The sequence below is a fragment of the Bifidobacterium sp. LH_558 genome (assembly GCF_056356295.1).
Genome location: NZ_JBKETZ010000003.1, coordinates 1 through 115,343, shown reverse-complemented (window position 1 = coordinate 115,343; position 115,343 = coordinate 1). Strand labels below are relative to the sequence as shown.

Here is a 115,343-nt window from a genome sequence, read left to right as displayed (position 1 = left end):
ATACGAAGGGGCTTCTCATAGAGTGCTATGGGGAGCCCCTTCATGATTTACCAATCCCACGCGAATGTTTCGGTGTTCCCATACTGCCGCCTTGCCCACGCGATATTCCCAGATAGGGGACAGTCTCCGAAGAAAAGTCCGTTTTCCGCCCGATCGGAAACGGCGTTGACACGACGGAATCGCAAACTCGAAACGTGTTTCACATCACGTTCGCGGACGGCCGACATCCGGTGCGGATACTAGTATTGCGGGCCGAGTTCTGTTAGGTTGGCGTAAGAGGAAATCCAAGAAGTAAGGAGGCGGGCATATGAGCGAGCAACAAGCCACTGGTACCGCGTCAGACGTGGAGATGAGCCAGTATGTGGCTGATCGAGGCCGCGTCAACGAGGATAAGATCAGGCAGGATGACGAGATCATCTCGCAGTTCGGCGAATACCTCTACGGCTGGCATGATTCCGATGCCGCCGGCGAGGCCGCGAAAAAGGGTATCAGCGAGCAGGTGGTGCGTGAGATCAGCGCCGACAAGGGCGAGCCCGAGTGGATGCTCGAGAAGCGCCTCGAAGGCTACCGCGACTTCGTGAACCGCCCGATGCCCCTGTGGGGCGTCGATCTGAAGGACTTCGACGCGGACGACTTCAAGTACTACGTCAAGCCGATGGACAAGCAGGCCGCCACGTGGGAGGAAGTGCCCGACGAGATCCGCAACACCTACGACAGGCTGGGCATCCCCGAGGCGGAGAAAAGCCGCCTGATCTCCGGCGTGGCCGCGCAGTACGAGTCCGAGATGATCTACCACTCCATTCAGGACGACCTGAAAAAGCAGGGCGTGATTTTCGTGGACACCGACACCGCGGTGCGCGAATACCCCGAAATCGTACAGAAGTACTTCGGCAAGTGCATCCCCAGCAACGACAACAAGTTCTCCGCGCTCAACACCGCGGCATGGTCGGGCGGCTCGTTCGTCTACGTGCCGAAGGGCGTGCATGTGAACATCCCGCTGCAGGCGTACTTCCGCATCAATACCCCGAATATGGGCCAGTTCGAACGCACGCTGATCATCGCGGACGAAGGCTCCTACGTGCATTATGTGGAGGGTTGCACCGCTCCGATTTACTCCACCGATTCGCTGCACTCCGGTGTGGTGGAGATCTTTGTGGAGCCGCACGCCCGCGTGCGCTACACCACCGTGCAGAATTGGTCGAACAACGTCTACAATCTCGTGACCCAGCGCGCCTACGTGCGTGCGCACGGCACGATGGAATGGGTGGACGGCAACATCGGCTCCAAAGCCACGATGAAGTACCCGGCCTGCGTGCTCGCCGAACCGTATGCGAAGGCGGAGACCATGTCGCTCGGCTTCGCCGGCAAGGGTCAGTATCAGGATACGGGCGCGAAGATGATTCATCTCGCCCCGCACACCAGTTCCACCATCGTCGCCAAATCGATCTCCCGCGGCGGTGGACGCTCCGCCTACCGTGGTCTGGTCAAAATCGTCGACGGCGCCGAAGGCTCGTCGAACTCCACCGTGTGCGACGCGCTGCTGGTGGACGACTACTCCCGCTCCGACACCTACCCGCATGTGGACGTGCGTGAGGACGACGTGTCCATGGCCCATGAGGCCACCGTCTCCAAGGTGTCCGAAGACCAGCTCTTCTATCTGATGAGCCGCGGCTTAAGCGAAGACGAGGCGATGGGCATGATCGTGCGCGGCTTCGTCGAACCGATCAGCCGTGAGCTGCCGATGGAATACGCGCTCGAACTCAATCGACTGGTGGAACTGCAGATGGAAGGATCGGTGGGCTGAGCATGGCCGAGAAGGAAATCAACATCCCCGTCGCGGATCCGAACGATCCGTACGCGACCCCGGCGGCCATGCCGTCGAGCGCCGACCGCAATCCGCGCTCCTTCGACGTGGCGGATTTCGCCGCGCCCTCGCGGGACCAGGAGGATTGGCGCTACACTCCGATCGAACGCATCGAGGAGTTCTTCGACGTGTTCGAACCGTCCGGCCAGACCGTGGTGGAAATCAGCATGGTGGACGGTTCCCCGGTTCCCGGAAACCACGTCACCATCGCTCAGCGCAAGCTCGGCGAGGCGCCCTCCGGCTCCGTCTCCAAACCCAGCGACCGCGTGTCCGCCGTGGAGTGGAATTCCGGCACCACCGCCACCGTCATCGAGCTGAACGGCGAACTCGACCAGCCGGTGCTTGTGCAGGTGCATGGCGCAGGCCAGGCGCTCGACGCCCTGCATCTGGTGATCGCGGCCGCCCCCAACACGCATGCCGACGTGGTCGTCGAGCACGACGGCGAAGCCCGTCTGGCCGAAGGCGTGGAGATCGTCACCGGACAGGACAGCCACATCTCCGCCACCTTCATTCAGGAATGGGCGCACGGATCCAAGCATGTGGGCAACCATCGCCTGAATGTGGGCAAAGGCGCGAGCCTGCGCCACTCCGTCGTCACCCTCGGCGGCGACGTGGTGCGCATCCGCATGGATCAGGATTTCGGCGGAAAGCAGGGCGACCTCAACATGCTCGGCATCTACTTCGTCGATCCGGGCGAGCATATCGAACACCGCACGATGGTGGTGCATAACCATCCCGAATGCAAGTCTCGCGTGGTCTACAAGGGCGCGCTCGACGGCAAGGATGCGCACTCCACATGGGTGGGCAACGCGCTGATCGAACCGACCGCCCCCGGCACGGACTCGTACGAGCTGAACCGCAACCTCGTGCTCACCCCGGGCGCGATCGCCGATTCCGAACCGAATCTGGAGATCGAGAACGGCAATATCGTCGGTGCGGGCCACGCCTCGTCGGTGGGACGTTTCGACGATGAGGAGCTGTTCTACCTCCAGTCGCGCGGCATCCCCGAAACCGAAGCCCGCAAACTCGTGGTGCGCGGCTTCTTCGGCGAACTCGTCGAAGAAATCGGCGTGCCCGCCATCTCCGAGCATCTCATGACCGTCATCGACCGACGCCTGTCCCGCGGCGAGAACGCGGAACTCGCGAAGGTCTTCGAAGAGCAGTAAGCCGCTACCAGTTTTAGGAGAACACCAATGGCAACCCTGGAAATCAAAGACCTCGTCGCCCACGTCGAAACCAAGGACGGCATCAAGCAGATCCTCAAAGGCGCGAGCCTGACCGTCAACTCGGGCGAGACGCACGCCATCATGGGCCCCAACGGCTCCGGCAAGTCCACGCTGGCCTACACGCTGGCCGGCCACCCCAAGTACATCGTCGACTCCGGCCAAGTGCTGCTCGACGGTGAAGACGTGCTGAAGATGACCCCGGACGAACGCGCCAAGGCCGGCCTGTTCCTGGCCATGCAGTATCCGGTCGAAGTGCCGGGCGTGTCGATGACGAACTTCCTGCGCACCGCGAAAACCGAAATCGACGGCAAGGCGCCCAAGCTGAAGTCATGGACCAGCGAACTCACCCAGGCGATGGAACGTCTGAAAATGGATCCGAAGTTCGCGACCCGTTCCGTAAACGAGGGTTTCTCCGGCGGTGAGAAGAAGCGTGCCGAAGTGCTGCAGCTCGAATTGCTGCGCCCGAAGTTCGCCATCCTCGACGAAACCGACTCCGGTCTGGACGTGGACGCGTTGCGCATCGTCTCCGAAGGCGTGAACCGCGCCAAGGAGGCCAACAACTTCGGCATCCTCATGGTCACGCATTACACGCGCATCCTGAAGTACATCAAGCCCGACATCGTGCACGTCTTCTCCGATGGCCACTTCGTGAAGACCGGTGGCCCGGAGCTGGCGGATGAACTCGAAGAGCAGGGCTACGACCAGTACCTGCCCGCCGGTTCCGATTCGGAAAGCGCTTTGGCGTAAGGGCCAGAGTTCCAGCGGGGTCCGCGGGGACCTGGAGTGTTCTGTTCTCATCTGCTTCGGATTGTGCTCTACAGTTCCAGCGGGATCCGCAGGGAGGTGGGATAGTCTATTCTCGACACGCTCCGGGCCGCTCAGGCCAAGTCTTTACGGTCGTGAACAGACTATCCCACCTCCCTGCTCCGTTTTCGTACATGGCGACCGTAAGAGGAAGTGATGACAGATGATTGATTTCGATGAGGTGCGGGCTGAGTTTCCGATTCTGGATCAGCAGGTGCACGGGCGCCCGCTGGTGTATTTGGATTCCGCCGCGACCTCCCAGAAGCCGCAGTGCGTGATCGATGCGGAAAACGAGTTCTACCGCACCATCAACGCCGGCGTGCATCGCGGGGCGCATGAGTTGGCGGCCCGCAGCACCATGGCCTTCGAGGACGCGCGCGCCAAGGTGGCCCGTCTGGTCGGCGCGAACGCGGCGGAAGGCGAGGAGGAGGTTGTGGTGACCTCCGGTGCCACGGCCGGTCTCAACCTGCTGGCCACCGCGTTCGGCAACGCGAGTCTGGGCCGCGGGGGAGCGGCGGCCGCCCGTTTCGCGTTGCGTCCCGGCGACGAGATCGTCGTCTCGAAGGCGGAGCATCATTCGGTGCTGCTGCCCTTCCAGGAGTTGGCTGCCCGCACGGGTGCCACGTTCAAATGGCTGGATTTGGATGCTGAGGGGCGCGTGCGCGTCGACACGGCCGTCGAGGTCATCACCGAACGCACGAAAGTGGTCGCCGTCACCCATGTGGCGAATGTGACCGGTGCTATCACCGATATCGCGCCGCTGGTGGCTCGCGCGCATGAGGTGGGTGCGGTGTTCGTGCTCGACGCCTGCCAGTCCGTGCCGCATATGGCCGTGGACTTCCACGCGTTGGACGTGGACTTCGCCGCATGGAGCGCGCATAAGATGTACGGTCCCACCGGCGTGGGTTTCCTCTATGGCAAGCGCGAACTGTTGGAGGCGCTGCCTCCGGCCAACTTCGGCGGTTCGATGGTGGAACTCGCGTGGATGGACCAGCCGGCCCAATACATGCTGCCGCCCGCTCGCTTCGAGGCTGGAACCCAACCGGTGGCGCAGGTTGTGGCCGCCGGTGTGGCCGCCGACTGGATGATGAACATCGGCTTGGAGAACATCGAGGCGCATGAGCGCCAGATTGCGGCCGAATTGTTGAAGATGGGCGACATCGATGGCGTTCGGATTCTCGGCCCGCGTGAGAATACGAATCGCATCGGGACCGTCGCATTCGACGTCGATGGTGTGCATCCGCATGATGTGGGCCAGTTCATCGACGCGCAGGGCATCGCCATCCGCGTGGGGCATCATTGCGCGCAGCCCGTGCACCGCCACTTCGGCATCTACGCGTCGAACCGCGCCTCCAGTGGCGTGTACAACAGCGTCGAGGACGCCCGTGCGTTGGTCGAGGCGTTGGGCAAGGTGCGCGCGTTCTTCGGCGTGTGACCGCGGATAGCGGTAGATTGGAGGATTATGAGTGATTTTGGTATGAGCGGCGGCGAGCTGGAGCAGATGTACCAGCAGGTCATTATGGAGGCCGCGCGAGACCTGCACGGCAAGGAACGTTTCGCCCGCGATTTGACCAAGGAATCCGACGCGTCCGGCGGTGAGTCCATCGTGCATGCGTCGCATGAATACTGCACGCCCGGCGAATCCCACCAGTTCAATCCGACCTGCGGCGATGAGGCGACCGTGCATGCGGAGGTCTCCGATGCCGAACCGCACACCATCGAACGGTTGGTGTGGGATGGGCAAGGCTGTTCGATCTCGCAGGCGAGCCTGTCCATCATGGTCGACCTGGTCGACGGCAAAACCGTGGATGAGGCGATGGCTCTCGCCGGCACCTTCCGCAAGCTTATGGAGTCGCGCGGCACCGGACTGGATGACGAGGCGCTCGAGGAATCCTTGGACGACGCCATCGCATTCCAAGGCGTCTCCAAATATCCGATGCGCATCAAATGCGCGCTGCTCGGCTGGGAGGGCATGAAGGATGCGGTGGCCAAAGCGCTGGCCGCCAAAGCCTGACGGTATCCTCAGCGCCTGAAGAGGCGGGCCGGCTGTGATAACGACTGTGCGCCGCCGGATGAAAACGGCCCGGCAGTAGTGACAAACACCGTATGTGACGATTATGCTGTGTAGCAGCATGTTTTTCAATGATGGAGTAGCAATGAGCGACAATCTGGTTCCCGAACCCTCCGCCACCGTGTTCGACGCCGTCAACGGCGTTCTGCAGGACGAGAACGCGGCACGCCGTGTGATGGCGAATCCCGCCCTAGCCAAAGGCTTCCCGAACGGACGCCCGCAGTCCACTAGTGGCGAAGAAGGCTGCGGTTGCGGCGACGACGGCCAGTGCGGCTGCTCCGAGAACAACGCCGGCGATGAGATTCCGCTGAAGTTCGTCGACGAGATCGGTCGCGCCACCGCGGCCGACGTGCGCGAGGCCCTGCATCAGGTGATCGACCCCGAGCTCGGCATTGACGTGATCGATCTGGGCTTGGTGTACGGCATCGAAATCGACGAGCTGGGACGAGCCATCATCACCATGACGCTGACCACTCCCGCATGCCCCCTCACCGACCTGATCGAGGACGAATGCGCGAGCACCCTGGCCGGACTCGTGGAGGAGTTCCGCATCGACTGGACCTGGCAACCGCGTTGGACCATGGAGAAGATCACTCCGGAGGGCCGCGAACAGCTCGCCGCCCTCGGCTTCAATTTCGACAACCTGCCGAAATACTAATCGAATATGATTTCGGTTCCTACGAGAAAGCCCCGCCAAGTGCGGGGCTTTCTGCTATGGAACTTGCGTATCGAGCCGATCAGTCGTCGACGATGGTGCCCTTCGGGACGACGGTGATGCCTTCCGGCGTGACGGTGAAGCCACGGGCCAGATCATGCTCGGTGTCGATGCCGACGGTCGAGTTCTCGGTGAGCACAACGTTCTTGTCGAGAATCGCCTTGTAGACCCGTGCGCGACGGTTGATCGTGACGCCGTCGAACAGGATCGAATCGACGACCTGCGCCCAGGAGTGGATGTGCACGTTCGGGGAGAGCACGGAGTGGTGCACCTCACCGCCGGACACGATCACGCCGGGGGAGACGATCGAATCGGTGGCATGGCCGAGACGGTCGCGGCCCGCATGCACGAACTTGGCCGGCGGAAGGGTGCCGGTGTTCGTGTAGATCGGCCACTGCTGGTTGTACAGGTTGAACTCCGGCACATAGGAGATCAGATCCATATGCGCATCGTAGAACTGCTTGAGCGTACCCACGTCGCGCCAGTAGGCGTGGTCCTTCTCGTTGGAGCCGGGGATGATGTTCGTGTTGAAGTCGTACACGCCGGCCTCTCCGCGAGCGGCGAAGTACGGCGCGATGTCGCCGCCCATGTCGTGCTTGGTGTCGGCGGCCTTCTCATCCTTGGCCAGCGCGTCGAACAGGGCGTCCGTGTTGGCCACGTAATTGCCCATCGAAGCGAGGAAGGAGTTCGGATCGTCCGGCAGACCGGCGCAGGTGTCCGGCTTCTCCAGGAAGGTCTTGATCTGGTTGGGATGCTCGGGATCCACGTCGATCACGCCGAACTGGTTCGACTGGTCGATCGGCTGGCGGATGCCCGCCACGGTGAACTCGGCACCGGATTCGATATGCTGCTGCACCATCTGGCCGAAGTCCATGCGGTACACGTGGTCGGCACCCACGATCACCACGATGTCGGGCTGCACGTCCTCGATGATGTTGATCGTCTGATAGATGGCGTCCGCGGAACCGAGATACCAATGCTTGCCGAGGCGCTGCTGCGCCGGAACCGGGGAGACGTAGTTGCCCAGCAGCGACGAGAAGCGCCACATCTGCGAGATGTGACGGTCGAGCGAGTGGGACTTGTACTGCGTGAGCACGATGATATGTCGGTAATCCGAATTCACTAGATTACTGAGTGGGAAATCGATCAGTCGGAACGCGCCGCCAAACGGCACGGCCGGCTTCGCACGGTCTCGGGTCAACGGCATAAGGCGCGTTCCTTCGCCGCCTGCCAGAACGATGGACAGGATCTTCTGTTTGTTCTTCGCCATCGCTGCATCCTCTCTTTAGTCACTGCCGGAGCGTCTTTCGACACCGAACTACTTTCACTGAGTCTCCGGCTTCGTCGCCAATGACTCGCACTGTCCATAATTGCAGATTTTTTCCGACACGCAAGGTAAGGCGTGGGCGTGGCGCAAGAGATTTCAGCGAATTCGCGTCGCGTAGAAGGCCACTGCGCTGGATGCGGCCACGTTGAGACTGTCCACGTCGTGGCTCATGGGGATTTTCACGGTCAGGTCGGCGCGTGTGATGGTGTGGTGCGACAGGCCGTCGCCTTCGGTGCCGAAAATCAGCGCGAGGCGTTCGATATGCCCCGGCGCGTCCGCGGGGGAGTGCAAGCGCTCCACCAGCTCGTCCATGGATAGGGAGTCGTCTTCCAGAGCCATGGCCACCGTGGTGAAGCCCAACGATTTGAGCTCGTCGATTCCTTGAAACGGCCAGTAGTGCTTATTCTCCACGCCGCTCGGCTCGTATCCGGTGATGCGTGTCCACGGCACTTGGAACACGGTGCCCATGGAGACGCGCGCCGCGCGACGGTACAGCGGGTCTCCGCAGGACGGGGTCACCAGCACGGCGTCGATATCGAGCGCGGCGGCCGAACGCATCAGCGCGCCAACGTTGGTCGGATCGACGATATTCTCCATCACCGCCACGCGGCGGGCGTCGCGGCACACCTCGGCCACGGAGGGCAAGGGCCAGCGCCGCATCGCCGACAATGCGCCGCGGTGCAGACGATAGCCGGTGAGCCGCTGCAACTGTTCGGCGCTGGCGACATAGACGGGAATGTCGGGTCCCCATTGCGCGTCGATACGCGCGAAGGTTTCGGCCATGCCTTCGATCCATGGCTCTTCGACCAGCAGCGAGATCGGTTCACGCCCCGCGGCCAGCGCGCGGTCGATCACCTTGGGGGATTCGGCGATGAACAGGCCCTTGGCTGGTTCCAGTCGGTTGCGCAACTGCATTTCAGTGAGATTCACATAAGCGGACACGCGCTCGTCGTCGATGGTCTGCAAGGTGATGAAGCGCATGCGCGGCCTTTCGTAAATTGGTGTGGATACAAGAAAACCCCTTGGAATCCAAGGGGTTTTCGTTGGTGCCCGAGACGGGACTTGAACCCGTACGCCCGTTAAAATAGGCACTAGCACCTCAAGCTAGCGCGTCTACCATTCCGCCACCCGGGCAGGTGTCGTTTGGACAACGAGTAGATACTCTACCACCAAATTACGAGCGTGCAATTCCGGAGTGTCGCGCGCGTCGGTGTAGCCTTGAGACCATGACCGATGCCTTGTTTCTTTTCGATCCCGACGTCGACGGCGTGCCCGTCAACACTGACGAACTGCGCGCCGGATGGACGCTCACCCTGCCCACCCACGTCAAACGCCACGCCATCCAAGCGATGCGATTGGCCGCCGGGGACAGCCTGCAGCTAAGCGACGGACGTGGCCTTCGCCTTAAAGCCGTGCTTGACGACGCGCAGGAAGGTGTGGCTAAGGTGACCGAGATGGGGCTGGAGCCACAGCCGCTCACCCGACTGGCCTTGGTGCAGGCGTTGGCGAAAACCGGACATGACGAACAGGCCATCGACACGGCCACGCAGATCGGTGTGGATACGGTGGTGCCCTGGCAGGCGGATAGGTCCATCGCCAAATGGAAGGCGGGCCGCACCGACCGCAAATGGTCGCAGGTGCTTCAGGCGGCCACCGAACAGTCCCGCCGCTCCTGGATGCCGACGCTGGAGGAAAGTGCGTCCAGCAAACAGATCGTGGCCATATGCCGGCGCGCCTGCGTGCACGGCGACCTGGTCGTGGTGCTCCATCAGGACGCCACCGACACGTGGGCCGGCATCGAACGGCATGTCGAGGAATTGCAGGACCGTTGCCTGGCTGACGGCAAACCACGCACCGTCTACGTGGTGGTGGGGCCGGAGGGCGGCATCAGCGAGGCGGAGGTGGAAAGCTTCGTCAAGGCTGGCGCGCATTCCTGTGTGCTGGGTTCCAATATTCTGCGCGCTTCGACCGCGGGTCCCGTCGCCCTGAGCCTGCTTAGCCGCGCGTTGGGGCGCTACGCCTGATCGTTTCGGGAAAATTCGTTCTTGCGTAACGCGAAATTTCCACGCGACGCAATAGCATAGGAAGCGGCGGCCGAGGGGCCGACGACGAGCGAGCAAGGAGTATGATGAGCGATTTCGACGATTGCCTGTTCTGCAAGATCATCGCGGGACAGATCCCCAGCGGCAAGGTCTATGAGGACGAGACGACTTACGCCTTCAACGACATCAATCCCAAGGCGAAGGTGCATGTGCTCGTCGTGCCCAAAACGCATTACGCGAACGCCGCGGAACTGGCGGCGGCGGACCCCGCGCAGCTGGCCCATATGGTCGAAGTGGCGCAGAACATCGCCGACGAAGCCTTCCACGGCGACTACCGCCTGGTGTTCAACACCGGCGCGGACGCCGGCCAGACCGTGTTCCACGTGCACGCGCATGTGATGACCGGCGAGACGCTTGACGAATAGCCAACCCGCCCAAGCACGCAAAGACTGTTAAGCAACGAAAGGACGTTGTGGCCACCACAACACGCACCATCACGATTCCCCCGCAGCTCGACCCGGTCGCGGTGTTAGGCCCGGTCGACGAGGTCATCCGCGAGGTGGAACGCGCGTTCCCCGAACTGACGATCATCGTGCGGGGCAACCGCGTCGCGATCATGTCCCGATCCAGCCGCACCGAATCCGACGCCTCGCAGGCCGAGGACCTCATCAATTCGATCATCCAGGCCGCGTTCACCGCGCCCATGGACGCGGACACCGTGCGCCGCATGCTCGACCAGCGTGTGCTGCGCAACGACGTGCGCAAGGAATTCCCCGGACGCGGCACCGCCCCGGCTCGACTCGCCGTGCAATTCGCGCAGCGCGACGGCGGCGCGCCGTCCCCGGCGTTCAGTACGCGGCAACAGACGCAGTACCGCAAGCCCACGGTGCCCGGTGTGATCACCTTCGCGCTCGGCCAGCCGGTGCGTGCGAAAACCGCCGGCCAGATCGCCTACGTGAACGCGATCGAATCGCATACGGTGACCTTCGGCATCGGACCGGCCGGCACCGGCAAAACCTATCTGGCCGTGGCCAAAGCCGTGCGCGCCTTCCAAGACCGGCGCATCCGCCGCATCATCCTGACCCGACCCGCGGTGGAGGCCGGCGAAAGCCTGGGCTTCCTGCCCGGCACGCTGAACGAGAAGGTGGATCCGTATCTGCGCCCCCTGTACGATGCGCTTTCCGACATGCTGGGCTCCGACCAACTCAAACGCTATCTGGACGACGGCACCATCGAGGTGGCGCCGCTCGCCTATATGCGAGGACGCACGCTCAACGACGCGTTCGTGATTCTCGACGAGGCGCAGAACACCACCGAACAGCAGATGAAAATGTTCCTGACTCGCTTGGGTTTCAACACGACCATGGTGATCACCGGCGACATCACGCAGGTGGACCTGACCGTGCCGCGCTCCGGACTGGCGAGCATCGAACGCATTCTGGGCGGCATCGACGATATCGCCTTCGTGCATATGGCCGCCGACGATGTGGTTCGCCACCGCCTGGTGGGGCGGATCGTCGCCGCCTACGAGCAGCACGCGGCCATCGACGGCGACCATCGCGCGCAGGCCGGCGCCTCACGGGCGGCACGGCACGCAGCCGACGGGCGGCCGCGCGCAGACTCCGACACGCAGCCCACGAACGCAGAAGACAAGGAGGCGCGTCAATGAGCGTGGAAGTGACCAACGAGACCTCGTGGACCGTCGACCCCAAAGTGTTCTCCGACTTGGGATTGTGGGTGCTCGACCAGATGCGCGTAAGCACGCAGTCCGATCTGACCATCATGTTCGTGGACCCCGATCCGATCGCCGAACTGCATATGCGGTGGATGAATCTTGAAGGCCCTACCGATGTGATGAGCTTCCCGATGGACGAGTTGCGGCCCGGCGACGGCAAAACCGTGATGGAGGGCATTCTCGGCGACATCATCATCTGTCCGTGGGTGGCCGCCCAACAGGCCGCCGCCGCGGGGCACAGCACCATGCAGGAGATGATGTTGCTCACCATCCACGGCATCCTGCATCTGCTCGGCTACGACCATGTGAGCGAGGAGCAGGAGCGGCAGATGTTCGGACTGCAACGCCAACTGCTGCTCACCTTCTTCGCCGTGCGTCCCGCGGGCATCCAGCAGGCGGTTCTGCCGGCGGGCACGCCGGATCTGCTTGCCGCATGGGACGCCGAACACGGCACCGGACGCCAGCTCGGCCACTGAGCCGACCAATCACTGGCCCACCATCCACCATCCGCATCCTTTATTCATACGACCCAAAACCCACTGACTTTTCCGCAAAGGAACACACACCGATGGAGTATTCCAGTACCGTCCTCATCACCCTCACCGTCATACTCGTGCTGGTCGCGGCGCTGTTCGTCTGGCTGTCGCTGACCATGGCCGCGGTCGAAGGCGCGGTGGGCCGAGTCACACGCTCGAGCCTGAACAATCTCATCCTCGAAGTGCAAACCGACACGGAAAGCGGCCAGTTCGCGAGGATGAAGAAAATCGACCGCATTCACAAGGTGCAGAGGCTGATTGCGGACCGGTACTCCACCGCGGGCAGCTGCGCGTTCGTGCGTGTCGCCTGCAATGTGCTCGTTGGCGTGCTCGTCGCCGCCATCGCCTCGCTGTATGGCGCGCCGCTGTGGCTGGAACTGCTGTCGGGACTGCTGGTCGCCCTGATCGTGGCCGTGGTGTCGGTGCTGGTGCGCCCGCGTTCGGCCGGCGCGTCGAAACCGATCGCCATCATGCTCAAGCACGCCGGCAAAATCGCCGTGGCTGCGGCTCTGACGCCCTTCGCGCGCGCCGGAGGACAGCAGCATCCCTCCAAGCGCAAGTCGAGCCTGTCCGATGACGAGGAACTGGAGAAGATCCAGTTCGAACAGGGCAGGGCCGCCATCGACCGGCTGGTCGAAGCGAACGAATTTGACCCGGAAGTCTCGGAGATGCTGCGCAACGTGCTCACCCTCTCCGATACGCTCACACGCGAGATTATGGTGCCGCGCACCGATATGATCTGCATCGAACGCGATTCCACTCTGGAATCCATGCTCAAACTGTGCTCCCGATCCGGATTCTCCCGCGTTCCGGTGATCGGCGACGATATGGACGATCTGATTGGCGTGGCCTATCTCAAGGATGCCGTGCGCGCCACCGCGTTCAATCTCGCGGCCTTGGAACGCGATGTGGAATCCATCTGCCGTGAGCCGATGCTGGTGCCCGAATCCAAACCCGTGGACGACTTGTTCCACCAGATGCAGCGCAGCCGCCAGCATGTGGCCGTCGTGATCGACGAATACGGCGGCATCGCCGGCATGGTGACCATCGAAGACGCCATCGAACAGATCGTCGGCGAACTGGAGGACGAGCACGACCGTACGCAGCGCGCCGAACCGGAGAAAATCGGCGAGAACAAATGGCAGATGCCCGCGCGCACGCCGATCGCCGAACTGGAGGAACTGTTCGAGGTCGACATCGACGAGGATGACGTCGACACCGTGTACGGCCTGCTCACCAAACTGCTCGGCCAGGTGCCGATCGTGGGCGCGTCCGCGGTGACGCGCGGAATCCGCCTGACCGCGGTGGATTCGGCCGGGCGGCGCAAGAAGGTGTCGATTATCGTGGCGGAACCCGCGCACGTCGAGGCCGCCGAGGACAATAACGAGGAATCAAGCGACGAAACGGTCGCCGAACAGCAGAATGACGAGGAGTGATATGACCGACAACGAATCGGTGCAGGGCGAGGAAGTCTACCGATCCGGATTCGTGGCGGTGGTTGGCCGCCCGAACGTGGGCAAGTCCACGCTGATCAATGCGTTGATCGGCAAGCAGATCGCCATCGCATCGTCTCGCCCCGAGACCACGCGCAAGGCGATCCGAGGCATTCTGACCACCGATCATGCGCAGCTCGTGCTGGTGGACACCCCCGGCATCCATCGCCCGCGCACGCTGCTCGGCCAGCGCCTTAACGACATCGTCGACGAATCCCTGTCCGACGTGGACGTGGTGGCGTTCCTCCTGCCCGGCGACCAGCAGATCGGCCCCGGCGACAAGCGCATCCTGTCGCGTCTGCGCACCGACTTCGCCGTCAAACGCGAGGACGGCACCTTCAAATGGCGCGTGCCGCTGATCGCCATCGTCACCAAAATCGATACGCTCAGCCGCGACCAGCTGGTCTCCAAACTCATTGAAATCAACGAGTTCGCCGACTTCGCGGACATCGTGCCGGTCAGCGCTCTGAAGGACGACAACCTGCTCGAGGTGCGCAACGTGCTGATCGATCACACGCCCGAAGGCCCCCAGATGTATCCGGACGACCAGATCAGCGAGGAGCGTCCCGAAGACACCATAGCAGAACTGATTCGCGGCGCGTTCCTGGAAACGCTGGATGACGAGCTGCCACATTCGCTGGCCGTGGTCGTCGATTCCATCGACTATCCCGAAGACAACGAGACGGGCGTGGCCTACGACGGCAAGGCCCTGGTGAGCGTGTCGGTGTATGTGGAGCGCGACTCGCAGAAGCCGATCATCATCGGCAAGGGAGCCTCGAACCTTACGGCGGTCAAGAAGAAGCTGCGCACGCCCGTCAACCGCATCGTCGGGCAGAAGGCGCGCCTCGACCTGCACGTCAAAGTGGCCAAGGGCTGGCAGTCGGATCCGAAGCAGCTGGAAAAGCTCGGCTTCTGAGCTTTCGACTGTGGTCGACCGATATCGCTCCGTCCTCGACCAGCGCTGATACGACCAAATCGGGCAGCATGGTGCGCAATTGGCTGGCCGAATCCGTGCGCAGCAATTCCACCAACGTCATATCGGTGGTATGCGCGGCTCGGTAGGAGAATAGCGCCATGAATACGCCGAGCGCCGCTTCGACGGCGATCTGCGAGTTCGGACCCATGGCCTGCGGGTCGATGTCGAGGACATCAAACCAAGTCTGACGTATGGTGTTTTTCACCATCGCGCGCATTTTGGGCGAACCGTGTTCGCCGGTTGCATGGCACAGATGATCCAGATGGCTGCTGAGCGTCGGGTTGTCGGCGAGACGGGTGAGCGCTTCGTCGGAGCCGGTAAGACCCCGTAGTACGGCGGCGACGAGTTCATGCGGAATGGTATGCTGCAGCGCGCTTTCGGCCAGTTCGTCCAATCCGCTGTAGTGGTAGTAGAAGGTGTTGTGGTTCACCGCGGCGAGACGAGTGATTTCCTTCATGGAGATTTGAGCGTATGGGCGGCATTCGAGTAGCGTCCAGAACGCTTGCTCCATACGCTCCTGTGCCGAAGGCTGTCCGGAGTCTTTTCTTGGTCGTGGCATATGAGCTCCTTTGAGTGGCGTGGTCGGCTCGAAAACTAGAGGACACTGCTCAATGATTCCGTTTTAATTAGAATGTCTCTCTAATATTATCTCCTTTTGGTTTCAGCTGAATCAGATAACGACCATACGGAAATCACAAGGAAAGAGAGGCGGCTCCATGGAGCAGCGAAACAAACGCGGCATTGAGGCGATACGGCGGTTCGCGATGCCGTTCGCGGTGGTATTGGGTGTGATGTGCATGATGATGGCGATTTTCTACCCGATGATGCATCTGGAAGTCAAAGGCCTACCGGTCGCCATCGTCTCGTTGGACGAGGGCATCGAGACTCCGCAGGCGAGCGTCAACGCGGGTGAGGCAATGGCCGAACAGCTGGTGTCGAACAACGACGATTCCGCGACGATGGTGTGGACACGGCTGGATAGCGAAGCCGAGCTGGACAAAGCCATCGAAAACAACGAGTACTATGCCGCTGTGGTGATTCCTAAGGACTTCAGCGCGCAACAGATGCAAGCCCAGCTCAACCCCGATGATGAGTCATCCGCGCCGACGCTGCGCGTGATCATCGACAACGGCAAAAGCCCAGTGGCCGCAAGCCTGCTGTCCCAGGCGCTGCCCAGCGTGCTCGAACAGACGGGCGCGAATGTCGAAACTGAAACCGTGCATGAAGGCAACGCCGCGTCGTCCTCATCCTCCGGACTGGCGATCGGCACCATGATGACCCAGAACATGGCGATCGCGCCGCTGTTCATCATGAGCTTCGTCGGTGCCATGCTCGTTTCGCTGGCGATGAGGGTCTCCTGTGCCGATAACCGGTTCGAGTGCACCAAACGCATCGGTGCACAGCTCGCGCTTGCGCTCGCCGTCTCATTGGCCGCATCCTTGGCGGTGGACTGCATCTCCGCGGTCGTCTCCGGCGATTGGATGCCCGCCGCTGCGATTCCGTTCATGTGGATGGCGAGCCTGTGTGTGATGCTCGTTTCGCTGGCGCTGTTCGACATCTCGTTGCCGTTAGGTGCGGTATGCGGCGCGTTGACACTGGCGTTTGGCCTGCCCTCGGGCATGTTCCCCTATGAGATGCTGCCCGAATTCTGGCAGGACTGGATTTACCCGTGGGTGCCGCAGCGTTTCATCGGCGACGGCGTGCGCGCCATCGTCTATAACGGCCACGACGCATGGAACTCAGGCAGCGCCCCGCTGCTGGTGATTGGTGTGGTCGGCCTGGCGCTGCTCATCGTGGTGGTTGCTCTGCCGGTGAGCCGCCGCCGTTCCGTGCTCGAACGTTAGCAAAGCCTCACTGCGCGAGACGTGATGTTCTGAATCCTCTGGCGCGTGCCATACCTCTATCGTCTCTGGAGCCAGTCTCGGCCTGAGGTGTGGCGCCGCCAAAGGATCTCCTCGTTGACGCGCTCGCCTCAGCAACGACGCAGCAGGCTGTCTGCCATGCCGATGACGAGGCCGATGAGGGCCGGGACGACCCAGCCGAGAGTGAATTGGCTGAGCGGCAGCCATGACAGCATCTGGTCCAGCCAATGAATCGAAATCCCGAATACCTCGGCGAGACTGGCGATGCAGCGCAAACCTGCCGCGACTCCCGTGAACAGCACGGTCCAGAAATAGACGCGCGGGAACCGGGCGGAGAACACGTTATGGGCGAGCGAAAGCGCGACCAATACGATGGCGATCGGATACAGGGCGGACAGCACCGGCACCGACACCTTGATGATCATACTCAGTCCCGCATTCGAGACGACGAAACTGAATACGGTGAACGCCAACGTCCACACCCGATAGCTGACGTGATGACCGGCGACGGTGGGGAAGCGGCTTTGGAAATACGAACTGCACGTGCAGATCAGTCCGGTGCACACGTTCAGGCAGGCGATGACGAACACGACACCCAGAAACGCCGTGCCGAAGGGGCCGAACATCGCACTGGTGAGATTCGTAAGCACGGTCGCGCCCGTATCCGATTTCGGATCAATCGCGGCCAGTGAGCCGGACACTACGCCGACGAACGACAGCGCACTGTAGATCACAATCAGCAGCACGCCGGTGCCGAGACCCGCGTATCCGGTTTCGCGCCGCACCTGCGGGCCGGAATCCACACCCATCTGCCTGACGTTAGCGGAGATCACAATACCGAAATACAACGCGGCCAAAAGATCCATCGTCTGATAGCCGTCCAAAAAGCCCCGAGCCAGCTGACCGTCGGCGTAATCGCCCATCGGCGCGGCCGTTTCGCCTTGGAATCCCATCACGCATGCGGCAAACAGCAGGGCAATCAGCACCAGCAGCAGCGGCCCCATGAATCGGCCGAGGACTTTCGAAAGCCGTTCCGGATTGCGCGAGAGCAGCAACGCGACCGCGAAGAACACGAAGGAGTACGCCAGTTGGGTAAGCCATTTGGGCGTCTCGCCGGCGAAAGGCACCACGGCCATTTCAAAGGATGTGGTGGCGGTGCGGGGAATCGCGAAGCATGGGCCGATGGTGAGCATAATCGCCACGCCTAATCCTTTGGCGAAGCCGGGGGAGACGCGTTCGGCGAGGTGTTCAAAACCTCCGGCGGCGGAAACCGCCATCACGCCCAACACCGGCAGTCCCACGGCGGAGACGATGAATCCGACCGTCGCCACCATGGTGCGAGACCCGGCCTGCGCGCCGAGAAACGGAGGGAAGATGAGATTGCCCGCGCCGAAGAACATCGAGAAGAACGTAAAGGTGAGCAGCATGCGTTCGCGCGCACCCAGAGCGGGTTTCTTCGTCGTATCCGCGCCTTGCACGATATCGGTCATATACACACCTCTTTTTCTCATACCGTCCATCCGGCATGGTCGCTTCCACGCATCTTACGTGTTTTACGAGAGCTCATACGAGGTTACTCCATGGTCGGTGCGAGTTTGGTGTGTTCGGATGACGATGCGGCGACGATTTTCCACACCAAACTTGAGAATCAATCGTTTTACACGACCTACTTCGCAAAGCCCGACACACCAAACTCTCTTAACTGCTCTGAGACCTATCGGTCGGAGTGAAACGGCGTGCCGTTATTCAGACCTCTTCTTAAGATGACCGATGGCTCGGCCCGCTGCGCGATGGTGCAACGGGCCGAATTGTTTGAAGAAGGAGGAATACCACGAATAACATCGTTCCACGCATGCTGCTGTTCGTCGCGGGAGTCGTCATCAACGCGTTCGGCGTCGCGCTCATCACCAAAAGCAATCTCGGCACCTCGCAGATATCAAGCGTGCCGTATGTGCTCAGTCTGCAATATCCGGCGGTGAGTTTCGGTGTGACGACCTTCGTTATGAATCTGGCGTTCATTGTTATGCAGATGATTCTGCTGCGCGGCCAGTTCAAGCCCTCGCAGTTCATGCAGGTCGTGGTCAATGTGATCTTCAGCGGCATGCTTGAGGTGGGTATGCTGATGCTCTCGTTCCTCAACCCGACCCAGCTGTGGGAACGCCTGGTATGCGTGGTCGTCGGTTGCATCGTGCTGGGATTCGGCATCAGTCTCGAGGTCGCGCCGAATCTGGTCATGGTTCCCGGCGAGGGCGCCGTGTACGCGCTGTCGATCGTCACCAAAGCGAAATACGGCACGGCGAAAATCATATTCGATCTCGCTCTGATCATCATCGCGGTCGCGTTGTCGTTCGTCTTCTTCGGCCGCCTCAACGGCGTGGGACTCGGCACTATCGTCTCCGCGCTGGTCGTGGGAACCTTCATCAATTTCTTCAATCGCCATTTGAAGTTCCTCGACCGCATCCGAGCCCTCGCTCTAGGGCGTGATTAAGAAACAACACACTGAAGACCGCCGCAAAACGGTTGACAGATTATGCGCCGAAAACGACAGGTTGTCGGCGATGACCGGCAGTGTTCCTTTCTGTTCAGATGGGAGTCAGACATCATCTCTCCTTGTGTCATAAGGGATTGCGAAGCATTCATATGTAATGCATTCAGTTTGTGAATGTATTACACGTACGAAATTCGAATTGGTTTGCGTGGGACAGTTTCGCGACTATAAAAGCACGAGCGCCGACGACGAAGCGGCATTCCGCAACATACAAGGAGAATTGAGATGAGTTCGAATCCGAAACTCAAAATGAGTCCACGCCGATTCAACACCATTTGGAGCGCCATCGTGGCGGTCATTGTGGTGCTGGCGCTTGCCGCCACCATCGCGATGAATTTCTTCTCGCTGTCCATGGAGATATTCCTCGGACGAGGCGCCCAAGTGGTCAGTGTCGATTCGGAGATGTCTGATGTGAACGCCTCATACTATGAGGATCCCGTCGAGAACCTCGACGAACACACCGACCAGACGGCACTAGCCATCGCCGAAGAGGGCATCGTGCTGATGAAGAACAACAACGATACCCTGCCGCTGGCGAAGGATTCCGCGGTCACGCCATTTGGATACCGCTACATCAGTCCGATTTACGGAGGTACCGGTTCCGGTAGCGTGAACACATCATCCTCGCGCATCTACACCGCGCAAAGCGCGCTCGGCGAATACTTCTCCGTCAACGAACAGGTTGAGGATGCCATGGAATCGGCAACCGCCCGTGGATTGGATGCAGAAGGCTATCAGAATCCTGATGAGCAAAGCGGATTCGAAGGGGCGACCGAGAAGATTATCGAATATGATCCCAGCATCTACACCGGACTCGAGGACTCCGCCCATGGCACCACCGGCATCGTGTTCATCGGTCGTTCCGGTGGCGAAGGCCGCGACGTGAACGCCGACGTGCCCGGTAGTCAGGTCGATGGCACGGGATACGCCGACGGCACGCCGCACCAGCTGGCGCTTAGCGAGGATGAGAAGACCACGCTGCGTTTCGCCAAGGCGAACTGCGACAAGGTTGTGGTGGTGCTTGACACGTCCAACGTCATGGAGGTCGCCGATCTTATGGAGGACGGTGGCGAGCTGTCCGCCGATGCGATCGTATGGATCGGCGGCCCCGGTGGACAAGGATTCAAAGCCCTGGCCGAGATTCTGTGCGGTGATGTGAACCCGTCCGGCAAGACCGTCGACACGTGGATGACCGATATCATGGCCGATCCGAGCATGTCGAACTTCGGCAACGCCGAATACACCGACCTCTATCTGCTGCAGGGCGGCTACCCGAATCCGGTGGGAGACCCCACCGAGATGAACTTCATCGAATATGAGGAGAACATCTACGTTGGATACCGCTATTACGAAACCGTGGACGACACCGGCGGAGACTTCACCGTCAATGGCGAAAGCGGTCGCACCTACGACGATGCCGTTCAGATGCCTTTCGGCTACGGCCTGAGCTACGGCACCGACTTCGATCAGACAATCGTTTCCACCGAAGAGACCGACGATAGCGTGAGCCTCACCGTGCGCGTGACCAACAACGGCACTCGCGCCGGCAAGGATGTGGTGCAGGCGTACTACAACCCGCCGTACACCGAATTCGACGCCGAAAACGGCATCGAAAAATCCACGGTCAATCTCATCGCCTTCGAGAAGACCGATGACATCGCGCCGGGCGAATCAGAAACCATCGTCATCGACATCGACAAGGAAGACCTCGCCTCCTACAGCTACACCCATGAGAACTCGGACGGCACCGTGGGCGCCTATCTGCTTGAGGCCGGCGACTACGCGTTGAGCATCAATGAGACCGCGCACGACGAGTACGATTCCGTGACTATGAACGTGCCTGAGACCATCTGGTACGACAACGACAATCCGCGTCAATCCGACATCGATGCGCAGTCCGCGCTCGATGAAGACGGCAATCCGACCGGAGAACCTGCCAGCGGCGAGGACTTCGTCGCCGCGACCAACCTGTTCCAAGAACTCTCCGATCATATGGAGAACACGGATCAGCTTACGCGCGCCAACGGTGCACTGAGCAACACCGCTACTTTCCCGACCGAAGAGGAGATGGCCGAGATTCCTGAAGGCTTCTATTACAGCACCGCGGAAGACGGTACCATGACGCTGGAGCAGATGGACCTCGACACCGATACCACGCTCGGCAACACCGAGGAAAGCAAGGTCTACACCGAGGACATGCCCACCACCAACGCCGACAACGACCTGACCTTGTCCGATCTGCGCGGCGTGGACTACAACGATCCGCTGTGGGACGAACTACTCGATCAGCTCGATTTGAATGAGTCCAGCCTGTACGTGGCCTTGGCCGCATCTTATGACCAGACCGCTCAAATCGGCTCGATCAGCAAGCCCTCGACGGTGGACTTCGACGGTCCGCAGGGCATCGTCGGTTCCATCACCGATGCCACCGAATACACTGCGTATCCGACCGAACCGATCATCGCTGCTACGTTCAATCGCGACCTCGCCTACGAGATGGGTGACAGCGTTGGTCAGGAAGCAGCCGCCGCGGGAGTGAATTCGTGGTATGCGCCTGCTGCGAACATTCACCGTTCGCCCTTCTCCGGACGCAACTTCGAATACTTCTCGGAGGATCCTGTGCTGTCCGGATCCATGCTCGCCAGCGAGGTCACCGGTGCCTCAGCACAGGGCCTCATCACCACGATCAAGCATTTCGCTCTCAACGACCAAGAGATGTACGACAACGACCGTAGCCGTGTGGCCACTTGGGCCAACGAGCAGGCCATGCGTGAAATCTACCTCAAGCCATTCGAGATGGCGATCAAGAACGCGATGATGACCGTGAACTATGTGAACGGCGACAAGCAGACCGTCTCCAAAACAATGCGCGGCGCCACCGCCGTAATGGGGTGCATGAACTACATCGGCACCACTTGGGGCGGCGCGAGCTACGCGCTCAACACCGAACTGTTGCGAGACGAATGGGGATTCAACGGATTCCTGATCTCCGACATGGTGATGAACGCCGGCTCGAACAGCGTCGATCAGGCGTTGCGTTCCGGCACCGATAGCTGGATGGCGTGGGGAACCGCGTTCACTTCGCTGATCGAGGATAATTCCTCGGCCACGGGTGTGAGCACCATCCGCCGTGCGGTCAAGAACATGAGCTATGCCATCGTCAACAGCCGCACCATGAACGGCATTGCCCCCGGAACGGTCATCACCTACAAGACCTCGCCGTGGAAAATCTGGCTGGGTGTCGGAGACGCCGTGGCAGCCGTACTGGCGATTGGATTGGTCGTGATGATGGTTCGTCGCACCAAGCATGCCAAGACGCATCCCGAACTGTACAAGTCCGGCGGCAAGCAGGCGGCAGCGCCTGAGGCCAACGGCGAACAGTAAACAACGTATCATCCCATTGCATTGCAGGCGGCGCCCGATATCGTCGGGTGCCGCCTTTTCGCTTCCGCCGTTTGGAAGAGTGGATACGGTCGGCGTGCGGCGATTTCTGCCATACAATCTGTGTGGTGGCATCACGTATGTGAGGATGAGTGGAGGGCAAACGTGGAAATACGTGCATTGCGTTATTTCGTCACGGTCGTGCAGGAGGAGGGCATTACCGCGGCCGCCGATATATTGCGTGTCAGCCAGCCCACGTTGTCGCGCAAAATCGGCGAACTTGAGAACGAGCTGGGAGCGAGGCTGTTCGCTCGAGGCAATCGCGGGCGCGCATTGGAACTTACCCGCGAGGGGCGCATGCTCTACCGGCGTGCTTGTGAGATCATCGTGCTTGCGGACAGAGCCGAGGCGGAGATCGCAACCAGCGAGACGGTCGAAGGCGATCTGCACATCTGTGCGGCGCAGACCAGCGCGATGCGAGTCATCGCCAAAGCGGTCGTCGCTTTGCGTGAACGCCATCCCGGTGTGATGGTGCACTTGCAGGACGCCTACAGCGATGACATCATCGAACGACTCAATAACGGTCTGACCGACTTCGGACTGCTGGCGCAACCGGTGGATATGAGCGGCTTTGACTATCTTGATGTTCCCGGTCGCGACCTCTTAGGTCTGGTGGTGCGCGAAGACCACCCCTTGGCGGGGCGGAAAAGCGTCGGTATGGGGGACCTCAAAGGTTTGCCCGCTGTTGTGCCTAAAGGTGCGATCAGCCGTAATGATGCGTTGGTCCAGAGACGGCACCTAACCGAGGGCCTTCATGTGGTCGGTACGATGAATCTTGCGCATAACGCCGGATATCTGGTGCGTGAAGGAATCGGAGCGATGCTTTGCCCCGCCAGCGTCGCGCATGCCGAAGAGGGGAGCGGACTGGTGTTCTTGCCCGTCTCTCCCGAAAATCCCGTACGCGTGAGTTTGGCGTGGAAGAAGAACCAGACGCTGTCGCGCCAAGCCGAGGCTTTCCTTGCGATACTGCGCGACATTATTCACGCAGAACCGTCCGATGGCGAGGAAGATAGCGTATGACGGAAAATATGAGTGGCGCTCCGACGGAACGGTCTGTCGGAGCGCCACTCATACGGTGTTGAACCGGAAACGGTTACTTCTTCTTGGTGGTGTACATCTGCGTGTTGAGCAGCGTGGCGTAATGCTTGATCACCTTCGGACGGATCACCTTCATGGAGGCGGTCATCAGGCCGTTCTCCTGGCTGAACTCCTCGGGCAGCACGATGAACTTGCGCACGGATTCGGCTCGGGAGACGCCGTCGTTCGCCTGATCCACATACTTCTGCACTTCGGCGCGCACGGCCGCGTTGTTCGCGGCGTCCTCCAGCGACATAGTCTTGTCGAGTCCCTTGGATTCCAGCCACGGGCGCAGCGACTCCTCATCCAAGGTCACCAGTGCGGAGATGAACGGGCGCTTGTCGCCGAGCACCAGCGCCTGCGAGACGAAGGAGCAGCGCTGGATCACCTCTTCAATCGGGCCGGGGGAGACGTTCTTGCCGCCTGCGGTGATGATGAGGTCCTTCTTACGGCCGGTGATGTAGAGGAATCCGTCGTTGTCGAGGCGGCCCAGATCGCCGGTGGCGTACCATCCGTCCTCGGTGAAGGAGCTTTCGGTGGCTTCCTCGTTCTTGTGGTAGCGCGGGAACACGGCCGTGCCCTTGACCTGGATCTCGTCGTCCTCGGCGATGCGCACGCTGAAGCCGGGGAACGCCACGCCCACGGAACCGGGATGGTACGGCGTGCCCAGCGGCGTGAAGGCGCAGGGGGCGGTCGTCTCGGTCAGGCCATAGCCCTCGTACACCGGAACGTTGGCGCCGCGGAAGAAGGCGAGCAGTTCCGGATCGAGCGGGGCGCCGCCGGCGACGATCCACTTGGCGCGGCCGCCGAGCACGTCGCGCAGCGCCTTGTAGACCACCGGGTCGAAGGCGGCGCGGCGGGTGCGGGTGAGCGCACGCACCTTGCCCTCGCCCAGCTCGGCCATATAGTTCTGCGCGGCGACCACGGCGGCGGCGAACGCCACGCCCTTCGCGCCGTGCCCGGCCTTCTGCGAGGCGGCGTTGTACACCTTCTCCAGCACGCGGGGCACCACAATCATCACGGTCGGCTTAGCCACCTGCAGGTCGGAGATCAGCGTCTTGATGCCCTGCGCGATATAGATATGCAGTTCGGACGCCACCACGATGTAGTTGATCGCGCGGGCGAAGGAATGCGCCTGCGGCAGGAACAGCAGCACGGAATGGTTTTTGTCGTGCAGCAGCTCGGGCATGTAGTTCGGCAGATTCAACGCGGTGGTGCAGTAGTGCTCATGCGTCATCTCCACGCCCTTCGGCGCGGCCGTGGAGCCGGAGGTGTAGACGATCGAGCATAGGTCCGTCTTCTTCACGGAGTCGATGCGCGCGTCGAGTTCCTCGTCGCTGACGGAGGCACCGTAGGCCTTGATCTCATCCAGTCCACCGGTTTCGATGGTGATAACGCGTTCCAGCGACGGGCATTCCTCCACCAGACCGTCGGCTTCGTCGCGCATGTCGGTGGTTTCGACGATGAGCAGGCGTGCGTCGGAATTGTTGACGATATTGCGGATCTGCTCGGCCGAATCGGTGTCGTAGATGGTTGCGAGCACGCCGCCGCAGGCCATGATCGCCGCGTCGGTCAGATCCCATTCATAGGAGGTGCGGCACATGAACGCCACCGCGTCGCCCTTCTTCAGGCCATAGTGGAGCAGGCCCTTGGCCACGGCGCGTACTTCGGCGAGGAACTCGTTGGCCGTCACGGTGTTCCACTGGTCGCCGCTCTTGAAGGTGTAGAGCGGTTCATCACCCATACGTTCGGCGCGGTCGGCGTAGATGTCATAGATGGACATGCCCTCGTCCAGCGGCGGGTTGCCTTCCGTGCGGGTGGTCAGCAGCTTGCTCACCGGGTCGATATCGGTGACGGAGGGGAATCCCGGCCCCCATTCGGCGCTGTAGGGGAGCGAGACCTGACTGGTGGCGGCGAAATCCGAGCCGGCGGCGTAGTCAGGACGGTCACCCGAATCATCGCTGACCGGATGCACGAAGTCTGCGCCCAATCGCAGCGCCATACGCGTCAGATTCGCGGTCTGCTGCTTGACTGAGGAAATAATGGACACGTGATGCTCCTTGAAAGGCGTTCTCTATAACCGTAAAGGTTCTCAAAACCGCCAGTTTAGTCATCAAATCGCGACACGTCACCTTACGCTACCGTAAGGATTCGCGCATCATTTGGACGAACGCACAAAACGGAGGGTTCTCATTTGGCGAAACGGCCCGGACCTACCTCGCCCCCGTGGGTTACACTGTTCGGCTGTACACCATGACCTGTTACGAACACGCTTCCCCTATGTGACGACGTGTTATGACATGGTTTCGAAAGAAGAAAGGGCTCTCATGGCTGAAACCCAGAAAGCCACGGTGACTTTCGGCGTTCTGAACGAGACGTCGGATATCGAGTCGCGCGTCGCGTTGACGCCCGACATCGTCACCCGGCTGGGCAAGAGCGGCGTCTCCTGCCTGATCGAAAGCGGCGCGGGCGCTGCCGCACAGTACACGGACGAGGATTATGCGAACGCGGGCGCGAAGGTCGCCTCCCGCGATGAGGTGATCGCCGGCGCCGACGCGCTCGGCTTCGTCGACCGTCCGTCCGCCGAAACGCTGGCCAAGGTCAAGGCCGGCACGTGGATCATCGGCATGCTCGGCTCGTTCACCGACGCCGATTATGTCGCCTCGCTCGAGAACGCCGGTCTGGTCGGCGTCGCCATCGAAAAGCTGCCGCGCCAGCTTTCCTCCGCGCAGTCGATGGACGAGATGACCTCGCAGAACTCCGTTATGGGCTATAAGGCCGCCATCGCAGCCGCCGACGCCTACGGCTCCTTCCTGCCGATGATGACCACCGCCGCCGGCACGATTCGTCCGGCCAAGGCGCTGGTGCTCGGCGCCGGCATCGCCGGCCTGCAGGCCATCGGCACGCTCAAGCGTCTCGGCGCGGTCGTCACCGCGTACGACGTGCGTCCCGCCTCCAAGGGCGAGGTCGAGTCGCTGGGCGCGAAGTTCCTCGATCTGGGACTCGATTTCTCCGCCGGTCAGGGCGAGGGTGGCTACGCCCGCGCGCTCACCGCCGAGGAGCAGGCCGCCCAGCAGGCCGCGGTCGATGAGAAGGCCGCCGGCTTCGACATCGTCATCACCACCGCCAAGGTGCCGGGCCGCAAGCCCCCGGTGCTGCTCACCAAGGCCGGTGTCGACGGACTGCACCGCGGTGCCGTGATCGTCGACTGCGCCGCCTCCGACCTCGGCGGCAACGTCGAGGGTTCCGTGATCGGCGAGCAGATCACCGACGGCGGCGTCAAGATCATCGGCGCTCCGTATCTGGCCTCCGGCGTCGCCACCACGGCCTCCAACCTGCTCAGCCGCAACGTGGCCGACGTGCTCGCCCACTTCGTGCGCGACGGCAAGCTGGCCCAGGACCTGTCCGAAGAGCTTGACGACGCGCTGGTCGTGGCCGGCCGCGTCGAAGCTCCGGCCGCCAAGAAGGAAGAGGAGTAAACCATGCCCACTCTTGTCGTTTCCATCACCCTGTTCGTCCTCGCCCTGCTCATCGGCATCGAGGTGATCGGCAAGGTGCCCGCCACCCTGCACACCCCGCTGATGTCCGGCGCGAACTCGATCCACGGCATCGTCATCGTCGGCGTCGTCATCGTCGCGGCCGAAGCCAATTCGCCGCTCGCCTACGTGTTCATCTTCCTGGCCGCCGTGCTGGGCACGATGAACGTGGTCGGCGGCTATGTGGTCACCGACCGCATGCTCGAGATGTTCAAGTCCAATAAGAACGAGAAGAAGGGGGAGAAGTAAGCCATGGCAACTGAAACCATCGGAGCCATCGACATCGTCGCCTGGTTCGTCTATCTGTTCTCCGCCGTCATGTTCGTGGTCGGCCTGCACTACATGAACTCGCCGAAGACCGCGCGCAAGGGCAATATGATCTCCGCTTTCGGCATGGTCGTGGCCGTGCTGATGGCCTTCATCGTGCTGTTCGCCAAGGGATTCATCTCCACCGTGGCTGTGGTGATCCTCGTCGTGGGCATCGCCATCGGCGCGATCGCCGGTGTGGTCTCCGCCAAGAAGGTGAAGATGACCGACATGCCGCAGCTCGTCTCCGTGTTCAACACGGTGGGCGGCGGCGCAGCGGCCCTTGTCGCGCTCAACGACATCCTCACCAAGGCCGAAACGCCAGACATCGTCGTGCTCATCACCGCCGGCCTCGGCGTGGTGATCGGTTCCGTCACCTTCACTGGCTCGCTGGTCGCCGCCGGCAAGCTGCAGGGCCTCAAGTTCATGCGCAAGCTCACCCTGCCCGCCAAGGGCGTGTGGAACGTGGCCTTCATCGCGCTCACCCTCATCGCCTTCGTGATGCTGTGCGTGCAGCCCGAGCAGCGTCTGCTGTGGAGCGTGCTGGCCACCGTGTTCGCCCTCTGCTACGGCCTCGTGTTCGTCATCCCGATTGGCGGCGCCGACATGCCCGTCGTGATCTCCGTGCTCAACGCCTGCACCGGCACCGCCGTGGCCATGTCCGGTCTCGCCATCGACAACGTGGCGCTGATCGTGGCCGGCGCGCTCGTCGGCTCCGCCGGCGTGACCCTCTCCATCCTCATGGCCCAGGCCATGAACCGTCCGCTGCTGTCCGTCCTCGCCGGCGGCTTCGGCGGCGGCTCCTCGGCCGCCGGTGACGCCGAAGGCCCCGAAGGCACCATGAAGGAAACCACCGCCGATGACGTGGCCGTCCAGCTCGTCTACGCGGAGAAGGTCATCTTCGTGCCCGGCTTCGGCCTGGCCCAGGCGCAGGCCCAGCGCGAGCTCGCCGACCTCGGCGAACTGCTCAAGGGCCACGGCGTCGAAGTCTCCTACGCCATCCACCCGGTCGCCGGCCGTATGCCCGGCCACATGAACGTGCTGCTCGCCGAAGCCAACGTGCCCTACGAGGAGCTCGTCGACCTCGACGACATCAACCCGCAGTTCCCGACCGCCAACGTGGCGCTCGTCGTCGGCGCGAACGACGTGACCAACCCGGCCGCCCGTCGCCCCGGCACCCCGGTCTCCGGCATGCCGATCCTCGACGTCGACATGGCTCAGAACGTCGTCGTCATGAAGCGCGGCCGCGGCAAGGGCTACGCCGGCATCGAAAACGAGCTGTACTTCAAGGACAACTCGCAGATGCTGTTCGGCGACGCGAAGTCGGGGCTACAAGCCGTCATCGCAGCCGTCAAGGAATTGATCGCATTGCGGAACGACATCAAAAGAGGCTCCCCTCAGGGGAGCCTCTTTCTCATAGCGGGTGAAGCGCGTGTCAGGCATCGAATGTGCGGCGTACGAATGCGCCGACCCTGCGCCAATAGCGTTCTGGGTCGGTGCAGGAGCTCATCGCGTGAACGGCGGAGGGAATCAGCAGTTTCTCACGGTCGATGCTGGCGCACGCCTCATAGTTACGTTCCAGGAACGACGCCGGGACGAAGTCGTCCGCGCCGCCGTGGATGAACATCATCGGAATCGTCGTATGCCGCAGCGACTCGACGCAGGATGCCTCACGGAATCCGTATCCGGCGCGGCGCTTGGCGATCAACCCGGTCACGTCCACGACAAGAGCCGCCATCCACCGCGGCATACGGTACATGCTTCTGGCCTGCGCGATGAACTCGTCGCGCACGCACGTGTACCCGCAATCCTCGATCGCCGCGACCACATTGCGCGGCAGGGCGCGCTCTCCGACCGTCATCATCACGGTCGAAGCGCCCATGGACAGACCGAAAAGCAGAATCCGCGCCTGCGGATCGCTTTCCACAATCAAGTCGATCCAGCGCATCAGATCGAGCCGTTCCAACCATCCCATGCCAACATAGCGGCCCTCGCTCGGCTCATGGCCGCGTGAGGCCGGAACCAGCACCGTGAATCCCATTCTCGCGAAACGGCGTGCGTATTTGGCCATCTGTTCGGGGCCTCCGCTGTACCCATGGCAACAGATCGCATAACGATGCGCGGCGGGGGAGGCGCAGTCAGGATCGAGCAGCCAACCACGCAACGCGTATCCGTCATGGCTGCGGATGGAGACCGGCTGACGGGATTGCACGAACCAGTCATCGGCCTGAGCCTCCTCATCAGCATCGAAGCATAAGCCTTCAAGATTCGCGTTTGGCACCGTTTCGTTGCGCAACCGTGCGATCATCGACCTAGGAAATTTCGTGTCCACGGCGAAATTGAACAGATAGCGCGACACGGCGAACAACGCCCCGGCGGCGGCCAACGCGGACACGCCCGCTCCCAGCGCGACCTTGCCTGCGACGCCCATGGATGACTGTTTCATGAGAACCTCGGTTCGTTGAGGGATGCTGCTCACCATACTAACCGGCGGAAGCGGGCAAGCCCGACAGGAACGCGCGTCGAAAGGCATTGTCCACGCCCGGACTATACTTGGAGCCTGTTGCTTTGGCGAGGGAAGCTGCACGGCAGACTTCCGTTATCGACTCGGCGTTCGATTCACTCCTTGAGTGTGTTCCTTCGGCGCGTCGATGCGCCCGGGCGAAACGTACGAAACGATTCAAGGAGTCATCATGGCTGTTACCATCACCCTCGAAGGTGCCAAGCGTACCGAGTTCGGCAAGGGCGTCGCCCGCCGCATGCGCGTCGCCAAGCTCATCCCCGCCACCATCTACGCCGGCGGCGCCGATCCCGAGTTCATCCAGCTCCCGATGAAGGAGACCACCCTGGCGCTGCGTCACAACAACGCCCTGTTCACCCTGAACTTCGACGGCGAAACCAAGATGGCCGTCGTCAAGGATGTGCAGCGCAACCCCGTCAAGCGCATCGTCGAGCACGTCGACTTCTACGAGGTCAAGGCCGGCGACAAGATCGACGTCGAGGTGCCGGTGTTCGTTGAAGGCACGCCGAAGGGTGCCGCCGTCGCGTTCGTCGACATGCAGGAGCTCAAGGTGCGCGCCGACGTGGCCAACCTGCCCGAGAAGATCGTCGTGAACGTCGACGGCCTGACCGACGGTTCCAAGGTTCTGCTCAAGGACGTCGTCCTGCCCGAGGGCGTCGAGCTCGACATGGATGACCTCGAGGAGCCCGTCGTCTCCGTCACCGTGCCGGAAGACGCCTCCGCCGCGGCCGAAGCTCCGGCCGCCGAGTGATGATGGCGGGACCTGATCCCGCGACCATCGGCTGACAGCATCCGGACCCATGACGGCAAGTCATGGGTCCTTTGCGTTCGGCGGCAGGGTTTTCACCATGTGAACCCCTTGCCGCACGGACGCCACCGGTGTGGAAAAGTAAAGTGCAGGCCCCATGCCACAAGCATCACGGGCGCACACCATGAATACGCCGCCCCGCGGCCGTACATTTCTAAGAAGAAGTGACTATGACTGAAAACACGCATCACGATCCGGCTGCTCTCGACAAACTCGCCGAAGCGTTCACCGTCCTGCCCAACGACAATCCCGCCTCCGACGCCAAGCGCGCCGAACTCATCGACAAGCCCGCCTTCGGACAGCTCTTCTCCGACAGCATGGCCCACATGAGCTGGACCAAGGGTGAAGGCTGGTCCGACCGCCGCATCGAGCCGTATGCGCCGCTGAAGATGGACCCGGGCGCATCTGTGCTCCACTACGCGCAGGAATGCTTCGAAGGTCTCAAGGCCTACCGTCACGCCGACGGTTCCACCTGGCTGTTCCGCCCGGACGCGAACGCCGAACGCTTCCAGAACTCCGCCAAGCGCATGTATCTGCCTGAACTGCCAATCGACGACTTCCTCGGCTCCTGCGCCGCGCTGGTCAAGCAGGATGTGAACTGGGTGCCCTCCCGCCGCGAGTACACGCTGTACCTGCGTCCGTTCATGTTCGCCTCCGAACCCTTCCTCGGCGTGCGAGCTCCCCATGAGGTGGACTATTGCGTGATCGCCAGCCCCTCCGGCCCGTACTTCCCGGGCGGCGTCAAGCCCGTGAGCATCTGGGTCGAGGATAAGTGGTTCCGCACCGGCCCCGGCGGCACCGGCTTCGCCAAGTGCGGCGGCAACTACGCCGCCTCCCTGCTCGGCGAATACAAGGGCATCGAGAACGGCTGCGAGCAGGTGTGCTTCGTGGACGCCGCCACCAAGACCTACCTTGAGGAGCTGGGCGGCATGAACATGATGATCGTCCACAAGGACGGCCATGTGGAAACCCCGTCGCTGACCGGCAACATCCTGCCCGGCGTGACCCGCCGCTCCCTGATCCAGCTCATGCAGGACCACGGCCGCGATGTGGTCGAGACGATGATCCCGCTGGAGCAGCTGCTCGAGGACATCAAGTCCGGCGAGGTGACCGAGGTGTTCGCCTGCGGCACCGCCGCCATCATCACCCCGATCGGCCGCTTCAAGTCCGACAAGTTCGACGTGACCGTGGCCGGCGGCGAATCCGGCGAGCTGACCGTGGTGCTGCGCAACGAACTGCTTGGCATCCAGCTTGGCGAGATCGAGGATCCGCACAACTGGATGTGGAAGGTCTGCTGACTCGGCTGACCACGCCTAATGTATCGAGGGCTTCCGTGCGAACGGAGGCCCTCTTTTTTGTGGATTGACGCGGACTGGCCTGACTTGAGACTAAGCGCCATATGGGGGAGTCGGGGTGCGGCGCGCCTGGTTCAAGGGAGCGTAGAGGTTTTGTTATATTGAGGGGCGGCGAAAAGGAGATCTGCGATGGAAGTGGCGCTGGAAAGCAATGCGTTTATATTGGGCATCGAATATGTGGCCATCTTCTGTTGCGGCATGGTGGGTGGATTATCGGCCGTGCGCAAGGACTATGATCTGTTCGCCATTGTCATCACCGCTTGGCTCACCGCGTTGGGCGGCGGCATCATCCGCGATGTGATGCTCGACGTGCCGCCGGTGGGCATCACCGACAAAGGCTTCGTGCTCACTGCGTTGGCCTCCGGCGTCGCGGTGGCGGTGATCCATCCGGAGGTCGACAAACTCAAATGGTCGATGCTGACCATCGATGCGCTGGCCGTCGCCCTGTTCGCTGTGAACGGCACGGCCAAGGCCATGGGATTGGGATCCTCCGGCATGACCGCCGCGTTCATGGGTATGTTCACCGCATTGGGTGGTGGATTGGTGCGCGACATGCTCATCAATGAGGTTCCGATGGTGATCCGCGACAAGCACTGGTATGCGGTGCCGTCGGCGGTGGGGTGCCTGCTGACCGTTTTCGTGTGCAAGGCGCTGAACGCGGGCTGGATCAACCTTGAATGGGAGATGGCTCTGGAGCTGGTGATCGTCGCTGTGGTGGTGGTTATGCGACTGCTGTCGGTCAAGTTCAATCTCACGGTGCCGGGAGCGGTCGAGCGCCGGCATGTGTATCTGTAGACGCTCCGCTCAGGACGACAAGAAAACGCTCTGAATACGAAGAGGGCCGCACCCCAACGGGATGCGGCCCTCTTGTCAGTCAGCTCACAGCGCGTTGATCGCGACGGCGAGACCGGACTTGCGGTTGGCGGCCTGGTTCTTGTGAATCACGCCAGCGCCGGCGGCCTTGTCGAGCTTCTGAGCGGCGACCTTGTAAGCGGCCTCAGCGGCGGCCTTATCGCCGGCGGCGATGGCCTCGCGGGTGGCGCGGATGGCGGTCTTGAGGCCGGACTTCACGGCCACATTGCGCTTGTGCGCCTTCTCGTTGGTCAGGACGCGCTTCTTCTGCGACTTGATGTTTGCCAATGTAACTCCAAACGACGTTTGCTATAAGGACATACAAAACTGAGATGATAGCACGCGAGCCGGATAATCTCACACATTCGGCCGCGACACGCACATGAACTGATCCATCGTACCTCGCGAAGACGTCGCACACACGCGCGGAAGGCGACGAAGCGACGGCTGGCGAGGGAATTCGCTACTATAGGTTGAGTTTGTCTTGCGTCAGGAATGAAGGAGTGTTCGGTGGCCGATCAGCATAACCAGCCGGGGTTCACGGATCAATCGGTGATTCGCAACTTCTGCATCATCGCGCATATCGACCATGGCAAGTCCACTGTGGCGGATCGTATTCTGCAGCTGAGCGGCATCGTGCCCGAACGCGAGATGCGCGACCGCTTCCTCGACCGTATGGATATCGAGCAGGAGCGCGGCATCACCATCAAATCGCAGGCCGTGCGTGTGCCGTGGACCTTCGACGGCGTCGAATACACGCTGGGCATGATCGACACCCCCGGCCATGTGGATTTCACCTATGAGGTGTCGCGCGCATTGGCCGCATGCGAGGGCGCGGTGCTGCTCGTCGACGCCACGCAGGGCATCGAAGCGCAGACCCTGAGCAACCTGTATATGGCCATCGACCATGATCTGGCCATTATTCCGGTGCTCAACAAAATCGATCTGCCGAGCGCCGAACCCGACAAACACGCCGAGGAGATCGCCGGACTGATCGGATGCGAGCCGAGCGACGTGCTGCGCGTCTCCGGCAAAACCGGCGAAGGCGTCTCCGATCTGCTCGATCAGATCGTCATGGACGTGCCCGCTCCGAACGGCGATCCGGACGCGCCGGCCCGTGCGCTGATCTTCGATTCGGTCTACGACTCCTACCGCGGCATCGTCACCTACCTGCGTATGGTCGACGGCGAGCTGCGTAGTCGCGAGAAGCTGCACATGATGGGCATCGGCATGACGCACGACCCCATCGAAATCGGCGTGATCAGCCCCGACATGACCCCCACCAAGGCGTTGGGCGCGGGCGAGGTCGGCTATGTGATCACCGGCGCGAAGGACGTGAGCCAATCGAAGGTGGGCGACACGATCACCTCCGCGATCAAGCCCGCCACCGAGCCGCTGGACGGCTATCGCGATCCCAAGCCGATGGTGTACTCCGGTCTGTTCCCGATCGACAACGCGCAGTTCCCCGAACTGCGTGACGCGCTTGACAAGCTCAAGCTCAACGATGCGGCGCTCGTCTACACGCCGGAGACCTCCGTGGCGTTGGGATTCGGATTCCGCTGCGGCTTCCTGGGACTGCTGCATATGGAGATCGTCTCCGAACGGTTAAGCCGCGAATTCGGCCTCGATCTGATCCAGACCGCGCCGAACGTGACCTACGAGGTGACCGCGGAGGATGGCACCGAATTCCACGTGACCAATCCGAGCGAGTTCCCCGACGGCAAGATCAAGCGCATCGTCGAGCCGATGGTGGCGGCCGACATCATCACGCCCAAGGAATTCATCGGCGCGGTGATGGACCTGTGCCAGGAGAACCGCGGCATCATGGGCACGATGGAATACATCTCCACCGATCGTGTGGAGATGCACTACCGCATGCCGCTGGCCGAAATCGTGTTCGACTTCTTCGACCAGCTGAAAAGCCGTACCAAGGGCTACGCCTCGCTCGACTACCATGAGGACGGCGAGCAGAGCGCCGACCTCGTCAAGGTGGACATTCTCATCCAGGGAGAGAAGGTGGACGCGTTCAGCGCCATCGTGCATCGCGACAAGGCGTACAGCTACGGCGTGATGATGACGAAGAAGCTGCGCGAGCTCATTCCCCGCCAGCAGTTCGAGATTCCGATTCAGGCCGCGATCGGCTCGCGCATCATCGCGCGCGAGAACATCCGCGCCCTGCGCAAGGACGTGCTCGCCAAGTGCTACGGCGGCGACATCACCCGTAAGCGCAAGCTGCTTGAGAAGCAGAAGGCCGGCAAGAAGCGCATGAAGATGCTCGGACATGTGGAAGTGCCGCAGGAGGCGTTCATCGCCGCCCTGTCCACCGGCGATTCCGGCAACGACCGCGACACCAAAGACAAGATCCGCGCCGCCCAAAAAACCGAAGGCTGAGTTTGACCTACGGAGTGTATGTGCATGTGCCGTTTTGCCTAAGGCGCTGCGGCTACTGCGATTTCAACACGTATACGGCGGTTGATCTGGGCGCGGGTGCTTCGCGCGGCAATTACGCGGCCATGGTGGAGCGCGAGATGCGTCTGGTGCGCGACTGGCAGCTCGAGCACGGCATCGACAAGCCTGCGGCAAGCACCGTGTTCTTCGGCGGAGGCACACCCACCATTCTGCCCGCGGCCGATCTGATTACCTTGCTGGACGCGATTCGCGAGATCTGGGGCGTGGAATCCGGCGCGGAAATCACCACGGAAGCCAATCCCGACACCGTGGACGCCGACTATATCAAGGCGTTGGCTGACGGCGGATTCACCCGCATCTCCTTCGGCATGCAGTCGGCGGTGCCGCATGTGCTGGCCACTTTGGACCGCACGCATACGCCCGCCAACGTCGAAGCCGGAGTACGCGCGGCCGAGCGTGCCGGACTGCGCGCCAGCGTCGACCTGATCTACGGCGCGCCGGGGGAGAGCCTCGACGATTGGCGGGAATCCGTGCGCACGGCCATCGATTTGGGTGTGGACCATATCTCCGCCTACGCGCTCACCGTGGAGCCGACCACCAAGATGGGTCGTCAGATCGCCGCGGGGCTTCTGCCCAAACCCGATGACGATGACGAGGCTGCGAAATACGAAATCGCCGACGAACTGCTCTCCGCAGCCGGACTGCAATGGTATGAGGTGTCGAACTGGGCTCGTCAGGGTTTCGAAAGCCGCCACAACCTCGGCTATTGGCGCAATGTCGATTGGGCCGGGCTTGGGCCGGGCGCGCACAGCCACTATGCGGGCGGCGACGGCGACATGCGCGCGTGGGACATCGCGCATCCGAAACTGTGGGGGCAATCCATCAATGACGGCAAGGTGCCGTGGGCCGGCCACGAAGCCATATCAGCCCGTGAGCATCTCGAAGAGGTGATTATGCTGGGCGTGCGTCTGCGCGAAGGATTGGCCATCGCCGATGTCGAACGTGCGGCTGGACATGCGATCGCACCAGTCCGGTTCGACGCACTGCGCCAAGCCGGACTGGTCAGCGTGGCGGACGGCCGCATCATCCCCACGCTTCGGGGCCGACTGCTCAACGACACCATCATCGAACAGCTTTTCGACCTGCTCGACTAAACCACGCCACCGCTCCGCTCAGAATGACGGAAAAGAGGGTGTTGCTTGGTCTTTCGTGAATCCCCAAAATGGGTATTGACTTTTTCCGATATTCGGTATATGGACACGTAACATAAATGACTCAAGCCGGCGCTACCCTATAAAAGCTTTACCCAAAGAACCGCAGAACCCTAGGGCTCTGCCCAAAACAACAATGAAGGTGGTTTCGGTGACTTTCCACGCCCCGCTTGATCTCACGGTCCATAAATCCCAAGGCATGTATGACCCCGGGGCCGAGCACGACGCATGCGGCGTCGGTATGGTCACCACCCTGAACAAGCGGGCCGAGCACAAGATCGTCAAGGACGCCATCGAAGTGCTCGTCAACCTCAACCACCGCGGCGCGGTCGGCTCCGAGGAGAACACCGGCGACGGCGCGGGCATCCTGATGAGCATGCCCGACGGGTTCATGCGCGCCACCGTCGGCGTGGAGCTGCCCGAACCCGGCCGTTACGCCGCCGGCATCGCCTTCCTCGACCGCGACATCGCCACCTGCGGCCAGCAGGAGCAGGCCATCGCCCGCATCGCCCGCGAGGAGGGCCTCGAAGTGCTCGCCTGGCGCGTGGTGCCCACCAATCCGGACGGACTGGGCCTGCAGGCCCTCGCCTCCATGCCGAGCTTCAAAACGCTGGTGCTCGCCGATCCGGAAGGCAAGCTCGAAGGCGTGGGCATCGACCGCAAAACCTTCCGCATCCGCAAGCGCGTCGAACATGAGGTGGGCATCTACTTCGCCTCCCTCTCCGCGCGCACCATCACCTATAAGGGCATGCTCACCACCATGCAGCTCACGCCCTTCTTCCCGGACCTGACCGACGAGCGCATGAAGGCCAAGGTCGCCATCGTGCATTCGCGCTTCTCCACGAACACGTTCCCCAGCTGGCCGCTCGCCCAGCCCTTCCGCATGCTCGCGCACAACGGCGAGATCAACACGATTCAGGGCAACCGCAATTGGCTGTCCGCCCGTGAGGGCCGGCTTAGCTCCGAACTGCTCGGCGAGCTTGAGCCGCTGCTGCCGATCGACACGCCCGGCTATTCCGATTCCGGCACCTTCGACGAATGCCTCGAACTGCTGCATCTGGCCGGACGATCCCTGCCGCACGCCATCTCCATGATGCTGCCGCCCGCTTGGGAGAAGAACGCCGAACTCGATCCGGACGTGCGCGCCTTCTACGAGTACAACAACACGCTGATCGAGCCGTGGGATGGCCCGGCGCACATCATCTTCACCGACGGCACCCAGGTGGGCGCGCTGCTCGACCGCAACGGCTTCCGCCCCGGTCGCTGGCGTCTTACCGACGACGGCTATCTGGTGCTCGCCTCCGAGGCCGGCGTGCTGCCTGAGGTGGCCCCCGAGCATGTCAAGGCCAACGGCCGACTGGAGCCGGGCAAGATGTTCCTCGTGGACACCGCCGAAGGCCGTATGATCTCGGATGACGAGATCAAGAAGTCGCTCGCCTCCCAGCATCCCTACCGCCAGTGGGTGGAGGGCAATTCTGTGGAGCTGAGCGATCTGCCCACCCGCGCGCATGTGAACCATTCCGGCCAGTCCGTGGTGCGCCGCCAGCGCGCCTTCGGCTACACGGAAGAGGATCTGAAGCTTCTGCTCGCCCCCATGGCCAACACCGGCAAGGAGCCGCTCGGCTCGATGGGCAATGACGCGCCCATGGCCGCGCTTTCCAGCCGTTCGCGCATGCTGTTCGACTACTTCACGCAGAAGTTCGCGCAGGTCACCAACCCGCCGCTGGACTGGGAGCGCGAGGAGATCGTCACTTGTCTGGAATCCGCGATCGGCCCCGAGCCGAATCTGCTGAGCGATTCCGCGCTGCACGCCAAGAAGATCCTCATCCCGCTGCCCGTCATCAACTCCGACGAGATGGCGCAGCTCAAGCGACTCGACCGCGCCAAGATCCTCGGCGGATACTACAAGCCGTATGTGGTCAAGGGTCTGTATCAGGTCGCCGGCGGCGGCAAGGCCTTGCAGGAGCGTCTCGACGAGATCTTCGCCGAAATCGATCTGGCGATCGAGGAAGGCAAGAACTTCATCGTGCTGTCCGACCGTGATTCCAACCACACGTGGGGTCCGATCCCGTCGCTGCTGCTCACCTCCGCCGTGCAGCACCATCTGCTGCGCCGCCATACGCGCACGCAGATCTCCATGGCGGTGGAGGCCGGCGACGTGCGCGAAGTGCACCATGTGGCCCTGCTCATCGCCTACGGCGCGGCCTGCGTGAACCCATACCTCGCGTTCGAATCCGTCGAAGACCTCTCGCGCACCGGATACCTCACCGTGGACGCCGAAACCGCCGTGAAGAACCTCACCAAGGCGCTCTCCACCGGCGTGCTCAAGATCATGTCGAAGATGGGCGTGAGCACCATCATGAGCTACCGCGGCGCGCAACTGTTCGAAGCGGTGGGCCTGAACAAGGAGATCATCGACGAGTACTTCACCGGCACCACCTCGCGCGTGGGCGGCGTCGGCCTCGATGAGATCGCCGAAGAGGTGGCCATCCGCCACCGCGTGGCCTATCCGAACCAGTGGACCGCCACTCCGCATCGCAACCTGCGCACGGGCGGCGACTACAAGTGGCGTCGCACCGGCGAGGAGCATCTCAACGACCCCGAGGCGATCTTCCTGCTGCAGCAGTCGACCCAGCGCGGCGACTACCAGATGTTCAAGAAGTATTCGCACCACATCGACGACACCTCCAACCGTCTGATGACGCTGCGCGGTCTGATGAAGTTCACCAACGCGCGCAAGCCGATCGACATTTCCGAGGTGGAACCTGCCAGCGAGATCGTCAAGCGTTTCTCCACGGGTGCCATGAGCTACGGCTCCATCTCGCAGGAGGCGCACGAGACGCTCGCCATCGCCATGAACCGCATCGGCGCGCGCTCCAACTCCGGCGAGGGCGGCGAGTCCCCGGAACGTCTGCGCGACGACGAGCGCGTGAGCAAGATCAAGCAGATCGCCTCCGCGCGATTCGGCGTGACCAGCGATTACCTCGTGCATGCCACTGACCTGCAGATCAAGCTCGCCCAAGGTGCCAAGCCCGGCGAGGGTGGCCATCTGCCCGGCGCGAAGGTGCCGCCGTGGATCGCCAAGGTGCGCCATGCGACGCCCGGCGTGGAACTGATCTCCCCGCCGCCGCACCACGACATCTACTCCATCGAGGATCTGAAGCAGCTGATCAACGATGCGAAGATGGCCAATCCCAAGGCCCGCATCCACGTCAAGCTCGTCTCCGAGTTCGGCGTGGGCACCATCGCCGCAGGCGTGGCCAAATGCCATGCCGACGTGGTGCTTATCTCCGGCTACGACGGCGGCACCGGCGCGGCTCCGCTCAACGCGATCAAGCATGCCGGCACCCCGTGGGAGATCGGCCTGAGCGAAACCCAGCAGACGCTGATTCTGAACGGTCTGCGTTCGCGCATCACCGTGCAGTGCGACGGCGAGCTGAAAACCGGCCGCGACGTGATGATCGCCGCGCTGCTGGGAGCGGAGGAATTCGGCTTCGCCACCGCCGCGCTGATCGTCGAAGGCTGCGTGATGATGCGCGCATGCCAGAAGAACACCTGCCCGCAGGGCATCGCCACCCAGGATCCGGAGCTGCGCGCCCGGTTCACCGGCAAGCCCGAGCATGTGGTGAACTTCTTCATGTTCATCGCCGAGGAAGTGCGCGAACTGCTCGCCCAGCTGGGCTTCCGCACGCTGGAGGAGGCAGTCGGCCACGTCGAATGCCTCGACCAGAACGAGGCGATCAAGCGCTGGAAGTCCGACGGCATCGATTTAAGCCACGTGCTCATGCAGCCCGGCCCGGTGCCCGGCACGATCCTGCACAACACCGAATCGCAGAACCACGAGCTGGAGAAGGCTCTCGACAACGAGCTCATCGCCCTGGCCCAGCCGGCGCTGGAGAACAGGGAGCCCGTGCGCATCGACATGCAGATCCGCAACGTGAACCGTACGCTCGGCACTATGGTCGGCTATGAGATCACCAAGCGTTACGGTGCCGAAGGTCTGCCCGACGACACCATCGACATGACCTTCCACGGCGCGGGCGGCCAGTCCATCGGCGCGTTCATCCCGCGCGGCGAAACCATGCGCGTCTACGGCGAGGTCAACGACTACGCAGGCAAGGGCATCTCCGGCGGCCGCATGATCGTGCGCCCCGAAGAGGGCGTCACCTTCGACACGCATAAGAACGTGATCGCGGGCAACGTGACCGGTTTCGGCGCGACCTCCGGCCAGATCTTCGTGGCCGGACGCGCGGGCGAACGTTTCGGCGTGCGCAACGGCGGCGCGACCTTCGTGGTGGAGGGCGTGGGCGACCACGGCTGCGAGTACATGACCGGCGGCACCGTCGTCATCCTCGGCCCCACAGGCCGCAACTTCGGTGCAGGCTTCTCCGGAGGCCACGTGTACATGCTCGACCTCGACATGGCCAAGGTGAATCCGAGCGCGGTGAAGAGCGGCGCGCTGCTGTTCCAGCCGTTGGACGCGGAACACGAGCAGACCGTGCGCGCGCTGGTCAAAACGCATGCCGAGGAGACCGGCTCCCCGTTCGCGGCCGAGCTGCTCGCCGATTGGGAGCATGCCAAGACCCGCTTCACGCATGTGGTGCCCAAGCAGTTCGTCGCGATGACGAACGCGATGGCCGAGGCTGAGGCCAACGATATCGATTTCAATTCGCCCGGCGTCTGGGAACAGGTGTACGAGCAGGTTATGGAAGGAGCGCGCTGACATGAGCGACCCGAGAGGATTTCTGAAAGTCCGCACCCGCCGCGAGTTGGCCGAGCGCCCCGTCGCGGAACGTATCAAGGACTGGTGCGATGTGCACGCCGAATCCGGCCTGCAGCCGTGGACCCGCGAGCAGGCGGCCCGCTGCATGGACTGCGGCACCCCGTTCTGCATGACCGGATGCCCGCTGGGCAATCTCATCCCCGAATGGAACGATCTGGTGCGTCAGGGCAAGTGGGAGGACGCCTACAACCGTCTGTCCATGACTAGCAACTTCCCGGAGTTCACCAGCCGCATCTGCCCGGCCCTGTGTGAGTCGGCCTGCGTGCTCGGCATTTTCCAGCCGCCGACGATGATCAAGAACGACGAGCTCGCCATCATCGATCAGGCGTGGCAGCTCGGCTATGTCAAGTCGCTGCCGCCGCAGCGACTCACCGACCAGACCGTCGCGGTCGTCGGCTCCGGCCCCGCGGGTCTGGCCTGCGCCCAGCAGCTCACGCGCGCCGGCCACACGGTGGTCGTCTACGAGCGTGACGAGCGGGTCGGCGGCCTGCTGCGCTTCGGCATCCCGAACTTCAAGCTCGACAAGGGTCTGATCGACCGTCGTGTGGAGCAGATGGAGGCCGAGGGCACCGTGTTCAAGACGGGTGTGGAGATCGGCAAGGACATCTCCTGGGATGATCTGCGCGACCGGTACGACGCGGTGGTCGTGGCCATCGGCTCCACCGTGCCGCGCGATATGAACCTGCCCGGCCGCGAGCTCAAGGGCATCCACTTCGCCATGGACTTCCTGCCCGACGCGACCCGTCGCGTGTACGGTTTGGAAACCAAGAACGACATCACCGCCAAAGACAAGCATGTGGTGGTGATCGGCGGCGGCGACACCGGCTCCGACTGCCTCGGTACCTCGATCCGCCAAGGCGCGAAGGACGTGACCGTGCTGCAGATCATGCCGAAGGAGCCCACCGAACGTCCCGAGGGCCAGCCGTGGCCGACCTACGCCCGCCTGTATCAGAAGACCTCCTCGATGGAGGAGGGCGGCACCTACATGTACAGCACCGATTCGGTGAACTTCGTGGGTTCCGACGAGGAGCAGACCCGCGTGCACGTCGAGAACTCGACCGCCACCGAAGGCTTCGTCGCCGACGAGAACGGCCATGTGACCGGTTTGCGGGTTGTGGACGTGGCGCCGGGGGAGAACGGTCCGTTCACCCGCCAGCCCGGCACCGAGCGTGTGATTCCCGCCGATCTGGTGCTGATCTCCGTGGGCTTCCTGCATCCGGACACCACCACGCTGGTCGACCAGCTGCCGGTGGAGTTGGACGGCCGCGGCAACGTGGCCCGCAACGACGGATTCGCCACCTCGCAGGACGGCGTGTTTGCCTGCGGTGACGCCGGCCGTGGTCAGAGCCTGGTCGTGTGGGCCATCTCCGAAGGCCGCTCCTGCGCGGCCGCCGTCGATGAATACCTGACCGGCGCGACCGAACTGCCCAAGCCGATCGTCGCCTCCCAGCGCCCGATGGCTCTACCGCGCTGATACGCTTCCAGAAGATTCGGCGCATCGCCTCCGTGGCCCCTCACCCGAGGGGCCACTTGCGTTTCATCCCACCTGTCTTTCTTGTCAAGAAGCTTTGGTCAAGCTTCGGTCTGCGATTGGACGGGTCCTCCATGCAGACCGCAGCTGGATAATCTTTCGAAGCGGCGGTCCACTTATGACGGGAGGGACTGGGGTACACTGTTTTCCAGCGTTATCCGCCAATCTCGTGAATAAGGAGTTGACTCAATGCCGAACCGTGCAGAACGCCGCAAGGATGCGAAGAACGCGCGCCGCGGAATCCCGTCCCAATATGACCAGACCCGTGGGCGTGGGCGCTCGGGAATGATTGACGAATACGCGCTGCAGCAGAAGTCGGTGCGTCTGCAGGAGGGATTGGACGGCGGCGAATGGAAGCCGACCGGCGGTTCGGTCACAACCACCGACACCACGCTGACCACCAATCCGAACTACACGAATCCGAAGATGTTCAAGGCCCCGCATTCGCTGCGCCAGTGGTTCCGCGTGGGCAGCTGGACGCTGATTGCCCTGTCCATCATCGCGTTCTTCGTGGTGATGTGGCTGCCGAGCCACCCGATCTGGCTGGTCGCCACCGTCTCCGGCGTCTTCATCGTCGGCGTGCTCAGCCTGTTCTTCACCGCCGGCAACCCCAAGCACAATCCCAACCTCGATGCCCACGGCACTGCGGTATAACGATGATTTAGGCGATTGATACAGGAGGCCTCCGCATGATTTGTGCGGAGGCCTCCTGCTTATGGTTTCACAATATGGTCATACAGCCCCCCCCCCAAAAAAATTACAATGCGAAGCTGAGTAAAAGCAAACCGCGCTGAAACCCATTCGACTTGGCCGTGCTGTTTTTTAAGTCAATGTTGACAGGGGACTTCCCTGTCCGTGGCGATCAGCGCATCGAAGGGGAGGGAATCAACATGGTTCAAGGCAAACATATCTCATCACATCCGGAATCAGCCAGTACGCGAATTAACGCACCTCGAGTCGCAAAAATCACTGTCGCCACAACCATCACCGCCGCCACGCTGCTCGGAGGAACAGTGCCAGCCTATGCGGATGAAACCGTGGCAATGAATGATGCGCAGAACGCTGTGGATACGGCCGCGAAAGCCGTGCAGGGAGCCCAGTCATCCACACCAGCCGACCAAGAGGCTGCCCAAGAAGCCATTGAAGAAGCAAAGCAGCATGTCGATGCCGCTCAAGAATCCCTTGACACGGCGAAACAAGCCCAGCAGAACGCCAATGACGCGCAACAGCAAGCTCAGCAGACCTATGATGCCGCTGCGAAGAGTCAACAGCAGACCCAACAAAGCGTGAACGACGCACAGAACAGCACCATCGTGACCGATGCGCAGCAGGCCATCGAGAACGCGAATCAGCAACTCGACAAAGCCCAGCAGAGTCTTCAGGACGCGAGCCAGGCAGTCGAACAATCCAAAACCGATGTAGCGAATGCTCAGGCCAAAGCCAGTGCCGCGGCGCAAACGGAAACGGAAAAGAAGAGCGACGCCGACGAAGCCTCCGTCAAGCAGCAGGACGCTCAATCCGCCGTCGATAAGGCTCAGAGCGCGCTTGACGCCGCAAAGAAGAGCCAAAACGATGTGGAGAACAGCAGCGGCGTTACGGAAGCTCGGAAGAACGTCGAAGACAAACAGGCCGCCGCAGACCAAGCCGCGGAAACTCAGTCGAAGGCGCAATCGGATAAGGATTCCGCTGACACGGCGGAGGAATCAGCCAGAAAAGCTGTCGACGAGGCGGATCGTGACGTCGCCGACAAGCAGGATGCGGTCAACAAAGCCCAGCAGGCCATGGATGATGCCCAGACCGATGCGGACGGGTACGATACCGAAACCATTGCCAAACAGGTTGAAGAAGCGAAGAACGCGCTGGACTCCGCCAAGGAGGAAGTCCAGACCAAGGAGGAGGTCCAGTCTCAGGCGCAAACCGTCGTAGATTCCGCGAAGAAGAATCTTGATGAGAAAGCCGCCGACGCGGTGGAAGCGCTTGATCCCGATAAGTATGAGGCGGCGTTGGACGCTCAGGCCAAAGCCGATCAGGCATTGGAGAACGCAAAGAAAAGCGCCGCAGACAAGCAGACTGCCTATGAGCAGGCTCAGGCTAATGTCGAGGCCGCCAAGATAGCGTTGGATACGGCCATGAGCGACACGAACGTTGCACAGTCGGAGAAGCTCGTGGCACAGAATGCCTATGCGGAAGCATCTGAGGCGCTTCAGACCGCCACCGATAAATTGAACGAAGCCAATCAGGATCTTTCCTCCAAACAGGCCGCCAAGGCCGATGCCGACAAGGCCGTGTCAGATGCGGAAACCGAACAAGCCGAAGCCACTCAGGCGTTGATTGATGCGAAGAATGCCGCCGAGGAAGCCAACCAGCTTCTCGCTGATGCGCAGTCTGACGCAGACTCGAAGAAAGAAACCGCAGACAATGCCGACATTCAACTCGCCAAAGGTTCTCTCGGCTTCTTCGTAAGCAAAGGCGCGACCGACGCGGCAGAAGCACTCACCAACACTCGGGAAAAGACGTGGCTCAAGCTTGGTGAGGCGGGTTCCGCAACCAGCATTGACAATATGCTCAAGGCACTCGACCTGATTGACCGTGGCAACGAGATTCGCCGCTCCCTCGGATTGGAGGAGTGGAAGGTCAGCGATTATCAGACCGCGTTGGCCCAGCTCGCCGCCGACTACAACACATATTCCGGCAAAAAGGGGCACTGCTACTTCTCATACGCGCAGAACCTCGCATGGGGTTACGCAGATCCGTTCGTAGGATGGTATACGCAGGAAAAGGCGCTGTTCGACATGTATGCCGAACAGTATCCGGAACTGCGTGACATGAGTGCCAATGAGATTAACGTAAAGTATCCGGACATCTTCCTCCAGACGGGACACTATCTGAACATCATCGATCCGGAAGGAACCGTCACCGGTTTCGCGCACACGAGTTCGATGACCGACGCCCAGAACTTCACTTATCCTGAAGCCGGTGCCGTTTCGGTTGCGGAGTACCGCCAGCAGCTCACCGCCTACAAGACTGGGTTGGAGAACGCCGCTTCTGTCTATCAGTCAGCGTTGGAGGCAGTCGAGCAAGCCAAGGTCAAAGCCCAAGCAGCCCAAAATGCATTGAGTCAGGCTCAGGAACGTGTGGATGCGGCAAACAGGACGCTTTCTAATGCACGTAACAGCCAGTCGAACGCTATTACTGCTCTGACTGAAGCACAGAACGCTATCACGCCGCTTACGCAGGCACAACAGGACGCTCTAGCTGATGCAAAGAACGCCCAAGCTCTGCTGAACGAAGCCAGCAACAGACTGTCCGTCGCGGAATCTGCACAGGCGGAAAAGCAGTCAGCATACGATACTGCACAAAGCGAATTCGACGATGCTAAGAAAGCTTTGTCTGAAACCGCAATTCCCGATGCTGAAGCTGCGAAGTCCGCTGCCGATGCGGTGATTGCCGACTATGACGCGAAACGCTCCGCCTATGATACGGCCAAGCAGACGTATGAAGATGCCGTCGAGAAGTTCGAGCAGGCCAAGCAGGAAAAGTCCGATGCCGATAAGACAGCGGTCCAAGCCCAGGCTGATTACGATTCAGCTCTGAAGACCAAAGCTCAGGCTGAAGCCGCCGCACAGAAACTTATCGATGCGAAAGCCATTAAGGCTGTCGCCGACGAAGCCCTCGCCCAAGCGCAGGCTGAAGCCCAGTCAAAGCAGAATGCCTATACGGTGGCGCAGGAGAATTCCAGCAAGGCCCAGAACGCTCTCGACGCGGCGGACGCAGCAAAAACACAGGCGGATAGTGCGTTGGCCGAGGCACAAGCCAATTTGGCCAATGTTACCGCCGCTGCGCAAGGCACACTCGATGCCGCACAGGCAGCGGTGGACGCCGCCCAGCAAAATCTCGATGCCGCGAACGTTTCACTCGCCGCAGCGAGCGTCGCCAAGTCCCAGGCAGACACGGAATATGAACAGGCTAAGGCTGATTCCGCAACGAGCCTGCAGCAACTTGCTGCCGCCCAGCAGAAGCAGGCTCAGACGGAGTCCCAGCAGAAGAAGGCTGAAGCCGCCGTGCAGACAGCGACCGATGATCTCGCCGCAGCCCAGCAGAATCTCGCAGCCGCCCGACAGGCCTACGACGAGCAGCTTGTCTCGACCCAAGCAAAGTTGGATGAAGCCAACAAAGCCCTTGCTGAGGCGAAGGCGAAACTGGACGAAGCCAACGCCGACAAGTCCACCGCCGATGAGGCCCTTGCCCAAGCCCAGACTGACTACGACTCGGCTGTCAAAGCGCAACAGGAGGCCGAGCAAAAGCTCGCCGATCTGAAGAAGGCCGAGGCCGACAAGAAAGCCCAGCAGGAGGCCATCGAAAAGGCCGAGCGGGAACTGGCGGAAGCGCAGGAGTCCAAGAAGCAGCTGCTTTCCGAAGAGCTGTCTTCAACCGGTTCTGATGAGACTCTGCCGCTTTCGTTGATGGGCATTATGGCTGTTGCCGGAGCCGGATGTGTGCTTCTGAAAAGAAAAGCGGCAAATGACTAGCCACGGATGATGCGCTGAATCCATAAGGGCCGTTTGATAGCCCGCCATTCGGCGGAGCTTATCAAACGGCCCTTATGATTTTGAGTTCAGCTCAATTCGCTGCGAGACATTACAGGCGCGCGTAGGTGAAGTCACGGATCATGTCGAGCGTGATGCCGCTTTCCTCGAGCCAGGTCATGCATACGGGGAACACGTGGCCCAATGTCTCGCCCCTGGCGGTCTTCCAATCATGAAGTTCGAAATCGGCGTCCGCTTCGGCCAGATGCATGGCGAGACGCAGCGTCTCGTTCTGGATGAAGTCGTCGCTGCTGGTGTTCAGGAATATCGGCGGCAGTTCGACCGAACGCGTGATTGCGCCAAGCTCCAACACGTTCGGATCCAGATCCTTTACGCATCCGAGCATGCTGTCGGAGAATTTATGCAGAAGGGAGCTGTGATCGGGATCAACCTGGGACTCGCCATCCTCACGCGGCATATACGGCAGCATGTTGTATACGCCTGAGATCAGGGCCGCACCGAGAACATTGATACCACTGGGCGTCACGCCAAGCTGGCGGGCAAATTCCGGAGAATGCTCGATCACCGTGGCGTAGAACGCCAAGCATCCGCCGGCGGAATCGCCGGTCATCCACACGCCGTCCTGCGCAATGGGATACTCATGGCGATGCTCGCGGATCCATGTCAGCGCGGCGGCGATATCCTGCAGTTGCCCGACGAAATCAGTTTGCGGCAGCGGACGGTAGTTCAACGAGAACACGGCGAAGCCGCGTTCGGCCAGATGCGTGCAGAAATTGCGGTTGAGTTCCTTGTATCCGTAGACGAATCCGCCGCCGTGCACATCCACATACACGGGAAGCGTCCGCCCGCCGCGAACCACGGCATCGTGGGGCAGGTAGAGATCGAGCCTGTGACCGCGCACCTCATCGGCATCGTCGGCGTAGAAGAGGTCCTCGATGACGTCCACACCCTCGGGATCATGCCAGAACGGCACGCGGGCCTCATCGCACTGCACGAAACCCAGACGAGCCTGTCGAATCACCTCAGCCAGGGATTCGGGGCAGTCCTTCAAATCACCGTCCACCTCCGTCCAATACTCGTACGGCACTCCTTCGGGCGTGGCCATTGCGGTCGTGTTCGTCATACCGGCTCCTTTGTCTCGTACGTCGTTGTCTTGTCGCGGTGTCCGCGACTGTTGAGGGTGTTACGTTGGCATTCAAGAATCGTTCCTGAAACACCCTTTTTCAGTTTCCACCCGACAGGCGGCGAACGCAAGCAACGAAACGCGAATAAGACACGAACAGGCGGATTGTGCGTTTCGTGTTGGGTGATGTCCTAAAGTGGTCAGTGGAATCGAAAACCTATAGGAGAGGTGACCAATGAAGGTTGATATCCTTACCCGCGAATACCCGCCGAAAGTCTATGGCGGTGCCGGCGTGCACGCCGAGGAGCTGTCCAAGGTGCTGGCCGAGCGCGTCGATGTGACCGTGCGCGCCTTCGACGGACCGCGCACCGAAGCCGACATTCCCGAGATTCCCGGCAACAATCCGGCCGGCTCGCTCAAGCTCGTCGGCTACGACACCCCCGCCGAGCTGACGGGCGCCAATGGCGCTATCAAAACGCTTGGCGTGGATCTGCAGATCGCCAACGACGTGGACGCCGACATCAGCCATGCGCACACCTGGTACGCCTGCATGGCCGGCTACTTGGCGAAGATGCTGCACGGCACCCCGCTGGTCATCACCGCGCACAGCCTTGAGCCCTTCCGCCCGTGGAAGAAGGAGCAGCTTGGCGGCGGCTACAATCTGAGCTCCTGGGCCGAGAAGGAGGCCTATGAGAACGCCGACCGTGTGATCGCCGTCTCCGCCGGCATGCGCGAGGACATCCTCGCGGCCTATCCGAACGTCGATCCGGACAAGGTGGTGGTGGTGCACAACGGCATCACGATGAGCCAGTTCGAAACCCCGACCGACGACGATCCGGGCTGGAAGGTGTTCGAGCGCTACAACATCGACCGCAGTAAGCCGACCCTGCTGTTCGTCGGCCGCATCACCCGACAGAAGGGCCTGCCGTATCTGCTTAAGGCGCTGCATCTGGTCGATCCCGGCATCCAAGTGGTGCTGTGCGCCGGCGCTCCCGACACTCCGGAGATCATGGAGGAGGTCAAGACCGCCTTCGCCAAGCTCGACGAGGAGCGCGGCAACATCGTCTGGATCGAGGAGATGCTGCCCAAGCATGAGCTCAACGCGCTCGAGCATGGCTGCGACGCGTTCATCTGCCCGTCGATCTACGAGCCGCTCGGCATCGTGAACCTCGAGGCCATGGCCTGCGGTCTGCCGGTTGTCGCCTCCGCCACGGGCGGCATTCCCGAAGTCGTCGTGGACGGCGAGACCGGTTATCTTGTGCCGATCGACCAGCTGCACGACGGCACCGGCACGCCCACCGATCCCGACAAGTTCGTGCAGGATATGGCCGACGCGATCAACAAGATCATGGCCGACCCCGAGCTCGCCAAGAAGATGGGCCAGGCCGGTTATGAGCGCGCCCGCGACATGTTCAGCTGGGAGTCCATCGCCGATAAGACGGTCGCCGTCTACCAGTCGGTGCTCGACGAACAGTAAACGACGAAGGAACAGGCTGTCCTCCCTGTTATCCTGGCCCGGAGGCAACAGTCCGTTTCCGCCGTCATCCTGAGCGGAGCACGAAGTGCGGAGTCGAAGGATCTCAAGCCCGTTGGAGGCAATCGTTCAGAGATCCTTCGACTTCGCTGCGCTTCGCTCAGGATGACGGAGAGAACTTCGCTCGGAACGATAGGGCACATTCAGGATGACGGGCACGTTCGAGCAGTCGAGGGAAGAGACGACGCTTAGAACGATGACGGGAACGACAACCGGATAAGGGGAGACTATGAGCGAAACCACTTTGGCATTGCGTGATGTGGAATTCCGCCGTCGCAGGCGCGTGATTCTGACCGACGTGAACCTCACCATCAAGCGCGGCGAGAAGTGGGTGCTGTTCGGTCCCAACGGCATCGGCAAATCCTCGCTGGTGCAGATGATGAGCACGCGCGGATTCCCTTCCCAAGGCACGGTCGATATCCTCGGCAACCGTTTGGGCAAGGTCGACGTCTTCTCCTACCGCAACCGCATCGGTTTGAGCTCCGCGGAGCTTTCACGCTCATTCCCTCCCCAGGAGGATCCGCTCGACGCCGTGGTGACCGCGCTCACCGCCACCACCGGTCGTTGGCGTGAGGATTTCACCGACGAGGACTATGCCAAGGCGCGCGGTCTCATGACCCAGTTCGGCATCGATTATCTCGAGGGCAAGATGATGTTCAAACTCTCCGAGGGCGAACGCACGCGCGTGCTGATCTGCCGCGCCCTCATGGCCGATCCGGATCTGCTCATCCTCGACGAGCCGACCACGGGCCTCGACCTCGGCGGCCGCGAGCTCGCCTTGCGGGCGCTCAGCCGCATCGGCGAGGAGGACTCCGACCGCACGGTCGTCCTCGTCACGCACCGTCTTGAGGAGATTCCCGTCGGATTCGACCATGTGGCCATTATGGGCCGCATCACCGGCAGCGAGGCCGACGCCTACGCCGACAATGTGGCGGGCAACGACCCCGCGCCTGGCACGATCATCTACACCGGCGACCTCGAGCACGGTTTCACCGCCGAGCGGCTCAGCGCCATCTTCGGCCTCGACCTCACCGTGACCCACGACAACGGCCGTTGGGGCGCCTTCGCCACAGCCTCGAATTAGACGATACGCTCGCAGTCCGTCCGCGGTGATGTCGCGCGACGCGCACGGCATGTGCGAGAATGGCACCCGGAAGAATCGTGAGCCCATCGCACGGAAAGAGGATGAATGAGACGCGGAGCGTTCGAGGCGGGGGAGAAGGTGCAGTTCACCGACCGCAAGGCCAAGAAGATCACCGACCAGCTGGTGCCGGGCGGCAGCACGCAGACCGAGCATGGTCTGATTCTGCATGACGATGTGATCGGCCGAACCGAAGGCGTGGTCGTCACCACGGTGACCGCCAAACGCGAGACGCAACTCAACCAGGCGCACCCCGAACGCGACGCCGCCAAGCCGTGGAAGGCGACACGCGCGATCGGCGGCTGGCAGTATGCGGTGATGCGCCCGCGGTTGGCCGACTACGTACTTTCCATGCCGCGCGGCGCGCAGATCATGTACCCCAAAGACATCGCCCAGGTCATTCAGCTCGGCGACATCCGCGGCGGCGCGCGGGTACTCGAATCCGGCGCCGGGTCGGGCGCGATGAGCCTGAATCTGCTCGACGCCGTGGGGGAGTCGGGACATCTGACCACCATCGAGTTGCGTCCGGACTTCGCCCGCGTGGCTGAGGCGAACGCCACGCTGTATTACGGGGAGCGCCCCGCATGGTGGGATTTGAAAACCGGTGATTTCGATTCCGTCGCCGCAACCCTCGAGGAACATTCCTTCGACCGCATCGTGCTCGACATGCTTGACCCGTGGAACCGTTTGGAGCAGGCGTACCGTGTGATCGCGCCCGGCGGCGTGCTCATCGCCTACATCACCACCACCACGCAGATGAGCCGTCTGGCGGAGGCCTTGCGCGAGGCCGGCACGTGGACGGAGCCGATGATCCAGGAGACGCTGGAACGCAGCTGGAAGGCGCAGGGGCTCGCCGTGCGCCCCGACCATCAGATGATCGGCCACACCGGATTCCTCGTTGTCTCGCGCGCGATGGCGGAAGGCTTCCAAGCGTTGAAGAAACGCGACCGCGCCACCAAAGACACGGTCACCGATATCGACGAGCTGACCCCGGAGGAGCGCGAGGCTCAGTTGGAGGATCTCGAATTGCGAGACATCTCCGACCGCAAACTACGTAAGGTGCTGCGCGATCTCGACAGGCAGGTCGCCGCGCTTGGCGGCGATTCGTCCGATTATCTGCAAGAATAGAGCAGAAGTGACGTGGGCCGGCGACGGCACCACGGTTGTGGAAGAAGCAGAGGCATTATGGGCGTCAACGTGAGCAAGGTGGCCAAGAAGGCCAAGAATTACAAGCATGTTCTGATACTGATGCGGCATGCCAAGGCCGAGCCGTTCAATGCGGACGGTGACCGCAGCCGTGAGATTACCGACAAGGGACTTAAGCAGGCGAAGAAAGTGGCCAAGGGTTTGGTCGGTATGAAGCTCAAGCCTGGACGCATCGCCTGTTCGGCGGCGACGCGAGGCACGCAGACGTTGGAGCGCATGCTCAAAACCTTTGGCGACGAGCCGACCGTAGACTACCGCCAAAGCCTGTACGACGGCGGCATGCAGAGCATTTTCGACGAGCTGACGCACACCAAGCCGAAAACCCGCGTGCTGATGGTGCTCGGCCATGAGCCTACCGTGTCGATCTGCGGCCAGTGGCTCGCCTCGTCCGATTCCGACCCCGCCATGCTCGATCTGCTGAATCTGGGCGTCTCGCCCGCCTCCGTGGTGGTGTTCGGCTCGAACAAGCCCTTCGACCAGTGGCAGACCCACAGCGGCGACCTGCTCGCCGTGATCACCGCCAAAGATTTCGACTAACGATAGGCTCCATCCCAAGGCAATTTTTCTCGTCATCCCGAGCGAAGCGTAGCGGAGTCGAGGGATCTTAGACCTTATGAGATCCCTCGACTCCGCTCGGGATGACAGAAAACGCTTCCGTTCAGAATGACGGAGAGGGGCCTCCGCTCAGAATGACGATAGGAGCTGAGGAGCTTATAGATTTCGGTTATAGCGACACCTTAACTGGCTTGATGACTGCAATCGCGCGGTTTCTTGATACTCTTGTCGGGTTCAAGACGTTTCACCTACGAAACAAGCCCATGGAGGTTTCATGTCCGCTTTGACGTCCGTCTCAGGTTTCCCGCGCGTCGGCCAGAACCGAGAGCTCAAGAAGATCATCGAAGGCTACTGGAAGGGTGCCAGCACGCTCGACGAGGTGCGTGCCACCGCCAAGGAGCTGCGCGCCAAGCATTGGAAGCTGCAGCAGGCCGCCGGCATCGATCTGATCCCCAGCAATGATTTCAGCTTCTACGATCAGGTGCTCGACACCGCCATCCTGCTCAACGCCATCCCGCAGCGCTACCAGCGTCTCGCCTTCGAGAATCCCGAGGAGACGCTCTTCGCCATGGGCCGCGGCTATCAGGGCGAGAAGGGCGATGTGACCGCTCTGCCGATGAAGAAGTGGTTCACTACCAACTACCACTATCTTGTGCCCGAGATCGACGCCGCCACCAACATCACGCTTAACGGCACCAAGCCCTTCGACGAGTATCTCGAGGCCAAGGAGCTCGGCATCGACACCAAGCCGGTGCTCATCGGCCCCTACACCTTCCTGAAGCTCGCCCGCGACCCGCAGGCCCAGGAGCTTGAGTTCGACAAGGGTCTGGTGAACGCCGTGGCCGCCGTCTACGCCGAAGTGCTCACCAAATTCGCCGAGCTCGGCGCCGCCTGGGTGCAGATCGACGAGCCGTATCTCGTGCTCGACAAGGAACCGGGCGATGTGGAGCTGTTCAAGGCGCTGTACGCCAAGATCCTGCCCGCCCGCGACGGCAAGGTCAAGGTGCTGCTCAACACCTACTTCGGCCATATCGCCGACGTGTACGAGACCGTGAACCTGCTCGGCTTCGACGGCATCGGTCTGGATCTGAACGAAGGCAAGGACGAGAACCTCGCCGCCCTCGCGCAGTACGGCGTGGCCGAAGGCACCGTGGTCTTCGCCGGCGTGATCAACGGCCGCAACATCTGGCGCAACAACTACGCCGTGAGCCTCGGACTGGTGGACGCCATCAAGCAGGTCACGCCGAACGTGGCCGTCTCCACCGCCAGCTCCCTGCTGCATGTGCCGTTCAGCACCGAAGGCGAGAACGGTCTCGACGAGGGCGTGCTCAAGCATTTCGCGTTCGCCGTGGAGAAGCTCGGCGAACTTCGCGACGTGGCCGAACTGGCCGACGCCGACGAGGACGCCAAGAAGGCCTCCGCCGCGCTCACCGCCAACCAGGCGCTGTTCGACGGCACCCGTGTGGCCGCCGACCCGGCCGTGGAGGCGCGTCTGGACCAGCTGACGGACACCGACTTCACCCGCCAGCCCGCGCGCGCCGAACGTCAGCAGCTGCAGCGCGAGGCGCTGAACCTGCCCCTGCTGCCCACCACCACCATCGGCTCCTTCCCGCAGACCCGCGAGGTGCGTGCCGAGCGCGCCAAGCTGCGCAAGGGCGAGATCGACCAGGCCGCCTACGACACGTTCATCAAGCAGCAGATCGACGACTGCATCAAGAGCCAGGAGGAGATCGGCCTCGATGTGCTGGTGCACGGCGAGTTCGAGCGCAACGATATGGTCGAATACTTCGGCCAGAACCTCAACGGCTTCCTGTTCACCAAGAACGCATGGGTGCAGTCCTACGGCACCCGCTGCGTCAAGCCTCCGATCGTGTGGGGCGACGTTTCGCGCGCCAACCCGATCACCGTGGAATGGTCGGCCTACGCGCAGTCGCGCACGGATCGCGTGATGAAGGGCATGCTCACCGGCCCGGTGACGATTCTCAACTGGTCCTGGCCTCGCGAGGACATCACCCACGAGCAGCAGACCCAGCAGCTCGCCCTCGCCATCCGCGACGAAGTGCTCGATCTGGAGGCCGCCGGCATCAAGGTGATCCAGATCGACGAGGCCGCGCTGCGCGAGAAGCTGCCGCTGCGCAAGACCGACTGGCATGCGAAGTATCTCGATTGGGCGATCCCCGCGTTCCGTCTGGTCCACTCAGCGGTCAAGCCCGCCACGCAGATCCACACGCATATGTGCTATTCGGAGTTCAACGACATCATCCGCGACATCGACGCGATGGACGCCGACGTGATCTCCTTCGAAGCCTCCCGCGGCGATCTGGTGGTGCTCGACGCGATCCACGAGGCCGAGTTCGAAACCGAGGCCGGACCGGGCGTGTACGACATCCACTCGCCGCGCATCCCCTCCGAAGCCGAGATCGAGGAGCGCATCGGCGAGATTCTGAAGAAGATGGACGTCTCCAAGGTCTGGATCAACCCCGACTGCGGCCTGAAAACCCGTGGCGTGGCCGAAACCTGGCCGAGCCTGGAGCATCTGGTCGCCGCAACCAAGGCCGTGCGCGCCTCGCTGAGCTGACATGGCCGCATCGCTGTTCTCCATTGAGGTGTTCCCACCGAAGCGCAACGCTCCGGTGGGAACCATCTACGACACGCTCGACGGACTGCAGGGCCTCGACCCGGCGTTCATTTCGGTGACCTACGGCACTGGCAAGTCGGCGGACCGCACCGCCACCGCCCGCATCGCGCACACCATCCGCAGCGAGTACCACATCCCCGCGGTGGCCCACCTCACCGCGCAGTATCTGGACGAGGCTGCGGTCGACGAGGCTCTGGACATGTTCGACCAGGCCAAGGTCTCCGGCGTGCTCGCCCTGCGCGGCGACCGCGTGGAAGGCCGCGAGCCCGCCGGTGTGTTCGAGCACGCCAGCGATCTGGCCGCGTATGTGCGCGCGCAACGCCCCGATCTGAAGCTGTACGGCGCCTGCTATCCCGAGAAGCATCCGCAGTCGCCCACGCTGGATGAGGACGTCGACAACCTCAAAACCAAGGTCGACGCGGGCGTGACGCATCTCATCTCGCAGCTGTTCTACAGCAACGACGACTTCTACCGCTTCCTCGACAAGGCGCGCGCGGCCGGCATCGACGTGCCGATCGAGGCGGGCATCATGCCGGTGGCCAACGCGAAATCCGTGCTCCGCATGGCCTCCATGTGCGCCTCGCGCATCCCCGAACCGGTGGAACGCATGATCGAACGCTGGGGCGACGACCCGCAGGCCCTGCGTGAGGCGGGCATCATCTACGCCTCGCAGCAGATCGCCGATCTGGTGTCGCACGGTGTGGACGGCGTGCATCTGTATTCGATGAACCGCCCGGCCGTGACCCGCCGCATCTGGAACAACGTGCGGCCGCTGTTCGGCTGACGCGCATTCACACGCGCACTTATGTCGCCCCGATTCCATGCAAGGATCGGGGCGACATTCATATGTGAGGCCGAGTCCCGCGGCAATATCGGGCGTCCGGTATGCGCGACGGTCGGCGGATGCGCGAAAACGAGTGTATTACCATAAGGAACCATGGAACCGACGACCTTCAGCCCCCGCGCCATGGACCTGATCCGCGCGGGATTGCAGAACCTCGATGACGCCCGCTCGCTGTTCGACGCCCTGCGCGCGGGAGGCGTGCCCGACGACGGATTGCGCCTGCTGCTGAAGGCGCTGGAGAAGGCCTGCGATCCCGATGGGGCGTTGCGCAACGTCGTCGACATCATCAACGCCATGCAAAGCCAAGGCCGGCGGGTCGAGGATATGCTGCCCGACCGGGCCGCCTTCGAACGGCTGGTCACGGTGCTCGGCGTATCCGACGCGCTCGGCAAGCTTATGCGCTTCCGCCCCGAACTGGTCGAAGCCGCCTCCGTGGACCGTTGCGACAGCCACCTGTACAACCATGCGCAACGCCGTGCCCATATGCTCGCCGCTGTCGGCGCCGATCCGAACGAGCCGGCCGCGCCGGTCGCGACCAAGGATCTGGCTGCCGCCGCGACCGCGTTGCGCGGCACCTACCGCCGCCAACTCGCCGCCATCATGGCGCAGGACGCGGTCGCCGACGACCCGTGCGCCATCCAGCCGACCATCAGCCGCGAACTGTCCGATCTGGCCGACGCGGCACTCGAAGGCGCGCTGGCCATCGCCCGCCATGAGGTGCCAGGCAGCGAGCATGTGCGTTTCACCATCATCGGCATGGGCAAACTCGGCGCGCAGGAACTCAACTACGTCTCCGACGTCGACCTGATCTACGTGGTCGAACCGGCCGACCACGAAATCGATGGCCAGACGCTCACCCGTATCGGCACCAAAATGGGCACCATGCTGCAGCGCGTCTGCCAATCGGTGATCATGGGCGTGGCCGAGCCGACCCTCTGGCAGATCGACGGGGGATTGCGGCCCGAAGGCAAGGACGGTCCGCTGGTGCGCAGGCTCGATTCGCATCAGGGCTATTACGAGCAGTGGGCGGAGAACTGGGAGTTCCAGGCGCTGCTCAAAGCCCGTCCGGTGGCGGGCGACCCCGAGCTCGGCGAGGCATATATGGCGATGACCCGGCCGTTCGTATGGTCCGCCTCGAAACGGCCCAACTTCGTCTACGACTGCCAGCAGATGCGCAAACGTGTGGAGGATCTGATTCCGGCCGCGTTGAAGGACCGCGAGATCAAACTCGGCAAGGGCGGCCTGCGCGACGTGGAGTTCACCGTGCAGATGCTCCAGCTGGTGCACGGACGCACCGATGAGAACCTACGCACCCGTTCCACGTTGGAATCGTTGCAGCGGCTGTCCGAAGGCGGATACGTCTCGCGCAAGCAGGCGGCCCGGCTGGCCGCGGACTACCGTTTCGAGCGGGTGATGGAGCACCGTCAGCAGATGTGGGCGCTCAAACGTACCCATCTGTTCCCCGACCTCGGAGCCGCCAGTCTGGGCGGACTGGAGCGCAAGCGTGATATCGACGTCGACGAGTTGAACCGCAATCAGGAGCTGCGACGGTTGGCCCGCACGTTCCGGCTGCATCCCGAAGAGCTGGTCAACCGGTATGACGAGGTGCGCCGCGAGGTGCGCCACCTGCATCTCGACATCTACTACCGCCCCATGCTGCCCATCAACGCTCAGCTTGACGAGGATCAGATCGAACTGAGCCAGCAGGCCACGCAGGAGCGATTCGCGTCCATCGGATTCGGCGATCCGGACGCGGCCATGCGTCATGTGGTCGCGCTGACCGCCGGAGTCAGCCGGGCGGCGAAGATCAACCGCATCATCCTGCCCGCTGTGCTCGAATGGCTGGGGCAGGGGCAGAATCCCGATATGGGATTGCTCAACTGGCGCAAGCTGGAGGAGCATTTCGGCACGGAAAGCGAGTATCTCGGCTTCCTGCGCGACTCCACCTCCGCCGCGCAGAGACTGTGCCATGTGCTGTCGAATTCGCGCTTCCTCGGCGACGCGCTCAACAAGTCGGTCGAATCGGTCACCTGGCTGGGCGACGACGACCGGCTCAGGGCCCGCACGCGCGACAGCCTTGACGTGCAATGCCGTTCTTCGCTGGAACGCAATGCGAACAACATCAACGATTTCGCGACCTCCATGCGCGCGATGCGCCGCCATGAGATCGAACGCATCGGCTTGGCGTGGATGAGCGGCGTGATGAGCGACGACGAAAGCCTCGCCGGCATGACCGACGTGTATGACGCGATCATCGACGCGGCCCTGACCTGGTCGATGCGCCACCAATGCCGCGAATTCGGCCTCGACCGGCCGCCGGCGGCCATCGCGGTGATCGGCATGGGCCGCTATGGCGGGCGCGAGGTGAACTTCAGCTCCGACGCGGACGCCATGATCGTCTACCGCCCGAACGACGCCGACGATGCCGAAGCGAACCGTTTCGCACGCAAGGTGACCGACGATCTGCGCGCGATTCTGCAAGGCCCCACCACTTTGGAGCCGAAGATCGAACTCGATCTGGACCTGCGCCCAGAAGGCAAGAACGGGCCGCTGGTGCGATCCTACGCCTCCTGCGAGGAGTATTACCGTTCGTGGGCGAGCACATGGGAGCATCAGGCGCTGCTGCGCGCGCGCCATGCGGCCGGCGACGCCGAACTCGCATACGACTTCCTGACCAACATCGCCGATCCGCTGCGCTACCCGCACGTCGATCTGAGCGAAACCGAACTGGCGGACATCCGCAAGCTCAAAGCGCGTATGGAGGCGGAGCGTCTGCCTCGAGGCGTGAGGCGCGAGAGGCATCTGAAACTCGGCAAAGGCGGCCTGTCCGACGTGGAGTGGACCGTGCAGCTGCTGCAATTGCGCCATGCCGGCGACGTGCGCGAGCTGCGCGTGAACGGCACCCTGCAGGCCTTGGACGTGCTGGAGCGGCGCAAGCTCATCGAAACGGCCGATGCAATCCAGCTGCGCAAGGCGTGGCGATTGTGCACGGCGGCGCGCAACGGCAGCTACCTGTGGAGCGGCCGCGCGGCCCAGGCGGACATCCTGCCGGACGACATGTATTCGCTGGGCGGAATCGCCGTCTATCTCGGCTACGACGCGAACCGCGGGCAGCATTTCGAGAACGATCTGCTCTCCGTGATGCGCCGATGCCGCGCCATCACCCAACGCCTGTTCTACGGCGTCACCGAGGAGGAATAAGGACCGGCTCACGCGCGTCGCGACACGTTCGGCGTGGGAACATGCGGTAAACGGGTTCTGTCGGGAAAATGGCGTACATTTGATTAGGTCACATCACGTGGCCGCCTTCCCGACACGAAAGGTGAGCCGTTGTCTGCTGAGCACAAGACATCCGCCGAAACGGGCGCTGTCAGTGAGTTTTCCCCCACGCCGATGAAAGGCAAAAGCGTCGTCACATTGGACGACCTGTCCACCGATCAGATCCTCGACCTGCTGCGCAAAGCGGAATACATCGATTCCCACCGCCGTGAGGTGGCGCACACCTGCGACGGCCGCGTCATCGCCACACTGTTCTACGAACCGAGCACCCGCACGCGCCTGAGCTTCGAAACCGCCATGCTGCGCCTCGGCGGCCAGGTGATCGGTTTCGCGGGCTCCCAGCTGGCGTCCGTGACCAAGGGCGAATCCATCGCCGACACCCTGAAAACCGTCTCGAATTACGTCGATGTGGTCGCCATCCGCCATCCGAAGGAAGGCGCGGCGCTGGTCGCCTCGCAGGCCTCCTCCGTTCCGGTGATCAACGCAGGCGACGGCGGACACATGCATCCCACGCAGACGCTGGCCGATCTGGCCACCATGCGTTCGCGTTTCGGCCGCATCACCGATCTGACCGTCGGCCTGTGCGGCGACCTGACCTTCGGACGCACCGTGCACTCGCTGATCGAAACACTGTGCCGCTTCGGCAACGTGCGGTTCGTGCTGGTCAGCCCCAACGAGCTCACCACGCCGCAGTACGTGCTCGACCGCATCAACGCCACGGAATCCTGCTCCTATGTGGAGGTGCGCGATCTGGCGTCCGTGATGGGCGATTTGGACGTGCTGTACATGACGCGCGTGCAGAAGGAACGCTTCTTCAATGAGGACGACTACCTGCGCCTGCGCGACACCTACATCCTCGACGAGGAGAAGATGGCCCTCGCCAAGCCCGATATGGCCGTGCTCCACCCGCTGCCGCGCGTCAACGAGATCGCGGTCGAAGTGGACGACGACCCGCGCGCAGCCTACTTCGAACAGGTCAAGAACGGCGTGCTGATGCGCATGGCGCTCGAAAGCTCGGTGGTGGGCGACGAACTGCCCGGATATGAGGAATTCGCGAACAAGGAGGTGCTCGCCTGATGGAAGTCACCAGCGTCCAAAACGGCATCATCATCGACCATGTGCCGGCCGGCACCGCGCTGAAGGTGCTCCGCTACCTGCATATCGACCCGGCGAAAACCCGCCTCGCTCTGATCATGAACGCCGACAGCCCCACCTACGGCACCAAGGACATCATCAAAATCGAAGACGCGCTCGACGTGGATCTCGAAGTGCTGGGACTGGTGGCGCGTCAGGCGACCGTCGGTTTCGTGCGCGACGGCAAGATCATCGAGAAGCGCGACCCGCAGCTGCCCGAGCATATCGTCGACGTCATCACCTGCAAGAATCCGCGCTGCGTGACCACCACCGAACGCGGCATCAAGCAGATGTTCCATCTGGCGCATTCCGAACGGCAGGAGTACCGCTGCGACTACTGCGACGAGGAAGCCAAACTGTAAGCGAACCGCGAACCAGGCCTCCCGTTTCGCGACGGGCGGCCTGCAAACAGAACGACCGAACGACGCCACGGGTGCCCGCAGACGGGCCGCGGGCGAAAGGAGCCGATATGACCACGATCGTTTTCCATGGCATCAGCGTGTGGGACACCGATGAGATCATCGACCTCAAGGTCGAAACCTCTCCCAACCTGCTCGCCGAAGCGGATGGCGCTCTCAGCGGGGAACAGGATTCGCCAAGCGACGGCGTCATCGACATCGACGCCACGGGTCTGACGCTCGCCCCCGGCTTCGCCGACCCCCACGTGCACTTCCGCGATCCCGGACAGACGTACAAGGAGTCCATGGTCTCCGGTTGCGCGGCTGCGGCCTCCGGCGGCTACACCAACGTGCTTATCATGCCGAACACCGTGCCCGCGATGGACGGCGCGACCATCACTGATCCGAACGCTCCGGGCGCGAAGGAGGTGCTGGACGCCGGATACGACAATGTGATCGACTTCCTGCAGCATTACGAGGCCGCGCATAACGTCTCACTGCCGGTGAAATACGATCTGTGCGTATGCGCCTCCAAGGGACGCGACGGGCGCGAGGCCAGCGAGCTCAACGATTGGATCGGCTATCTGCCCGGAGTCAACGACGAGGCGAAGGACGCCGACCAGCTCGCGCATCCGGTCACCGCGATCAGCGACGACGGTTCGGCCGTCACCCCGCAGATCCTCGACCAGGTGTTCGCCAACACGCGCGAAAGCGGACTGTATCTCATCGAGCATTGCGAGCATCACGACACGGGCGCGGTGAACGACGGCCCCGTCTCACGCAAACTCGGCGTGCCCGGCATTCCCGAAGACACCGAACTCAACATCGTGCGGCGCGATATCGAAAAGGCGCGCGAAACCGGCGTGCATGTGCATTTCCAGCATGTGAGCACCGCGATCTCCTTCGAGGCGATCCGCGCGGCCAAAGCCGAGGGATTGCCGATCACCTGCGAGACCGCGCCGCACTATCTCGCCCTGTGCGATGAGGCCCTGCTCGAATACGGCACGCTCGCCAAAATGAATCCGCCGCTGCGTGGGCGAGCCGACCGACTGGCCACCATCGCCGCCGTGGCGGACGGCACCGTGGATCTGCTCGCCACCGACCACGCCCCGCACACGTTGGACGAGAAGGCGCTCGGCTTCCTTGAAGCGCCCAACGGCATCATCGGTCTGGAATGCGCATACGGCGTATGCCACAAGGTGCTGGTCGACGGCGGCCATATCTCCGACGCGCGGCTGATCGAACTCATGTCGGTAGCCCCGGCGCGGCTGATGGGGCACACACCGACGAATATCGCCGCCCTGCTCGACGCGGAGACGGACGCCTCGCGCGAACCGGATGCCAAGCGTGTGCTCGACCTGACCCAGGTCGCCGATCCAGTCGATGTGGATCTGGTCGTGCTCGACACCGCCGCCGAATGGACCGTCGAGCCCGAACGATTCCATTCGCAGGCGCGCAACACCCCGTTCGGAGGATGGCAGGTCACCGGCCGTCCGCTCGCCACGATCATCAACGCAGCGCTGACGTTCAGCCGCCTGTAGCAACGACTTCATCCGCATTCAAGCCACCGCCGATCCGGCACAGAAAGGACCACCTATGGATCGTCTGATCGCAGCCATCAACGCCACCCAGAATCCCAGCGTCGTCGGGCTCGACCCGACCGAGGCGCTGGTGCCCCCGCAGGTGGTGGCCAGCTTCGCCGACGAGGTGCGCGACTCCGTGGAGACGCCCGAGGAGGCACCCGCCGCACAGCTCGCCGTCGCCTACTTCGAATTCAACCGTACGATCATCGACGCCGTGGCTGATATCGTGCCGGCCGTCAAACCGCAAATCGCCATGTATGAGGCGCTCGGCCCCGCCGGCATCGACGTGTACACGATGACCTGCGAATACGCCAAACAGCAGGGCCTGTACGTGCTGGCCGACGTCAAACGCGGCGACATCGGCTCGACGGCCGCCGCCTACGCGCATATGCTCAGCGGCGTGGCCGCCGGCGACGGCACGTACGATCCGTGGAATATCGACGCGGTCACCATCAACCCCTATCTCGGCACCGACGGCATCACCCCCTTTGTCGACGCGGCCGAGCAGGCCGACAAGGACGTGTTCGTGCTGGTGCGCACCTCCAACCCGTCGAGCAGCGAACTGCAGATGCTCGATCTGGCCGACGGCAAGAAGGTGTACGAGCATATGGCCGACCTGGTCGAAAGCTGGGGAGCCGAAACAGTCGGAAGCCACGGCTATTCCCGCGTCGGCGCGGTGGTCGGCGCCACGCATCCCGAGGAGGGCAAGGCCCTGCGCAAGCGCATGCCGCACACCTTCTTCCTGGTGCCGGGCTACGGCGCTCAGGGCGGCACGGCCGCCGACGTGCGCGGCATGTTCGACCGCGACGGCTCCGGCGCGATCGTCAACTCCTCGCGCGGCATCATCGGCGCATGGAAGAAGTCGGGGGAGTACCGCGAGTCCATGTCCGCCGACGAGGCGCTCGAACTGGTCGCGGCCACCGCGCGCGAAGCGGCCATCGATATGCGCGACAATCTGCGCATGGTGCTGTAAGAGGCCGGCAGACTCCCGTTTTCGTATTCTTCCGCACAACCACACACAAGGAGAGCAATGGCAACCTTCACCCCAACGGCCGACGTGGTGGCCGAGGCCGTGCAGGCCGGATACTTCCCGCCACGCCACACCGTCGAGATCACCGACGTCACGGAGCTCACGCCCGGCGTCGTTCGGCTGGCCTTCCACGACCCGTATATCGCCGCGCATGCGAAGCCGGCGCAGTTCGTAAACCTGTACACCAAGGATCCGATGCGTCTGATGCCGCGCCCGTTCGGCGTCAGCGAGATCAACGGCGACGAGGTGAGCGTCATCTTCGCCGTGGTGGGCGAGGGCACCGCCGAATTCGCACAATACCAGGCCGGCGACACGGTCGACGTGCTCGGCCCGCTCGGCAGGCCGTTCAATACGAAAGCCCCGGCGCATTATCTGCTGGTGGCGGGTGGACTCGGCGTGCCACCGCTGGTGCGCGCCGCACAGCATCTCGCCGCCGACGAGCAGACGACGACCACCGCCGTGGTCGGCTACCGCGACGTGCGGTTCGCGGACGACGTGTTCGCGCGATACGCCGATCACACGGTCAGCATCGACAACGCGCACGGCAACGTGGTCACCCTGCTCGACCAACTGGAAGCCGACGGCAAGCTCGCGGCGGACGGACTGGAGACGGTGATCCTCTCCTGCGGTCCGCTGCCGATGATGAAGGCCGTCGCCGCATGGGCCGCCAAGCGTTCGCTCGCATGCCAGCTGAGCATGGAGCAGCGTATGGGCTGCGGTTTCGGCACCTGCGTGCTGTGCACCGTCGACACCGTGGACGGACGGCTTAAAGTGTGCGCCGACGGTCCGGTGTTCACGCGCGAACAACTGGGATGGGGTGAGTGAGATGAGCGAAGCCAAGCACATCAACCTGTACGAGGATCACGAATGGAAGCATCCGACCGTCGTGGCGGGCGTGCCGTGGAAGAATCCGGTCGGCACCGCCTCCGGCACCTTCCAATACGCCGCCGTACGCTGGTTCTATGATGTGAGCCAACTCGGCGCCGTCTGCACCAAGGGCGTCTCGCCCGTGCCGTGGGAGGGCAATCCCTCCCCGCGCACCGCGGAGGGGCCCGGCAGCAATCTCAACGCGGTGGGTCTGCAGAATCCCGGCGTCGACCATTATCTCGTCGACGATCTGCCCAAGCTCAAGGCGATCGGCGCGAACGTCATCGCCAACGTGGCGGGCCACAGCGATGACGACTACGCCGAAGTCGTGGCCAAACTCGCCGACTCTCCCGCCGATATGCTGGAGATCAACGTGAGCTGCCCGAACGTGACCCACGGCGGCATGAGCGTGGGCACCGATCCGGTGGCGTTGAGCAAGCTCATCACCCGCCTGCGCGCCATGACCGACAAGCCGATGATCGTCAAGCTCACGCCGAACGTCACCGACATCACCGTGCCCGCCCGCGCCGCCGTCGAGGCCGGCGCCGACGCGTTGAGCATGATCAACACGTTGTTGGGTATGCGCATCGACACGCGCACCGGCGAGCCCGTCATCGCGCATGTCACCGGCGGCGTCTCGGGACCTGCGGTGCTGCCCGTCGGCCTGGCCGCGGTCTACCGCGTGCGCACGGCGCTTCCCGATGTGCCGATCATCGGTATCGGCGGCGTCGACACCGGCGAGAAGGCGCTCGAATACCTGTACGCCGGCGCGAACGCCGTCGAGGTCGGCGCGGCCGCCCTGTTCGATCCGGTCGCGCCATTGCGCGTGGCCCGCGAACTCGACGACCTGTTGGACGAGCGCCCCGAACTCGCGGCCAAACTCGCCGCGGGACAGACCTGGCGCTGACCGGTGAGCCCGGTCTGTCGGGCCGCGGGCTGGACGTTTTCCAACCGAGGCCCGCAGTCAGGCCTTGCAGACGCAACCACGCATCATTCCACAGCAACCCTTGTTCATAGAAAGGCACGCACGATGTCCGATTCGCTTGACATCCGCTTCACCCAGTTCCTGCTCGAATCGCAGGCGCTTAAATTCGGCGACTTCACGTTGAAGTCCGGGCGTCAAAGCCCGTATTTCATCAACGCGGGCGCGTTCAACGACGGCCGTAAGATCGCCACGCTCGGCGCGTTCTACGCCGAGAAGATCGCCGCCGAAATCGAGGCGGGCAACCTGCCCTCCGACATCGATACGGTGTTCGGACCGGCCTATAAGGGCATTCCGCTGGGCGTCTCCACCGCGATCGCGTTGACCGGCGCGCACGATATGGAGGTGGGCTACACCTTCGACCGCAAGGAGAAAAAGGACCACGGCGACGGCGGCATGATGGTCGGCACGCAGCTGACCGACGGCATGAAGGTGCTGCTCGTCGACGATGTGATGACCGCCGGCACCGCCGTGCGCGAGGTGATTCCCAAGCTCAAGGCCGAGGCGGACGTCGAGGTCGTGGGTCTGGTGCTGTCCGTCGACCGTATGGAGAAGACCCGCGATTCCGATTTGTCGGCAGTCAAGGCCGTCGAACAGGAGTTCGGATTCCCGGTGTTCGCCATCGCCAACGTGCGCGAGATCTTCGAGGCCGGCCAGCGCATCATGACCGACGAAGGCCAGCCGTATGTGACCGAGGCGATCAAGGCCGCGGCCGACGATTATCTCGAACGCTACGGGGCGTGATCTCGCTCCGCCTTATAAGCGGAATTGAACACCGTCATCCCGAGCGGGACTAACGCCTTGCCGTCATCCTGAGCGGAATACACGAAACGAACGGAGCCGAAGGATCTCATACCATGCAACGGTTGAGATCCTTCGGCTCCACTACGTTTCGCTCAGGATGACATTGATTAGGGTTATCCGTCATGCTGAGCGGAGTGCAACGAGGCGCAAGCCTCTCCACGCCGATGACGACGGAAGTCGTCTCAGGACTGGTGAAGTGTGACGCCGGGGTCAGTGATCATACGCATATCGACGACTTCGGACGAGGACGAGGCCTTGTAATCCGTGATGCCCGCGCCGATATTCGGATGCTGCGCCGAATACGCCTGGTCGACGACGTAGACGGCCAGCAGAACGATCGCCACCACGGCCAACGCCTTGGTATTGAGTTTCCTCAGCTGGTTGTCGAGCGCGGGCGCGATCAGATAGACGATCGCCAATCCACCCAGTCCGAAGGTCAGCAGCCCCTCGGCGCAGATGCGGCCGTTCAGGTTGAGGAAGTAGCCGGTGTAGTCCCACCAGCGCTGTCCGTCATGGGTGATCTCCAGATACCAGGATGAGAAGTATTCCAGCACTCCGCACAGCACCACCGCGGCGATGAACTCCAGATACGGCTTGTCACGCAGACGCTTGAGCAGCACGAGGATGATGAGGCCGCCCGTGCCGTAGATCGGCAGCCACGGTCCATGCAGCGTGCCGCGGTTGACGAACATGCCTTCCGTGATGAACGCGAGACTGACCTCCCACAGCCATCCGACGAAGCAGAAGATGAAGAACATCATGACCAGATTCAGCACCGTATAGCTTCGCGCGGAGGTCAGGTCGGAGGTCACCTCCATTTTGAAACGCATCGGGGCGGGGGCGAGCCTGCCCGGATAGACGCGCGCCTCGATGATGTCGCGTCCATCGCGCGTCATATGCTGCCGCGCCTCATACGCCTCGTACGCAACCACCTGCGGGGAGGATTTGATTTGGATGCCCAGCTGTTGCGACAGGAATCCGACGAATCCGCTCGGCTTGGCGACCGGTTCGGCGGCCCTGACGTCGTCCACCACGCTCGCCACGTCGCTGTAGGAGCAGCGCACCACCTCGCGTTGGGGCTTCTCGAACAGGTAGACGTCACACATCAGTTCGCTGCCGGGCAGGCCGCTCGCCTTGGCCAGACCGCGCAGATACGCGTAGTACTCGCCAAAGAAGGCGGCTTGGTATGCGTTGGCATAGAAGATGCCCACCAAACCGAAGGAGACCAGATTCAGCAGATTCCAACCGAGGAAGCTCAGCTCGGCCACGAAGCATTCCCACTTATGTCCCTTCATCATGCGCCGCGACAAGGTAATGGCCTCGTTCGCCTTGATGGTGGGGTTCTCCGCCAGAATGTACGGCATCATGATGTAGGAGTAGTGCTTGATGATGCCGCCGACGATGGTGAGCGTCCACAGGAATTGGTAGACGTAACGCACGAACATGTTCCACGCCAGCCTGGGCCACTGACGGGTTTGGATGGGGTAGAGGAAGCGGCGCAGCGGCACACGTTCGTACACGCGGCTTTCCAGAACCATCCTTCGCGAGACGATGCGATACGTCTCTTTGATGAACAGCCAAACGAAGGTGTAGACGGCGAGACTGAACACCACCAGTATCACGACCGCGATGTTCGGCGATGTCGCGACCGATCGAATCGCGTCGAAAACGGTTAAAATGACACCGCCCGACGAGAAGGAGTTGAGCACGGTGGAGAACACGCCACGCGAACGACCCAACGCCTTGATGGTGTCCTCACGTTTGATTTCATCCTGACGCTGCTGCACCTCGTCGCGGGCTTCGGCTTCGTTGTCCGTGGCGATGTCCGCGACCAGCAACTGCAACCGATCGCTGGTCGAGACGCTCGCCATGCTCGTGTCCTCATATGTGGTGGCCCACATCGACGAACCGTATTCCGCGCCGAGGAATGACGCGAACAGGCAGATGATGACCAGAATCCAGTAATGCGAGCGCAGGTTGTGCTTGGCCTGTCGCTTCATCCCTTGTCTATCCATATGGAGTATCCCTTCTTTAGGCTCCCATAGGATACGATACCGCCTTTCGCGCATCGAAAAGCGCACGAAAGGCGGGAATTTAGTCGATCAGCGTGTAGCCTTGGGCGGCCACCACGCCTTTGAGCTTGTCCAGATAGGTTTCGGCGGCCTTGGACAGTTTCGTGCGCTCGTTGGTGATCCAGCCGACCAGCATGGTCTCGTCGGAGTCGAGCGGCACGGTGATGATCTTCTCGTTGTTCAGATCGCCGTTGTCGATGCCTGTGCACACCGTGTAGCCGTTGAGGCCGATGATGAAGTTGAGGATGGTGGCGCGGTCGGTCACGTTGATCTGCTTGGGCGCGTAATCCGGCCAGACGGCCTCCTCGTAGAAGTAGAAGGAGCCCTCCTCGCCCTGCTCGTATTGGATGAATGGGAAGGGCTTGAGGTCTTCCATGGTGACGACCTTCTTGCCGGCGAGCGGATTGGAGCGCGAGATGAACACATGCAGCGGCGCGCGGAACAGCGGATGGAATTCCAGATGCTTCTCGCGCAGCAGTTTGCCGATCACGTCCTTGTTGAAGTCGGAAAGGTACATGATGCCGATTTCGGACTGCATGTTGGCGACCTGGTTGATGATGTCACGCGTGCGGGTCTCACGGATCGTGAACTCGTATTCGTCGGATTTAAGCGATTCGATCATGCTCACGAACGCCTCGACCGCGAACATGTAATGCTGCGTGGAGACCTGGCACAGCTGCTTGCGCGGCTTGGCGTGCTTGTACCGCTCCTCGAGCAGGGCGGCCTGGTCGAGCACCTGACGCGCGTAGGTGAGGAATTCGGCGCCGTCCACGGTCAGCGCGATGCCTTGCGAGGAGCGGGTGAAGATCTCGATGCCCAGCTCGTTCTCCAGCTCCTTGACCGAAGAGCTCAACGCCGGCTGTGACACGTACAGCGCGTGCGAGGCCTCGTTCATGGAGCCGCATTCGACGATTTTGACGATGTACTTGAGTTGCAGCAGAGTCATAAAACATATTTATAGCAGTCGGGCTAGTCCGCCCAGCCGGTTATAGCCAGCCGTGTTTTCTACGCCGCACGAGCGTGGCCGATGCTGTCGCGACGCACGAAGGTGGAGCGCACCGTTACGGGGGCGATGCCGTCCGATACGCGCAGGATACGCTCGATCAGCTTGGTCGCGGCCAATTCACCCATACGTTCGCGCGGTATGCTGACGCTCGACAACGAGGGGCTGAGCAGCGTGTCCTCGCGAATGTCGTCGATGCCGACCACCGAAACCCGCCCTGGCACATCCACACCATGCCGTTTGAACATGTTCATAATCATCTCGGCGCTGAGGTCGTTGTACGCGATCACCGCGGTGACGGAAGGATCGAGCAGCGGCGCGAACCATTGGTCCACCTCGTCGTCGCCCGCAAGTATACGGCTGGGACCTGGAATCTGGTGAAGTCTCACATACTCCCTGTGGCAGGCGTTCAACAGCGCCAGCCAGCGCATGCCGTTCTGCCATGATCTCTCCGAACCGGCGACGTACTCGATCGAGGTGTGGCCGAGCGCTTTGAGCGTGCGCACGACCTCGTCGAGACTGTATTGCTCGTCGCAGACCACGGATTGCACACCGCTCACCTGCCTGTTGATGGATACGAGCGGACGCATCTGTGCCGCTTTGCGAATCGCCGCGTCGGACAGGCTGGTGCCAATCAGCACGATACCGTCCACAGAAGGGGCGAATCGTGCGATGATGCCGCGTTCCGCGTCGGTATGGTAGGCGCTGACCGCGGTGATCAGGCAGAAGTTCTTGGACAGGCATGGGCCTTGCATGCCGTACAGGAACTCGGCGTAAATGGGGTAGCGCAAGTCGGCCGCGACCGCCAGTATCGCGCCGCGCAACGTCTGATCGTGCTTCAGGGTCGAATTCGTGGCTCGATAGCCGAGGCTTTCGGCGATGCTCCGCACGCGGTTCGCGGTTTCGGCGTTCACCCTTCCGGGCCGGGACAACGAGCGCGAAACCGTTGCGGGGGAGACCCCAGCGGCTTTGGCGATGTCGTTGATGGTGACCGCATGCCCGACTTGTTCCCCTTCATCGGTGGCGCGCGCTGATTGCTCATGATCGGACATGATCACCATCGTAGACCTCGCCCGCGCCTATGTTCACGCAGAGCGGACATCCGAGGACAGACATGTCCCATGGAAAACCATGGAAAGGCATGTCGGCGGGCGTGCGCGAAATTCTAGCCTTGACCCCATCGACCGGTCGAGAACAACGAAGTAACCGGTCGCGATATCGACACGATACGCACGACAAAGGAGTGATATGCGCACCACGCAAACCCTGCATGACGGCTGGCTTTTCACCAAAGACCAGATCGATGGCGTCCCCACCCACGCCGACGCGAATGCTTGGCGCCCAGTGACGGTTCCGCACAGCTGGAACGCGCTCGACGGACAGGACGGCGGCGCCGACTACTGGCGCGGCGCCTGCTGGTATGTGACCGAACTCGCGCTGCCCGAAAGCGCCCCCGGCACACGCACCTATCTGGAGTTCGAAGGCGCGGCGACCGTGGCCGAGGTCTATGTCAACGGCCATAAAGTATGCGAGCACGAAGGCGCGTACGGAGCATTCCGGGCGGATGTCACCGACGTGCTGACCGAGGCGCGCAACGAACTGGCCGTGCGTGTGGACAACGCCGAACGTTCGGATATCTATCCGCAGATGGCAGACTTCACCTTCTATGGCGGCCTGTACCGTCCCGTCAGGATCGTCCAGGTCAATCCCACCCATTTCGATCTCGATTATCATGCGGGCCCCGGCGTCACCGTGTCGTCCACCATCGAAGACGGAAACGCGCTGCTTGACGCCCGTGCGTGGGTCAGCGACCCGCAGGAGGGCGACCAGGTGTATTTCGAGGTGATCGACGATTGCGACAACATCGTCGCGGCGGCGACCGTGCCCGCGGCCGCCTCGGTGCGCACCGAAATCACCATTCCCGACGCGCATCTGTGGCAGGGCACCGAGGATCCGTACCTGTACACAGTCATCGCCTCGATTGTGCGCCACAACGAGGTCGTCGACGAGGTGGAGGTGACGCACGGCGTGCGCGAATTCCGCTTCGACCCGGCCCGAGGATTCTTCCTCAACGGCAAGCTCACCCCACTGCGCGGCGTCTCCCGCCATCAGGACCGTCTGGGCAAGGGCAACGCCCTCGAATACGCCGACCATTTCGAGGACGCCGCTTTGATCCACGAACTGGGAGCGAACACGATTCGTCTGGCCCACTATCAGCAGTCGCGGGACTTCTACGACCTGTGCGACCGCTTCGGATTCGTGGTGTGGGCGGAGATCCCGTTCATCTCGCGCATGAGCGCCGATCCGGCGGCCCACCGCGACTGCATCCACCAGATGACCGAACTCGTCATCCAAAACTTCAACCATGCGTCGATCCTCATGTGGGGCATCTCCAACGAGATCCTCATCGGAGGCGACAGCCCCCAGCTAGTCGCCAACCTCAAGGAACTCAACGACCTGGCACATCAGCTCGACCCCACCCGTCCGACCACCATGGCCCAGGTGTCCGGCACGCCGATGGACTCCGAACACAACCAGATCACCGACATCCTCAGCTACAACCACTATTTCGGCTGGTACGGCGGCAAGATGGAGGACAACGAGGCATGGGTCGACCAGTTCCACGCGATGCACCCGGACCGCTCCTTCGGCCTGTCCGAATACGGTTGCGAGGGCATCGTCTCCTACCATACCGACGATCCCCAGTGCGGCGATTACAGCGAGGAATACCAGGCGCTCTACCACGAGCATATGGCCGACGTCATCGACCAGCGCCCGTGGCTGTGGGGCACGCATGTGTGGAATATGTTCGACTTCGGCTGCGACGCCCGCGACGAGGGTGGAGTCAAGGGCCGCAACAACAAGGGCTTGGTGACCATCGACCGCAAGATTCGCAAGGACTCCTTCTACGTGTATCAGGCGCATTGGTCGAAGGAGCCGATGGTGCACATCGCCTCCAAGCGTTTCGCCAAGCGCGCCGGCGACGCCATCACGGTCAAGGTGTATTCCAACCAGCCCAGCGTGACGCTGTTCGTGGACGGCGCTGAGCATGCCACGCTCGAGGGCGAGCATGTGTTCGTCTTCGCCGATGTGCCGCTGCATGAGGGATTCACGCGCATCTGCGCCAAGGCCGGCGACCAGACGGATTCGACCACCTTCGAGAAGGTCGCCGAGACATGGGAGCCTTATGTGTTCGTCGATCCCGATGGCGGAGCGGGTGTGTCCAACTGGTTCGACGACGTGAATCTCGACGAGGTTCAGGCCATCGGCGACATCGACGAGACCTGCTTCTCGGTGAAGGATCTCATCAACGAGATCCTCGTCAACAAGGAGGCCGCACAGGTGCTGGCCAACGCGGCGAGCAGCATGGCTGGCATGCGCGTCAAAGCCTCCATGCTGGGCATCATGGGCAACCAGAGCGTCGAAAGCCTGCTCGCCGAAGGGGGCATGATGGGCGGAAGCGCCGAGAACCACAACGAGAAGCTGGCCTATATCAACCAGCAGCTCCAGCGAATCAAGAAGTAGCCGAAAGCGGCCGGACCCACCTGCCCGGCCGCTTTTCACACGGGATGCGACGGCTCAAGGATGATGCCGCCGCATCCCGCCCATCACAGCATCACATCATCACACCAAGCCCATGGCGGACCAACTACGCCCTTGGGTTGGTTTTCCATACTTTTTTGCGAATCAGGAGAGGCATATGTCATCCTCAACGTCAACCATTCGTCCTTTCGGAATCCGAGACAAAGTCGGCTATCTTTTCGGCGACTTCGGCAACGATTTCATGTTCATCTTCGCCAGCTCGTTCCTGATGGTGTTCTACACCAAAGTGATGGGCGTCCCCGGCACGATCGTCGGCACGCTGTTCCTCGTGGCGCGTATTCTCGACGCCTTCGCGGACGTCACCGTCGGCATCGTGGTCGACCGGGCCAAACCCGGCCCCCACGGCAAATACCGCCCCGTCATGATGAAGATGGCCGTGCCCGCGGTGATTTTCTCGTTCCTGATGTACCAGACGTTCTGCATCAACCAGTCGATGGGCGTCAAAATCGTCTACATGTCGGTCACGTACATCATCTGGGGATTCCTCTATTCATGCGTGAATATTCCCTACGGCTCCATGGCCTCGGTGATTTCGCTCGAGTCGGAGCACCGCACCTCGCTGTCCACGTTCCGCACCATCGGCGCCACCTTCGCCCAACTGATCGTCGGCGTCGTCGCCCCGCTGATCATCTACACGGCCGATGAGAACGGCAACCAGATCATCCGCGACGGCGAGCACACCCAGATCTTCATGATCGTCTCCGCCGTGTTCGCGATCGCGTCGCTGGCTTGCTATTTCACCTGCTATTCGATGACCGTCGAGCGGGTCAAAACCGAACACCATACGGCCAATGAAGGCGAGAGCCCGCTGCAATCCGTTCTCGCCATGGTCAAGGGCGCCGTCTCCAGCCGTTCCATGGTGGGACTCATCTCCAGCGCCATTGCGCTGCTGATGGCCATGCTGTTCCTCCAGCAGATGGCGAACTACCTGTACACCGACTACTTCGGCGACGCGAAGCTGCTGTCCATCGCCAATATGTTCGGCGTGGTCATGACGCTGGTGCTGGCGCCGTTCGTCCAGCCGCTCACCAAAGTCCTCGGACGCAAGGGCATCGGCATACTCGGCGCGGCCATCGGCACGGTGGGCATGTTCGTGCTGTATGTGCTCCACACCACCAACGCGGTGCTGTTCATCGTCATCTACATCATCTCGTTCATCGGCATCGGCCTGTTCAATCTGGTGGTCTTCGCCATGGTCACCGATGTGATCGACGATATCGAGGTGACCAAGAGCGTGCGTGAGGACGCCACCTGCTATTCCGTCTATTCCTTCGCCCGCAAGCTTGGGCAGGCGTTCGCGGGATGGTTCGCCGGCGTGTCCATCGACTGGATTGGATATCAGGAGGGTGCCACCGCCGTGCAAAGCCAGGAGACGCTCGACGGCCTGTACACCTTCTCCACGCTGCTGCCGGCGATTTTCTTCCTGGTCATGCTGTTGATCATGGTGTTCGTCTATCCGTTGGATAAGAATCGCGTCGCCAAGAACACGGAGATCCTCAAAGCCAAGCGTCAGGTGGGAGCCACCGAATAGCGCACGGCCAACCCATATATATGGTTGAGGGCCGGTGTCGGACTGGAATGTCCGGCACCGGCCCTCAACCATAGGTCACAAGGAGACGCCGAGCGAGGCGAGGTCGGCGCGGGCCCGTTCGGCGTCGGTGAAGCGCAGGCCGTGCAGTCCGACGGCGTTGGCGCCGGTGATGTTCTTCGCCGTGTCGTCGAAGAACACGCACTGCTCGGCCGTGAGGCCAAACCGGCTCAACGCCAGTTCGTAGATGTCGGCGTTGGGCTTGTGCATCTTCTCCACGCCGGAGACGACGGTGCCGCCCAGCAGCTCCTCGACCTGCGGATACTTCTCGAAGGCGATATGGAAGGTCTCATGCGACCAGTTGGTCAGGCCCCACACGCCGTAGCCGGCCGCTTTGAGATCGCGCAGCAGCTGTTCCATGCCCGGCAGCATGCGGGGGAGCGAGTCGCCGTAGTGTTCGATGTAGTAGCGGAACACCTCGGCGATCTCATCGCCCTGCTCGCGGCGCACATCCGGCAGAATATCGGCGAAGTCCTCGCCCGCGTCCATACGGTCCTCGTAGGCGTAGAAGCCGCACGGATCATCGTCCGCGCAGATATGGTCGACCAAATCGGCCGGGTAGCCGGCCTTCTCCAAGCAGGCGCGGCACTGCCAGTCGAACAGCACGCCGCAGAAATCGAAAATCACATCGGTAATCATGCGGGCCATGATACCGTCCGCCCCGGTCCGCGCGGCTAGGCGAGCAGGTCCGCGATCGCGTCGGGGATGGCGCGGATCACATCGGAGGCGACGATCGGGTGCCCGACCGCGTTGAAGCGATGCTCGCGCGTCATGCCGAACACGTCCGGTTCCTGCCAGCCGCGCTGTTCGGATTCCGAGGCGATGCCGGCCGCCAGCCCGTGCAGATAGGCACCGGCGGCGACGATGGAGGCCATGTCGTCGGCGTATTCGTCCGCGTCCACACCGTCCGCGTCCTCATCGTATTGCGCTAGCAACGCGCCCAGCACGCCGGCCAACACATCGCCCGCGCCGGCGGTGCCCAGCCAGGCGGGCGCGCTGCCCGAAGCCAGCACCATATCCGATTCGCCGACGACGATGGTGACCGCGCCTTTGAGCAGCACGGTCGCGCCGGTCATGTCGTGCGCGAGCTGCGCGTATCGCAACGGTTCGGCCAGCACATCGACCGTCGATACGGGCTCGTCATGCCTTGCTGAATCCAATCCTGCGGAATCCAACGCAGCGGGATCCAACGCGGTGCCGTCCGCCTCTTCATCCACTTGCGGCGCGTCCTCGCGCAGTCGGTTGACGAGTTTGGCCAATTCCGCCGCATGCGGTGTGACGACCACCTGCGGCGGCACCTGGCCGGGCAGCAGATCCAGCGCGCCGGCGTCCACCACAATCGGTGGCATGTCGTAGGCGGGATCGTCGTCGGTGGCGTCCACGGCGAGCTCGTAATGGGCCAGCAGGCGCGCGATGGTTTCGCGTTGTGCGTCGGTTTCGCCGTCCCTGAGTGCGGCGGCTTCGGGCACGCCGGAACCCACCACCCACGCCTGCACATGCCCTTTGCCGAGCACGGCCTCGGGAAGGGCCGCAAGCACCATGTTCTGGGCCCGTTCGGGGCCGAGATAGCGTACCATGCCGGTGTTCGCGCGGGCAGCGGCGCGCGCGGTGAGCACGGCGGCACCGGGATAACGCGCCGAGCCGGTGATCAGCCCGACCACGCCGCGCGAGTATTTGGAATCCATCGCATGCGGCAGGCGGATGGCCTCGCCGGCCTGATCGCCGCGCACCGCCGCGACGGAGGGCTCTTGGGCGTCCAAGTCGAAGCCGAAATCGACCAGTTCGAGCCTTCCGCAGGCGAATGTGGCCGGAGGCAGCACGGCGCAGGGTTTCATCGCGCCGAACATCACCGTCACGTCGGCCGGAATATACGCGCCGGGCAGCGAGCCGTCGTCCACGCCCACGCCGGAGGGTGTGTCGACCGCGAGCACCATCGGCAGATCGCCGGACGGTTCGCGGTTGGGCGCGTCCGCGCGGTAGGGAAGCAGGGTGGAGGGATCCTCGCTGTGACCGCTCATGCCGAGCGAGGCGGCGATGGTGGCGGGGATGCCGCGCAGCGGGCCGACCAGTCCGATGCCGGTCATCGCGTCGATAATCAAATGAGCGCGCTGGGACAGTTCGACGGCGGCCTGCAGTCGTTCCCCAGCCTCGCCTGCGGAGAAGCCGGCGGAGCAGCCGGGAATGTCGGCGGCCGGGTCGAGCACCAGCACTTTGCCGCCTGCGCGCACGAGGGCGGCGAATCCTTGGTCATGCAGCGCGCGCCCCACGGCGACGACGGTCACCTTCGCGCCTTCCTCGGCCAGCGCGGCGGCCGCGAACAGTCCGTCCCCGCCGTTGTCTCCCGCGCCGGCGAGCAGCACGACGCGGGCATGGTCCAAATCGATGCCGGCATCGTCCAGCATACGGGCGGCCACCTGCGCCGCGGCCGAGGCGGCCATGCGCATCAGCGGCACGTTGTCGTCGAGCAGCGGGCGCTCCATCGCGCGCACGGCTGCGGCGTCATAGGCCGCATGCAGGAGGTGGTGGCGACGTTCGGCGTCTTGTGCGGTGTCCATGGCGGACTCCCTTCGTTGCGCGATGCTGACCCAGCCCACTCTACTCGCATACCTGCTGGTTGGCTGAACACCTTCTGACGGGCGCGACGGATACCTCGCCATGCCTTACGCGCATGGCTGAACCCGCATATTGAACATTTGAATCCGAAATATGAGCTCCATACAGTGTGATGTGTATCAATGATGCGTTTCCTGTCCGGCTCGCGCCCACCCACGGCGGCTCTGTCCGGAGGGAAGCGCCAGCCAAGGAGCGATTCTATGAAGGCAGCGATTTACAAGGGCATCAAGCAGATGGCGTGCGAGGAGCGTCCCGCGCCGGCGATTGTGGACGCCGACGATGCGATCATCCGCGTGGTGCGCGCCTGTGTGTGCGGTTCGGACCTGTGGTTCTTCCGCGACGGCCGCGATGCGGACACGCAGACCGGCCATGAGGCGATTGGCGTGGTCGAATCGGTGGGTGCCGACGTGACCGTCGCCAAGCCGGGCGATTTCGTGGTCGTGCCGTTCCCGTTCTCCTGCGGTGTGTGCCCGGTGTGCAAGGCTGGATTCGAGTCGAGCTGCCCGCACGGCGGCTATTTCGGTTCCGCCGAGGGCTTGGGTTGCCAGGCCGAAACACTGCGCGTGCCACACGCCAACGGCACGCTGGTGGTGGTGCCGGGCGACGCGAAGTCGTTCTCCGATGAGTTGCTGGCCGATCTGCTGGCCTTGTCCGATGTGATGCCGACCGGCTATCATGCGGCCGCCTCGGCCGAAGTCAAGCCGGGCGACACTGCCGTGGTGTTCGGCGACGGCGCGGTGGGCCTGTGCGGCGTGCTGAGCGCGAAGATCCGCGGTGCCAAGCGCATCATCGCGATGAGCCGCCACGCCGACCGTCAGGCTTTGGCACGCGAGTTCGGCGCGACCGACATCGTGGCCGAACGCGGCGACGAGGCCGTGGCCAAGGTGATGGAGATGACCGGAGACTACGGCGCGGACGCGGTGCTCGAATGCGTCGGCTCCGCCCAGTCGAACGACACCGCGATGAAGGTGGCCCGTGCCGGCGCGATCGTCGGCCGCGTGGGCTTGCCGCACGACGTCGAAGCGGACATCCCCGGCCTGTTCTACCGCAATGTGGGCCTGCGCGGCGGCCCGGCGCCGGTGCGCACCTACGATACCGAAGTCGACCATCTGCTTGACATGGTGCTCAAGGGCGAGATCCACCCCGGCCGCGTGTTCACCGCCGAGTTCACGCTCGACCAGATCCAGGAGGCCTACGCCGCCATGGACGAGCGCCGCACCATCAAGTCCCTCCTGCGCGTGAGCGAGGTCTGATGATGTTTGGTAAGAAGAACAGCGGATTCTTTTCCGACGGACGGCAGACGCTGGAGCAGAGCGATCCCGAATTCATCGAACTGTTCTCGAACTTCGCCTATGGCGAGGTGGTCGAAGCGGCAGGCGCGAACCATCCCGATCTGACCGACGCCCGCCGTTCGATGGCGATTCTGGCCGCGCTGATGGGCTGCCAGGGCGTGGACGCGTTCGCGATGATGGTTCCGGTCGGACTGGACGCCGGACTTACGCCGGTGCAGCTCAAGGAGATCGTCTACCAAGGCACCGCATATCTGGGATTCGGCCGCGCGCTGCCCTTCCTCAAGGCCGCGAACGAGGCGCTGCATGAGCGCGGCATCGCGACCCCGTTGGAGCCGCAGGGCACGGTCACACCCGACACCCGTGAGTCGGCCGGCGAGACGGCGCAGATTCGACTGTTCGGCGAGCATATGCGCGGCTTCGCGCATACCGAGCCGGCCGAGACGATGCATATCCGCCAGTGGCTCGTCGACAACTGTTTCGGCGACTACTACACGCGCGGCGGGCTCGACGACCGCGAGCGCGAGATGATCACCGCGTGTTTCCTCGCCGCGCAGGGTGGCTGCGAACCGCAGCTCACCAGCCATGTGCGGGGCAATATCCACGTGGGCAACTCCAAGGAGTTCATGATCGCCGTCATTTCGCAGATCATGCCCTACGTCGGCTATCCGCGTACCCTCAACGCGCTGAGTTGCGTGGACGCCGCCACCAAGGAGTAGCGCTTCGTCATCCCGAGCGCAGCGCCATTCCTTTCCGTCATTCTGAACGCAGTGCCGCTTCTTTTCTGTCATTCTGAGCGCAGCGTAGCGGAGTCGAGGAATCTCATTGAAGGCGATTCCTCGACTCCAGCGACAACAAACGGACTTACCTTGCCGCAAACGGTATGATTGGGTCTATGAGTGATGTTCTGACCGTTGATGACGTGCGCAAGGCCGCAGAGCCCGTCGCGCGCGCATATGACGTCGGAGAGATGTACGTCTACGGTTCGGTTTCGCGGGGAAGCAACGGCACCGATTCCGACGTGGATCTCATCTATCGCCTCTATCCCGGGAAAAAAGCCACGGCCGGCACTGTCCTTTCCCTAAAAGACAGTTTGGAACGTGAGCTAGGCAAGAAGGTCTCACTGCTCTCGTTGCGCACACTGCTGTTTAACGCCGAACATTCTCCTTCGGGCCGCCGCTTCTACGATGCCATCAAAGATGATATGAAACGAGTGCTCTAAGAGTTTCCTCGGCTTTCCAATCAAGCAATCTGCGTTACGGGTAGTGGATTTGGGACTTTGCGGAGATCGATCTGCGTTACGGGTAGTGCCCGTATGTCGTACCGGCTTGTATGTTCGTTGATATTCCGCGGCTTATAGACGCCGAATCCCTAAACTGACACTACCCGTAACGCAGATCGATCTCCGCAAGACGACATAAGCACTACCCGTAACGCAGATTGTCGTCAGAAGTTGGTTCTGCACACCGATGGATAGCCATCAACCAAGCATCTTCAGCCACTGGCGCGCGGGTGATACACGCTACAACAACTTCGAATCCCACAAAATCAATATGCGTGATGCCAACAGGTACAATGGTAAGCCAATCAGTAGGGAGGCGTCTTATGACGGAATTGGAGCATCGACAGATTGATTTTTCCATATTCATGTTGTATCGGCTTGCCGAACGATGGAATAAAAGCGTTCCCGAAACCTACCGCATCTTGGATAAGGCCGACGCGCTCGACGGATATCTTATTCCCGGATACGACATGCTGCATACTTTAGGGAGCGAATATCTCATTAATGACGTGACCGATTACGTACGTGACCGCGGGGTGCTGGTATGAGACTTTATCATGGTTCCGATTTAGTCATCGCCAACCCCGACCTCGCTCATTCAAGGAATAACTTGGACTTCGGCAGAGGTTTTTATGTCACCAGTTATCAGTCCCAAGCGGAGCGATGGGCGTTACGTCGTTCCTTGCGTTCGACAAGCAGCGCGTTGGTGAACGTATACGACTTTGATGAAAATCCTTCGCTCAATCTGCTGCGTTTTGACGAGAACGACGCGGACTGGGTTGACTTTGTGTGCGGCTGCCGGAGAGGCGGATTCCCTGACCCCGCGATCGACCTCGTAGTCGGAGGCGTCGCCGATGACAAGGTCTACGCGGCGATCGACATGTACATGCGAGGACTGTGGGATATGACAACCACGCTGCAGGCGCTCACATTTTACGAACGCAATGACCAATACTGTTTTTTGACTCAGCACGCTTTGGACTCCCTGCGATATCTTGAAACCTATGAGGTAAAGCCATGATCGTCACAGAACAAACTATGAAAGAGTTGGAAGCCCTGCGTAAAGAGCATCTTGAAGCCGACATCATAGGGCTGATATCCGATGCCTACGGCTTATCTCCTGCGCAATCCATGAACCTGTATTTCTCCAGCAGACTCTGCACGGACATCGCCGAAGGAAGGTACGGCATCGAACAGCTTGATGCGCACTATCTTGTGGACGATATGCACAGATACGAGCCGGAGCTCTTCGCCAATCTGAAATGACAGACCACCGTGATTCGGCATGCCCGTTGTCTTTCATTTACTAACTATAGGCGCACCTCGTCGTTCGGCGGCTGTTACCTTGAGTTGGTCTCCTCAGAAGAACGAGGGTGGGGGACGATTTCGTCGTAAAGCCACCATAATGTTTCATCGTCGTTTATGTCGGAGGACTGATTGCGGGGACTGCCGTCGGTTTCTCGGCTTTCGTCGATGACGGTGCGGATTATGGACGCATGGTCCGCGATGACGCCGCTGACTCCCAGACGCAGGTCGTGACGCATGGTGTCGGCATCGTTCACCGTCCACACGTAGACCGGAATATGCAGATCGCGCGCGTTTTCGAGGAACATCGTATTGAGTTGGCTTTCCTTCAACGCCACGAAGTCCACATCCATCTGCCAGTTGAGGTTACCCAACGCTCCGAAGACGCAGTATCCCACCCACCAGCGCGGCCGTTGCTGCTGCAGCCGATCCACGGCGTTCACATTCGTCGACATGAACATCGCGCGGTCCGTGAAACGGTGCCGTTCGACCGTCTCGATCACCGCGTCAGCCAATCGTTCGGCTTGGTCCTGCCCGCCGGCGGTTTTCAGTTCGATCAGCAGTCCCGGACCGTCGGTCATGTTCTGCGCTGTGATGATGGCCTGGTCGAGCGTCGGCATGTGGAAATCCTCGCCGCGCGAGGTGAGGCGCACCGCCTGCAATTGTTGCAGCATATGTTCGGCGACGGCGAGACTCTCGCCGTCTTTCGCCAAGCGTCGGGTCGTCTTGTCATGCAGGACCACGACATGCCCGTCACTGGTGAGCCGCACGTCGATTTCGACATAGTCCGCGCCACGCGCTCCCGCGGCTTGGATGCCGGCCAAGGAGTTCTCCGGAGCCGAGGAATCCCCACGGTGGGCGATGGCCAGCGGCTCGTGCGCCAGCGGCTCCTGCTGCAGATACACCACGACGGGAACCGTTAACGAGGCAATCGCAATTATTGAGATGATGACGCGCCACCGTTTGCTCCTGCCTACATGGGCTGTTCCGGAATCCGCCATAATTGCCCATCCCCTGAACCAGTGCGGAGACGATATGGCATCGGCTGCATTTTCACTCCACAGCGCAACGCCGGCAGACGTATGCCGAATCATGGATACCAGCAGACATCCGAATGCGAACGCCATCGCCGAGGCCACCAGCCACCGTATGGTGGTGGCCGCCAGTTGTTCGCGAAAATACGACGACCTGGCCACGTACCGCAGCAGATACACGTTAAAATCCCGCACACTCACCGATGGCGTCGCCCACACCAGACGTGAGGCCATCTCTCCCAGCGTAATGGCGAGCAATGCTCCGATGATTCGTAGCCGTCCTCCCATAGACAACGCCCTCCATCGCCCCACACTGTCGCGGCAGGCTTTGGCGAAGCTGGTCTCCTCACACGACATCAATACCGGCGCGAATATCAGAGCGACATATGCGAGCGCCGCCGCACATACGGCCGTCACGCCTGCGATCCGTCCGGGCAGTGTCGCGGCGATTTCGTCGATGGTGTACCGCGGAATCTCCAAAGTGGGTAGCAGCGATGATGAATAGCCGATATGGATGAGCGGGATGAGGAACACATAGTACGGCAGGGCAAGCAGTGACGAGGGGTGGCGCAGGTTTCCCAGCCGCGCAAGCGAATAGCGATACACGAAGGGTGCGTCGCGGCGGGAGTTTTCCATCAGGCATCGCGCGAAGGTGAGCATCACCGTGATTTCGAACACGCCGGCGACCAACGCGATCGCCGCGAGAGCACCGAGCAGCATGATGCCCGGAATCGTCAGAAACGCCTGCAGGATGCCGAGATCGTCCATCATCGGGGAGACGAGACTCGCGTCGGCGTACCAGTTGACGATCAGATTGCACGGCGGCGTGAGCACCAACGTCACCGCCAGCCGATACAGGACTTCGAACGCCAACGCATGCCCCGCCCAATATCCCAAACGATGCGCGCTCGCCCAATCTGCCCAGCGCGCGGTTACCGCCGCCATGCCGCTTCTCCTTCGAATCGTTCCGCCAAGCCTTGATATGGCCATTGTGACAAGCCGCGGAGTTCTCCGTACGCGAGTTCAGTGGTCGCTACGGGGATTTTCAGGGGAAAATCAGGGGAAAACCGAGGTTCGCGGGCAAAGGTCGAAGCCGCCCGTCAGGATGGAGGGTATGACTGAATCGACACCTATTATTCGTGCCATGCGCCGCAGCGATCTGTCGCAAATCGAACAGCTCACCACCGACATGTGGTATGCGGAATACACGCCTGAAGTCGGGAACGCGCTGTCGCATGTCGATGTGGAGCATTGTCTGGCGCGTGCCACCTTCGCGAGGGTGGCGGAATTGGATGGCGAGATCGTGGGTTTCATTCTCGCCAGTATCGCCGCGCACACCTCGAAAGCCAGCGAATTGCGCCATACCGCGCGTATGGCTCGCTCCGCACTGACGCTGCTGGCCGATGAGGCCGGGCGTCGCGGTCTTGACGAGTTCATGCGCATCGCCCGCGTGGACAACCAACTGTTGCGCGACGCCGGACCGTTCGATGCGGAGGTGGTGCTGTTCGTGCTGGCACCGGCCGCGCGGGGTCATGGCTTGGGCAAGCGGATGTTCGGCGCTGTGATGGAGTATTTCGCCGCGAACGGCATCGACGAGTACTTCCTGTACACGGACACGACCTGCGATTACACGTTCTATGAGCATCGCGGGCTGGAGCGCAGGGGAGCGCTGCCGTTGGAGACCAAGCCGGGCGACTGTTACGGCAGCGAACCGCCGACGTTCTTTATTTATTCAGGGACGACTTCGCACGAAGCCCAAACACAGTGAGTGCCGTGCGACCTTTCCTCACATGAAAGTCACATCGCCTCGCATACCAAAATGGCGGCATTCCAAGGAATGTCGCCATTTCATGTTCGTTTGAAACCTCTCAAAGGGTCGCACGGACGCTTGCCGCAAGTCGGCCCGTGCGCCGGGCACACGTCGTCATTCCGAGCGCCCTACACATCGTCATCCCGAGCATTCCCGCACATCGTCATTCCGAGCGAAGTCGAGGAATCCCAGACAATCCCGTCTACTCCTCGGCGACGAGTTCCAGATAAGAATCGTTCCACAGATCCTCATCCCCGTCAGGCATAAGCAGCACACGCTCGGGATTCAAAGCCTGCACCGCGCCCTCGTCGTGGGTGACGAGCACGATCGCGCCCTCGTATTTGGCGATGGCCTTCAGAATCTCCTCGCGCGAGGCGGGATCGAGGTTGTTAGTCGGCTCGTCGAGCAGCAGCACGTTCGCGCGCGAGGTGACCAGCGTGGCCAGCGCGAGTCGCGTCTTCTCGCCGCCGGAAAGCACGTTCGCGGGTTTCATCGCATCGTCGCCCGAGAAGAGGAACGAGCCGAGGATGGAACGCGCGTGCGTATCGTCAAGTTCGGGCGCCACGTGGGTGAGGTTCTCCAATACGGTCGCGTCCATGTCGAGCGTGTCGTGCTCCTGCGCGAAATAACCGATTTTGCAGCCATGCCCGTAGTCGACGGACCCGGTGTCGGGATCCTCCAGATGGGCGAGCAACCGCAGTGTGGTGGTTTTGCCCGCGCCGTTGTATCCGAGGATCACCACGCGCGAGCCCTTGTCGATGGCGAGGTTCACGCCGGCGAACACGATGTTGGATCCGTACGCTTTGGAGATGTCCTTCGCCATGATGGGCGTGCGGCCGCAGGGCGCGGGTTCGGGGAAGCGGATGTCGGCCACTTTCTCGGCCTTCTGCGCCTCCGAGGTTTCGCTCAGCAGCTTTTCGGCACGCCGCATCATGTTCTGCGCGGCCACGGCTTTGGTGGCCTTCGCGTGCAGGCGGATGCCCTGCTTCATCAGACGTTCGGCCTTCTTCTCGGCGACCTCGCGCTCGCGGCGGCGGCGCTCCTCGTCGACGACACGCTGGTGCAGGTACGCCTTCCAGCCGAGCGAATACATGTCGATCATGCCGCGCTGCGCGTCGAGATGCCACACTTTGTTCACCACTTCGTCAAGCAGTTCGGTGGAGTGGGAGATGACAAGGAATCCGCCCTCGTATTTCTTGAGGTATCCGCGCAGCCATTCGATGGAGTCGGCGTCCAAATGGTTGGTGGGCTCGTCGAGGATAAGGGTGTCCGCGTCGGAGAAGAGGATGCGCGCCAGTTCGATGCGTCGGCGCTGGCCGCCGGAGAGCGTGCCGAGCGGCTGGGACATGACGTCTTGGGGCAGGCCCAGCGAGGCGGCCATGGCGGTCGCTTCGGATTGGGCCGCGTATCCGCCGGCTTTGTCGAAGTCCTGCATGGCCGTGTCGTAGCGGTTCATGGCGCGGGTCATCACGTCCGGATCCGGGTCGGTCATTTCTTTTTCGGCCTTGCGGATGCGGTTGATGATGGAGGCGATGTCGCGCGCGCTCATCATGCGGTCGAGCGCGGTTTGCTCGGGGTCGGCGGCATGCGTGTCCTGCGGCAGATAGCCGAGCTTGCCGGAGATGCGCACCTTGCCGGCGGTGGGCAGCATATCGCCGGTGATGACTCGGGTCAGGGTTGTTTTGCCTGCGCCGTTGCGTCCGACCAGACCGATTTTGTCGCCTTTGGAGACGTGGAAGTCCGTCGGGTTCAACAGCGTACGAGCGCCGATCTGAATCTCCAGGCCCTGTGCCTCGATAGCCATGCTGATAACCGCTTTCTCGTCATTCGTGGTTCGCGTGAAAAGTCCAACCGTCCATCATAGCGAACAGGCTGGGCGAGTGAGCATCACGATCTTGCCGCGGCGGAGGCACCCAACAGCTTGCGTAGGTCGGCGATTTCCTGATCGCATATGGCGTGGCCCATATCGGGGTAGTTCAGGTCTACGAAACCGTGGGTGGCGGAGAGTTTCTCACGCGCCGCTTGCTGATCCTCAATGGGTATTGTGCGGTCAAGTCCACCGTAGGCCAGCACGTATCGTGTGCGCGGCGCATCCAATGCCGTCGACTCTTCGCCTTTGAACGACGGACTGAGCAGAATGGCCTCATCGAACACATCCGGATGCTCCACCGTGAGACGGTAGGAGAGGTGTCCACCTTGCGAGAATCCGACGAGGGTTTTGCGCATGCCGCGATACAAGGGCGAGTCGAGCATGGAGATGACCGCATCGCCCACAAGGGAGCATTCCTTTCTCCGTTCCGCCACACCGCACCCGTCCGGATACCAGTAGTTGCCGCCCATATACGGCCTTGGATAGGTGGCGCGGAACGAAAGGTAGCTGGGCGTGCGATTCGAGTCGGCGTAGATCGCGTCAAGGATGCGGATCATCTCGCGCTCGTCGTTGCCATACCCATGGAACATGACGTACAGTCGCTCTCCCTCGGCATGGTCGGTCTCGATGTTCTGCACGCAGCGAAGTCGCATGCCAGCCTCCTTGAACGAGCGACGCAATGCGTCCCATAGTACCCAAACGAGAAGCACACCCGACAACACGCTCGAACAGGTGTTCGATTGATGGGATGGTGTGAGGTATCCTGTAAGTCGGTTATTTGACGAGCGGAGGATGACGTGGCAGCTCAGGCGACAACGCACACGGGTGCGAGCGGCGATACTCGAACCATCAACAACACGGATTTGGCGGCGACGGCGGAACGCGTGCTCGACAGCGACTCGTTCCTCGCCAAGGAGCTCGCCAAAGCGCCCCTGACCGAAAGAAACGACGGGCGCTCGCTGGTCGCCGACATCTCGCATATCCCCAACGATCTCAAAGTCGTGATCCAGGGCGCCCGCGAGCACAATCTCAAGAATGTGGACCTCGCGGTGCCGCGCAACCGCATGGTCGTGTTCACCGGCCTGTCCGGCTCAGGCAAATCCTCGCTGGCCTTCGACACCTTGTTCGCCGAGGGCCAGCGCCGCTACGTCGAATCGCTGTCCGCGTACGCCCGCCAGTTCCTCGGCCAGATGGACAAGCCGGATGTGGACTTCATCGAAGGCCTGTCGCCGGCCGTCTCCATCGACCAGAAGACCACGAATCGCAATCCTCGTTCGACCGTCGGCACCATCACCGAGGTGTACGACTATCTACGTCTGCTGTTCGCCCGCACGGGCGTGCCGCATTGCCCCGAATGCGGCGAGTTGGTCACCGCGCAGACCCCGCAGCAGATCGTCGACACCCTGCTCGGCAGGCCGGAACGCACGCGGTTCCAGATTCTCGCGCCGGTGGCCAAGGGACGTAAGGGCGAGTTCGTGGAGCTGCTCGACCTGCTGCGTTCCGATGGTTACGCCCGCGCGCTTATCGACGGCGAGATGCGCCAGCTGTCCGACGAGATCGAGCTCGCCAAGCAGAAGAAGCATACCATCGAAGTGGTGGTCGACCGACTGGTCGTCAAGGACGGCATCCGCCAGCGTCTGACCGATTCGGTGGAGACTGCGCTGCGCTTGGCCAACGGCGTGATCGTCGCCGACTTCGTGGACGAGGCGGAGGATTCGCCCGAACGCCGCCAGCCGTTCTCCGAACATCGCAGTTGCCCGAACGGGCACCAGCTGGAACTCGACGAGATCGAGCCGCGCACCTTCTCCTTCAACGCACCCTACGGCGCATGCCCGGTATGCACCGGTCTGGGCTTCAAACTGGAGATCGACCCGGAGCTCATCATCGCCGATCCGGAGAAATCATTGGCCGATGGCGTGATCGAACCCTGGTCGAGCACGAAAACCACCTCGCAGTACTACAGTCACGTGCTTGAAGGCCTCGCCGACGAGATGGGCTTCTCCACACACACGCCGTGGAAGGATCTGCCCGAGGAGGCGCGGCAGGCGGTGCTGTACGGCCGCGATTTCAAAGTGAAGGTCTCCTACCGCAACCGTTGGGGTCGTCTTCGTGAGTATTCCACCGGATTCGAGGGCGTGGTGCGCACACTGATGCGCCGGCACGACGAAACCGATTCCGACGCGATGAAGCAATACTACGAGTCGTATATGCGCGAGGTGCCATGCCAGGAATGCCAAGGCCGAAGGCTGAAACCCGAGGTGTTGGCCGTCACAGTGAATGGCAAGTCGATTTTCGACGTGTGCGACATGCCTGTGGTGCGCGAGCTGGAATGGGTGAACGGACTCAAGCTTGAGGGCGCGGCCGCGCAGATCGCGGGGGAGGTGCTGAAGGAAATCAAGGCGCGTTTGGGCTTCCTCAACGACGTCGGCCTCGACTATCTGACCCTGTCGCGCGCGGCCGCCACATTGTCGGGCGGCGAGGCGCAGCGCATCCGCTTGGCCACGCAGATTGGCTCCGGTTTGGTCGGTGTGATGTACGTGCTCGACGAGCCATCCATCGGTCTGCACCAGCGCGATAACGAACGGTTGATCGAAACACTGCACCACCTGCGCGACCTCGGCAACACGCTGATCGTCGTCGAACACGACGAGGAGACCATCAAGGAGGCCGACTGGCTGGTGGATATCGGCCCCGGCGCAGGCGAGCACGGCGGCGAGGTCATCTACTCCGGCCCGGCCGCGCATCTGATTGAGTCGACACGTTCGATCACCGGCGACTACGTCGCCGGCCGTCGCGAGATCGCCGTGCCCGAACACCGCCGCAAAGTGCGCAAAACCAAGACGCTGAAAGTGGTGGGGGCGCGTGAGAACAATCTGAAGGATCTTACCGTGAGCTTCCCGCTCGGCGTGATGACCGTGGTCACCGGAGTCTCGGGCTCGGGCAAATCCACGTTGGTGAATTCGATCCTGTATCCGGTGTTGGCGGACAAGCTCAACGGCGCGCGCATCGTGCCGGGCAAGCACACGCGCGTCGAAGGCGTCGACCAGGTGCGCAAGGTGATCCATGTGGACCAGAATCCGATTGGTCGCACGCCGCGCTCCAATCCCGCCACCTACACGGGCGTGTGGGACAAGATCCGCACGCTGTTCGCCAAAACGCCCGAAGCGCAGGTGCGCGGCTACGGGCCGGGCCGTTTCAGCTTCAACGTCAAGGGCGGCCGTTGCGAGGCCTGCCATGGCGACGGCACGCTGAAAATCGAGATGAACTTCCTGCCGGACGTGTATGTGGAGTGCGAGACCTGCCACGGCAAGCGATACAACCGCGAGACGCTGGAGGTCACCTATAACGGCAAATCCGTCTCCGACATCCTCGATATGCCCATCGAGGAGGCGGCGGGATTCTTCAAGGCGTATCCGTCGATCGCACGGTATCTGGACACGTTGGTGGACGTCGGACTCGGATATATCCGGCTCGGACAGCCCGCGCCGACGCTTTCGGGCGGCGAATCGCAGCGCGTCAAGCTCGCCACCGAATTGCAGAAGCGTTCCGACGGCAAAACCGTGTACATCCTCGACGAGCCGACCACCGGCCTGCATTTCGAGGATGTGCGGAAACTCCTGAAAGTGTTGGACGGACTGACCGACAAGGGCAATACGGTGATCGTGATCGAGCACAACCTCGACGTGATCAAAACCGCCGACTGGCTGATCGACCTCGGCCCCGAGGGAGGCGACGGCGGCGGCACCATCGTCACCGAAGGCACGCCCGAACAGGTCGCCGACTGCCCCGAATCCTGGACCGGCCGCTTCCTCAAGCCCATGCTCGGCTGACGTATTCGCAAGCATAACGAAGAAGGCCTCACCCGCTGGATGAGGCCTTTTCGTTATATGCGATTATTTGTTCGTCTCAGAACGCCAAGCTCCGCTACTGGATGGCGGAGAGGGCCTGGTCGAGGTCGGCGATGATGTCGTCGGCGTTTTCGATGCCGCAGCTCAGTCGCACGAGGTCGATGCCGACGCCGGCCTCCTCAAGCTGCTCCTCGCTCAGCTGGCGATGCGTGGTGCCCGCCGGGTAGAGGGTGCAGCTGCGCGCGTCGGCCACATGCGTGGCGATCGACACCATCTTCAGTCCGTCGAGGAAGGCGGAGACCTTCTCGCGGCCGCCGGGCACACCGAAGGAGATGACGCCGCAGGTGCCGTTCGGCATGTACTTCTCGGCGAGCGCGTGGTACTTGTCGCCGGGCAGGCCGGGGAAGTTCACCCAGCTGACGCGCGGGTCGGCGGCGAGGAATTCCGCCACTTTCTGCGCGTTCTCGCAATGGCGGGCCATACGCAGGGCGAGCGATTCCAAATGCATGCCCATAATCCACGAGTTGACGGGCGCGGGCGTGGAGCCGAAGTCGCGCATGAGTTGGGCGGTGGCCTTGGTGATGTAGGCGGCCGGGCCGAAGTCCTTCGCGTAGGTCACGCCGTGGTAGGAGTCGTCGGGGGTGGTGAGTCCCGGGAACTTGTCGGCGTGGGCCATCCAGTCGAAGTTGCCGGAGTCGACGATCGCGCCGCCCACGCAGGATCCGTGGCCATCCATGTACTTGGTGGTGGCGTGGGTGACGATGTCGACGCCGAACTCGAACGGACGGCAGTTGATCGGCGTGGGGAAGGTGTTGTCGACGATGAACGGCACGCCGTGGCGGTGGGCGGCGTCGGCGAACTTTTCGAAGTCGAGCACGATAAGCGCGGGGTTGGCGATCGATTCGCCGAACACGGCCTTGGTGTTCGGCTGGAACGCGGCCTCAAGCTCTTCCGGCGTGCAGTCGGGGCTGACGAAGGTGCAGTCGATGCCCATTTTGCGCATGGTCACGTTGATGAGGTTGAAGGTGCCGCCGTAGATCGCGGAGGAGGCGACGATGTGGTCGCCGTTGTTGCAGATGTTGAACAGGGCGAAGAAGTTCGCGGCCTGGCCGGAGCTGGTGAGCATCGCGGCCGCTCCGCCTTCGAGTTCGCAGATCTTCGCGGCGATGGTGTCGTTGGTAGGGTTCTGCAGGCGCGTGTAGAAATAGCCGGATTCAGACAGGTCGAACAGGCGGCTCATCTGTTCGCTGGACGTGTATTTGAAGGTCGTGGCCTGGATGATCGGGGGAGTGCGGGATTCTCCGTTGCCCGGCTGATAGCCTCCCTGCACGCATGTGGTATCGATCGCGCTCATATACGGCTCCTTTGCGTTTGCGACGTCATGATGTGGAACATGCATACTCTAGCATCTCTCCGACGGCCGCAAGACCGGTCAACAAGGCCGGTCATCGAGACCGCTCGTCGAGGCGGGATTCGCCGCGGTCGGCCATCCGCCATCTCAAGGCGCGCATGGCAGGCGCTAGCATAGGCTTCATGGATTCCGGAATGATTGAACGACATGGTCCCGAAACGTGGAGAAAGACGGCCCAGGCATTGCATAGCGACGCGGCGGAGGCCAGCGAGACGTCGGAATTCCGGGACGAATCCGACCACGGCCTCACAGGCGGCGATCCTCAGGCCGAAGTGAACGCGAACGGCGCGCCATTGTTGGGGGACACCCGCGATCTGTTCCGCCCGAAAACCTCTGATATTCCCGCCAAACCGGGCGTCTACAAGTGGCGTGACGGCGAGGGCCGTGTGATCTACGTGGGCAAGGCGAAGAATCTGCGCAATCGCCTGTCGAACTATTTCCAGCCCCTGTATCTGCTGCATCCCCGCACGCAGACCATGGTGCTCACCGCCCGCTCTCTCGAATGGACGGTGGTCGGCACCGAATTGGAGTCGCTCACCTTGGAGTACACGTGGATCAAGGAGTTCGATCCGCGGTTCAACGTGCAGTTCCGAGACGACAAGACCTACCCGTATCTGGCGGTCAGCGTGGGCGAGGAGATTCCGCGCGTGTGGGTGACGCGCAGCCGCAAACGCCGCGACACCCGGTATTTCGGACCGTATGCGAAGGTATGGGATCTACGGCACGGGTTGGATAAGCTGCTGAAGACCTTCCCTGTGCGCACCTGTTCGACGAATGTGTTCCATAAGGCGCAGCTGACGGGCCGTCCGTGTCTGCTCGCCTCGATCGGCAAATGCTCGGCGCCTTGCGTGGGGCGTATCGCGCCGCAGGAGCACCGCCGCCAGTGCGAACGTCTGGTCGGCGTGATGACCGGTCGGCTCGGCAAGTCGTATATCGCGCAGCTCACCCGCGATATGAAGGCCGCCAGCGCCGAATTGGAGTTCGAGAAGGCGGCGCGCATCCGCGATGAGATCCAGATGCTGCAAACCGTGGTGGAGCAGAATGCGGTGGTGCTCGATAGTCAGGTGGACGCCGACGTGTTCGGTATGGATTCCGACGAGTTGGAAGCGTCCGTGCACGCGTTTTTCGTGCGGTCCGGCACGATCCGCGGCGAACGCAATTGGAGCGTGGAGCGTGTGGAGGATGTCGCTGACGCCGAGCTGATGGCCGATCTCATCCTGCAGGTGTATGCGGAGGCCACCGGTACCGCCGCCGATCTTGCCCAGCCGCCCTCCACGGACGGCATGCCGGACGCGGACGATTCCGCCTCGTCCACGGTTATCGCCACCAGTCGCGACGCGCTCGGGGTCACGCAGCAGCTCACCGCCATGGACGCGAAGGACCGTGCGCAGGCCACCAGAACACGCAACGCCCGACAAGAACAGACGGGCCGGGACGATCTGCTGGCACCCATCGCGCCCGTGCCCCGTGAGGTGATCGTGCCCGTGGAACCCGCCCGGCGCGAGGAGCTCGAACAATGGCTGACGGGATTGCGCGGGGGCGCGGTGACGATCCGCGTGGCCGAACGCGGTGACAAGCGCGCCCTGATGGACCGCGCGGGCGAGAACGCCAAGCAGGCGTTGCAGCGCAGCAAGATGAGCCGCATATCGGATATGGGCGCGCGCACGCAGGCCATGAACGATGTGGCCAAGGCCTTGGGATTGACCGAAGCGCCGCTGCGCATCGAATGCTACGACATCTCCAATACGGTGGGCGGCGCGTTCCAGGTGGCCTCGATGGTGGTGTTCGAGGATGCGATGCCGAAAAAGTCCGAATACCGTCGTTTCGCGATCCGCGGCAACGACGGGCGGGGCGCGTTGGACGATCTGAGCGCCCTGTACGAGACGCTGACCCGACGATTCCGCCACGGCAATATCGCCGGAGATTCCGGCGAAAGCATGGAGGCGGAACGGCAAGCTGAGCCGATCACGGGCGAGGCTGTGGTCCAGCAGAACACCGAACGTCACCGCTTCGCCTACAAGCCGAATCTGGTGGTCGTCGACGGCGGCTATCCGCAGGTGCAGGCCGCGGCCAAGGCTCTGGAGGATTGCGGCGTCACGGATGTGGCGCTGTGCGGTTTGGCCAAGCGTCTCGAGGAGGTGTGGGTGCCGGACGACGAGTATCCGATCATTCTCAAACGCCAGTCGCAAGGCATGTATTTATTGCAGCGCGTGCGCGACGAATCGCACCGTTTCGCCATCACCTACCATCGTCAGGCGCGCCGCAAAGGCGCGTTGCGCAGCGCGCTCGACGAGATTCCCGGCATCGGAGAGAAGCATCAGAAAAACCTGCTCAAGCATTTCGGGTCCGTTCGGACCATGCGTGAGGCGAGCGTCGAGCAGCTCACCGAGGTGCCCGGCATCGGCGAGAAGAAGGCGCGGACCATCTACGACGCGCTTCACGACCAGTGAGCAACAACGATTTAACCACCCGGCCCGGCGGGCGTCGCGAAAACCGCATTATTGCGCCATCGCGCCGAAGCCGGTGGTTAAAGCGTTGTACGGTTCCTGCGAATACCACGTTGTTTACCACATTGTTTCCCAGCGTCGACCGGTTGGCGGTAGCATAGGGGGAGTGATGACAGGAGGGGTTATGACGACGACCAACCATCGTTGCGCCGTGCTGGGCAAGCCGATCGCGCATTCGCTGTCGCCGGTGCTGCACAACGCCGCCTACCGCGCGCTCGGACTCGACGATTGGGAATACACCAAGCACGAGGTGGGGGAGAGCGATCTCGACGGTTTCCTCGCCACGCTCGACCCGACATGGCACGGACTCAGTCTGACGATGCCGCTGAAGCAGACCATCCAACCGTATGGCACGCCCTCCAATCTGTGGGCGCGCGAACTCGGCGTGGCCAACACCGCGGTGTTCGACTGGAGCGAGACCCCCGCAGACGCGCCTCATGGCACCCCGAAAGTCAAGCTGTACAACACCGATGTGGTCGGTATCCAACTCGCCTTCGACCACGCCTCGCGCGCGCACGGCATCGTCTCCGCAAGCACCGGGCAGGGCCATGCGGTGGTGATCGGCAACGGCAACACCGCGTCCTCCGCGGTGGCCGCGTGCACGATGATGCCCGAAATCGGCCGAATCACCGTCATCGCCCGCAATCCGGACAAAAACCCGTCTCTGCGTCCGCTGGCCGAGAAATTCCTGCGCCATGGCAACGCTCTGCGCGCCATCGCCATGGCCGACACCGAAGCGGTGTTGCATGCGCTCGCCCAGGCGGATGTCGTCGTCAACACCATTCCCGGCCATGCCGCTGACCCGCTGGCCGAAGCGCTGACTCAATCGCATGCCGCGACGCAGTCCGCCTCGCGTCTGCTCGATGTGGTCTACGACCCGCGTCCGACCAAACTCATGACCGCATGGCGCGAACGCGGGGGAGTCGCCATCGGCGGCGAGGAGATGCTGCTGTACCAGGCGCTGATCCAAGTGCTGCTGATGACCGGTATCTGGGACGGGGATCCGCCCAGCGACGCCGACGAACGATTGCAGGACATCACCACGGACGACGACCAGTTGGAGATCGCCATGAGACAGGCCCTTGAGGAGGCATTATGACGATTCGGAACGTTGCCGCGCAAGACTCCACGCCGGAGCCCGCCAACGAGTTCGAGGTGCTGCTCATCACCGGCATGAGCGGCGCCGGACGCTCGCGCGCCGCGGACAGCATCGAGGACATGGGCTGGTACGTGGTCGACAATATGCCGCCCAAACTGCTGATCCCGCTGGTCGATATGATGACCACCTCGGGCACGCATGACGGCGGCGTGCACAAACTCGCCGCGGTGATCGACGTGCGTTCGCGCGCCTATTTCGACGATCTGGCCGAGGTGTTCAGCCATTTGGACGATCTGGGCGTCAAAACGCGCATCCTCTTTCTTGACGCCAGCGACGAGGTGCTGATTAAACGCTACGAGTCGGTACGCCGTCCGCATCCGCTCCAGCAGGGCAACCGTCTGATCGACGGCATCGCAGAGGAACGCGAGTTGCTCGCCAACCTCAAGGAGCGCGCCGACATGATGATCGACACCTCGCTGTTGAGCATCCACCAGCTGTCCACCAAACTCTACGAGGCGATGCTCGGGTCGGGACCATCCACGGTGAGCGTGCACATCTTCAGTTTCGGTTTCAAATACGGAACCCCCACCGACGCCGATTTCGTGGCGGATGTGCGCTTCCTGCCGAATCCGTTCTGGGTGCCGAATCTGCGCGAGCTGACCGGCATGGACAAACCCGTGAGCGACTACGTGCTGTCCAGCCCCGGGGCCACTGCCTTCCTTGACTCCTACGAACAGGCCATCGCCACGGCGTTGGAAGGCTACGCCCAGGAGGACAAGCATTTCGTCACCATCGCCATCGGCTGCACGGGAGGGCAGCACCGTTCGGTCGCGATGAGCGAGGAACTGGCGCGCAGACTGCGCACTCGAGGTCTGTCGGTCACGGTTTCCGCGCGGGAGTCGGCAAAGCATCATATGTGACGGCGCACGCCGCCTCAATGACCATATCGCGAACAGAATGTTTCCAAAAAGGCCATAAGAGGCGGTAAGTTGTCCACTAGGTTAGGTATCACAGAAAGCCGGTGACTTCGTCGGCAAACCCAATGGGACCGCACGGAACATTGGGAATAACGGGAACATAGGAGGTGTGCCCCTTGGCACTTCTGGATGACGTGAAAAGCGAATTGACCGCTCTGGAGGGCGATTCGCCGGCAGCCATCAAAGCGCAGGCTGCGGCCATGATCCGCTTCGGCGGTGGCCTCCGCCCGGTGCAGAACACCTACGTGATCCAAGCGTCCTTCACCTCCCCTGACGCCGCGCAATGGCTGCGCGACACCATCAGGGCGGTGTACGGCCATGAGGCGGACGTCAACCACATCACCCGACAGACCCCCAACGGCGTCATCGAGCAGTACGTGGTGCTCGTCACCCGCGGTGTGGCCGCGCTGGCTTTGCAGACCGGTCTGCTGGACCGCCGCAAGCAGCCCGTGCACGGACTGCCCGCCGATATCGTCAACGGCAGCATCGCCCAGATCAAGGCGGCTTGGCGCGGCGCGTTCCTGACCCGCGGCTCGCTGTCCGACCCGGGCAAGGCCAGCTATATGGAAATCGTCTGCCCGACCGAGGAGGCCGCCATGGCCTTGTGCGGCGCCGCGCGCCGTCTCGGCATCTCGGCCAAGCACCGCCAGCTGCGCAGCTCCGAGCGCGTCACGCTGAAGGATCCCGACGCCATCGAACGCATGCTCAAGCTGATGGGCGCCCCGCGTTCGGCCCGTGAGTGGACCGGCAAGCGTTCCGACGGCGAGGCGCGCGGCAAGGCCAACAGGCTCGCCAACTTCGACGATGCGAATATGCGTCGCAGCGCCAAGGCCGCGGCCGAGGCCAGCGAGAAGGTGCAGCACGCCTTCGAGGTGCTCGGCGACAACATTCCCGACAATCTGCGCCAGGCCGGCCAGCTGCGCATCGAACATGTGGACAAGAGCCTTGAGGAGCTCGGCAAGCTCGCCGACCCCCAGATCACCAAGGACGCCATCGCCGGCCGTATCCGCCGCCTTCTGCAGCTCGCGGAGAAAACCGAAAAGTCGCGTGCGATGAAGGGCTGAACGCCCATCCGCTCCATCCGTGAACCCGGTCGGCATCCCGACCGGGTTTTTCATTGCCCGGGGAGCGAACATGCCCGCCAGCGCGCACGGTGAAAAGGCAGAAGGTGTTGTATGCTGTGAAGTGGCAAAATCGGCCACTTTCCCGCGTATCGCGGTCAAGGAAAGGATATTCATGAAGACACTCAAGGATCTTGGAGATCTCAAGGGCAAGCGCGTGCTGGTGCGTGCGGATTTCAACGTCCCGCTGGACGGCACCACCATCACCGACGACGGCCGCATCAAGGCCGCCCTGCCCACCATCACGGCGCTGCGCGACGAGGGTGCGAAGGTCATCCTGATGGCCCACCTCGGCCGTCCGAAGGGACAGGCCGTCCCCGAGCTGAGCCTGGCGCCCGTGGCCGCCCGCCTCGGCGAGCTGCTCGGCATCGAGGTTCCGCTGGCCGCCGACACCTACGGCGAGGATGCCCAGGCCAAGGTCGCCGCGATGAACGACGGCGATGTGGTGCTGCTGCAGAACGTGCGTTACAACCCCGAGGAGACCAGCAAGGACGCCGCCGAGCGTTCCGCCTACGCCAAGAAGATCGCCGCCCTCGGCGACGCCTTCGTCTCCGACGGCTTCGGCGTGGTCCACCGCGCCCAGGGCTCCAACTTCGATGTGGCCGCCGATCTGCCGGCCGCCGCCGGCCTGCTGGTCGAGAAGGAAGTCACCGCCCTGTCCAAGGCCACCGTGAGCCCGGAGCGTCCGCTCACCGTGGTGCTCGGTGGCTCCAAGGTCTCCGACAAGCTCGGCGTGATCGAGAACCTGCTCGACAAGGCCGACCGTCTGGTCATCGGCGGCGGCATGGTGTTCACCTTCCTCAAGGCCAAGGGTCTCGAGGTCGGCACCTCCCTGCTCGAAGAGGACCAGATCGACAAGGTCAAGGGCTACATCGCCACCGCCGAGGCCAACGGCGTCGAGCTGGTGCTCCCGACCGACATCGTCGTCAACCCCGGCTTCCCGGCCGGCGAGACCCCGGTCGCCCCCGAGGTCGTGGCCGCTGACGCCATCCCGGCCGACAAGATGGGTCTTGACATCGGCCCCGACTCCCAGAAGCTGTTCCACGACAAGATCGTCGACTCCAAGACCGTCGTGTGGAACGGCCCGATGGGCGTGTTCGAGATCGCCGAGTTCGCCGACGGCACCCGCGCCGTGGCCCAGGGCCTGGTCGACGCGACCGCTGCCGGCGCGTTCACCATCGTCGGTGGCGGCGATTCTGCCTCCGCCGTGCGCAACCTCGGCTTCCCGGAGGATGGCTTCTCGCACATCTCCACCGGTGGCGGCGCCTCCCTCGAGTTCCTCGAGGGCAAGGAACTGCCCGGTCTGACGGTGCTTGCCTGAACGATTCGATGATGTCATCCGCGAACGGCGTGGAACGGATTGGTTCCCGCGCCGTTCGCGGATGACATTTTCACTTGTGCGGAACAACATCCGCATCTTAAGGAGGAACCCATGGCGTCCACGCGCATCCCACTGGTGGCCGGCAATTGGAAAATGAATTTCGACCATCTCGAAGCCACGTACTTCGTGCAGAAGCTCGCGTGGCTGCTGCGTGACGCCCGGTTCGAATACAAGCGTTGCGAAGTGGCGCTGTTCCCCGCCTTCACCGCCCTACGCAGCGTGCAGGTGCTGGTCGAATCCGAAAAACTCAATATCACCTACGGCGCGCAATCCGTTTCGGTGACCACGCAGGGCGCGTTCACCGGCGACGTCTCCGCCGATATGCTTACGCGGCTGGGATGCTCCTATGTGATCGTCGGGCATTCCGAACGCCGCAAATACCATCCCGAGGACGATGCGAATATCGTCGACCAGGTCAGGGCCGTGCTCGCCGCGGATATGATTCCGATCCTGTGCGTCGGCGAAAGCTTCGAGGAGCGCCGCCAAGGCATCGAACTCGATTTCGCCGTCAGCCAGGTGCGCGACGTGACCCGCGATTTGAGCGACGAAGAGGCGGCCAAACTCATCATCGCCTACGAGCCCGTCTGGGCGATCGGCACCGGCATGGTGGCGACCCCGCAATCCGCGCAGGAGGCGGCCAAAGCCATCCGCGACGACATGACCAGCTCGTTCGGAGCGAAGGTCGGCAACGCCGTGCGCATCCTCTACGGCGGATCGGTCACCTCCGGCAACGCCGCCCAGCTCATCGGCGAGCCCGACGTGGACGGCTTCCTAATCGGCGGCGCCTCGCTCGACGTGGACGAATTGGCGAAAATCGCGCGCCTTACGGCCAAATCCGCGCGCTAGTTTATCGCCAATACGGTGTTTTTTATAGAGAATACGGTAATTTTCAAAGCCTTGGACTATACTGGCCAACAGTGTCATCTGAATCGGAGGTAACCTGTGACCGCTCTTAAGCTCGCTCTGGAGATCATCGTCGTCGTACTCAGCTGCCTGCTGACCCTGCTCATCCTTATGCATCGCGGCAAGGGCGGCGGCCTGTCCGACATGTTTGGCGGCGGCCTGACCCAGAACGCCGGCACCTCCGGCGTGGCAGAGAAGAACCTGAACCGTTGGACCGTGATCATCGCCCTGCTGTGGGTCGCGATCATCATCGCCCTCGGCCTGATGACGAAGTTCGACCTCGTCTGAGACGCTATAGCCAATCACCCCATGATCGACACGGTCATGGGGTGATTGCGTTTGTCCCCAAGAATCACCGGCTATACCGCGCGTATCCGGCGCGCGGACATCATGCCACGTGCGCACGAGACCCATACGAGGAGATGAGATGAGCGAGAAACCCCGCCTGTTGGTCGCCGATCTGGACGGCACCCTGCTGCATACCGCACCCACCTTCGAGGAGCGGTTCATCACCCAACGCACGGTGGACGTGATCAACCGCGCCCATGACGCGGGATACACCTTCGCCATCGCCACGGCCCGGCCGGTGAGCACCGGATACGAATACGCGCGGAAGCTTCCGGTGGACGCCTATATCTATCTCAACGGTGCGCTCATCGACTTTCGCCCCGGCGAATCCGACTACGATCTGCTCACCAGCGGACGCATCGATAGCGATGGGCATCTGATGAAAATCGGCTTCTCCTCGCGCCGGGCCTGCGAGGTGTGCCGGTTCCTGCTCGACGAATTGGGCGGCGACCTCAAACTCGGCATCGTCATGGATGACGTACGCTACACGAATTTCGACGTGAGCGTGTACTGGAAGACGCAGACCTGGCGGTTCACCGATTTCACTGACGTGCCCGACGGCGTGGCCGACAAGCTCATCATCTTCCCCGAACCAGAGCAGTGGACCACCTTGCGTTCGCTGATTCCGCCGGATTTCGACGTGAGCATCTCCGAGGGGACGATGTGGATGCTGATGCACCCTCTGGCCAACAAAGAGCATGCGCTGCGCCTGCTGTGCGAGAGGATGGACGTACCTCTGGAGGCCACCGCGAGTTTCGGCGACGATCTGATCGATATCTCGATGATGCGCGCGTCCGGCAGGGGAGTGGCCGTGGCGAACGCCAATCCGAAAGTGCTGCAGGTGGCCGACGAGATCTGCCCCGCGAACGACGAGGACGGCGTTTCACAGTGGATTGAACATCATATCTTGAACTAGTGCTACACTTTGAACCAGTGTTCAAAACAGATTGAACTTTGGTTCGGAGGTGCGATGTCGAGTTCAATTTTCGCTGAGCGGTTGCGCGAGGCCATGGAGCGGCGAGGCTTCAAGCAGGTCGATATCGTGCGTGCCGCGCAAACCGCTGGGGTCAGCCTCGGAAAAAGCCATGTCAGCCAATACGTGGCGGGCAAAACCATGCCACGCGAGGAGACGTTGAACTTTCTCGCCGACACGCTTGAGGTCAGCGCAAACTGGCTGCGGGGAGAGGCCTCCTCCGACAGACGGCCGACGCAGCCGGAACCAAGCGGCGACTCAACCAGCCCAGCCCCATCAACAACCCCGACGACTCCGTCGACCACCAACCAGACGATTCAATCTAACCCATCCCCATCACTGCAAGGAGCGGCCCACATGCGTACCTTCGGCAAATCCCACAAGCTCGACAACGTGCTGTACGACGTGCGCGGACCGGTCGCCGACGAGGCGATGCGTATGGAGGCCTCGGGCACGCATATCCTCAAATTGAACATCGGCAATCCCGCACCGTTCGGATTCCGCACCCCGGACGAGGTGGTGTACGACATGGCGCAGCAGCTGATCGAAACCGAAGGCTACTCGCCCGCCAAAGGTCTGTTCTCCGCGCGCAAGGCCATCATGCAGTACGCGCAGCTCAAGCATATCCCCAACGTGACCATCGAAGACATCTACACCGGCAACGGCGTGAGCGAACTGATCAACCTCTCGCTGTCTGCACTGCTCGACAACGGCGACGAGGTGCTCGTGCCCTCTCCCGACTATCCGCTGTGGACGGCGTGCGTGAACCTCGCCGGCGGCACCGCCGTGCACTACACCTGCGACGAGGAATCCGAATGGTTCCCCGACATCGAGGATATGCGGTCCAAAATCACCGACCGTACCAAGGCGATCGTCATCATCAATCCGAACAATCCGACCGGCGCGCTGTACCCCAAGGAGATCCTCGAGCAGATCGTGCAGCTGGCGCGCGAGCATCAGCTCATCATCTTCTCTGATGAGATCTACGACCGTCTCGTCATGGACGGACTGGAGCACATCTCCACGGCATCGCTCGCCCCCGATCTGTTCTGCGTGACCTTCTCGGGCCTGTCGAAATCGCATATGATCGCCGGCTGGCGCGTGGGATGGATGATTCTTTCGGGCAACAAGCGCATCGCCAAGGACTATATCGAGGGACTCAACATGCTGGCCAACATGCGCATGTGCTCGAACGTGCCGGCGCAGTCCATCGTGCAGACCGCGTTGGGCGGGCATCAAAGCGTCAAGGATTATGTGGTGCCGGGCGGCCGCGTGCATGACCAGCGCGACCTGGTGTACGACATGCTCAACGAGATCCCCGGAATCACGGCAGTCAAACCGAAGGCGGCGTTCTACATCTTCCCCAAACTCGATGTGAAGAAGTTCAATATCCATTCCGACGAACAGTTCGCGCTGGATCTGCTGCATGACAAGCATATTCTCATCAGCCACGGCGGAGCGTTCAATTGGAAGACCCCCGACCACTTCCGCGTGGTCTATCTGCCGCGTATGGGCATGCTGCGCGAGACGATAGGGGAGATCGGCGACTTCCTCAGCTACTACCGTCAGGCGTGAAAGTGAGCGCGAATTACAACGATTTAACCACCTGAGCCAACTAAGCAACGTCATTCTGCGGTTTTCGAGCCGCCCGAACCTCTGAGTGGTTAAATCGTTGTAATTACGAACAAGAAATGGCCCCGCACCGTGAAGTGCGGGGCCATCGTCGTCTTAGCTTAGAAGACTAGCGAGTCTCAGCCGTTGACGCGGTCGATACCGGCCTGGACGTCGGCGAGCACCGAATCCCAGGACTTGATGAAGGCAGCAACGCCGTCGGCCTCAAGCTTGTCGGTGACGGCCTTGAAGTCGATGCCCAGCTCGGCGAGCTTGTCCATGATGGCGTGGCTCTCCTCGTAGGTGCCGGCGATGGTCGGAGCGCCGTTGCCGTGATCGGCCAGGGCGTCCAGGGTCTTCTCCGGCATGGTGTTGACGATGAACGGACCAACCAGCTCGTCCACGTACAGGCAGTCGGAGTAGGCCGGGTTCTTGGTGCCGGTGGAGGCCCACAGCGGACGCTGCTTCTTGGCGCCCTTGGCTTCCAGAGCGGCCCAGTCGGCGGACTCGGCGAACTTCTTCTCGAACAGCTCGTAGGCGAGACGGGCGTTGGCGATGGCGGCCTTGCCTTCGAGGGCCTTGGCCTCATCGGTGCCGATCTCCTCGAGCTTGGCGTCGATGGCGGAATCCACGCGGGAGACGAAGAAGGAGGCGACGGAGCCGATGTGCTTGAGGTCATGGCCGTTGGCGTCGGCCTGCTTGATGCCCTCGATGTAGGCGTCGATGACCTGCTCGTAACGCTCGAGCGAGAAGATCAGGGTGACGTTCACGGAGATGCCCTTGGCCAGGGTGGAGGTGATGGCCGGCAGGCCTTCGAGGGTGGCGGGGATCTTGATCATCGCGTTCGGACGGTTGACCTTCTCCCACAGTTCCACGGCCTGGACCTCGGTGGCCTCGGTCTCGTGGGCCAGACGGGGATCGACCTCGATGGAGACGCGGCCGTCGACGAAATCGGTGGCTTCGGCGATCTCGCGGAAGATGTCGGTGGCGTTGCGCACATCGGTGGTGGTGAGCTCGCGGATGGCGGTCTCGACGTCAACCTTGCCCAGTTCCTTGAGCTGCGCGTCGTACGGGCCGACCTGGCTCAGGGCCTTCTGGAAGATGGAGGGGTTGGTGGTCACGCCGACGACGTTCTTCTCGGCGATGAGCTCCTGCAGGTTGCCGGACTCGATGCGGGTGCGGGACAGGTCGTCCAGCCAGATCGAAACGCCGGAATCGGACGTGCGCTGAGTTGCTGCGGTCATGGTTTCTCCTTTTATATTCCGTTATGGAACAAATCTTTTTGTGTGTGGACACGGGGGAGGGCGTCACCTTGCGATGACGCCCTCGCTTGAGGTCACTTGACGGCGGCGATGGAGGCCTTGGCGGCTTCCACGACGTGCTCGGCGGTGATGCCGAGGTCGATCATGTTCTGCGCGCCATCGCCCTGCAGACCGAACTGCTCGATGGAGACGGGCTTGCCGTAGGAGCCGAGGTACTTGTACCACGGCATCGCCAGACCGGCCTCGACGGAGACGCGGGCCTTGACGGCGGCGGGGAGCACGGACTCCTTGTACTCGTCGCTCTGGTCCTCGAACCATTCGACGGACGGCATGGAGACCACGCGGGCCTTGACGCCCTCATCGGCCAGGGTCTTGGCGGCGGCGACGGCCCACTGGACCTCGGAGCCGGTGGCCATGATGATCACGTCAGGGGTGCCCTCGGTGTCGACGAGCACGTACGCGCCCTTCTTGACGCCTTCCTTGGCCTTGGCGGCGGTTTCGGCGAGCACCGGAACGCCCTGGCGGGTCAGGATCATCGCGGCCGGCAGCGTGTTGTCCTTCTCGAAGAAGGCGCGGTACGCTTCGGCGGTTTCGATGGCGTCGGCCGGACGCACGACCTCGAGCTGCGGGATGGCGCGGAAGGAGGCCAGGTGCTCGATCGGCTGGTGGGTCGGGCCATCCTCGCCGACGGCGACGGAGTCGTGGGACCACACGTACAGGTTCGGGATCTCCATCAGGGCGGCCAGGCGCACGGCCGGACGCTCGTAGTCGGAGAACATGAAGAAGGTGCCGCCGAACGGACGGGTGTGGGAGCCGAGCAGGATGCCGTTGGTGATGGCGCCCATGGCGAACTCGCGCACGCCGAAGTGCAGCTGACGGCCGTACTTGTTGCACACCGGCCACTGCTTGGTGGCGCACTCCTCGGGAGCGAAGGTGGCCGCGCCCTTGAGGTCGGTCTTGTTGGAGCCACCGAGGTCGGCGGAGCCGCCCCAGAGTTCCGGCATGACGGCGGCGATCGCGTTCAGCACGGTGCCGGAGGCACCACGGGTGGCGACGCCCTTGCCGACCTCGAAGGAGGCGACGGCCTCGTCGATGGCCTTGTCGAAGCCTTCGGGCAGCTCGCCGGCCTTGATGCGGTCGTACAGGGCGGCCTTGTCCGGGTTGGCCTCACGCCAGGCGTTGTACTGCTCGTCCCAAGCCTTGTGGGCTTCCTGTCCGCGGTCGGCGACCTTGCGGGCGTGGGCGAGGGCCTCTTCGTCGACGTGGAAGTTCTCTTCGGGATCGTAGCCGAGGAGCTTCTTCATGCCGGCGACGGCCTCGGCACCGAGCTTGGAGCCGTGGGCGGAGGGATCGTTGGTCTTGCCCGGGGCGGGCCATGCGATCAGCGTGTCGACCTTGATCAGCTTCGGGCTGTTCGGAGCGGCCTTCTGAGCCTTCTCGATCACGGCGGCCAGACCGTCGACGTCCTCCACGTAGGAGCCGTCGGGCTGGATGAAGCTGAACTCGTCGGTGTACCAGCCGTAGGCCTCGTAACGCTTGAGCACATCCTCGGCGAGCACCAAGTTGGTGTCGCCTTCGATCTGGATGCGGTTGGCGTCGAAGATCACGGTCACGTTGCCGAGCTGCTGGTTGGCGGCGAGGGAGGCGGCTTCGCCGGAGATGCCCTCTTCGATGTCGCCTTCACCGCAGATGACCCAGATGTTGTGGTCGAACGGGGAGGTGCCTTCCGGAGCTTCCGGATCGAGCAGGCCACGCTCGAAGCGCTGGCCGTAGGCGAAACCGATGGCGGAGGCGACGCCCTGGCCCAGCGGGCCGGTGGTCATCTCGATGCCCGGGGTCAGGCCGTACTCGGGGTGGCCCGGAGTGCGGGTCTCGGCGCCGCCGCGGAAGTTCTTGAGGTCGTCCAGAGTCAGGCCGTAGCCGGACAGGTACAGCTGGACGTACTGCGTGAGGGAGGCGTGTCCGCCGGAAAGGATGAAGCGGTCGCGGCCTTCCCAGTTGGGATCGGTCGGATCATGCTTGATGAAATGCTGGTAGAGGGTGTAGGCGATGGGAGCCAGCGAGACGGGGGAGCCGGGGTGGCCGTGGCCCGCCTTCTCGACTGCATCGGCCGAGAGGACCTTGGCCATCGTGATGGCGCGCTTGTCCAGTTCGGTCTCCTTGAATTCAGTCATGGGTGTCAACTTTCCTTCCAATAATTCGGGCGGTCTGCCACCGGCTTGTGCCGGGCCACACTCGCCCTCACATTGCTCTTTCATGCTACCCATTCGAGCAGACACAGTGTTGTATTTTGAGCGTGTTTTGGTAGCTTCTGTTTCGTTAGCGCTCACATTTCGTTTGCCTTGATTCCCCACGCATTAATCCACAAGCGTACTTAGCACTCGTGAGGCTCGAGTGCTAATACAATGGTCGGAAAGCCGAGAGCGGAATCGACCGGAACCGACGCGGCACAGCCCAAGAGAACACTGAACCACAAGGAGGCGCGCATGACGCAATCACGACGCATGTTGGTGTTGCGCGCCGTGGTCGAGGACTATATCCGTTCCCAGGAGCCCGTCGGCTCGTCCGCGCTGACCAAACAGCATGATCTGGGCGTCAGCTCCGCCACCATCCGCAACGATATGGCCGCCCTTGAGGATGAGGGGTACCTGATCCAGCCGCACACCTCCGCCGGACGTGTGCCCACGGAGAAGGGATACCGTTATTTCGTGGACCGTCTGGCCACGGTGGTTCCGCTGTCCGCCGCGCAGCGACGCGGTATCAACAGCTTCCTCTCCGGCTCGGTCAATCTGCAGGACACCCTGCAGCGCGCCGCGCGGCTGCTGTCCGAGATCACCGGACAGGTCGCCGTCGTCGCAGCTCCGTCTTTGGCGAAATCCACGCTGCGCCGTGTCGAGCTTGTGCCGGTGGCGATGAACATGCTGCTGGCGGTGGTCATCACCGACACCGGACGTGTGGCGCAGCATACGATCGCGGCCAATCCGGTGCCCGAGCAGAGCGTCGTCGTGAGGTTCACCAATGCGGTCAACGCCGAAGCCGCGTCATCGCCGCTGACGTCGGCGGCCCGCAAGGTGCGAGCCATGGCCGCCACGCCACAATGGAAAGAGCTTTCGCCGTTGGCGGAATCGCTGGCCCGCGCCTTCGAGAACATGGCCGACAGCGAGCGCACCAGCGAACTGTATATGTCGGGCACGTCCCGCCTGGCCCACCAGCACGCCATCGCGGATCTGGCGCCGTTGTTCGACGCGCTGGAGGAGCAGGTGATGCTGATGCGGCTGATGAGCGCGATGCCGAGGCATGACGGCGTCGGCGTGGCGATTGGATCGGAAACGCATACGCCCGGTCTGATGCACGCCTCGGTGGTCGCCAGCGGATACGGGCAGACCAAGGCACGAACCGGCAGCGTGGAAGACTTCGACATCACTGATGAGGCTTCCCTCAATCCTCGTTACCCAAATCCCTCGGAGACGTCGAAACATAACGACGACACGATCGACCGGCACGAGGCATACGACGAGTATGCCGGCCAGGCGGACGATACCGGGCAGAGCGATGCGGAACCGGTGGCGTTCGTGGGCTCCATCGGACCGACCCACATGGACTACGCCGCCACCATAGCGGCCGTCCAGGCGGTCGCCCGCTATCTGACGGCCTCACTCGCCCATGAGGAGGATAGCGACTGACCCCGCCTTATGGCACAATATCCCGCGGTACTTTACGGCATAACGGAACAAACAGAAGGACACAATCTGTGGCAGATTACTACGAGACGCTGGGCGTGGACCGCGCCGCAAGCGACGACGAGATCAAAAAGGCATATCGCAAGCTCAGCCGCAAATACCATCCCGACATCGCCGGTCCTGAATTCGAGGACAAGTTCAAAGAGGTGAACAACGCCTACGACGTGCTGTCCGACCCCGACAAGCGGCGCATGTACGACCAGGGCGTCGACCCGAACAATCCCAACGCCGGCGGGTTCGGCGGATTCTCCAACATGGGGGATATGGGCGACATCTTCGGACAGTTCTTCGGCGGAGCTTTCGGCGGCGGCGCCTCGGGTCCCGTTCCGCGCACCCAGCCCGGCCGCGACGCGCTGGCGAGCACCAGCATCGATTTGAAGACGGCCGTGTTCGGCGGCACCGCGCACGTGCGGATCAACACCTTCTCCCTGTGCCAGGAATGCTCCGGCGCGGGCACGAGCAACGGCACGCAGCCGACCACCTGCCCCGACTGCCATGGCCAGGGCTTCCGCCAGAAGGTCGTGCGCACCATGCTCGGCCAGATGATGACCTCCGCTCCCTGCGAGCGCTGCGAGGGCCACGGCACCGTGATCAACAATCCCTGCCCGAGCTGCATGGGACACGGTCGCGTGCGCACCACGCGCAACGTCGGCGTGACGGTGCCCGCGGGCATCAACGACAATACCCGTCTGCGTCTGGCCAATCAGGGCGAGGTGGGCGAGGGCGGCGGCGCGGCCGGCGACCTGTACGTCGATGTGCGCATCCGCGCCGACAAGCAGTTCACCCGCGACGGCGACGATCTGCATTGCTGGATCCAGGTGCCGATGAGCTGGGCTGTGCTCGGCCACGATCTCGCGATCGACACCTTCGACGGCCAGCAGACCATCTCCGTGCCCGCCGGCTGCCAGCCCGAAGACACGGTCACGATCAAGGGCCTGGGCGTGACGCGCATGCGGCAGGCGGACGAACGCGGCGATCTCGTGGCGCATGTGGCCGTGCAGATTCCCACCAAGCTCTCCGATTCGGAACGCGCGCTGATGGAGCAGTTCGCCGCCAGCCACGATGCCGACGCCGCGCATGTGGCGCAGTCCTCGCGCCCCTCCGTCGCCGGATCCAAAAAGGGCTTCTTCTCCAAACTCAAAGACGCCCTGAGCTGATTCGCCCTACCCGGCACCAAGCAACTCGCTATTTAACGGTTTTGATGGCCATCATTGGACCTTCAATAACCCTCATTGCGAGTTTGGTGTGCCGAGGTTCTAAGCCTTGCTCAGTTAAAACGATTGATTCGCGAGTTTGGTGTGCAAAATCGGGCTTGTCTCGCAAACCCGGCACACCAAACTCGCTTTTCCTATTATTGGGACGATTGAACGACGTGCCACATCACAGCAGAGAGCGGCACATGGCGCGGTATTCGCTCACGTAGCCGCCGCCGAAGAACACGCAGTGGCCGGCGATGGGGTAAAGCTGCCACAGGGTGGTGCGCTCCTGATAGCCGGCCTTGAGCGGATGCACGGACTGGTAGCCTTCGATGATCTGCGTCAGATAGCTCATGCCGAACAAGTGCAACATGGCGAGATCCTCCTCGCGGTGGCCGCCGTGCGCGGCCGGGTCGATCAGCACGGCCTCGGTCTCGCCCGAATCGGCGGTCCACATCACGTTGCCGCTCCACAGGTCGCCGTGGATGCGGGCCGGCTTGTCGTCGGCGGCGCGGCCCATGATGTCCGGCAGCGCGTCGATCACACGCTGGGTGAGTTCCAAATCGCCGCGGTCAAGCGAGCCGCGGCGGATGCCCATCTCGACCATGGGAAGCAGACGTCCTTCGGCCAAATAGCTGATCGGATCGGTCCACGTGCCGCAATCCATCGGCACGGGATCCTGCAGCGGACCGAAATAGCACACGCCGTCGTACCCTTCGGGAGCGGAGCCGAAATATTCGGCGCCGGCGTCATGCATGCGGGCGAGCGCCGCACCGAACGCGGTGGCGGCCTGCGCGTTGGGGGAGGTCGCCTCGATGCGTTCGATATCGAGATAGCCGTCGCCCCAACCATAGACCTCGGCCACACGCGGCCCGCCCTGCGCATGGGCCGCGCCCAACCATTGCAATCCCTTGCCTTCGCATTCGAAGAATCCGGTCGGGGAAAACGCCCGGCTTTTGCGATACTTCGCCATAACCGCTCCTTAGCATCCATCCGTCAAAACGCTTTTATTGTGGGCATTATGCAAGACAAGAGGGCCGATGATTCCGTTCTTAGACCCCCTTGAGTAGGCTAGGGTCGGCAAGAACATCATCGAGCACTTGAAGAGGGGCTATGAATTTCTTTCAGGCGATTATTCTGGGACTGGTGCAGGCGCTGACCGAGTACCTGCCGGTTTCCTCCAGCGCGCATATCCGCATCATCGGCGATCTGATGATCGGTTCGGATCCGGGCGCCGCCTTCACCGCCATCATCCAGTTGGGCACCGAACTGGCGGTGATCCTGTATTTCCGACATGACATCATCCGCATCCTCAGCCATTGGTTCGGCAGCCTGTTCGGCAAGGACGGCAAAGATTGGAAGAGCCGCCTGGGCGCGAAGGACAGCGACACGCAGATGGGCTGGTTCATCATCGTGGGCACGCTGCCGATTCTGGTGGCAGGCCTGCTGCTCAAGGATATGATCGAGACCTCGCTGCGCAACCTGTGGATCACGGTGACCGTGCTCGCCGTGTTCGGTGTGCTGCTGTGGGTGTTCGACGCGCGTTCCAAGCAGATCAAAACCATGAACCAGATGACCATGAAGGACGCGTTCCTGTTCGGCGTGGGCCAGATGCTCGCCCTGATTCCGGGCGTCTCGCGTTCCGGCGGCACCATCACCTTCGGCCGCGCGCTGGGCTACACCCGTGAGGCCGCGGTGCGCGTGAGCTTCCTGATGGCCATTCCGGCCGTGTTCGGCGCGGGCATCCTCGAAACCGTCAGCGCCGTCAAAGACGTCGCCGCGGGAGAGGCCGGCATGTTCCCGGGCTGGGGCCCGACCATCGCCGCCGCCATCGTCGCCTTCGTGGTGGGCTACATCGTGATCATCGGCTTCCTGAAGTTCGTGAGCACCTTCTCCTACAAAGCCTTCGCCATCTACCGCATCGGCCTAGCCGTGGTGGTGGCGCTGCTGCTCATCACCGGAGTTCTGCCCGCCATCGATCCCTCCGTGGCATAGCGGATTCCGCCGGCACACCATATACGTGAACGCCGCGTTCCCACCGATTTCGTTTCGGCGGGAACGCGGCGTTTTCTTCAAGTAAAGGCGCGTCGAGCGTAAACACGGCGACAGGTTTCGGTATACTCTGAGCCGGTTCACGCACACATGCATCCACGAGCGAAAAGGGGAGTCCGCACATGCGCCAGGGATTCGATAACGACAAGTACATCGAGCTGCAGGCCAAGCACATCCGCGAGCGGATCGAGCAGTTCGGCGGCAAACTCTACCTCGAGTTCGGCGGCAAGCTGTTCGACGACTACCATGCGAGCCGCGTGCTGCCCGGTTTCGCCCCCGATTCGAAGTTCCGCATGCTGGAAAGCATGACCGACGACGTGGAGATCGTCGTCGCCATCAACGCGAACGACATCGAGAAGAACAAGGTCCGCGGCGATTTGGGCATCACCTACGACGAGGACGTGCTGCGCCTGACGGACATCTTCCGCAGCTACGGGTTCTACGTGGGTTCCGTGGTGCTCACCCAATACGCCGGCCAGGGCGCGGCCGACGTGTTCCGCCGCCGCTTGGAGGAGCTGGGCATCACCTGTTACACGCACTATCCCATTGAGGGGTATCCGCACGATATCGACCTGATCGTGTCCGACGAAGGCTACGGCAGGAACGACTACATCGTCACGACGCGTCCGCTTGTGGTGGTGACGGCCCCCGGCCCCGGTTCGGGCAAGCTCGCGACCTGTCTGTCGCAGCTCTATCACGAGCACAAGCGCGGCATCGCCGCCGGCTACGCCAAGTTCGAAACCTTCCCCATCTGGAACCTGCCGCTGAACCATCCGGTCAACATCGCGTACGAGGCCGCCACGGTGGATCTCAACGACGCGAATATCATCGACCCGTTCCACCTGGACGCCTACGGCAAGACCACGGTGAACTACAACCGCGACGTCGAGGCGTTCCCCGTGCTGCGCGCCATGATGGAGAAGATCCAGGGGGAGAGCCCCTACCAGAGCCCCACCGATATGGGCGTGAACATGGCCGGATACGCCATCGTGGACGATGACGCCTGCCGCGAGGCCGCCAAAATGGAGATCGTGCGCCGCTACTTCCAGACCGCCGTGAACCTAAAGCGCACGGGCATGGGCGGCGAGCAGGTCGACAAACTCAAGATGATCATGAAGAAAGCGGGCGTCGACAAGGATTTCTCGCCGGCCTGTTCCGCCGCCCTGCTCAAGGAGGAGACCACGGGAGCTCCGGTGGGCGCCATGATCCTGCCCGACGGCACCGTGGTGACGGGCAAGACGTCCACACGCCTGGGCGCCGCGAGCTCGCTGCTGATGAACGCGCTCAAGGCGATCGCCGGCGTGGACATGGAGCTCGAGGTCATCTCGAACGACGCCATCGAGCCCATCAGCCGTTTGAAGACCCGCCAGTTGGGCAGCAAGAATCCGCGTCTGCATTCCGATGAGACCCTTATCGCGCTGTCGATCACCAGCGCGACGAGCGAGGACGCGGCGCGTACCTTCGCCGCGCTTGAGCGGCTGCGCGGCTGCGACGCGTTCTTCTCGGTGATCATTTCGGCCATCGACGAGCAGATCTACCGCAAGCTGGGCATCAACGTGTGCTGCGAGCCCAAATACGAGCGCCACGCCCTGTACCACCGTTAACCACGCGACCCCGCGCAGAACACGCCCAACGCCATTCCCAGGCATATCGGAATCGGAATAGGCTTGCTCCTCCATCGGACGGCGACCGGTCGCGAGAAGCGACGGCGTCGCCGGACAGGCCCGGACAGGCCGGTGGTGTTGACCCTATACTTGCGGGTATGGTTGAGCGAATCAGGGTGGCGGTGGCGGACGATGACGGTTGCGCGCTGATGGGGCTTATGGCGGTGCTGAGGCAGAGGCTGCCACGGGTCACGCTCGCTTGGTCGGAGACGACGGGGCATGGGGCGGTTCGACGTGCTTTGGATCCGATGAACGATGCCGATATCCTGCTTATGGATATGAGGATGGGTGATATGTCGGGTCTGATGGCCTGTCGTGCGATCAGATCGCGCGACGGAAGTCTTCCGATATTGGCAGTCACGGCGTTTTCGCTGGCGTACTACGCGCGCCGTGCCGCCGAGGCGGGCGCGCAGGGCATCGTGGGGAAAAACGATTTCGATGGCATGGGCGCCGCGATCGGCGATATTCTCCATCACCAGGCGATGAGCGTTCGTTTGGACGCATCCGCGCCCGTCTCGTTCGATTCCGCGCGACGGGCGCATCTTCGGTTGGCGGGGGACATGGAGCCGACCGTCGTTGACCTTTCCGCGCGTGAGCGGGAGATTGTCGAACAGTACGCCCAGGCGAACAAGCCCGCCGTCATCGCGCGGAATCTCGGAATCTCGGCGGGGTCGGTCAAAACCTATCTCGATAGGGCGCAGAACCGTTTGGGCTTGTCGTCTCGGGCGGATCTTGTGGAGTATTGGTGGCAGCGTTCATGACGGAGGGCCATATGGGGAATGTCCCAAGGCGGCTTTTGCCTGATATGCAGCATTGGAGAGACCGCGGTCCGGGTTCGGCCGCGGATTGGGTCATCGTCTGTCTGGCGATGGTAACGCTGTGCTTGGCGATCGCCGATTGGGTGATCAATCCTCCTCACACCTGGTTCGGCATGTTGTGCTCGCTGGGATATTGCCTTGCCGTGGCGCTTTTGCCGTGTTGTGGATTCAAAGCGGCCTGGGCGGTCGTAGTTCTGGTGTCCGTCGGCAATCTCGGCGCGGGCATCGACTCGTCCGGTCCCAACAGCACATGGGGACTGCTGCTGGCGATCGTAGCGTTGGGACGAAACGCGCGGTATTGGGAGGGCACGGTCGCGATCGCGTCCGTTGTCACAACCGTGACCGTTGCAACGATTCGGTTCCCCGACGCTATGGGATTCAGCGTGCCCGATGGGATTGTGAACTTCGCCATCGGATTGTTCGCCACGTATTTGGTCGGGGTGGCGGTCCGACGGTCCGATGACAAACGGAAACGCAACGAAACGGAACGGCTGCTTGACCGGACTCGTCGTGATATCGCTACGGCTTCATACTTCCATGATGCGGTTTCGGGAAGACTGACGCATATTCTCGTGACAGCCGAAAAGGTCAGACGGGAACACCCCGACGAATACGATCGGATGGGATGGCGGGAAGTGGAGCGAGAGGCATCCGACGCTCTGCATGAGCTGCACCGCGCAATCGACATGATGAACCGTGAATCCTCATCCGTTGATGATGGGCTTTCCCCGCCATTGGCTGACGCCATCGAATCCGTCACTGCGACATGCGACAAACGACTCAAGGAGTTGGGATACACCGGCGATACACAGATCAGAGGAGTGTGTACGGCCGTCCTTGAAGAGCGTGCGGATGAGATTATTGCGTTGTTGCGGGAGTTGTACATCAACATTGAGCGGCATTGCGAACCGTCCGGTACGACGTACCGCATGCGCATCGCTCTCCAGCCTGAAGCGGTGACCATCACGCAAAACAACGATTGCTCACGAGGGCCGTCTCGATGGGTTTCTCCTCCGGCGTCGGGCAGCGGTCTGAGGCTGCACCGCGCTCGAATCGAATCCTTCGGAGGCGAGATACGAACGAATCGGGACGACGGGCAGTGGCACGTGTTCTGCAGAATGCCTCTGGTGTAGGCGTCCGATGGTTAACGACTGCAAATCCACCAAACGGGTTTCTCCTCTGAAGGCCCACTTTCTTAGGGCCCATAGTATTGACCAATAACGGAATTATTAATGCCGTCCCCTAAACAGGGGACAAAGATGGCGGCGGCCTTGCCGAATTTGGACAATGAGTGAGGCGTTCAACTCCATAGTTGAACGCCGGTCGATATCGGGATACTGCGTCACGTCGTTGAGGTCGGCGTATTGTTCCGCCGTCGCCAATCATCTCGAAGGGGAGGTATGTCATGCGCAGGTCTGTGCAGAGCCGGGTGAGTTCTGGGAACAATGGTTACGGCACGGCACGTCGTATGGCTGCGGTGGTATGTGCTGTGGTGTTGTCGGTGGGGTTGTCGGTGGGGTTGTGTGGTTGCGCGGGGTCGTCGGGGTCGTCGGGGTCGTCTGATGGGGCGGATGATGGCGGTGATGGCTCGGGTGGTGCGAGGTTGGCGTCGTCGTTGCGTGCGTATGCGGCGCAGTTGTTGGAGGATGATGATGGTTCGATGGGCGCGGAGCAGCGGGACATCTTGCAGCGGGCGGCTGAGAGCGGTGAGGTGTCCGTGTCAGATTACGAGGCGGCGTGGCAGCGGTATCAGACCTGTGTGGTCGACAAGGGGTACGATCGTCCGGAGTTGCTGACCTATTCCAATGGTATCCGTCAGGCGAATGAGGGTGCGATGACTCCCGAGCAGGCCGCCGATCTTGCGTACACGGAGAAGATGGCGAGGGATTATGACGCGTGTATGGTCGCGCATGTGGATGGGGTGAACGCCTTGTATGTGGCCCAGGCCGGTAATCCGAACCTGTATGCCGATTATGACGAGGGTGCCGTGGATTGTCTGCGGCGTGGCGGTCTGGCGCCGAAGTCGTACACGGTTGATGACTATCGCGAGGATCAGGACATGCTGGCGCATAGAAGCGATGGGGAGGAGCTCGAGACCGGCATCGATATGGATGATCCGGAGGTGATGGCCTGCATGGCCGCCAACGGGTACATGTTCATCGATCCGTCGTCCATTGGGGGCGCGTCGTGAGCTGGCGGAATCGTGGGGCTGGTTCCGCGAAGCGTCCTGTGGAGGGGCGTCGGGTTGGTTCGTGGACGTGGATGTTGG

The 115,343-nt window shown here is 62.3% G+C and carries 87 protein-coding genes, 1 tRNA gene and 1 pseudogene; 68 read left to right on the top strand and 21 right to left on the bottom strand.

From position 1 onward, the window contains the following. Positions 1-307: 307 nt before the first annotated feature. From sufB to AC1AV0_RS05275, 6 genes are all read left to right on the top strand, one after another. The gene (sufB, locus tag AC1AV0_RS05300; RefSeq protein ID WP_476571820.1) at positions 308-1,804 is read left to right on the top strand and encodes a Fe-S cluster assembly protein SufB; all 1,497 of its coding nucleotides are present in this window, start codon (positions 308-310) and stop codon (positions 1,802-1,804) included. Positions 1,805-1,806: 2 nt separating this feature from the next. After that, positions 1,807-3,030, top strand: a complete 1,224-nt coding sequence (gene sufD, locus AC1AV0_RS05295) for a Fe-S cluster assembly protein SufD (RefSeq protein WP_476571818.1) — start codon at positions 1,807-1,809, stop codon at positions 3,028-3,030. A 27-nt stretch (positions 3,031-3,057) separates the two neighbouring features. Next, positions 3,058-3,837: a Fe-S cluster assembly ATPase SufC gene (sufC, locus tag AC1AV0_RS05290; protein WP_476571816.1), complete on the top strand. Its 780-nt coding sequence runs from the start codon at positions 3,058-3,060 to the stop codon at positions 3,835-3,837. 220 nt (positions 3,838-4,057) lie between these two features. Continuing rightward, positions 4,058-5,329, top strand: a complete 1,272-nt coding sequence (locus AC1AV0_RS05285) for a SufS family cysteine desulfurase (protein WP_476571814.1) — start codon at positions 4,058-4,060, stop codon at positions 5,327-5,329. 27 nt (positions 5,330-5,356) lie between these two features. Next, a complete protein-coding gene (gene sufU, locus AC1AV0_RS05280; protein WP_476571812.1) occupies positions 5,357-5,908 on the top strand; it encodes a Fe-S cluster assembly sulfur transfer protein SufU in 552 nt (183 codons plus the stop codon). Between the two features lie 142 nt (positions 5,909-6,050). Further along, positions 6,051-6,623, top strand: a complete 573-nt coding sequence (locus AC1AV0_RS05275; RefSeq protein WP_476571810.1) for a metal-sulfur cluster assembly factor — start codon at positions 6,051-6,053, stop codon at positions 6,621-6,623. 79 nt (positions 6,624-6,702) lie between these two features. On the opposite strand, the gene glgC is transcribed toward AC1AV0_RS05275, so the two are convergent. The 3 genes from glgC to AC1AV0_RS05260 all read right to left on the bottom strand — a co-directional run bounded on the left by glgC (position 6,703) and on the right by AC1AV0_RS05260 (position 9,141). Then, positions 6,703-7,950: a glucose-1-phosphate adenylyltransferase gene (gene glgC, locus AC1AV0_RS05270; RefSeq protein WP_476571808.1), complete on the bottom strand. Its 1,248-nt coding sequence runs from the start codon at positions 7,948-7,950 to the stop codon at positions 6,703-6,705. A gap of 153 nt (positions 7,951-8,103) precedes the next feature. Then, entirely contained in the window at positions 8,104-8,988 is an 885-nt protein-coding gene (locus AC1AV0_RS05265) for a TrmH family RNA methyltransferase (protein WP_476571806.1), read from the bottom strand. A gap of 63 nt (positions 8,989-9,051) precedes the next feature. Beyond that, a tRNA-Leu gene (locus AC1AV0_RS05260) sits at positions 9,052-9,141 on the bottom strand. A 92-nt stretch (positions 9,142-9,233) separates the two neighbouring features. Here AC1AV0_RS05260 and AC1AV0_RS05255 point away from each other — a divergent pair. The 6 genes from AC1AV0_RS05255 (at position 9,234) to era (ending at position 14,729) form a co-directional block, all read left to right on the top strand. Continuing rightward, positions 9,234-10,031: a 16S rRNA (uracil(1498)-N(3))-methyltransferase gene (locus AC1AV0_RS05255; protein ID WP_476571804.1), complete on the top strand. Its 798-nt coding sequence runs from the start codon at positions 9,234-9,236 to the stop codon at positions 10,029-10,031. Between the two features lie 104 nt (positions 10,032-10,135). Next, a complete protein-coding gene (locus AC1AV0_RS05250; protein WP_476571802.1) occupies positions 10,136-10,474 on the top strand; it encodes a histidine triad nucleotide-binding protein in 339 nt (112 codons plus the stop codon). 47 nt (positions 10,475-10,521) lie between these two features. Further along, positions 10,522-11,718, top strand: coding sequence for a PhoH family protein (locus AC1AV0_RS05245; RefSeq protein WP_476571800.1), 1,197 nt, complete (start codon positions 10,522-10,524; stop codon positions 11,716-11,718). Next, positions 11,715-12,260 (top strand): rRNA maturation RNase YbeY, encoded by a 546-nt coding sequence (gene ybeY, locus AC1AV0_RS05240; RefSeq protein WP_476571798.1) that lies wholly within the window; start codon positions 11,715-11,717, stop codon positions 12,258-12,260. Before AC1AV0_RS05245 ends, ybeY begins: the two co-directional genes overlap by 4 nt. A 92-nt stretch (positions 12,261-12,352) precedes the next feature. Continuing rightward, positions 12,353-13,756 carry a hemolysin family protein gene (locus AC1AV0_RS05235; protein ID WP_476571796.1) on the top strand — a complete coding sequence of 468 codons (1,404 nt, stop codon included), beginning with the start codon at positions 12,353-12,355 and terminating at the stop codon, positions 13,754-13,756. 1 nt (position 13,757) lies between these two features. Then, positions 13,758-14,729, top strand: a complete 972-nt coding sequence (gene era / locus AC1AV0_RS05230) for a GTPase Era (protein WP_476571794.1) — start codon at positions 13,758-13,760, stop codon at positions 14,727-14,729. Here the strand turns inward: era and AC1AV0_RS05225 are convergent. Next, positions 14,671-15,348 (bottom strand): TetR/AcrR family transcriptional regulator, encoded by a 678-nt coding sequence (locus tag AC1AV0_RS05225; protein WP_476571792.1) that lies wholly within the window; start codon positions 15,346-15,348, stop codon positions 14,671-14,673. The two genes, era and AC1AV0_RS05225, sit on opposite strands and share 59 nt — an antisense overlap. Positions 15,349-15,505: 157 nt before the next feature. On the opposite strand from AC1AV0_RS05225, the gene AC1AV0_RS05220 reads away from it, so the two are divergent. Beyond that, a complete protein-coding gene (locus AC1AV0_RS05220) occupies positions 15,506-16,633 on the top strand; it encodes a YhgE/Pip domain-containing protein (RefSeq protein WP_476571790.1) in 1,128 nt (375 codons plus the stop codon). 128 nt (positions 16,634-16,761) lie between these two features. Here AC1AV0_RS05220 and brnQ read toward each other — a convergent pair whose 3' ends face one another. Then, complete coding sequence (brnQ, locus tag AC1AV0_RS05215) at positions 16,762-18,141, bottom strand: branched-chain amino acid transport system II carrier protein (protein ID WP_476571788.1); 1,380 nt, start codon at positions 18,139-18,141, stop codon at positions 16,762-16,764. 362 nt (positions 18,142-18,503) lie between these two features. Here brnQ and AC1AV0_RS05210 point away from each other — a divergent pair, with 362 nt between their 5' ends. The 3 genes from AC1AV0_RS05210 (at position 18,504) to AC1AV0_RS05200 (ending at position 23,660) form a co-directional block, all read left to right on the top strand. After that, positions 18,504-19,139, top strand: coding sequence for a YczE/YyaS/YitT family protein (locus AC1AV0_RS05210; protein ID WP_476571787.1), 636 nt, complete (start codon positions 18,504-18,506; stop codon positions 19,137-19,139). Positions 19,140-19,424: 285 nt separating this feature from the next. Beyond that, positions 19,425-22,583, top strand: coding sequence for a glycoside hydrolase family 3 protein (locus AC1AV0_RS05205; RefSeq protein ID WP_476571786.1), 3,159 nt, complete (start codon positions 19,425-19,427; stop codon positions 22,581-22,583). Between the two features lie 162 nt (positions 22,584-22,745). Beyond that, positions 22,746-23,660: a LysR family transcriptional regulator gene (locus AC1AV0_RS05200; protein WP_476571785.1), complete on the top strand. Its 915-nt coding sequence runs from the start codon at positions 22,746-22,748 to the stop codon at positions 23,658-23,660. Positions 23,661-23,733: 73 nt separating this feature from the next. On the opposite strand, the gene AC1AV0_RS05195 is transcribed toward AC1AV0_RS05200, so the two are convergent. After that, on the bottom strand, positions 23,734-25,767 hold the full coding sequence (locus tag AC1AV0_RS05195; RefSeq protein WP_476571784.1) for an AMP-dependent synthetase/ligase: 2,034 nt from the start codon (positions 25,765-25,767) through the stop codon (positions 23,734-23,736). Positions 25,768-26,044: 277 nt separating this feature from the next. On the opposite strand from AC1AV0_RS05195, the gene AC1AV0_RS05190 reads away from it, so the two are divergent. From AC1AV0_RS05190 to AC1AV0_RS05180, 3 genes and pseudogenes are all read left to right on the top strand, one after another. Beyond that, entirely contained in the window at positions 26,045-27,196 is a 1,152-nt protein-coding gene (locus AC1AV0_RS05190) for a Rossmann-fold NAD(P)-binding domain-containing protein (protein ID WP_476571783.1), read from the top strand. Between the two features lie 3 nt (positions 27,197-27,199). Further along, positions 27,200-27,502 carry an NAD(P) transhydrogenase subunit alpha part 2 gene (locus AC1AV0_RS05185; protein ID WP_072726667.1) on the top strand — a complete coding sequence of 101 codons (303 nt, stop codon included), beginning with the start codon at positions 27,200-27,202 and terminating at the stop codon, positions 27,500-27,502. Between the two features lie 3 nt (positions 27,503-27,505). Then, a pseudogene (locus AC1AV0_RS05180) lies at positions 27,506-28,927 on the top strand (NAD(P)(+) transhydrogenase (Re/Si-specific) subunit beta); the annotation flags it as partial. Between the two features lie 67 nt (positions 28,928-28,994). On the opposite strand, the gene AC1AV0_RS05175 reads toward AC1AV0_RS05180, so the two are convergent. Further along, entirely contained in the window at positions 28,995-30,005 is a 1,011-nt protein-coding gene (locus AC1AV0_RS05175; protein WP_476571782.1) for an alpha/beta hydrolase, read from the bottom strand. Positions 30,006-30,252: 247 nt separating this feature from the next. On the opposite strand from AC1AV0_RS05175, the gene AC1AV0_RS05170 reads away from it, so the two are divergent. The 3 genes from AC1AV0_RS05170 to AC1AV0_RS05160 all read left to right on the top strand — a co-directional run bounded on the left by AC1AV0_RS05170 (position 30,253) and on the right by AC1AV0_RS05160 (position 33,038). Further along, a complete protein-coding gene (locus AC1AV0_RS05170) occupies positions 30,253-30,831 on the top strand; it encodes a 50S ribosomal protein L25/general stress protein Ctc (RefSeq protein WP_476571780.1) in 579 nt (192 codons plus the stop codon). A gap of 227 nt (positions 30,832-31,058) precedes the next feature. Continuing rightward, a complete protein-coding gene (locus AC1AV0_RS05165) occupies positions 31,059-32,186 on the top strand; it encodes a branched-chain amino acid aminotransferase (protein ID WP_476571778.1) in 1,128 nt (375 codons plus the stop codon). A gap of 186 nt (positions 32,187-32,372) precedes the next feature. After that, the gene (locus tag AC1AV0_RS05160) at positions 32,373-33,038 is read left to right on the top strand and encodes a trimeric intracellular cation channel family protein (RefSeq protein ID WP_476571776.1); all 666 of its coding nucleotides are present in this window, start codon (positions 32,373-32,375) and stop codon (positions 33,036-33,038) included. An 84-nt stretch (positions 33,039-33,122) separates the two neighbouring features. Here AC1AV0_RS05160 and rpsT read toward each other — a convergent pair whose 3' ends face one another. Next, entirely contained in the window at positions 33,123-33,383 is a 261-nt protein-coding gene (rpsT, locus tag AC1AV0_RS05155; protein WP_072726661.1) for a 30S ribosomal protein S20, read from the bottom strand. Positions 33,384-33,605: 222 nt separating this feature from the next. Here rpsT and lepA point away from each other — a divergent pair, with 222 nt between their 5' ends. The 6 genes from lepA (at position 33,606) to AC1AV0_RS05125 (ending at position 47,558) form a co-directional block, all read left to right on the top strand. Further along, positions 33,606-35,486, top strand: a complete 1,881-nt coding sequence (gene lepA / locus AC1AV0_RS05150; RefSeq protein WP_476571774.1) for a translation elongation factor 4 — start codon at positions 33,606-33,608, stop codon at positions 35,484-35,486. Between the two features lie 2 nt (positions 35,487-35,488). Next, positions 35,489-36,658, top strand: coding sequence for a radical SAM family heme chaperone HemW (hemW, locus tag AC1AV0_RS05145; RefSeq protein ID WP_476571772.1), 1,170 nt, complete (start codon positions 35,489-35,491; stop codon positions 36,656-36,658). 208 nt (positions 36,659-36,866) lie between these two features. Continuing rightward, complete coding sequence (gltB, locus tag AC1AV0_RS05140; RefSeq protein WP_476571770.1) at positions 36,867-41,438, top strand: glutamate synthase large subunit; 4,572 nt, start codon at positions 36,867-36,869, stop codon at positions 41,436-41,438. A gap of 1 nt (position 41,439) precedes the next feature. Then, entirely contained in the window at positions 41,440-42,972 is a 1,533-nt protein-coding gene (locus tag AC1AV0_RS05135; RefSeq protein WP_476571768.1) for a glutamate synthase subunit beta, read from the top strand. 246 nt (positions 42,973-43,218) lie between these two features. Continuing rightward, positions 43,219-43,683: a tripartite tricarboxylate transporter TctB family protein gene (locus AC1AV0_RS05130; protein ID WP_476571766.1), complete on the top strand. Its 465-nt coding sequence runs from the start codon at positions 43,219-43,221 to the stop codon at positions 43,681-43,683. A gap of 236 nt (positions 43,684-43,919) precedes the next feature. Then, complete coding sequence (locus AC1AV0_RS05125) at positions 43,920-47,558, top strand: coiled-coil domain-containing protein (protein ID WP_476571764.1); 3,639 nt, start codon at positions 43,920-43,922, stop codon at positions 47,556-47,558. Positions 47,559-47,667: 109 nt separating this feature from the next. Here AC1AV0_RS05125 and AC1AV0_RS05120 read toward each other — a convergent pair whose 3' ends face one another. After that, positions 47,668-48,699 (bottom strand): alpha/beta hydrolase, encoded by a 1,032-nt coding sequence (locus AC1AV0_RS05120; protein ID WP_476571762.1) that lies wholly within the window; start codon positions 48,697-48,699, stop codon positions 47,668-47,670. 235 nt (positions 48,700-48,934) lie between these two features. Here AC1AV0_RS05120 and glgA point away from each other — a divergent pair, with 235 nt between their 5' ends. The 14 genes from glgA to pyrE all read left to right on the top strand — a co-directional run bounded on the left by glgA (position 48,935) and on the right by pyrE (position 66,634). Then, complete coding sequence (gene glgA, locus AC1AV0_RS05115; protein ID WP_476571760.1) at positions 48,935-50,176, top strand: glycogen synthase; 1,242 nt, start codon at positions 48,935-48,937, stop codon at positions 50,174-50,176. Positions 50,177-50,462: 286 nt separating this feature from the next. Then, positions 50,463-51,317: an ABC transporter ATP-binding protein gene (locus tag AC1AV0_RS05110; protein WP_476571758.1), complete on the top strand. Its 855-nt coding sequence runs from the start codon at positions 50,463-50,465 to the stop codon at positions 51,315-51,317. A gap of 105 nt (positions 51,318-51,422) precedes the next feature. Beyond that, complete coding sequence (locus AC1AV0_RS05105) at positions 51,423-52,502, top strand: tRNA (adenine-N1)-methyltransferase (protein ID WP_476571756.1); 1,080 nt, start codon at positions 51,423-51,425, stop codon at positions 52,500-52,502. Between the two features lie 57 nt (positions 52,503-52,559). Beyond that, entirely contained in the window at positions 52,560-53,117 is a 558-nt protein-coding gene (locus AC1AV0_RS05100) for a SixA phosphatase family protein (RefSeq protein ID WP_476571754.1), read from the top strand. Between the two features lie 292 nt (positions 53,118-53,409). After that, on the top strand, positions 53,410-55,713 hold the full coding sequence (gene metE, locus AC1AV0_RS05095; protein WP_476571752.1) for a 5-methyltetrahydropteroyltriglutamate--homocysteine S-methyltransferase: 2,304 nt from the start codon (positions 53,410-53,412) through the stop codon (positions 55,711-55,713). Position 55,714: 1 nt separating this feature from the next. Continuing rightward, the gene (gene metF / locus AC1AV0_RS05090) at positions 55,715-56,557 is read left to right on the top strand and encodes a methylenetetrahydrofolate reductase [NAD(P)H] (protein ID WP_476571750.1); all 843 of its coding nucleotides are present in this window, start codon (positions 55,715-55,717) and stop codon (positions 56,555-56,557) included. A gap of 153 nt (positions 56,558-56,710) precedes the next feature. Beyond that, positions 56,711-59,818, top strand: coding sequence for a bifunctional [glutamine synthetase] adenylyltransferase/[glutamine synthetase]-adenylyl-L-tyrosine phosphorylase (locus AC1AV0_RS05085; protein ID WP_476571748.1), 3,108 nt, complete (start codon positions 56,711-56,713; stop codon positions 59,816-59,818). Positions 59,819-60,010: 192 nt separating this feature from the next. Then, the gene (pyrB, locus tag AC1AV0_RS05080; protein ID WP_476572217.1) at positions 60,011-60,973 is read left to right on the top strand and encodes an aspartate carbamoyltransferase; all 963 of its coding nucleotides are present in this window, start codon (positions 60,011-60,013) and stop codon (positions 60,971-60,973) included. Next, positions 60,973-61,392, top strand: a complete 420-nt coding sequence (locus AC1AV0_RS05075) for an aspartate carbamoyltransferase regulatory subunit (protein ID WP_476571746.1) — start codon at positions 60,973-60,975, stop codon at positions 61,390-61,392. The genes pyrB and AC1AV0_RS05075 overlap by 1 nt, the downstream gene beginning before the upstream one ends. Positions 61,393-61,499: 107 nt before the next feature. After that, on the top strand, positions 61,500-62,969 hold the full coding sequence (locus tag AC1AV0_RS05070; RefSeq protein ID WP_476571744.1) for a dihydroorotase: 1,470 nt from the start codon (positions 61,500-61,502) through the stop codon (positions 62,967-62,969). A 55-nt stretch (positions 62,970-63,024) separates the two neighbouring features. Next, positions 63,025-63,984: an orotidine-5'-phosphate decarboxylase gene (pyrF, locus tag AC1AV0_RS05065; RefSeq protein WP_476571742.1), complete on the top strand. Its 960-nt coding sequence runs from the start codon at positions 63,025-63,027 to the stop codon at positions 63,982-63,984. 57 nt (positions 63,985-64,041) lie between these two features. Beyond that, positions 64,042-64,866, top strand: a complete 825-nt coding sequence (locus AC1AV0_RS05060; protein WP_476571740.1) for a dihydroorotate dehydrogenase electron transfer subunit — start codon at positions 64,042-64,044, stop codon at positions 64,864-64,866. Position 64,867: 1 nt separating this feature from the next. Beyond that, the gene (locus AC1AV0_RS05055; RefSeq protein ID WP_476571738.1) at positions 64,868-65,815 is read left to right on the top strand and encodes a dihydroorotate dehydrogenase; all 948 of its coding nucleotides are present in this window, start codon (positions 64,868-64,870) and stop codon (positions 65,813-65,815) included. A 123-nt stretch (positions 65,816-65,938) separates the two neighbouring features. After that, on the top strand, positions 65,939-66,634 hold the full coding sequence (gene pyrE, locus AC1AV0_RS05050) for an orotate phosphoribosyltransferase (RefSeq protein WP_476571736.1): 696 nt from the start codon (positions 65,939-65,941) through the stop codon (positions 66,632-66,634). Positions 66,635-66,876: 242 nt separating this feature from the next. Here pyrE and AC1AV0_RS05045 read toward each other — a convergent pair whose 3' ends face one another. From AC1AV0_RS05045 to AC1AV0_RS05035, 3 genes are all read right to left on the bottom strand, one after another. Continuing rightward, positions 66,877-68,709 carry a DUF975 family protein gene (locus tag AC1AV0_RS05045; RefSeq protein WP_476571734.1) on the bottom strand — a complete coding sequence of 611 codons (1,833 nt, stop codon included), beginning with the start codon at positions 68,707-68,709 and terminating at the stop codon, positions 66,877-66,879. Between the two features lie 79 nt (positions 68,710-68,788). Further along, positions 68,789-69,712, bottom strand: a complete 924-nt coding sequence (locus tag AC1AV0_RS05040) for a LysR family transcriptional regulator (protein WP_476571732.1) — start codon at positions 69,710-69,712, stop codon at positions 68,789-68,791. Positions 69,713-69,771: 59 nt separating this feature from the next. Further along, positions 69,772-70,821: a LacI family DNA-binding transcriptional regulator gene (locus tag AC1AV0_RS05035; protein WP_476571730.1), complete on the bottom strand. Its 1,050-nt coding sequence runs from the start codon at positions 70,819-70,821 to the stop codon at positions 69,772-69,774. A gap of 196 nt (positions 70,822-71,017) precedes the next feature. Between AC1AV0_RS05035 and AC1AV0_RS05030 the strand changes: the two genes are divergently transcribed. Next, on the top strand, positions 71,018-73,294 hold the full coding sequence (locus AC1AV0_RS05030) for a glycoside hydrolase family 2 protein (RefSeq protein ID WP_476571728.1): 2,277 nt from the start codon (positions 71,018-71,020) through the stop codon (positions 73,292-73,294). Positions 73,295-73,469: 175 nt separating this feature from the next. Beyond that, positions 73,470-74,903, top strand: a complete 1,434-nt coding sequence (locus AC1AV0_RS05025) for an MFS transporter (protein WP_476571726.1) — start codon at positions 73,470-73,472, stop codon at positions 74,901-74,903. 75 nt (positions 74,904-74,978) lie between these two features. On the opposite strand, the gene AC1AV0_RS05020 is transcribed toward AC1AV0_RS05025, so the two are convergent. Both AC1AV0_RS05020 and AC1AV0_RS05015 read right to left on the bottom strand, forming a co-directional pair. After that, positions 74,979-75,608 carry an HAD family hydrolase gene (locus tag AC1AV0_RS05020; protein WP_476571724.1) on the bottom strand — a complete coding sequence of 210 codons (630 nt, stop codon included), beginning with the start codon at positions 75,606-75,608 and terminating at the stop codon, positions 74,979-74,981. Between the two features lie 26 nt (positions 75,609-75,634). Then, entirely contained in the window at positions 75,635-77,515 is a 1,881-nt protein-coding gene (locus AC1AV0_RS05015; protein WP_476571722.1) for a bifunctional ADP-dependent NAD(P)H-hydrate dehydratase/NAD(P)H-hydrate epimerase, read from the bottom strand. 258 nt (positions 77,516-77,773) lie between these two features. Between AC1AV0_RS05015 and AC1AV0_RS05010 the strand changes: the two genes are divergently transcribed. From AC1AV0_RS05010 to AC1AV0_RS04985, 6 genes are all read left to right on the top strand, one after another. After that, entirely contained in the window at positions 77,774-78,826 is a 1,053-nt protein-coding gene (locus AC1AV0_RS05010; RefSeq protein ID WP_476571720.1) for a zinc-dependent alcohol dehydrogenase family protein, read from the top strand. A gap of 2 nt (positions 78,827-78,828) precedes the next feature. Next, entirely contained in the window at positions 78,829-79,581 is a 753-nt protein-coding gene (locus tag AC1AV0_RS05005; protein ID WP_476572215.1) for a carboxymuconolactone decarboxylase family protein, read from the top strand. A 176-nt stretch (positions 79,582-79,757) separates the two neighbouring features. After that, positions 79,758-80,084: a nucleotidyltransferase family protein gene (locus AC1AV0_RS05000; protein WP_476571718.1), complete on the top strand. Its 327-nt coding sequence runs from the start codon at positions 79,758-79,760 to the stop codon at positions 80,082-80,084. A 383-nt stretch (positions 80,085-80,467) separates the two neighbouring features. Next, positions 80,468-80,692 carry a DUF3791 domain-containing protein gene (locus AC1AV0_RS04995; RefSeq protein WP_476571716.1) on the top strand — a complete coding sequence of 75 codons (225 nt, stop codon included), beginning with the start codon at positions 80,468-80,470 and terminating at the stop codon, positions 80,690-80,692. After that, positions 80,689-81,165, top strand: a complete 477-nt coding sequence (locus AC1AV0_RS04990) for a DUF3990 domain-containing protein (protein ID WP_476571714.1) — start codon at positions 80,689-80,691, stop codon at positions 81,163-81,165. The genes AC1AV0_RS04995 and AC1AV0_RS04990 overlap by 4 nt, the downstream gene beginning before the upstream one ends. Further along, positions 81,162-81,410, top strand: coding sequence for a hypothetical protein (locus AC1AV0_RS04985; protein ID WP_476571712.1), 249 nt, complete (start codon positions 81,162-81,164; stop codon positions 81,408-81,410). The genes AC1AV0_RS04990 and AC1AV0_RS04985 overlap by 4 nt, the downstream gene beginning before the upstream one ends. 74 nt (positions 81,411-81,484) lie before the next feature. On the opposite strand, the gene AC1AV0_RS04980 is transcribed toward AC1AV0_RS04985, so the two are convergent. After that, positions 81,485-83,428: a glycerophosphodiester phosphodiesterase family protein gene (locus tag AC1AV0_RS04980; RefSeq protein WP_476571710.1), complete on the bottom strand. Its 1,944-nt coding sequence runs from the start codon at positions 83,426-83,428 to the stop codon at positions 81,485-81,487. A 169-nt stretch (positions 83,429-83,597) separates the two neighbouring features. Here AC1AV0_RS04980 and AC1AV0_RS04975 point away from each other — a divergent pair, with 169 nt between their 5' ends. Continuing rightward, entirely contained in the window at positions 83,598-84,251 is a 654-nt protein-coding gene (locus tag AC1AV0_RS04975; RefSeq protein WP_476571708.1) for a GNAT family N-acetyltransferase, read from the top strand. 244 nt (positions 84,252-84,495) lie between these two features. Here AC1AV0_RS04975 and AC1AV0_RS04970 read toward each other — a convergent pair whose 3' ends face one another. Together AC1AV0_RS04970 and AC1AV0_RS04965 are read right to left on the bottom strand one after the other, a co-directional pair. Then, positions 84,496-86,097, bottom strand: coding sequence for an ABC-F family ATP-binding cassette domain-containing protein (locus AC1AV0_RS04970; protein WP_476571706.1), 1,602 nt, complete (start codon positions 86,095-86,097; stop codon positions 84,496-84,498). An 83-nt stretch (positions 86,098-86,180) separates the two neighbouring features. Beyond that, positions 86,181-86,816: an alpha/beta hydrolase gene (locus AC1AV0_RS04965; protein WP_476571704.1), complete on the bottom strand. Its 636-nt coding sequence runs from the start codon at positions 86,814-86,816 to the stop codon at positions 86,181-86,183. A gap of 195 nt (positions 86,817-87,011) precedes the next feature. Here AC1AV0_RS04965 and uvrA point away from each other — a divergent pair, with 195 nt between their 5' ends. Further along, positions 87,012-89,993, top strand: coding sequence for an excinuclease ABC subunit UvrA (uvrA, locus tag AC1AV0_RS04960; protein ID WP_476572213.1), 2,982 nt, complete (start codon positions 87,012-87,014; stop codon positions 89,991-89,993). Positions 89,994-90,087: 94 nt separating this feature from the next. On the opposite strand, the gene AC1AV0_RS04955 is transcribed toward uvrA, so the two are convergent. Beyond that, entirely contained in the window at positions 90,088-91,365 is a 1,278-nt protein-coding gene (locus tag AC1AV0_RS04955; protein WP_476571702.1) for an O-acetylhomoserine aminocarboxypropyltransferase/cysteine synthase family protein, read from the bottom strand. A 191-nt stretch (positions 91,366-91,556) separates the two neighbouring features. Here AC1AV0_RS04955 and uvrC point away from each other — a divergent pair, with 191 nt between their 5' ends. The 9 genes from uvrC to AC1AV0_RS04910 all read left to right on the top strand — a co-directional run bounded on the left by uvrC (position 91,557) and on the right by AC1AV0_RS04910 (position 102,306). Then, the gene (uvrC, locus tag AC1AV0_RS04950) at positions 91,557-93,872 is read left to right on the top strand and encodes an excinuclease ABC subunit UvrC (RefSeq protein ID WP_476571700.1); all 2,316 of its coding nucleotides are present in this window, start codon (positions 91,557-91,559) and stop codon (positions 93,870-93,872) included. 181 nt (positions 93,873-94,053) lie between these two features. Further along, positions 94,054-95,028 carry a shikimate dehydrogenase family protein gene (locus AC1AV0_RS04945; protein WP_476571698.1) on the top strand — a complete coding sequence of 325 codons (975 nt, stop codon included), beginning with the start codon at positions 94,054-94,056 and terminating at the stop codon, positions 95,026-95,028. Next, positions 95,025-95,948 carry an RNase adapter RapZ gene (gene rapZ, locus AC1AV0_RS04940; RefSeq protein WP_476571696.1) on the top strand — a complete coding sequence of 308 codons (924 nt, stop codon included), beginning with the start codon at positions 95,025-95,027 and terminating at the stop codon, positions 95,946-95,948. The genes AC1AV0_RS04945 and rapZ overlap by 4 nt, the downstream gene beginning before the upstream one ends. Positions 95,949-96,121: 173 nt before the next feature. After that, the gene (whiA, locus tag AC1AV0_RS04935; protein ID WP_476571694.1) at positions 96,122-97,069 is read left to right on the top strand and encodes a DNA-binding protein WhiA; all 948 of its coding nucleotides are present in this window, start codon (positions 96,122-96,124) and stop codon (positions 97,067-97,069) included. Between the two features lie 172 nt (positions 97,070-97,241). Continuing rightward, positions 97,242-98,447 carry a phosphoglycerate kinase gene (locus AC1AV0_RS04930; RefSeq protein WP_476571692.1) on the top strand — a complete coding sequence of 402 codons (1,206 nt, stop codon included), beginning with the start codon at positions 97,242-97,244 and terminating at the stop codon, positions 98,445-98,447. A 111-nt stretch (positions 98,448-98,558) separates the two neighbouring features. Further along, on the top strand, positions 98,559-99,353 hold the full coding sequence (gene tpiA, locus AC1AV0_RS04925) for a triose-phosphate isomerase (protein ID WP_476571690.1): 795 nt from the start codon (positions 98,559-98,561) through the stop codon (positions 99,351-99,353). A gap of 96 nt (positions 99,354-99,449) precedes the next feature. After that, positions 99,450-99,698, top strand: a complete 249-nt coding sequence (gene secG / locus AC1AV0_RS04920; protein WP_476571688.1) for a preprotein translocase subunit SecG — start codon at positions 99,450-99,452, stop codon at positions 99,696-99,698. 139 nt (positions 99,699-99,837) lie between these two features. Continuing rightward, positions 99,838-100,674, top strand: a complete 837-nt coding sequence (locus AC1AV0_RS04915; protein ID WP_476571686.1) for an HAD family hydrolase — start codon at positions 99,838-99,840, stop codon at positions 100,672-100,674. Positions 100,675-100,728: 54 nt separating this feature from the next. Further along, positions 100,729-102,306 (top strand): aminotransferase class I/II-fold pyridoxal phosphate-dependent enzyme, encoded by a 1,578-nt coding sequence (locus AC1AV0_RS04910; RefSeq protein ID WP_476571684.1) that lies wholly within the window; start codon positions 100,729-100,731, stop codon positions 102,304-102,306. Between the two features lie 176 nt (positions 102,307-102,482). Here AC1AV0_RS04910 and tal read toward each other — a convergent pair whose 3' ends face one another. Together tal and tkt are read right to left on the bottom strand one after the other, a co-directional pair. Beyond that, positions 102,483-103,586: a transaldolase gene (gene tal / locus AC1AV0_RS04905; RefSeq protein ID WP_072725995.1), complete on the bottom strand. Its 1,104-nt coding sequence runs from the start codon at positions 103,584-103,586 to the stop codon at positions 102,483-102,485. 92 nt (positions 103,587-103,678) lie between these two features. Continuing rightward, a complete protein-coding gene (gene tkt / locus AC1AV0_RS04900) occupies positions 103,679-105,778 on the bottom strand; it encodes a transketolase (protein ID WP_476571682.1) in 2,100 nt (699 codons plus the stop codon). Between the two features lie 312 nt (positions 105,779-106,090). Here tkt and hrcA point away from each other — a divergent pair, with 312 nt between their 5' ends. Further along, on the top strand, positions 106,091-107,287 hold the full coding sequence (hrcA, locus tag AC1AV0_RS04895; RefSeq protein ID WP_476571680.1) for a heat-inducible transcriptional repressor HrcA: 1,197 nt from the start codon (positions 106,091-106,093) through the stop codon (positions 107,285-107,287). A 68-nt stretch (positions 107,288-107,355) separates the two neighbouring features. Further along, complete coding sequence (gene dnaJ / locus AC1AV0_RS04890; RefSeq protein WP_476571676.1) at positions 107,356-108,501, top strand: molecular chaperone DnaJ; 1,146 nt, start codon at positions 107,356-107,358, stop codon at positions 108,499-108,501. A 223-nt stretch (positions 108,502-108,724) separates the two neighbouring features. On the opposite strand, the gene AC1AV0_RS04885 is transcribed toward dnaJ, so the two are convergent. Then, complete coding sequence (locus AC1AV0_RS04885; protein ID WP_476571672.1) at positions 108,725-109,513, bottom strand: fructosamine kinase family protein; 789 nt, start codon at positions 109,511-109,513, stop codon at positions 108,725-108,727. Between the two features lie 140 nt (positions 109,514-109,653). Here AC1AV0_RS04885 and uppP point away from each other — a divergent pair, with 140 nt between their 5' ends. The 5 genes from uppP to AC1AV0_RS04860 all read left to right on the top strand — a co-directional run bounded on the left by uppP (position 109,654) and on the right by AC1AV0_RS04860 (position 115,265). Further along, positions 109,654-110,535, top strand: coding sequence for an undecaprenyl-diphosphatase UppP (gene uppP, locus AC1AV0_RS04880; protein ID WP_476571668.1), 882 nt, complete (start codon positions 109,654-109,656; stop codon positions 110,533-110,535). Between the two features lie 179 nt (positions 110,536-110,714). Further along, complete coding sequence (locus tag AC1AV0_RS04875) at positions 110,715-112,196, top strand: DUF1846 domain-containing protein (RefSeq protein WP_476571666.1); 1,482 nt, start codon at positions 110,715-110,717, stop codon at positions 112,194-112,196. 158 nt (positions 112,197-112,354) lie between these two features. Next, positions 112,355-113,017, top strand: a complete 663-nt coding sequence (locus tag AC1AV0_RS04870; RefSeq protein WP_476571663.1) for a response regulator transcription factor — start codon at positions 112,355-112,357, stop codon at positions 113,015-113,017. Further along, positions 113,002-114,207 (top strand): sensor histidine kinase, encoded by a 1,206-nt coding sequence (locus AC1AV0_RS04865; protein ID WP_476571661.1) that lies wholly within the window; start codon positions 113,002-113,004, stop codon positions 114,205-114,207. The genes AC1AV0_RS04870 and AC1AV0_RS04865 overlap by 16 nt, the downstream gene beginning before the upstream one ends. Positions 114,208-114,479: 272 nt before the next feature. Then, the gene (locus AC1AV0_RS04860; RefSeq protein WP_476571658.1) at positions 114,480-115,265 is read left to right on the top strand and encodes a hypothetical protein; all 786 of its coding nucleotides are present in this window, start codon (positions 114,480-114,482) and stop codon (positions 115,263-115,265) included. Positions 115,266-115,343 lie beyond the last annotated feature (78 nt).

Coding starts and splice junctions, on each gene's coding strand:
- sufB (WP_476571820.1), top strand. CDS start 308: ATGAGCGAGCAACAAGCCACTGGTACCGCGTCAGACGTGGAGATGAGC.
- sufD (WP_476571818.1), top strand. CDS start 1,807: ATGGCCGAGAAGGAAATCAACATCCCCGTCGCGGATCCGAACGATCCG.
- sufC (WP_476571816.1), top strand. CDS start 3,058: ATGGCAACCCTGGAAATCAAAGACCTCGTCGCCCACGTCGAAACCAAG.
- AC1AV0_RS05285 (WP_476571814.1), top strand. CDS start 4,058: ATGATTGATTTCGATGAGGTGCGGGCTGAGTTTCCGATTCTGGATCAG.
- sufU (WP_476571812.1), top strand. CDS start 5,357: ATGAGTGATTTTGGTATGAGCGGCGGCGAGCTGGAGCAGATGTACCAG.
- AC1AV0_RS05275 (WP_476571810.1), top strand. CDS start 6,051: ATGAGCGACAATCTGGTTCCCGAACCCTCCGCCACCGTGTTCGACGCC.
- glgC (WP_476571808.1), bottom strand. CDS start 7,950: ATGGCGAAGAACAAACAGAAGATCCTGTCCATCGTTCTGGCAGGCGGC.
- AC1AV0_RS05265 (WP_476571806.1), bottom strand. CDS start 8,988: ATGCGCTTCATCACCTTGCAGACCATCGACGACGAGCGCGTGTCCGCT.
- AC1AV0_RS05255 (WP_476571804.1), top strand. CDS start 9,234: ATGACCGATGCCTTGTTTCTTTTCGATCCCGACGTCGACGGCGTGCCC.
- AC1AV0_RS05250 (WP_476571802.1), top strand. CDS start 10,136: ATGAGCGATTTCGACGATTGCCTGTTCTGCAAGATCATCGCGGGACAG.
- ybeY (WP_476571798.1), top strand. CDS start 11,715: ATGAGCGTGGAAGTGACCAACGAGACCTCGTGGACCGTCGACCCCAAA.
- AC1AV0_RS05235 (WP_476571796.1), top strand. CDS start 12,353: ATGGAGTATTCCAGTACCGTCCTCATCACCCTCACCGTCATACTCGTG.
- era (WP_476571794.1), top strand. CDS start 13,758: ATGACCGACAACGAATCGGTGCAGGGCGAGGAAGTCTACCGATCCGGA.
- AC1AV0_RS05225 (WP_476571792.1), bottom strand. CDS start 15,348: ATGCCACGACCAAGAAAAGACTCCGGACAGCCTTCGGCACAGGAGCGT.
- AC1AV0_RS05220 (WP_476571790.1), top strand. CDS start 15,506: ATGGAGCAGCGAAACAAACGCGGCATTGAGGCGATACGGCGGTTCGCG.
- brnQ (WP_476571788.1), bottom strand. CDS start 18,141: ATGACCGATATCGTGCAAGGCGCGGATACGACGAAGAAACCCGCTCTG.
- AC1AV0_RS05210 (WP_476571787.1), top strand. CDS start 18,504: ATGCTGCTGTTCGTCGCGGGAGTCGTCATCAACGCGTTCGGCGTCGCG.
- AC1AV0_RS05205 (WP_476571786.1), top strand. CDS start 19,425: ATGAGTTCGAATCCGAAACTCAAAATGAGTCCACGCCGATTCAACACC.
- AC1AV0_RS05190 (WP_476571783.1), top strand. CDS start 26,045: ATGGCTGAAACCCAGAAAGCCACGGTGACTTTCGGCGTTCTGAACGAG.
- AC1AV0_RS05185 (WP_072726667.1), top strand. CDS start 27,200: ATGCCCACTCTTGTCGTTTCCATCACCCTGTTCGTCCTCGCCCTGCTC.
- AC1AV0_RS05175 (WP_476571782.1), bottom strand. CDS start 30,005: ATGAAACAGTCATCCATGGGCGTCGCAGGCAAGGTCGCGCTGGGAGCG.
- AC1AV0_RS05170 (WP_476571780.1), top strand. CDS start 30,253: ATGGCTGTTACCATCACCCTCGAAGGTGCCAAGCGTACCGAGTTCGGC.
- AC1AV0_RS05165 (WP_476571778.1), top strand. CDS start 31,059: ATGACTGAAAACACGCATCACGATCCGGCTGCTCTCGACAAACTCGCC.
- AC1AV0_RS05160 (WP_476571776.1), top strand. CDS start 32,373: ATGGAAGTGGCGCTGGAAAGCAATGCGTTTATATTGGGCATCGAATAT.
- AC1AV0_RS05135 (WP_476571768.1), top strand. CDS start 41,440: ATGAGCGACCCGAGAGGATTTCTGAAAGTCCGCACCCGCCGCGAGTTG.
- AC1AV0_RS05130 (WP_476571766.1), top strand. CDS start 43,219: ATGCCGAACCGTGCAGAACGCCGCAAGGATGCGAAGAACGCGCGCCGC.
- AC1AV0_RS05125 (WP_476571764.1), top strand. CDS start 43,920: ATGGTTCAAGGCAAACATATCTCATCACATCCGGAATCAGCCAGTACG.
- AC1AV0_RS05120 (WP_476571762.1), bottom strand. CDS start 48,699: ATGACGAACACGACCGCAATGGCCACGCCCGAAGGAGTGCCGTACGAG.
- glgA (WP_476571760.1), top strand. CDS start 48,935: ATGAAGGTTGATATCCTTACCCGCGAATACCCGCCGAAAGTCTATGGC.
- AC1AV0_RS05110 (WP_476571758.1), top strand. CDS start 50,463: ATGAGCGAAACCACTTTGGCATTGCGTGATGTGGAATTCCGCCGTCGC.
- AC1AV0_RS05105 (WP_476571756.1), top strand. CDS start 51,423: ATGAGACGCGGAGCGTTCGAGGCGGGGGAGAAGGTGCAGTTCACCGAC.
- AC1AV0_RS05100 (WP_476571754.1), top strand. CDS start 52,560: ATGGGCGTCAACGTGAGCAAGGTGGCCAAGAAGGCCAAGAATTACAAG.
- metE (WP_476571752.1), top strand. CDS start 53,410: ATGTCCGCTTTGACGTCCGTCTCAGGTTTCCCGCGCGTCGGCCAGAAC.
- metF (WP_476571750.1), top strand. CDS start 55,715: ATGGCCGCATCGCTGTTCTCCATTGAGGTGTTCCCACCGAAGCGCAAC.
- AC1AV0_RS05085 (WP_476571748.1), top strand. CDS start 56,711: ATGGAACCGACGACCTTCAGCCCCCGCGCCATGGACCTGATCCGCGCG.
- pyrB (WP_476572217.1), top strand. CDS start 60,011: ATGAAAGGCAAAAGCGTCGTCACATTGGACGACCTGTCCACCGATCAG.
- AC1AV0_RS05075 (WP_476571746.1), top strand. CDS start 60,973: ATGGAAGTCACCAGCGTCCAAAACGGCATCATCATCGACCATGTGCCG.
- AC1AV0_RS05070 (WP_476571744.1), top strand. CDS start 61,500: ATGACCACGATCGTTTTCCATGGCATCAGCGTGTGGGACACCGATGAG.
- pyrF (WP_476571742.1), top strand. CDS start 63,025: ATGGATCGTCTGATCGCAGCCATCAACGCCACCCAGAATCCCAGCGTC.
- AC1AV0_RS05060 (WP_476571740.1), top strand. CDS start 64,042: ATGGCAACCTTCACCCCAACGGCCGACGTGGTGGCCGAGGCCGTGCAG.
- AC1AV0_RS05055 (WP_476571738.1), top strand. CDS start 64,868: ATGAGCGAAGCCAAGCACATCAACCTGTACGAGGATCACGAATGGAAG.
- pyrE (WP_476571736.1), top strand. CDS start 65,939: ATGTCCGATTCGCTTGACATCCGCTTCACCCAGTTCCTGCTCGAATCG.
- AC1AV0_RS05045 (WP_476571734.1), bottom strand. CDS start 68,709: ATGGATAGACAAGGGATGAAGCGACAGGCCAAGCACAACCTGCGCTCG.
- AC1AV0_RS05040 (WP_476571732.1), bottom strand. CDS start 69,712: ATGACTCTGCTGCAACTCAAGTACATCGTCAAAATCGTCGAATGCGGC.
- AC1AV0_RS05035 (WP_476571730.1), bottom strand. CDS start 70,821: ATGTCCGATCATGAGCAATCAGCGCGCGCCACCGATGAAGGGGAACAA.
- AC1AV0_RS05030 (WP_476571728.1), top strand. CDS start 71,018: ATGCGCACCACGCAAACCCTGCATGACGGCTGGCTTTTCACCAAAGAC.
- AC1AV0_RS05025 (WP_476571726.1), top strand. CDS start 73,470: ATGTCATCCTCAACGTCAACCATTCGTCCTTTCGGAATCCGAGACAAA.
- AC1AV0_RS05020 (WP_476571724.1), bottom strand. CDS start 75,608: ATGGCCCGCATGATTACCGATGTGATTTTCGATTTCTGCGGCGTGCTG.
- AC1AV0_RS05015 (WP_476571722.1), bottom strand. CDS start 77,515: ATGGACACCGCACAAGACGCCGAACGTCGCCACCACCTCCTGCATGCG.
- AC1AV0_RS05010 (WP_476571720.1), top strand. CDS start 77,774: ATGAAGGCAGCGATTTACAAGGGCATCAAGCAGATGGCGTGCGAGGAG.
- AC1AV0_RS05005 (WP_476572215.1), top strand. CDS start 78,829: ATGTTTGGTAAGAAGAACAGCGGATTCTTTTCCGACGGACGGCAGACG.
- AC1AV0_RS05000 (WP_476571718.1), top strand. CDS start 79,758: ATGAGTGATGTTCTGACCGTTGATGACGTGCGCAAGGCCGCAGAGCCC.
- AC1AV0_RS04995 (WP_476571716.1), top strand. CDS start 80,468: ATGACGGAATTGGAGCATCGACAGATTGATTTTTCCATATTCATGTTG.
- AC1AV0_RS04990 (WP_476571714.1), top strand. CDS start 80,689: ATGAGACTTTATCATGGTTCCGATTTAGTCATCGCCAACCCCGACCTC.
- AC1AV0_RS04985 (WP_476571712.1), top strand. CDS start 81,162: ATGATCGTCACAGAACAAACTATGAAAGAGTTGGAAGCCCTGCGTAAA.
- AC1AV0_RS04980 (WP_476571710.1), bottom strand. CDS start 83,428: ATGGCGGCGGTAACCGCGCGCTGGGCAGATTGGGCGAGCGCGCATCGT.
- AC1AV0_RS04975 (WP_476571708.1), top strand. CDS start 83,598: ATGACTGAATCGACACCTATTATTCGTGCCATGCGCCGCAGCGATCTG.
- AC1AV0_RS04970 (WP_476571706.1), bottom strand. CDS start 86,097: ATGGCTATCGAGGCACAGGGCCTGGAGATTCAGATCGGCGCTCGTACG.
- AC1AV0_RS04965 (WP_476571704.1), bottom strand. CDS start 86,816: ATGCGACTTCGCTGCGTGCAGAACATCGAGACCGACCATGCCGAGGGA.
- AC1AV0_RS04955 (WP_476571702.1), bottom strand. CDS start 91,365: ATGAGCGCGATCGATACCACATGCGTGCAGGGAGGCTATCAGCCGGGC.
- uvrC (WP_476571700.1), top strand. CDS start 91,557: ATGATTGAACGACATGGTCCCGAAACGTGGAGAAAGACGGCCCAGGCA.
- AC1AV0_RS04945 (WP_476571698.1), top strand. CDS start 94,054: ATGACGACGACCAACCATCGTTGCGCCGTGCTGGGCAAGCCGATCGCG.
- rapZ (WP_476571696.1), top strand. CDS start 95,025: ATGACGATTCGGAACGTTGCCGCGCAAGACTCCACGCCGGAGCCCGCC.
- AC1AV0_RS04930 (WP_476571692.1), top strand. CDS start 97,242: ATGAAGACACTCAAGGATCTTGGAGATCTCAAGGGCAAGCGCGTGCTG.
- tpiA (WP_476571690.1), top strand. CDS start 98,559: ATGGCGTCCACGCGCATCCCACTGGTGGCCGGCAATTGGAAAATGAAT.
- AC1AV0_RS04915 (WP_476571686.1), top strand. CDS start 99,838: ATGAGCGAGAAACCCCGCCTGTTGGTCGCCGATCTGGACGGCACCCTG.
- AC1AV0_RS04910 (WP_476571684.1), top strand. CDS start 100,729: ATGTCGAGTTCAATTTTCGCTGAGCGGTTGCGCGAGGCCATGGAGCGG.
- tal (WP_072725995.1), bottom strand. CDS start 103,586: ATGACCGCAGCAACTCAGCGCACGTCCGATTCCGGCGTTTCGATCTGG.
- tkt (WP_476571682.1), bottom strand. CDS start 105,778: ATGACTGAATTCAAGGAGACCGAACTGGACAAGCGCGCCATCACGATG.
- hrcA (WP_476571680.1), top strand. CDS start 106,091: ATGACGCAATCACGACGCATGTTGGTGTTGCGCGCCGTGGTCGAGGAC.
- AC1AV0_RS04885 (WP_476571672.1), bottom strand. CDS start 109,513: ATGGCGAAGTATCGCAAAAGCCGGGCGTTTTCCCCGACCGGATTCTTC.
- uppP (WP_476571668.1), top strand. CDS start 109,654: ATGAATTTCTTTCAGGCGATTATTCTGGGACTGGTGCAGGCGCTGACC.
- AC1AV0_RS04875 (WP_476571666.1), top strand. CDS start 110,715: ATGCGCCAGGGATTCGATAACGACAAGTACATCGAGCTGCAGGCCAAG.
- AC1AV0_RS04870 (WP_476571663.1), top strand. CDS start 112,355: ATGGTTGAGCGAATCAGGGTGGCGGTGGCGGACGATGACGGTTGCGCG.
- AC1AV0_RS04860 (WP_476571658.1), top strand. CDS start 114,480: ATGCGCAGGTCTGTGCAGAGCCGGGTGAGTTCTGGGAACAATGGTTAC.